Raw genomic sequence first — 115,343 nt, forward strand, 5'->3', positions numbered from 1 at the left:
CTGCAACGCCTGGATGAAGGCGTTGCCGAGGTGGCCCTGACCCTGGAGCCGCACCTGCGCAACCGTGCAGGCAAGCTCCATGGCGGGGCGATTTTCAGCCTGGTGGACATCACGATGGGCCTGGCCTGTTCCAGCGCCCATGGTTTCGACCAGCAGAGCGCCACCATCGAATGCAAGATCAATTATATTCGCGCCGTCGAAGACGGTGACGTGCTGTGCACCAGCCGGGTAATTCACGCCGGCCGGCGCACGTTGGTGGTCGAAGCCGACGTGTACCAGGGCGAAAGACTTGTCGCAAAAGCGCAGGGCACGTTCGCTGTCCTATAGCTCCCTACCCTCGATTTGAGTTAATTTCGGCGCTGCGATAACAGCGTCGGAATTTTCTCGCTGCGCTGTAGCCCAATTCATGGAGTGAAGTCGGCATTTTCAGAGCGGGTCAAATCGACTCAGAACCAGGCGATCACGCCAGTTTCCACTTCACCCTTGTAGACCGTCCTGCCCACCCCCATATTGGGGCGACTGACGCGTGAAGGAATCCAACTTGAGCGAACTTCTCAACCGCCGCCTGGCCCTGCTCGGCAAGCGCGAACACCTCTCCCTGCTAGAGCAGTGCTTGCACGGCATCGAGCGCGAATGCCTGCGCGTCACCAGCGAGGGTCGCCTGGCGCAAACGCCGCACCCTGAAGCCCTGGGCGCTGCGTTGACCAACGAACAGATCACCACTGACTATTCGGAATCGCTGCTGGAGTTCATCACCCCAGCCCTGCCCAACCCGGCCGAGACCCTGGGCAGCCTGGACAAGATCCATCGCTTTGCCTACTCCAAGCTGGGCAGCGAATACCTGTGGAGCCCCTCGATGCCGTGCCCGTTACCGGCCGAGGAAGATATTCCGATCGCCTACTACGGCACCTCCAATATCGGCCAGCTCAAGTACGTGTACCGCAAGGGCCTGGCCCTGCGCTACGGCAAGACCATGCAGTGCATTGCCGGCATCCATTACAACTTCTCGCTGCCGGAAGAGCTGTGGCCGTTGCTCAAGGAAGCCGAAGGCTTTGTCGGTACGGACCGTGACTATCAGTCCACGGCCTATATCGCGCTGATCCGTAATTTCCGTCGCTACAGCTGGCTGTTGATGTACCTCTTTGGTGCCTCGCCAGCCCTGGACGCCGGTTTCCTGCGCGGCCGCTCGCACCAGCTTGAAGTCCTGGATGCCGACACCCTGTACCTGCCCTACGCCACGAGCCTGCGCATGAGCGACCTGGGTTACCAGAGCAACGCCCAGGCTGGCCTGACGCCTTGCTACAACGACCTGGCCAGCTACACCGACAGCCTGCGCGAAGCAGTGGCAACGCCCTACGCGCCGTATGTTGAAGTCGGCACACACAAGGATGGTGAGTGGGTGCAGCTCAACACCAACATCCTGCAGATCGAAAACGAGTACTACTCCAATATCCGCCCCAAGCGTGTGACCTACACCGGCGAGCGGCCGATCCAGGCGCTGATGGCCCGCGGTATCCAGTACATCGAAGTACGCTGCCTGGATATCAACCCGTTCCTGCCGATGGGGATCGACTTGCCGGAGTCGCGATTCCTCGACGCATTCCTGCTGTATTGCGCGCTGAACGACAGCCCGCTGTTCGCCAACAACGAGTGCGGCAACGCCACCTCCAACTTCCTCAGCGTGGTCAAGGAAGGTCGGCGTCCGGGCCTGCAATTGCAACGTGACGGCCAGCCGGTGGACATGAAGGAATGGGCTGCGCAGTTGCTGGAGAAGATTGCACCGTTGGCCGCCTTGCTCGACGAGAGCCAGGGCATGACCGAACACAGTGAAGCGCTGGATGCCCAACTGGCCAAGGTCAAGGACCCGTCCCTGACGCCGTCGGCCCAGGTGTTGGCGGCCATGGCTGAACGCAAGGAAAGCTTTGCGCAGTTCTCTCTGCATCAAAGCGAAGTACATGCCGAATACTTCCGCAAGGAGCCTTTGGCGCCTGAGGAACAAGCGCACTTTGAAGAATTGGCCCGTGCGTCGCTGGCGCAACAGGCGGAGCTTGAGCAGAACGAGGTGGGCGATTTCGATGTGTTTGTCGGATCGTACCAGGCAAGCATCCTGGCCATCAGCAACTAGCTGGAGCTGTACTCAGTTCAAATGTGGGAGAGGGCTTGCTCCCTCCCACATTTGGTCATCACCGGTACAAACATTTGCTTCAACCTTTCTACTCATAAGCTAATTCGAAAAGGTTATTTATTTTCGAGTTCTTAGATCATTTAGTCTCCTCACACGCCGACTCTCGGCCGCCTGATTGAGGAGCTTCCCCTTGAAACTGCTGACCCCTCTGCGCTTGCTGGCCGCGTTGTCCCTGGCCGGTGCCAGTCTGTTTGCCCAGGCGGCGGACGTGACTATCGCTTACCAGACCACCGTCGACCCGGCCAAAGTCGCCCAGGCTGACGGGGCCTATGAAAAAGCTACCAACGCCAAAATCGACTGGCGCAAATTCGACAATGGCGCCGACATCATCGCCGCCATTGCCTCCGGCGACGTGCAGATCGGCTACCTCGGTTCCAGCCCGCTGACCGCCGCGGTAACCCGCAAAGTCCCAGTAGAAACCTTCCTCGTCGCCACCCAGATCGGCGGGGCCGAAGCCCTGGTGGCGCGCAACGGATCGGGGATCAACAGCCCGCAGGACCTGATCGGCAAAAAGATCGCCGTGCCCTTCGTCTCCACTGGCCACTACAGCCTGCTTGCCGCGCTGAAACACTGGAACATCGACCCGGCCAAAGTCACCATTCTCAACCTGGCGCCTCCGGCCATCATCGCCGCGTGGAAGCGCGGTGATATCGATGCCACCTACGTGTGGGACCCGGCTCTGGGCGTAGCCAAGGAAAACGGCAAGGTGTTGATCACCTCCGGCGAGCTGGCCAAGTTCGGCGCGCCAACATTCGATGCCTGGATCGTGCGCAAGGATTTTGCCGAGAAGCACCCGGACATCGTCACCGCCTTCGCCAAGGTCACCCTGGATGCCTACGCCGCCTACCGCAAAGACCCACAAGCCTGGCTCGCCGACACCGGCAACGTCGACAAGCTGGTGAAACTCTCCGGCGCCAAGGCCAGCGACATTCCCTTGCTGCTGCAAGGCAACGTCTACCCGCTGGCCGCTGACCAGGTGACCCTGCTGGGCGCGCCGACCACCAAGGCAGTCACCGACACTGCTGTGTTCCTCAAGGAACAAGGCAAGGTCGATGCCGTACTGCCCGACTACGCCCCTTACGTCAGCGCCAAGTTCATTTCTAACTGATCCAAGGAGTTCATCGCGATGGCCTTGCTACAGCTGGAGCGCATCAGCGCACAGTACCCAGGCGCCCCGGAACCGGTACTGTCCGATATTTCACTGGAGCTTGGGCCCCAGCAGCTGCTGGTTGCCCTGGGCCCGTCCGGCAGTGGCAAGACATCGCTGTTGAACCTGATTGCCGGTTTCGTCGAGCCTTCTGCCGGGCGTATCACCCTCGACGGTGTGCCGGTCAAAGGGCCCAGCGCCGAACGCGGTGTGGTGTTCCAGGACGACGCCCTGTTGCCCTGGCAGGACGTGCTGACCAACGTCGCCTTCGGCCTGGAACTGGCCGGCGTGCCCAAGGCGCAGCGCGACGTACGCGCCCGCGAAATGCTCGCGCTGGTGGACCTGGCCGGTTTCGACAGCCGGCGCATCTGGCAACTCTCCGGCGGCCAGAAGCAACGCGTCGGCCTCGCCCGCGCCCTGGCGGCCGACCCTCGCGTATTACTGATGGACGAACCCTTCGGTGCGCTGGATGCCTTCACCCGCGAACAAATGCAGGAGTTGCTGCTGCAAGTGTGGCGGCGCACGGCCAAGCCGGTGTTCCTGATTACCCATGACATTGAAGAAGCGGTGTTCCTGGCCACGGACCTGATCCTGCTGGCGCCCAACCCCGGCCAGATCGTCGAACGCCTGCAGCTGGATTTCGGCCAACGTTACGCTGCCGGTGAATCAGCCCGCGCAATCAAGTCCGACCCGCGCTTTATCGAAACCCGCGAACACGTGCTGGGCAAAGTGTTCTCCCAACGGCAGGTGTACGCATGAGCAGCTACGAACTTCCCGCCACGACCACCGAGCCTGCGACACATGCCGTGATCCCGCTGCGCCGTCGCCTGAGCACGCGCTGGATCAGCCTGTTCACCCTGGTGGCCTTGCTCGCTCTCTGGTGGGCAGTCACCGCCACCGGGTTGATCGAGCCCCTCTTCCTGCCACCACCGTCGGCCGTGCTGCAAAAAGGCTGGCTGCTGGCGACTACCGGTTATATGGACTCCACCTTGTGGCAGCACCTGGGCGCGAGCCTCAGCCGCATCGGCCTGGGCCTGGGCTTTGCGGTGTTGACCGCTGTGCCGGTGGGGATCGCTATCGGTGCCAACCGTATCGCCCGTGGCATTCTCGATCCGCTGATCGAGTTCTACCGGCCGATCCCACCCCTGGCCTACCTGCCGTTGATCGTGATCTGGTGCGGCATTGGCGAGCTGTCCAAGGTGCTGTTGATCTACCTGGCGATCTTCGCCCCGATTGCCATCGCCACCGCCACGGGCGTGCGCACCGTCGACCCGGCCAAATTGCGCGCTGCGCAGTCGCTGGGCGCCACCCGTGCGCAACTGATTCGCCATGTGATCCTGCCCAGCGCCCTGCCCGATATCCTCACCGGTGTGCGTATCGGCCTGGGTGTGGGCTGGTCGACCCTGGTCGCCGCCGAGTTGATTGCCGCCACCAGCGGCCTGGGTTTCATGGTGCAGTCGGCGGCGCAGTTTCTGGTCACCGATGTGGTGCTGCTGGGGATCCTGGTGATCGCCCTGATCGCCTTCGCCATGGAAATGGGCCTGCGCGCCCTGCAGCGTAAATTAGTGCCCTGGCATGGCCAGGCACACTGAGTGAAGAATCTACAATGAGCAGCCTGACCGTTACCCCATTAAGTACCGCCCTGGGCGCCCAGATCAGTGGCGTCGACATCACTCTGCCGCTGGCCCCTGAACAGCGCGACGCCATTGAACAGGCGTTGCTCGACTATTCGGTGCTGTTCTTCCGTGATCAGCCAATCACCCCGCAACAACAGGCACGGTTCGCGGCCAATTTTGGCGACCTGCACATCCACCCGATCTACCCCAACGTGCCGGAACAGCCCGAAGTGCTGATCCTCGACACCGCGGTCACCGACGTGCGTGACAACGCCGTTTGGCACACCGACGTGACCTTTCTGCCCACGCCTGCTCTGGGCGCTGTGCTCAGCGCCAAGCTGTTGCCGGCGTTTGGCGGCGATACCTTGTGGGCCAGTGGGATTGCGGCTTATGAAGCACTGTCTGAACCGCTAAAGCGCTTGCTCGATGGCCTCAGCGCCACACACGACTTCACCAAGTCGTTCCCGCTGGAGCGCTTTGGCAACACCGCCGAGGACCTGGTGCGCTGGGAGGCAACTCGCAAGAAAAACCCGCCGCTATCGCACCCAGTCGTGCGCACGCATCCGGTAAGTGGGCGTAAATCGCTGTTCGTCAGCGACGGTTTCACCACCCGAATCAATGAACTGGAAGCGGCCGAAAGCGAGGCCATTCTCAAGCTGCTGTTCGCCCACGCCACCCGCCCGGAATTCACCATCCGCTGGCGCTGGCAAGAGAATGACGTGGCGTTCTGGGATAACCGCGTGACCCAGCATTACGCCGTGGATGACTACCGGCCACAGCGGCGGGTGATGCACCGGGCTACGATTCTTGGGGATGTGCCATTTTAATGTCTCAACACCATAGAAACGATCAGTGGCTGGATAAAAAAACAGTAAGCCCCTTCCATAACGAATAAAAATGGCGTAAAAATCCGCTTACCGAATAGTGAGTGGTGATTACGTGGTCACAAAACAAGAAATCCAAGAATTCATACGCGCTCAGGTAGATAAAGATTTTTTTGAGGAGCTAGGAGTTTTACTTCCTCAAACCTTCCAAAAAGCCTTGAGAGAAACCCAAGATCTGCTGATTCATACTCCTCACGAAGATTTGCGAGGGCATTTGCGGCATTCGCTAGTCCAAGAGTCCTTGGCCGGGATGAAGCGATGGAATCCGATCATCAAGTCAACTGATCCGAAGGGGCACAATTATGTGCTGCTTGAGCTGGGCTCCCTAAGACTCACGGCAGTAGTGCTACCGTGGCAGAAAGAAATCCGCGGTGCGAAACACCGAAGCGAGCTCAAAACGCTAAATGCATCCCTTGGGGATACTCAATTGGACTGGATCGATGGGCTCACACATACCGTCGCCGAACAATTGATTCATGCGCTTGTCGTAGTTCATGCGCCCCCTCCACGCTCAGGGGATCAGTCCGAGCCACGAGCAATCATGATGGCTGTACCGTATTTCAACGGTAAGGGCTACCACATGAACTGCACTTTTGAGGATTTGCTTCAAAGCTACTCCGATAATGAGGCGGTTCAGCGGAAACCAGTTGAATTGGTGAAATTGCGAGATAAGATGCGCCGCGCTGAAGAAACCGAAGATCAAGCTGATGACGAGCAAAACGCCAAGAGGTAGACCATGAGAACGGGAGTCGCGGGCTTTCAGTCAGAGCGCCTCAAGCAGTTGCGCCTTGCGTTTGGGATGACGCAAACCACTCTCGCTGAGATGGTGGGGCGCGCCTCTGGCAACGTTTCAAAATGGGAAAATGGGCTTCAGGTCCCAGAGGTCGACGCCTTCCAGCGCTTATGCGAAGTTTTTGGGGTCAGCGAAAACTGGTTACTTGAGGAACAGGTCACAACTGGCGAGAACACTCCATTTTTCTTTCGATCACAGGTCAGTACTACGACCAGCGCACGGGAAATAGCTGAAGTACGAGTAGAGTGGCTTCAAGAGATTTCTTACAAACTGCAAGAAAGCCTTGAGTTCATTGAGGTCAATGTACCGCATTTAGAAGAGCGTAATTGCGAGCTGATTTCTGACGAAGAAATCGAACAGATGGCCAGTAAATGTCGTCAAACCTGGGGGTTAGGAATATCTCCGATCTCCAATGTTGTTCAGGTATTGGAGAGTGCGGGTATAGTCTGTGCTCGCACCACACTCGGCCACCTGAAAATGGATGGCGTTTCTAACTGGTGCGAGTTGGACCAACGCCCATATGTTTTGCTTGTCGCCGATAAGGCGAACGGGATCAGAAATCGCTTTGATGCGGCCCATGAGCTCGGGCATATCGTTCTGCATAGGTACATATCCAAAGAGCAGTACGACGCGAATTACGCACTTCTTGAAAATCAAGCTCATCGATTTGCAAGCGCCTTTTTACTGCCCCCAGAAAGTTTTCTGCGAGAAGTTCGTTGGCCGACACTGGATACGTTGTTAGCTCTGAAACCACGCTGGAAAGTCTCAGTAGCCGCAATGGTGAGGCGTTGTTTAGATCTGGAAATCATCAACGACACCACGACCACCAGACTATGGAAGGCCAGATCTGCCAGAGGATGGGTGAAGGGAGAGCCAATGGACAGCAATTTTGACTTCGAAAAGCCCCAGTTGATCGCCCGAGGAGTCAAAATGCTTGTTGAAAACAACGTGCTTTCGCGATCTCAGCTAAGGCAGGTGCTCGGGTTGCCGCTACACACACTAGAAAACCTTTGTAGCTTGGACGAAGGTTATTTCAACCTCCCGGACAAGTCGCAGGTAGTAGATATGCAGTTGAGAAAGCGATCTCCACGCGAAACTTCTTTCAACGAAACCGCAGAAATACTCGGTTTCCCGAACAAAAAGTAAAAAATCAGCAGCCATTTGCTACTTGCAAGCCCCCCCTCTACAGGAAGGGCTTGCTTTCAATGTTATTCAGCAGTGGATGGCTTTTCCCACAGATTGATCCCGCCCTCCTGCGCAAACCGATCAATCTCCGCCAGTTCTTCAGCGCTGAAGCTCAAGTTCTTCAACGCCCCGACGTTCTCGATGATCTGCTCCGGCCGGCTCGCGCCGATCAGCGCGCTGGTCACCCGTGGATCACGCAGGGTCCAGGCCAGCGCCAATTGCGCGAGGCTCTGGCCGCGACGCTGGGCGATTTCATTCAGGCCGCGTACATGGGCAATGTTGGCCTCGGACAGGTGCTGGGCCTGCAACGAACCACCACCCGGACGATTGACCCGTGCATCGGCCGGTATGCCATTGAGGTACTTGTCGGTGAGCAAACCCTGGGCCAGCGGCGTGAAGGCGATCACCCCAGCGCCAAGTTCTTCGGTGGTGTCGAGCAGGTCCTTTTCCACCCAGCGGTTGAGCAGGTTGTAAGCCGGCTGGTGAATCAACAGCGGCACTTTCCACTCTTTGAGCAAGGCTGCGATTTCGCGGGTTTTCACCCCGGAATAGGACGAGATACCGATGTACAACGCCTTGCCTTGTTGCACAGCGGTGGCGAGGGCGCTGGCGGTTTCTTCCAGGGGCGTGTCGGGGTCAAAACGGTGGGAGTAGAAAATATCCACGTAGTCGACGCCCAGGCGTTGCAGGCTTTGATCCAGGCTCGCCAGGATGTATTTGCGCGAGCCACCGCCCTGGCCGTAGGGGCCGGGCCACATGTCCCAACCGGCTTTGCTGGAGATGATCAATTCGTCGCGGTAGTGCTTGAAGTCTTCACGCAGCAACCGACCGAAGTTGATCTCGGCGCTGCCATAGGGCGGGCCGTAGTTGTTGGCCAGGTCGAAGTGGTTGATACCCAGGTCAAACGCCGTGCGCAGCAAAGCGCGCTGGGTGTCGATCGGGGTGCTGTCGCCAAAGTTGTGCCACAGCCCCAGGGACAGTGCCGGCAGCACCAATCCACTGCGGCCTACGCGGCGATAGGGAATAGATTCATAGCGGTTTTCGGCAGCAATGTACGTCATCGAACCCTCTCTGGACTGAGGGTTAAAAGGCCCGGGAATAAGGTTATTCCCAAGCCTTTTAACCCGCTGAATCGCTTAAGTCTGCCTCTTCCTTTTACAGCAAAGACCTACTTGAGAGGAACGGTATCAGCGCACCAAATGCAGGAACTGCAGATGGCGCTCGTACTGGTCGAGGATGTCGTTGATGATCTGCTCCTTGGTATAGCCCACCAGGTCATAGTCCTGGCTACCCTCACTCAAGTGCACCTCCGCACGATAGTAACGGCGGTTGTTGATCTCTTTGGAACCCATGCCACCGCGGGCAAACGACGGCGTGAAATAGCCGCGCATCTGCACCTGGTAGATGAACGGATGCTCCTCGCCATGGCCGATTTCCAGGCTGACGCTGTCGTTGGACGGGTCCGGCTGAGTGACTACATTCAGGCCCTTCTCGACAAACACCGCCGTCACTTCTTCGATCGCCGGGCGCACCGTCGATTCAAGGAAGCGATACACCTCATCACGTGACGGGAAATGCACGGCCTGGCTCAAGCGCTGGCGCCAGCCGCCACGGCCTTTGCGTGAAGCCGATATTGGCGCCAGGGAATGCAACTGCGCGATCTGCTTTTGCGACTCCAGGTAAAACGCCTTGTGCAGCCCCCACATCATCAGCAGCAGAATCAGCGAGAACGGCAGCGAGGTCAGGACCACCGCAGATTTCAACGAATCGATACTGCCGGCGAACAGCAGGGCACTGGTCACCAGTGCTGTCATCGCACCCCAGAACACCCGCAGCCACTTCGGCCCGTCTTCATCAGCGTTGCCGCCTTTGGACGACAGGGTGGACAGCACCACCGTGCCTGAGTCCGCCGAGGTCACAAAGAACACAAAGCTGATAAACACCGTGACCGCAATCACCGTCTTGCTCCACGGGTAGGTTTCCAGCAGCAGGTAGAGGCTCATCGACGGGTCATCGATGGCCGACTGGCCCAGCGCGGCCATGCCATGGTTGAGCACTTGGTCGATGGCGCTGTTACCGAAGATCGACATCCACGCCAGGGTAAAGCCCAGCGGAATCAGCAGCACGCCAAACACGAATTCGCGGATGGTGCGGCCACGGGAGATACGCGCAATAAACAGACCTACGAACGGCGACCATGCGATCCACCAGGCCCAGTAGAACACTGTCCAGCCGCCCAGCCAGTCGCTTGGCTTGTCGTAGGCGTACACATCGAAACTCTTGGTCGGCAGCGCGCCCAGGTAGTCCCCGATGTTCTGGATCAAGGTGTTGAGCAGGTGCTGGGTAGGCCCGGCGAATAACACAAACAGCAACAGCGCACAGGCCAGCAGCATGTTGATGTCGGACATCACCCGTACGCCCTTGTCGACGCCGGCTACCGCAACAATGATCGCCGCGCCCATCATCAACGTGATCAGGCCCACCTGGATCCACTGGGTGTGAGCAATGCCAAACAGGTAGTCCAGGCCGGAATTGAGGTGCAACACGCCAAAACCCATGTCAGCGCCCAGGCCGAACACCGTCGCGATGATACCGAAGCCATCCACCGCATAACCGATAGGGCCATTGATGCGCTTGCCGATCAGCGGGTACAGCGCCGAACGCAATGCCAGCGGCAGGTTATGCCGGTAGGCGAAATACGCCAGGGCCATGCCCACGAACGCGAACACACCCCAGCCATGCAGGCCCCAGTGCAGGAACAGCACCTGCATGGCCTGGCGCGCTGCATCGGCGTTCATCGCTTCGCCCTGGGGCGGCTGCACCAGGTGCGTCAACGGCTCCGAGACGCAGAAGAAAAACAGCGTGATGCTGATTCCGGCGGCGAACAACATGCCGGCCCAGGACAGGTAACTGAATTCGGGCTCGTCGTGGTCGGCACCGAGTTTTATCTTGCCGTAGCCCGATAGCGCGGTGACCACCACGAAGACCAGATACAGGGTCATCGCCAGCATGTAGTACCAGCCGACCGTATTGGCCGCCCAGTTTTGCGCCGCCAGCAGCCAGGCTCCGGCCTGTTGCGGGATAGCGATGACTGTGATGCCAAACAGCAGGATGAAGGTGGCGGCAAAGTAGAAAACGGGCGCATTCATGCGCACCATGCCGCTGGAAGGGGTGGACGATGCACTCATGAACGATGCACCTCAAGGTTGCGGGATATGGCTGTAAATAACGGACTCAGCAAAGGTAAGCCTCCTGTTGTGAGCGGGCAGCGAACCACCGGGTTTAACTTGAACGAACATTCAAGTTAAACATGAATAGGCGGTCTGGGACTAATCGCAGGGCTGAGTGGTAGATGATTCCTACACTAGCTCAAGGATTGGTATGACGGATGAAGAAGGCAAATCGTTCAGCGACCCCACGTTGAAATACATACGAAATGTGGGAGCTGGCTTGCCTGCTCCCACACGGGTCGGCGGTTGGCTCAGGTATTACTTCTGCGCCCCATCGTCATGCTGCAAGTTCGCCTGGGTGATATTCGCCCCCGCCGGCACGCTGCGGGTCAGCCACACATTGCCGCCAATGGTCGAGCCCTGGCCGATGGTGATCCGCCCCAAAATCGTCGCCCCGGCGTAGATCACCACATCATTCTCGACAATGGGGTGCCGCGGATGGCCTTTTTGCAGCTGCCCATCCTCATCGGCTGGGAAGCGCTTGGCGCCCAGTGTCACCGCTTGGTAGATACGCACGCGCTCGCCGATGATCGCCGTTTCGCCAATCACTACGCCAGTCCCGTGATCGATGAAGAAACTCGGGCCAATCTGCGCGCCGGGGTGGATATCAATGCCAGTGGCCGAGTGGGCGATTTCTGCACTGATGCGCGCCAGCAGCGGCAAACCTGCGCGGTACAGGTGGTGGGCCAGGCGATGGTGAATCACCGCCAGGATGCCCGGGTAGCACAGCAGCACTTCATCCACACTGCGTGCAGCCGGGTCGCCGTGGTAGGCGGCCAGTACGTCGGTATCCAACAGGCTGCGCAGAGCCGGCAATGCCAGGGCAAAATCCTGGATCAGCCGAATGGCATGGGCATCCACATCGCTGTCGTCGCCGCCGCCCTGGCGTGCGGCGTAGCGCAACTCCAGGCGCGCCTGGGCGAGCAAGGCGTTGAGCGCCACGTCGAGGGTATGCCCCACGTAGAAGTCTTCGCTTTCTTCACGCAGGTCCACCGGGCCCAGGCGCATGGGAAATAGTGCGCCGCACAAGGCTTCGAGGATTTGCGCCACCGCCTCGCGGGACGGCAATTCACGGCCACCGTGCTCGCCGCTCAAGCGACCGTTGCGCGTTCGCCACTGGTCCCGCGCGCCGCGCAGCTGGCTGACGATGGTCTGCAATTGCCAATGACTGGAACGCTCACTCACGGTATTCACTCCTGACGAAATGGCCATCACTTTACGGTATGCACCCTGGCAGCTCTTAAGAACCAATGGTGTGGTCGTAAGAACTATTGTTCATAAGCGATTGACGGTTGCCCGATGAAAAGTGCCTGCCTATAGTCCTCCCCATCATTCAGTCACCGTGCGTAGCCATGATCAAACAACAGCTCAAGCGCTTTAACCGTCTGGAACTACTGGGCGGTGCCACCGCTCTGGAAAAACTTGAACGGCTGTCGGCCTGGCTGGGCAGGGACATTTACGTCAAGCGCGATGACACCACGCCCCTGGCCATGGGTGGCAACAAGCTGCGCAAACTCGAATACCTGGCGGCCGACGCCATTGCCCAGGGCGCCGACACCTTGGTCACCGCCGGCGCGATCCAGTCCAACCACGTCCGCCAGACCGCCGCACTGGCCGCCAAACTCGGCCTGGGCTGCGTTGCTCTGCTGGAAAACCCTACTGGCACCGAAGACGCCAACTACCTGGCCAATGGCAACCGCCTGCTGCTGGAGCTGTTTGACGCCAAAGTGGAACTGGTGGAAAACCTCGACAACGCCGACGCCCAACTCGCCGCCCTCGCCGACCGCCTGCGCAGCAATGGCAAGAAGCCCTACCTGGTGCCTATCGGTGGCTCCAATGCACTTGGCGCTTTGGGTTACGTGCGCGCAGGGCTGGAACTGGCCGCGCAGATTGAAGACAGCGGGATTGAGTTCGCCGCCGTGGTGCTCGCCTCAGGCAGTGCCGGCACGCACAGCGGCCTGGCCCTGGCCTTGAGCGAAGCACTACCGCAGTTGCCGGTGATCGGCATCACCGTGTCGCGCACCGAGCAAGCGCAGTTGCCCAAAGTGCAAAGCCTGGCAGAACGCACTGCCGAGTTGCTCGGAGTGGCTATTCCCGACGCCTTCAAAGTGATCCTGTGGGACGAGTATTTCGGCCCCCGTTATGGCGAACCGAATGCCGGCACACTTTCCGCGATCAAACTTTTGGCCAGCCAGGAAGGTCTGCTGCTGGACCCGGTCTATACCGGCAAGGCCATGGCCGGTTTGCTGGACGGCATCGGGCGCCAGCGGTTTGAAGAGGGGCCGATCATTTTCCTGCATACCGGTGGGGCGCCGGCATTGTTTGCCTATGACTCAGTATTCAATTGATTGAATACGCACATATTCTCAAAAGAAATATGAAATTGTTTTTTTATTATTTTCAAGTCTTAAAAACCCGCTTTATCATCGCGCCGAAGGCGAAGACGCGCTTCGCGCTTTAAGGCAGGATACGACTACTGCGTCACCTGCTTCGCTCACCATAAAAACACAGGGGCTCTTCATGACTATTTCTGTATTGCGTCGCACGCTGCTGGTCAGCACTTTGGGCCTGGCGCTTGGCGCCGGTTGGTTGGGCCAGGCGGTTGCCGGCGAGCAGTTGAACACCATCAAGAAGGCCGGCGAGATCAAGATCGGTCTGGAAGGCACCTACCCACCGTTCAGCTTCGTCGATGAAAGCGGCAAGCTCAGCGGTTTCGAAGTGGAACTGTCCGAAGCACTGGCCAAGGAGCTGGGCGTCAAGGTCAAGCTGCAAGCTACACCGTGGGACGGCATTCTCGCCGCGCTGGAATCCAAGCGCCTGGACGCCGTGGTCAACCAGGTGACCATCTCTGAAGAGCGTAAGAAAAAGTACGATTTCTCCAAGCCATACACCGTGTCCGGCATCCAGGCACTGGTGCTGAAAAAGAACGTCGACTCGATCAAGAAAGCCGACGACCTGGCCGGTAAAAAGGTCGGCGTGGGCCTGGGCACCAACTACGAACAATGGCTCAAGGACAATCAACCCAAAGCCATTATCAAGACCTACAACGACGACCCAACCAAGTTCCAGGACCTGCGCATCGGCCGTATCGACGCGATCCTGATCGACCGCCTGGCCGCCCTCGAATACGCCAAGAAAGCCCCCGACACTGCCGCTGCCGGCGACGCCTTCTCCCGTCAGGAATCCGGTATCGCCCTGCGCAAAGGCGAGCCTGAATTGCTCGATGCGGTTAACACGGCCCTCGACAAACTGCGCGCCGACGGCACCTTGAAGAAGCTGTCCGAGAAGTACTTCAACGCTGACGTCACTCAATAATGGAAGCAGGTCTTCAACTCGCGCTGGACTCCGCGCCCTTTCTGCTCAAGGGCGCGTACTACACGGTAATCCTCAGCCTGGGCGGGATGTTTTTCGGCTTGCTGCTGGGCTTCGGCCTGGCCTTGATGCGCCTGTCGCGCTTCAAGTTGCTGAGCTGGACGGCCCGAGTCTACGTGTCGTTCTTTCGCGGTACGCCGTTGCTGGTGCAGCTGTTCCTGATCTACTACGGCTTGCCGCAAGTGGGCATCGAGCTGGATCCGATCCCGGCGGCCATGATCGGCTTTTCGCTGAACATGGCCGCTTATGCGTGTGAAATCCTGCGGGCCGCCATCGCCTCCATCGAGCGTGGCCAGTGGGAAGCCGCCGCCAGTATTGGCATGACCCGTGCGCAAACCCTGCGCCGGGCCATTCTGCCGCAAGCGATGCGCACGGCATTGCCGCCCCTGGGCAACAGCTTCATTTCGCTGGTCAAGGACACTGCGCTGGCCGCCACCATCCAGGTACCCGAGCTGTTCCGTCAGGCCCAACTGGTATCGGCGCGGACCTTCGAAATTTTCACCATGTATCTGTCCGCAGCCCTGATCTACTGGATCCTGGCGAGCATCCTGGCGCATCTGCAAAATCGTCTGGAAGACCGGGTCAACCGGCATGACCTGGAGTCCTGAAGCATGATCGTGGTTGAAAAACTGACCAAACAATTCAACGGTCAAGTGGTGCTTGACGGCATCGACCTTGAGGTCAAGGAAGGCGAAGTGGTCGCCATCATCGGCCCCAGCGGTTCCGGCAAGACCACCTTCCTGCGCTGCCTGAATTTCCTCGAAGAACCCACCAGCGGCCGCATCAAGGTGGGGGATATCCAGATCGACGGCAGCAAGCCGCTCAACCAGCAACAGGGGCTGGTGCGTCGTCTGCGCCAGCACGTGGGCTTTGTGTTCCAGAACTTCAACCTGTTCCCCCACCGCACTGCGCTGGAAAACGTCATCGAAGGCCCGATTGTGGTCAAGAAGATGCCACGGGAAGCGGCCACCGAACTGGGGCGCAAGCTGTTGGCCAGGGTCGGCCTGGCGGGCAAGGAGGCGTCCTACCCAAGGCGGCTGTCCGGCGGCCAGCAACAGCGTGTGGCGATTGCCCGTGCGTTGGCCATGGAGCCGGAGGTGATTCTGTTCGACGAACCCACCTCGGCTCTCGACCCGGAACTGGTGGGCGAAGTGCTGGCAACCATTCGCAGCCTGGCCGAAGAAAACCGCACCATGGTCATCGTGACCCACGAAATGAGCTTTGCGCGGGACGTGGCCAACCGGGTGATCTTTTTCGACAAGGGCGTGATCGTTGAACAGGGTGAAGCCAAAGCGTTGTTCGCCAACCCCAGGGAGGAACGCACCCGGCAGTTTCTGAGCAAATTCCTCGCCCACTGACCCACCCTCTGTAGGAGCGAGCTTGCTCGCGAAAAACGCCCAGGCAACTCGGTCGATCTGAATCACCGCGTTACCGTTTACGTTCTTCGCGAGCAAGCTCACTCCTACAACGGGTTACCATTTCAGCGCATAAAATACCCCCGCCGTCCCCCCCTTAAAATCCCCCTCCCCGTCAGACCCTTCTGAATATCCTCAAACCCGCCGTTTAGCCTTTTGCCTCCATTGACGCTCCCCGGCCAACCCTCTTATCTAGCGCCTTGAGGATTGGATCCCATCCCGGCTACTGACTGAATCGTTCCTTTCGAATCGCCCTGTGCCTATGCGCCCAAGGTTCGGAACGATGACTGCTGGCTGCAACAAGGAGATTACTTATGACACACACCCAAACCCTGGCCATGCTGCCTGCCCCGAAGCTGCCCCAGGCGGTAGGAAACGGCATCAGCGCCCTGGCTTCCACCCATCTGCAGGTCGACATATCCCCCTACTCGGGCATGGAGGAAGGCGACCTGATCGAACTGTTCTGGAACAACTGCTTTGCCGCCTCGCGCAAGGTGACGGCGTGCAAGATCGGCACGTTCACTCATCTGTGGGTACCGGAAAGCTTCGTGCAGGACGGGCCGGCACGCGTCCACTACCAGGTCCTGCAAATCGGCCATGGCCCGATGCGCTCGGCCGTCGCCCTGGTGCGGGTCAAGACCAACTACCCCGGAGGCCAGCCTGCGCCATGCCTCAACCACGAAAGTGATGAAAACCAGAATCTCGCCCCCGTGGGTTTGCCCGAGACGATCCGCCGCCATGGCGTCAATCGCAACCAGGTTCGGCGCGGCATTCCGCTGACCATCGAACCTTACTTGAACATGAGTGCCGGCGATGCCATCACACTGCGCTGGGGTGATGTGCGCCTGGACCTGCCGAAAATCCAAGCCAAAAACGTCGGCCTGGCAGTGCAGGTGTGGGTACCGTCCCAGATCATTGTCGAAGCGGGCGACGACTGCCGATTGGAAGTCACGTACTGCATTCTCGATCGCGTGGGCAATAATTCACGCTGGGCACCGGCCCGCACGCTACGTATCGCCGCTTGCACGCCAGTCGTGCCAACCCCACCTGCCTCGCCCGCGCCGGGCTATCAACCGCGTCGCTTCGGCTCACCCTGTGAACCGGGGTGACAGCCCTTCTATGCATATTCCTAAAAGTTAGTTTATTTAAAGAATTAACACGCTTAGGGTATATGCACCGGACCACCGGACATTCCTGATTTTTCTGTTTTTATTTCATTGAATGCGAGGTCGGTATGGTCAGAATTACCCCGGTGCATAACGCCAGGGCATTGCGTGCAGCCAAGGAGCGGCGCTGATGTCTAACTTGGCTCTAACACCCCCCCAGAGTGATCTGGACGTAGCCCCCCTGTTGTTGCCCGCCACGGTGCTGCGCAACGACGCCCAGGCACTGAGCGCGGCTCATGAGCTGGCCCAGGCTGCGCGCCTGCAGGCCGCTACGCGCGACCAGCAGCGCAAACTGCCGTGGGCGCAACTCGAACAATTCACCCGCAGCGGCCTGGGCAGTATTTCCATTCCCCGCGAATACGGCGGCCCACAGGTGTCGTTTGTGACCCTGGCCGAAGTCTTCGCGATCATCAGCGCAGCCGACCCGGCCCTCGGGCAGATCCCGCAGAACCATTTCGGCATCCTGCACGTATTGCAGGGCACCGCGACCGAGCGCCAGAAAAAGCAGCTGTTCCAGAGCGTGCTCGACGGTTGGCGCATCGGCAACGGCGGCCCGGAACGCGGTACCAAAAACACGCTGGAGCTCAAGGCACGCCTTACGGCCGAAGGCGATGGGTTCGTGGTCAGCGGCCAGAAGTTCTACTCCACCGGCGCACTATTTGCCCACTGGGTCGCGATAAAGGCATTGAACGATGACGGCAAGCAAGTCATGGCCTTCGTGCGGCGCGGCAGCGAGGGGCTGCGCATCGTCGATGACTGGTCGGGCTTTGGCCAACGCACCACCGCCAGCGGCACCGTGCTGCTCGACCGGGTGGCGGTAGACCCGGAATTGGTCATCGACAACTGGCGCCTGGGCGAAAGCCCGAATATCCAGGGTGCCGTGTCGCAACTGATCCAGGCAGCCATTGACGCCGGCATCGCCCGTGGTGCCCTCGACGACACTATCGCCTTTGTACACGAGCGTTCACGCCCCTGGATCGACGCCAAGGTCGAGCGGGCCAGCGATGACCTGTATGTGATCGCCGATATCGGCAAGATGAAGATCGAACTGCACGCTGCCGAGGCACTGTTGCGCAAGGCCGGTCAGGTGCTGGACCAGGTCAGCGCGGCGCCGATCACCGCGCAGTCCGCCGCGCGCGCCTCGATTGCCGTGGCCGAGGCCAAGGTGCTCACCACCGAAGTGGCATTGCAGGTTACCGAAAAGCTCTTCGAACTGGCCGGCAGCCGCGCCACCCTCGCCGAATTCAACCTTGACCGTCACTGGCGCAACGCGCGGGTGCATACCCTGCACGATCCGGTGCGCTGGAAGTATCACGCCATCGGCGCCTATCGACTGAACGGCACCTTACCTGCTCGTCATTCCTGGATTTAACCGACCAGAACACTTTTTCCACGAGCTTCTGGAGAAACTCATGACCCTTTCTCACCACGTCGCGGTTATCACCAGCGATGAGCAAGCCCTTATCGTCGCCAGCGACCTCGCTGAAGATTTGCGCCGCGACAGCGCCCAGCGCGACCGCGAACGCCGCCTGCCGTGGCCCGAGCTGGACGTGTTTTCGCGCTCCGGCCTGTGGGGTATCACGGTGCCCAAGGCATTCGGCGGCGCGGGCGTATCCAATGTCACCCTGGCCAAGGTGATTGCACTGATTTCCCAGGCCGATGGTTCCTTGGGCCAGATCCCGCAAAATCATTTTTATGCCCTTGAAGTGCTGCGCGTAAACGGCAACCCCGAGCAGCAAAAGCGCCTGTACGCCGAGGTGCTGGCCGGTCAGCGCTTTGGTAACGCCTTGGCGGAACTGGGCACCAAGACCGCCCATGACCGCGTGACCAGCCTCACCCGCGACGGCGACGGTTTTCGCATCAACGGGCGCAAGTTCTACGCCACCGGCGCGATCTATGCCCAACGCATTCCCACCTCGGTGGTGGATGAAAACGGCATCCAGCAACTGGCGTTCGTACCCCGTGACAGCGAGGGCCTGACGGTCATCGACGACTGGAGCGGCTTCGGCCAGCGCACCACTGGCAGCGGCTCAGTGGTATTCGATAACGTGTGGGTCGCAGCGCAGGACGTGATCCCATTCCAGAGCGCCTTCGAACGCCCGACCACCGTGGGCCCCTTGGCGCAGATCCTTCACGCCGCCATCGACACCGGCATCGCCCGCGCAGCGTTTGAAGATGCGTTGCATTTTGTGCGCACCAAGACCCGCCCGTGGATCGATTCCGGCAACGACAAGGCCACCGAAGACCCGCTGACTCTAAAGAGCTTCGGCCACCTGAGCATTCGCTTGCACGCCGCCGAGGCGTTGCTGGAGCGCTCCGGCGAATTCCTCGACCGCGCCCAGGCCGACAGCAATGCCCAGACCGTCGCCGCCGCGTCCATCGCCGTGGCCGAAGTGCGCGCCCTGAGCACCGAGATTTCCCTCGCAGCGGGCAGCACCTTGTTCGAACTGGCCGGCAGCCAGGCGACTTTGGCCGAGCATGGCCTGGACCGCCATTGGCGCAACGCCCGGGTGCACACCCTGCATGATCCGGTGCGCTGGAAATATCATGCGGTAGGCAACTATTACCTCAACGATGAAAACCCGCCGCTGCGGGGGACCATCTGATGAGCAAGAAAAAGATCCTGCTCAATGCCTTCAACATGAACTGCATCGGGCATATCAACCACGGTTTGTGGACTCACCCACGGGACAACTCGACCGAGTACAAGAGCCTCGAATACTGGACCGAATTGGCGCAGATTCTTGAGCGCGGGTTGTTCGATGGTTTGTTTATCGCCGATATCGTCGGCGTCTATGACGTGTACCAGAACTCGATTGACGTGCCGCTCAAGGAGTCCATCCAACTACCGGTCAACGACCCGTTGCTGCTGGTCTCGGCCATGGCCGCCGTCACCCGGCACCTTGGCTTCGGCCTTACCGCCAACCTGACCTACGAGCCGCCCTATCTGTTCGCCCGGCGCATGTCCACGCTCGATCACCTGAGCCGTGGCCGCGTCGGCTGGAACATCGTCACCGGCTATCTCGATAGCGCGGCCAAAGCCATGGGCCTCACCGAACAGGTCGAACATGACCGGCGCTACGACCAGGCCGATGAATACCTGGAGGTGTTGTACAAACTCTGGGAAGGCAGCTGGGAAGACGACGCGGTGCTCAACGACCCGCAAACGCGGGTGTATGCGCAACCGGGCAAGGTGCACAAGGTGGAGCACCACGGTGAGTTTTATCAGGTAGAGGGTTATCACCTGTGCGAGCCATCGCCGCAGCGTACGCCGGTGCTGTTCCAGGCCGGCAGTTCCGAGCGAGGGCTGCTGTTCGCCGGGCGCCACGCCGAGTGCGTGTTCATCAGCGGGCAGAACAAGGCCGCGACCAGGCTACAGGTGGACAAGGTGCGCGCCAGCGCAGTGGAGGCTGGGCGCAACCCGGATGACATCAAGGTGTTCATGGGCCTCAACGTGATCGTGGGCGCCACCGAAGAACTTGCATGGGCCAAGCACGCCGAGTACCTGAGCTATGCCAGTGCGGAAGCCGGCGTGGCGCACTTTTCGGCGTCCACGGCGATTGATTTTTCTGCCTACGAACTGGACGAACCGATCCAGTACGTGAAGAGCAACGCGATCCAGTCGGCCACCAAGAACCTGCAAAACAACGACTGGACCCGGCGCAAATTGCTCGAACAGCACGCCCTGGGTGGGCGCTATATCACCTTGGTGGGCTCGCCTGAGCAGGTTGCCGATGAGTTGGAATCCTGGATCAGCGAAACCGGGCTGGATGGTTTCAACCTGACGCGCATTGTGACGCCGGAGAGCTATGTGGATTTCATCGACTGGGTGATACCGGAGCTGCAGCGGCGTGGGTCGTACAAGACCGAGTATGCGCAGGGCACGTTGCGGGAAAAAGTCTTCCACGGCACCGCTCGCTTACCCGAACAACACACCGGCTCCAGCTACCGACACTGATCAAAAATGTGGGAGGGGGCTTGCTCCCTCCCACATTGGATCTCCATTGTTTGTGCCTATACCTTATGACTGGAAATTGATTATGAAAAAGACCCTGCTCACCCACCCAGTCAAAGCACTGGCCCTGGCCTTCGGGTTATTCAGCACAACGGTCTTCGCCGCCGACCCACCACTGAAAATCGGTACCACCGCCGCCTTCGCCATTCCGCTGGAAGCGGCCGTTGAAGAGGCCGGCAAACAGGGCCTGAAAGTCGAACTGGTCGAGTTCAGCGACTGGATCGCCCCCAACGTCAGCCTCGCCGCCGGCGATATCGACGTGAACTACTTCCAGCACATTCCCTTCCTGGAAAACGCCAAGGCCGCCGCCGGGTTTGACCTGGTGTCTTACGCACCGGGCATCATCAACAACGTCGGCCTGTATTCGAAGCAATACAAAAGCTTCAACGACCTGCCCGAAGGCGCCAGCGTGGCCATTGCCAACGACCCGATCAACAGCGGGCGCGGCCTGCAACTGCTGGCCAAGGCCGGGTTGATTACCCTCAAGCCGGGCGTGGGCTACAAGGCCACCGAAGAAGACATCGTCAGCAACCCCAAAAAGCTCAAGATCCTGCAGGTGGAAGCCGTGCAACTGGTACGCGCCTACGACGACGCCGACCTGGTGCAGGGCTACCCGGCGTATATCCGCCTGTCCAAGACCTTCGATGCGCAATCGGCGCTGCTGTTCGATGGCCTCGACCACCCGGAGTACGTGATTCAGTTCGTGATTCAGCCCAAGAGCAAGACCGACCCACGAGTGATCAAGTTCGTCGACATCTACCAGCACTCGCCGGTGGTACGTGCCGCATTGAATAAATCCCTGGGCAAGCTCTACCAAGTCGGCTGGGAAGATAAAAAATGACCGCCGCCAACGCCCAACTGCGCGACCTGGGCCATGCGCCCAGGGACGCCGAGCAAACTGAACTGCACCCGGACCTCAATCGCGCCCACGTGCGTTTTATCAACCTGGGCAAAACCTATGGCGGCACCGTGCACGCCCTGCAAGGCATCGACCTGGCGATCCAGCGTGGCGAAGTGTTCGGCATCATCGGCCGCAGCGGCGCCGGCAAGTCATCGCTGATCCGCACCATCAACCGCCTGGAACAACCCAGCAGCGGGCGCGTACTGATCGATCAGGTGGACATCGGCGGCTTCGATGAAGACCACCTGGTAGCGCTGCGCCGGCGCATCGGCATGATCTTCCAGCACTTCAACCTGATGTCGGCCAAGACCGTGTGGCAAAACGTCGAACTGCCTCTCAAGGTCGCCGGCGTGACCCAGGCACAACGCGTGCGTAAGGTGCATGAACTGCTGGAGCTGGTAGGTCTGCAAGACAAGCACAAGGCGTATCCGGCGCAGCTTTCCGGAGGGCAGAAACAGCGCGTCGGCATCGCCCGCGCGCTGGTGCACGACCCCGAGATTCTGCTGTGCGACGAGGCCACCTCGGCCCTCGATCCGGAGACCACCCAGTCGATCCTCGGCCTGCTGCGTGAGATCAACCAACGCCTGGGCCTGACCATCGTATTGATCACCCATGAGATGGCGGTGATCCGCGAAATCTGCGACCGCGTGGTGGTGCTGGAACACGGGCGCATCGTCGAGCAAGGCCCGGTGTGGCAAGTGTTCGGCAACCCGCAGCATGAGGTCAGCAAGACCCTGCTCGCACCGCTGCAACACGGCCTGCCGCCCGAATTGCAAAACCGCCTGCAACCGACACAAACCTCGGCTGATGCGGCGCTGGTGCTGCGCTTGCAGTTCACCGGCAGCGATACCGATGAGCCGGACCTGGCCGCACTGTTCAGCGCCCTCGGCGGCCGCGTGCGTTTGCTGCAAGGCGGTGTGGAGCGGATCCAGGGGCACGCTCTGGGGCAATTACTGCTGGCGGTGAATGGGTCGCCGCACAATGCCGAAGAGCTGCGTAACCGCGCCGGCAATTGGGCACAACGGGTGGAGGTGCTGGGCTATGTGGTTTGATCGTTTAGTACAGGGCGCTATCGACACCTTGTTGATGGTCGGTGTGTCGTCGCTGATCGCCTTGCTGGTCGGTATCCCGCTGGCGGTATTGCTGGTTACCAGCGACAAGGGCGGCATCTACCAGGCGCCGACGCTTAACCGCGTGCTGGGGGCGTTCGTCAATCTGTTCCGCTCCATTCCGTTCCTGATCCTGATGGTGGCGTTGATCCCGTTCACTCGGCTGATCGTCGGCACCACCTACGGTGTATGGGCGGCCGTGGTGCCGCTGACCATCGCCGCCACACCGTTCTTTGCGCGCATTGCCGAAGTCAGCCTGCGCGAGGTCGACCACGGCCTGATCGAAGCGGCTCAGGCCATGGGTTGCCGGCGCTGGCACATCATCTGGCATGTGCTGCTGCCGGAAGCCCTGCCGGGGATCGTCGGCGGGTTCACCATCACCCTGGTCACCATGATCAACTCATCGGCCATGGCCGGTGCGATCGGTGCCGGTGGCCTGGGCGACATTGCCTACCGCTATGGCTATCAGCGGTTTGATTCGCAGATCATGCTCACGGTGATTGTGTTGTTGGTGGTGCTGGTGGCGGTAATTCAACTGAGTGGGGATCGCTTGGCGCGGGTATTGAACAAGCGCTGAACTCACGGGCATTCGTCCAACTGCGCGACGCTGGCATGGGGTACGAAGCTGACGGTTTTTTCCTTGGCCTGCCAGGGGCGCACGATGTAGCTGCCGTCCGAGTCTGCCATTACCCGCAGTTTTACACTGCGCTGCGGGTTGTCGGCGTCTACCAGCACGCGAAGAACCTTGGCGTCGTCCGACCAGGTCATCAGCGTACACACGCGCCCTCCGGAGGCGGAGCCTTGCAATGGCAACCCACCCAGCTTCGACCCGCTTGCCGGGATCAGCCCGAGGAAGACGATGAGTGCAAAGGCCGCCATTGAGGCGAATGCCACCGGGTTTTTATGATCCCTCATGCACACCACAAGGCAAGCGGCACATCCCTGGACCAGGAACAGCACCACCAGTTCGGCAAACATGAATGGCGCAAAAAGCACCGCACTGTCGGAATACTCGCGAAAGGCCCGGGAGACCGGCACCGTCACCATGAGGATTACCAGCATTTGAACGGCACCTGCACCGACACTGGCCAGCCAGAATTCTCCGGACAGGTCACGCAGTGCAATATGGGTGGGACGGGCGCGAAGGATGATGCCAACGTAGACCACAACCGCCAGCACGACCGCCACTATCCAGCTGATGGTCAGTAGAGGCCCGCTCTGGGCATTCACGGACAGGTAAACAGCGGACATCCAAAAGATACCCATGACGACCAGACTGGCGGCCCAGTGCAGCAACAAACGGCGATGTTGCGCCGTCACCTGCGGCGATGCCGGGCTGAGATTGAGCTGATCACTCAGGCGCACACCCGTGCCGTTCAGCCGCGTGAACAAGATGAACGTGGGCACCAGGATCGACGCGCCCATCATACCGATCACAAACACCAGCATGGCGAACATCGCTGGCAGCGCAGTGAATGCGGCGGCCGACAGAATGCTCAGGGGTACCTTTTCCACCTGGATGTACTGGTACAAATACAAGCCTGCCACCGACAGGATCCCCACCGTCAGCGGCCAGGCGCGTTCATTGAGCCAGAACAGGCCGCTGCTGAGTTTCGTGGCGTATTGGTCCACCTTGTTTGCAGTGAATTTCTGACCCTCACGTGAACGTTTTTCTTCTTCCATGAATGTACAACCCTCTTTGAATGAGGGCCGAATCTTACCCAGAATCCTGCGGGGCGGTCTGTCGGATTCTCCCAACACGCACACAATGAACCGCCCTACACCAGATACACGTCTTTCAACTCAAGGGTGAGCCTGAGGTATAGTCCGACCACCTCAACCGCAGCGGTGCGCCACACCATGAAACTCGCCCCCGACGACCTCAACCAGATCACCTCCACCACCCTCGGCCATTACAACAAAGTCGCCGAAGACTTCCGTGAAGGCACCCGTGATCACGATGTGAGCCAGAACATCGACGCGCTGTTGCGACATATCCAGGGCTCGGCGCCGTTTACCGTGCTGGATTTCGGCTGCGGGCCGGGGCGGGATTTGCAGACTTTTACGCGCATGGGGCATATCGCCGTGGGGCTGGATGGCTCCGAGCGGTTTGCGCAGATGGCGCGGGACGACAGCGGCTGTGAGGTATTGCAACAGGATTTTCTCAAGCTGGACCTGCCACCCGAGCGCTTCGATGGCGTGTTTGCCAATGCGGTGCTGTTTCATATTCCCAAGCAGGAATTGCCGCGGGTTCTCAAGCAGCTGCATGGCACGTTGAAGCCTGGAGGCGTGCTGTTCAGCTCCAACCCTCGAGGTGAAAACCAGGAGGGTTGGAATGGGCCGCGGTATGGCTCTTATCACGACCTGGAGGCGTGGCGGGGCTTGCTGACCGAGGCCGGATTTGAAGAGCTGGAGCACTACTACCGGCCGGCCGGGTTGCCGCGGGAACAGCAGCCTTGGTTGGCGAGTGTGTGGCGTAAAATTTAGTGCCGCATCGCCTGTACCGACCTCATCGCAGGCAAGCCAGCTCCCACATTCGGAATGCATTTCACTGTGGGAGCCGGGCTTGCCCGCGATGGCGCCGTAACAGGCAGCGTTATTTCACCTGATACACCACCGGCTTCTCCCCCTCCACCAGCGCCGTCACACTGCGCCCGGCATACCCATCTTTCTGCGCGTCCGAAAAATTCGCCACCAACCGCGTCCCATCGGCGAAGGTGGTTTGCTGCAACAGTTTGTCCGCTGTCAGCCAGCGAAACTCAGTCATTGCCTGAGTCCCCAACCGTTGATGCAGCGGCCGAAAGAACCGGTCCTGGCGCTGAATCACCGGCAGCCTGTCCTTGAGTGTCGTCGCGCTCAGGTGATACAGCGGCGGTACGTTGTAGAGCAGTTGGGCCAGTTCATTTTCAGCCCGTACATTGCTCAGCTTGAGGTTGTCGAACAGCCAGTGATGAGTGGTGATCACCGAGCCATGGAACACCGCCTGATACAACGGCAGCCGCATCGTCGGGTCGAAATACACCGTGCGCAGCGACGCTTTCAACGGCACAGGCTTGAAGAACACCGCCGGCTGTTCCGCCGGGTACCAGTTGCCGACGTAATAGGGCGACTGCCGGTCGCGGGTCATGTCCCGGTCACCCCAGCCGATCACCGGAGTTTGCATACCATGGGCAAACATAATGCCCTGAGCGGTGACGGCGTTGCCGTCTTCGGAACCTGCGGGCAGTTTTAGCGAAGTGTTGATCCAGCGCGAGGCGTCGATATTGCCCTGGGCATTCTGCACCTGACTCATGGAGGCGCCGTCGCGGTAGCTGTCAAAGATCATGCTGGTGGCGTACGCATCGAGGAACCAGGCATTGAATCCGGCTGCGGCCTGCACCGCCTTTACCCGTGCTTCCAGCAACGGTCGCACACAGCGCGGGTCCGTGTAGTGGCCGGATTGTTGGAAACCGGCTTTCGGCTGGCCGTTCTTCAATATGATTGCGCAGTCACGGTACGCCTTGCCGCCCAGGTGGGCAGTGGCCCAATCCGGATTTTCGCTGGCCGACAGCGCCGTTTCATACGAATCGTAAGGCGCCATCAGATACCCGGCATCCACGCCTGCGCGAATCGCTTCGGGATGCCAGAGCCCGCCTTCCCAGCCATCACCCAGGGTCAACAGCAGACGCGAGAGCCCCGCGTCACGCAAGGCTTGGATAGTCGAATGCCCCCAGGTTTCGGGGCGATCACTCAAGGCTGAGGCGAAATCCACGGCCAGCTCGCTACGCAACTCGCCGTAGCGAGTGGCAAGGCGACTCATGTCGGGCTCTTCCACTTGCCAGGCTTGCCGGGCCTTCTGGTTGATGGCCGCATTGAGGCCGCGCAGCAACACGGTTTGCTCATAACGATTCAATGCGGTTGTCTGTGCGAGCACCTTCGCAGACTCTTTGTCCAGCAGCCTGCCAAGCTCATGGGTGCGCAGCCGTTTGATCAACGTTGGCCAATCACGGACATCATCCAGCGTCAGCAAGCCGTTGCCCCAGAGGTAAACGTGACTGGCGCCGAGCAATTTCACCGCCTCGGGGGTTTGCCGCAGCTTGTCCGCCAGCGGCTCGTAACGGCCCTGCTCCACCAACCATTGGCGATAATGCTTGGCCCCGGCCAATGGGTCTGCATCGCCCAGGTACAGGCGCAGCGTCATCGGTACGTCGGGGGCAAGGGTGGTGAATTCATGGGCCGCTGACAGCGCCAGACCCTGGCCGTCCGCTTGCCATTCAAGGCGATTGTTGTAAGGGTTGGTCAGCAGCCAGTTAAGCGTGAAGCGCCCGTGATCCAGGCCCCACAAGGGCAAGCTCAGGTCCTGGGTGGTATTGACTTCGCCGTGCTCAAGCAGGAACGCCTTCCACACGGGGTTATCAAAGGGCACATAATGCCCTTCAGCCAACGGCCAGATCAGCGCCTGGCCCATGGCCGTGGCCGGCTGGCGCAGCAGGGCCAATTCACCCGGCTCGCGGGCGCTGATAGACAGGGACAGTTCGCGCTGTTCAAGCCGGGCCGTCAGGCGATAGGCGCCGCTGTCCCATTGCCAGGAGACCTGTGCGGCATCAGCTTGCAACGCACTGACAGCGTGCACGGCGACACCGCTGGAGGCTTGTACCGGGGCCTCCCCCGCTGGCGTGACACGCAGCGCCAGGGTTGCAGGGTCGAGGTCAACGCGCCACAGGGCGTTTTCCAGCATGGTGGAGGCAAAGACTGAGGGCGCAAGAACAAGCGCACAGAGCACAAAGATGAGGCGCAGGCACTGCATGGGAATCGACCTGGACGGAGAAGTTAGGTCGAGAGGGTAAAACATGCAGACAGTGGCCGGGGCAACAAGTGGATCTTTCGGAAGCTTCCCACAGCCTCAAGCGAGATGAAGATCCAAATGTGGGAGGGGGCTTGCTCCCGATGGCGATGGGCCAGATACAGATGCACTGACTGAACCATCGCCATCGGGAGCAAGCCCCCTCCCACATTTTTAACCGCGCTGTTCCTGATGCTCTTGTTTGGGTTCGCGGATTTTGTACCAGGCCACATACAGCGCCGGCAAAAACAGCAGCGTCAGCAACGTGGCGATGATAATCCCGCCAATCATCGCGTAGGCCATCGGCCCCCAGAACACTTCTCGGGCAATCGGGATCATGCCCAGGCTCGCCGCTGCCGCCGTAAGCAGAATCGGCCGACGCCGGTGTTCGGTCGCTTCCACCACCGCATCCCACGGCGTATAGCCCGCCACTTCATACTCATGAATCTGCGTCACCAGAATCACCGAGTTACGGATGATGATGCCGATCAGCGCCAGGATCCCCAGGATCGCCACAAACCCCATCGGCGTACCGGTGGGGATCAACGCCAGCACCACGCCGATCAGCCCCAGCGGTGCAACGCTGGCCACCAGGAACATTTTCTGCACGCTGTGCAACTGGATCATCAGGAACGTGGCCATCAGGAACAGCATCAACGGCACCACACTGGCAATCGGGCCCTGGGCCTTGCCGCTTTCTTCCACGGTGCCGCCGGTGGCGACTTTGTAGCCCACCGGCAGGCCGTCACTGAATTTCTGGATGGTCGGCGCCAGTTGCTTGACCAGGTCGGTCGGCTGCATCTCATCGCGCACCGCGGCCTTGATGGTAATCGTCGGCTTGCGGTCACGACGCCACACCAGCGGCTGCTCCAACTCGTAACGCACCGTGGCAAACGCGAGCAACGGGATCGAGGTGCCGTTGGGCGTAACGATCTGCAGGTTCTGCAAGGTTTCCGGCGTACCGCGCTCGGCATCTTCGGCGCGACCGACCACATTGATCAGGTAGATATCGTCGTGCACCTGGGTCACCGCCGCGCCGCTGACCACGCTGTTCATCAACTGCGCCACGTCTTCCGACGACAGCCCCAGTTGCCGCGCCTTGTCCTGGGCGATGTCGACGCGTAGCACTTTGCCCGGCTCGTTCCAGTCGTAGATGATCTCGCCCAAGTGGGTGTTCTGGTCCAGCAAGGTCGCCAGTTCGATGGCGTGCTTGCGCACCTGGTCGGTGTCTTTACCGGAGACGCGGTACTGAATCGGCCGCCCGACCGGCGGGCCCATTTCCAGCGGCTGCACATAGCTGCCGATACCGACAAAATCATCGCGCAGGCGTTTCTGCAATCGCGCAATCAAGGCGCTGCGCTCCTCCAGGCCCTTGCTGACGATCACCAACTGCGCGTAGTACGGGTTCTCCAGTTGTTGGTCCAGCGGCAGGTAAAAACGGATCGCGCCCTGGCCGATGTAGGTGCTCCAGCGAGAAATGTCCGGGTCGTCCTTGATGATCGCTTCGAGGCGGTCAACCGCCTTGCGCGTCTCGTTGATCGAGGCGTTTTGCGGCAGGTTCAGATCAACCAGGATTTCCGGGCGATCCGATGACGGGAAAAACTGGTTCTGCACAAACTGCATGGAAAACACCGAGGCCGCAAACAGCGCCACGGTGATACCGATGGCCCACCAGCGGTTGCGCATGGCCCAGAGCATACCGCCATTGAACGCGCGACCAATACGCCCAGGCTCGGCGTTATGCGGCTTCACATTGGCGCTGAGAATATGCACGCCGATCACCGGCGCAAACAGTACCGCCACCACCCACGACACCAACATCGCCACGGCAATCACCGCGAACAGAGTAAAGGTGTACTCGCCCGCCGAACTGGCATTGAGGCCAATCGGCACGAAACCGGCCACGGTCACCAGCGTACCGGTGAGCATCGGGAACGCTGTTGAGGTGTAGGCGTAGGTGGCGGCCTGCTCCTTGGTTTCGCCTTTTTCCAGGCGCGTGATCATCATCTCCACGGTGATCATCGCATCATCCACCAACAGGCCGAGAGCAATGATCAAGGCGCCCAACGATACCCGCTGCATGGTGATGCCGCTGTATTCCATAAACACGAACACCAGCGCCAGCACCAACGGAATCGAGCACGCCACCACCAGCCCGGCGCGCATACCGAGGCTGATAAAGCTCACCACCAGCACGATAATCACGGCTTCGAACAACGCGCTGGTAAAGCCGCCGACAGCCTCTTCCACCACTTCGGCCTGGTCAGACACCTTGTGCACACCGACGCCCACCGGCAGGTCGGCAGTCAGCTCATCCATGCGCCCGTGCAGCGCCTTGCCGAACGACTGGATATTGCCGCCCTTTTGCATGGCGATCGCCAAGCCAATCGCCGGCTTGCCATTGAAACGGAACATCGGCCTTGCCGGGTCCACGTAACCGCGACTGATGTCAGCGATATCCGCCAGCCGATAGAAGCGGTCATTGAGGCGCAGGTTGACGTTGGCCAGGTCTTTCTCCGAAGCGAACTGCCCGGAGGTGCGCACCGAAATCCGCTCCGGCCCGGCCTCGATCACCCCGGCGGGCGTTACCGCATTCTGCGATTGCAGGCTTTGCACGACCTGGCGCTGGTCAATGCCCAATGCCGCCAGTTTGCGCGTGGAGAAGTTCAGGTAGATCACTTCGTCCTGCTGGCCGATCATCTCGACCTTGCCCAGCCCCGGCACCGAGCGGATTTCGGCGCGCACCTGCTCCACGTAGTCGCGCAACTGGCGCATCGACAAGCCGTCGCCAGTAAAGGCGTACACCGAGCCGAACACATCACCGAATTCATCGTTGAACGACGGCCCCTGCAAGCCCTGGGGGAAGGTGCCGCGAATATCATCGATCTTCTTGCGAACCTGGTACCAGATCTCCGGAATGGCCTTGGCGCTGGTGGTGTCCTTGAGGAACACGAACACCGTGGACTCACCCGGTCGCGTATAACTTTTCACGTAGTCGAGGGAGTCGAGCTCTTCGAGTTTTTTCTCGATGCGATCGGTGACCTGCTTGAGGGTTTCCTCCTGGGTAGCGCCCGGCCAGCGGGTCTGGATCACCATGGTCTTGATGGTGAACGAGGGGTCTTCTTCGCGGCCCAGGTTCATATACGAGAACACGCCCATCAGTAGCGCGACGAACATCAGGTACCAGACGAAGGACTGATGCTTGAGTGCCCAGTCGGATAAGTTGAAGCTCCCTTTCATCGCGGGCTGTCCTCGTCGATTTTGACTTTTTGCCCGGGTTTCAGGCTGTTCACGCCGGCGGTGACGATGCGTTCACCGGCTTTGATGCCGCCATTGACCAAGGCGCTGTCAGCATCCCGGCTGACCACACTGACGTCGCGTGGCTGCACGGTCTGGCTCTGGGTATCAAGCAGCCAGATGCGCGTCTTGCCGTCGACGTCCTGCAAGGCGCTCAAGGGCAATTCGATACGCGGCGTAATGGCGCTGCTCAAGGTCACGCTGATGGCCGTGCCCAGGCGGAACGCGGCGGGAGTGTCGGTCAGGCTCAGACGTGCGCGGCGGGTGCGCGTGGCGCTTTGGGCCTGGGGTTCGATCTCGCGCACGATGGCGGTGGTATGCACGCTGGGGTCCAGTTGCCCGGCGACCAGAAACACCACATCCGTCGGCAGGCGCTCGGCCAGGCCGGCAGGCAGGTCGATCACCGCCTCCTTGATGTCCGGGCGAGCCAGGGTCACCACCTGCTGCCCCGCGCTGACTACCTGGCCAGCCTCGGCATTCCAGGCGGTGACGATACCGGCGTGGTCAGTGTGCAGTTCGGCGTAATTGAGCTGGTCCTTGGCTTGATTGACCGAGGCGCGGGCCTGATCAAGGGTGGCCTGGGTGGTTTTCAGGTCAGTCTGCGCCACATCCAACTGAGCCTGGGCGCCGACGCCCCGGTTGAACAGCTCCTGCTGGCGACGGGCATTGGCCTGGGCATTGATGAACTGTGCCTGCACGCGGGCGAGGTCGCCCTGGGCGGCACGCAGTTGGTTCTGCTGGTCGGTGGGGTCGAGCACGGCAAGCAAGGCCCCCTTCTCCACCTCGGCGCCCACGTCGACGGCGCGACGGGCGATGCGGCCCGACACCCGGAAACCCAGGTTGCTTTCGTAGCGGGCCTGGATAGTGCCGGCGAAGCGGCCGAGGTTTTCCTGATCTTCAGCCTTCACTTGCATGGACAACACCGGGCGCACAGGTTCAGGCGGCGCCTCTTCCTTGGAGCAAGCCATCAGCAACAGGCTGGCGGCGACGATAACCGTCAGTTGCTTCATGGCTGGGCTCCTTGCTGGGCGATCTCGACTACCATGCCGGGGTGCAGCAATTGCCCACCGGCCACTACGACTTTTTCGCCGCCTTCAAGGCCCTCGCCAATAATCACCTTGCCGGTGAGGTAACGCGCCACCTTGACCTTGTGCAGCTGCGCCTTGCCGTCGGCATCCACCAGCCATACGGCAGGCTCGCTGAGGTCTTTGGTCAAGGCCGCCCAGGGTAATTCGATGCTGGCCTTGGCCGGGCCGTTGGCGGTGGCGCTCACCACCGAACCCAGCTCCATGCCTTTAGGCAGGTTTTGCAGGGCGATCTTCACTTGTATGGTGCCGGTATTGGCCGCTACTGCCGGGGTCACTTCCCGCACCTTGCCCACGGCTTTGATGCTCGGGTTGTCCAGCAGGCTGACGGTAATCGGCGCATCCGGCGGCGGCTCCACCAGCAGGGATTCATACACGTTGAACACCGCGTCACGTTCGCCATCACGGGCCAGGCTGAAGATCGGTACGGTGGCTTGTACCACTTGGCCGACTTCGGCCTGGCGCGCCGTGATGATCCCCGGTGCATCGGCGACCAGCGCCGTGTAGCCAAGTTGCTCACGGGCGTTGGCCAATTGCGCCTGCGCGGCGGCCAGGGCACTTTGGCTGCTGCGCAACGCGGCCTGGGCGGCGTCGTATTCGCTGCGACTGGTGTAGCCCTTGGGTAAGAGTTTTTCCTGGCGCACGAAGGCGGCGGCGGTCTGCTTGACCCGCGCCTGTTCGGCCACAACCTGGGCCTGGGCGGAATCGACGTTGGTTTGCAGGTCCTTGGGGTCAAGCTTGGCCAGTACTTGCTTGGCCGTTACTCGGTCGCCCACGTCCACCATGCGCTGAATGATCTTGCCACCCACGCGAAAGGACAAATCGGTCTGCACCCGCGCCTGAATATCGCCCGTCAGCGTGACCGCCGCGGCAAAATCCGCCGGCTGCACGGTTTGCACAAATACCCGTGAATGCTGCTTGGGCTCGGCTTTGTCTTGGCCACAGCCGCTCAGCAGCGCCAAGAGGCCAAGGCTGAAAATTAATGTCGAAGCGCGACCGCCCATGCAGGCTCCTTTTGCGTGATGCTCACGTACAAGTGTGTATGCGACTGTGAGCTTAGAACAGGGTTCCTTATCTGCATGGAGGATCCCATACTCCAATGGTTCCCCAGCCGATTAAATGCATATGCTGAAAACCCTCGCGGTGGCCAATTACCGCTCGATCAACAAATTGGTAGTGCCGCTGGACCGCTTGAACCTGATCACCGGGCCCAATGGCAGCGGCAAGTCCAACCTGTACCGGGCCCTGCGCCTGCTGGCAGAAACCGCCCAGGGCGGAGTGATCAATGCCCTGGCCCGTGAAGGCGGGCTGGATTCGACCTTCTGGGCCGGGCCGGAAACCATCAGCCGGCGTATGCGCACTGGTGAAGTACCGATCGAATCCAATGTGCGCCAAGGCGTCAAACGCCTGCGCCTGGGGTTTGCCGCCGAAGATTTCAGCTACGCCATTTCCCTGGGATTGCCGGAGCCCTGCGAGTCGTTTTTCAGCCTCGACCCGCAGGTAAAGAAGGAATGCATCTGGGCCGGCCACGTCTACCGCCCGGCCAGCCTGTTGGTGCAGCGCTCAGGTGCCATGGTGCGTGCCCGCGAAGGCCGTGCCTGGGATGTACTGGCGCAGCACACACCCAACTACCACAGCCTGTTCGATCAGGTCGGCAGCCTGCGCGGCTCGCCGGAAGTGCTGCTGTTGCGTGAAAGCATTCGTGGCTGGCGCTTTTATGATCACTTTCGCAGCGACGTGGACGCGCCAGTGCGCCAGCCCCAGTTGGGTACGCGTACGCCGGTGTTGCACCACGATGGCCGCGATTTGGCGGCCGCGTTGCAGACTATCCGCGAGATCGGCGACCCCGAGGCGCTGCAACGTGCCGTAAGCGATGCATTCCCGGGGGCGCGCCTGAACATTGAACCGTTGCAGGGCGGACGCTTTGCCATTGAGTTCTATCAGGAAGGCTTGCTGCGGCCGTTGTCGGCGGCGGAACTGTCAGACGGCACCCTGCGCTACTTGTTGCTGATCGCCGCACTGCTGACGCCACGGCCACCAACCATGATGGTGCTGAACGAGCCGGAGACCAGCCTGCACCCGGACCTGTTGCCGGCATTGGCGCGCTTGATTATCCAGGCGTCGAAGCAGTGCCAGGTGTGGGTGGTGTCCCATGCCAGCCGCTTGATTGCGGCGTTGCAGCAGGATGAGGGGTGCAATTCGATTGTGCTGGAGAAGGTATTGGGGGAAACGCGGATCGTGGGGCAAGGGATTCTGGATGGGCCGGCCTGGCATTGGCCGGAGTAGGTGGTGACTGTACCGGCCTCATCGGGAGCAAGCCCCCTCCCACATTTTGACCTGTATTCACACATCGGAATGTGTGAACCCGATCCAGTGTGGGAGGGGGCTTGCTCCCGATGAGGCCGGTGCAGCCAACACAAAAAGTCAGGTTTCAGCCCTGCCACTTCCCGCCTTCAACAATCACACTTTCAGGCTTGGTGTCATCGCTCAGTTCTTTGCGCACATATTGGTCATAGAGCTTGAGCAGAAACTTCTCCTCGCCCAGCTTCGCCAGCTCGGCATTCACCCAGTCGCGCAGTTCGGTATTGCCCTTCTTCACCGCCGGAGCAATCGGTGCTTCATCACCCAGCTTTTCTTCCAGCACACGGTAGCCCGGGTTCTGCTTGGCCCAGCTGAACAGCACCAGGTTGTCCTGGGCATAGGCATCGCCACGCCCGGCCGACAGCGCTTGCAGCGACTCGGAGTTTTTCTCGAACTTGAGCAGCTTCCAGTCCGGGTGGTTTTTGGTCAGCCAGATGTCGGCGGTGGTGCCGGTGGTGACAATGGTGGTGCGAGTGGCCAGGTCATCCAGGCTTTTTACCGTGCTGTCATTCGGTACAAGGGCCTGCACCGCGACTTTCAGGTTGGGGTTGGTAAAGTCCACCGCTTCCTTGCGCTCGGGCGTCACCGTCATGTTGGCGAGAATCAGGTCGACCTTGTCGCTTTGCAGGAACGGAATGCGGCTGGCGGGCTCAACGGCGACAAACTCCACCTTGTTTTCGTCGCCCAACAGGTCCTTGGCGAATTGACGGCCAATGTCAGTATCGAAGCCGACGTAGCGGCCAGCCTCGTCGACAAAGCCAAACGGTGGCTTGTCCGTGAAGACGCCAACGATCAGCTTGTCCCGCGCTTTTATTTTGTCGATGTAGCTGACAGCCGCGGGTTTTACCGGCTCTTCGGCCTTTTTATCGCAGCCGGCCAGCAAGGCGACGGCAAACAGTGGCAGCAGTAACTTTTTCATATCAGCTCCAGTTCCTTGATCTTTTTGGGCAGTGTTGAAACGAAGGAGAACTTCTCCAGGAACTGCTGCGCGCGTGCGGTCTGCGGGTTCGTAAAGAATGCCTCGGGGGTGTTGTGTTCGAGGATGCGACCGGCCTCCATGAACACCACGCGGTCAGCGACGGCGCGGGCGAAGGCCATTTCGTGGGTGACGATCAGCAGGGTCATGCCATCGCGGGCCAGGCCCTGGATCACTTCCAGCACTTCCTTGACCATCTCCGGGTCAAGGGCCGCCGTGACCTCATCAAAGAGCATGACCTGGGGGTTCATGCACAACGAACGCACGATGGCGATGCGTTGCTGCTGGCCGCCGGAGAGCTGGCGCGGGAACGCGTCGCGCTTGTCGGCCAGGCCCACGCGCTCCAGCAGTTTTTGCGCCTGCTCACGAGCCTCGCGGGGGTCACGCTTTTGCACTTTCAGCGGGCCGAGCAGGATGTTGTCGAGCACGCTCATGTGCGGGAACAGGTGGTAGCTCTGGAACACCATGCCGATGTCCTGGCGCACCTGGCGCCAGTCGGTGTTTTTATCCAGCAGCTCAACGCCTGCAAACCGCAGGCTGCCGCTGTGCGCGACTTCCAGCCCATTGAGGCAGCGCAGCAAGGTGCTTTTGCCACAGCCGCTGGGGCCGAGGATCACCACCACCTCGCCGCTTTGCACGCTCAAGTCGATGCCCTTGAGCACCTGTGCCTGGCCAAAGAATTTGTTGAAACCCTGGAACTCGATCAATGCGCTCATGCGTGGGCCCAGCGCCGTTCCAGCACCTTGGAGGCGGCCGACAACGGGTAGCAGATAAAGAAGAAAAACAGGAACAGCGCGCCGTAGATCAATACCGACTCGTAGGTACGCTCGATGATTTGCTGGCCGACCTTGATCACATCCACCACGCCAATCAGCACCGCAAGGGAACTGGTCTTGATGATGCGCGTGTAGACGTTGATGGTCGGCGGCGTCATGCGTTTAAGGGCCTGGGGCAGCAGCACGTAGCCGTACAACTGCGGGTCGGACAGGCCAATCGACAAGCCCGCTTCACGCTGGCCACGCGGCAGCGAATGCAATGCACCGCGCACCACCTCGCCGACTTCGCTGGCGCCCCATAGCGACAACACCAGCACCGCGCACCAGAAGCTCGGCAGGCTCACACCAAAGAAAATCGGCAGGCCGAAAAACAGCAGGTACAACCACACCAGCACCGGAATCGCCCGGAACAGCTCCAGGTAGATGCGCAGCACACCGTTGATCACCTTGTTATTCAAGGTGCGCAGCACGCCATACAGCACGCCGCCGACCGTACTGAAAGCGATGCTCAAAAACGAAATCGACAGGGTTTGCGCAGCGCCTTTGCCCAGTTGTGGCAACGACACCCACAGCAACTCAAGACCCGAACTGGCCATGCTGGAGCCTCCTTTCCAAACGGCTGAGCAGCAACGACAACGGCAAAAACAGCAGCACGCAAATCAGCGTCAGCACGGCGAGCATCTCGTAGGTCTTGTAGTAGAGGGCGATGTAGCTCTTGGTGGTGTAGAGAATCTCCGGCACCGCCACCGCGGAAACCACCGTGGTTTCCTTGAGCAGAAAGATGAAATTGGCGAACAACGCCGGCAGGCTGAGGATGCCGGCCTGGGGCAGAATCACATGGCGCAACAGCTGCCAGTCGGACAGGCCAATGGACTTGCCCGACTCGATCTGCGCCAGCGGCACCGCTTCCACACCGGCGCGCAACACTTCAGTGAGGTAGGCGCCGCCGAGAAAGGTCATGGTGATGATTGCCGCCCAGAACCCGGAGATATTCAAACCCAGGGCCGGCAGTGCGAAGTAGACGAAAAACAGTTGGATCAACAGCGGCGTGTTCCGCGCCAGCTCCACATACAGCGCCACCAGGCGCGACAGGTACGGCGTGCGAAACACCAACAAGGCTGCATTGATCAGCGCCACCATCAAGGAGGTGCCGATGGCGATCAGGCCCACTTGCAGGGTTACGCCCACCGCTTGCAGGAACGCCGGCAAGGTGCTGAGGATAAAAGCGAAATCGAAGGTCATGTGCAGTCCATATCGCCGCATGGGTAATGCTGCGAGCGCAATCCGTTCCGGCGTGGATAACGTCGGGTAGCGCGAACTTTAAAGGTATAAAAAGCAAAATTTAAATACCGAAAGAGCATATTGATATCACCCAAAAAACTAACCTTCGCCAGGGCGATCAATGTGGGAGGGGCAAGCCCCCTCCCACAAAAAAAACGCCGACGCTGTAGTAGCCGTCGGCGTTGAAACCTTGAAGGGGGTTTTGAGTTACATCAGAACGCCGGCACGACTGCGCCGTTGTACTTCTTCTCGATGAAAGCTTTGACTTCCGGGCTGGTCAGGGCCTTGGACAGTTTCTGGATAGCGTCGCTGTCCTTGTTGTCCGGGCGCGCTACCAGGAAGTTCACGTAAGGGGATTTGGCATCTTCGATGATCAACGCGTCCTTGGCCGGGTTCAGGCCGGCTTCCAGGGCGTAGTTGGTGTTGATCACATCCAGATCAACCTGATCCAGCACGCGTGGCAGCAGGGCCGATTCCAGCTCTTTGAATTTGAGGTTTTTCGGGTTGTCCTTGATGTCTTTTGGCGTGGACAACGCGTTGGTCGGGTCTTTCAGGGTGATCAGCCCGTTCTTCTGCAGTAGCAACAGGGCGCGTCCACTGTTGGAGCCTTCGTTCGGGATGGCCACGGTCGCGCCGTCTTTCAGATCTTCAATTTTCTTGATCTTTTTCGAGTAGCCGCCGATGGGTTCAACATGCACACCGACTACAGTGACCAGGTTAGTGCCCTTGCCCTTGTTGAAGTTTTCCAGGTACGGCAGGGTCTGGAAGTAGTTGGCGTCCAGGCGCTTCTCAGCGACTTGCACGTTTGGCTGCACGTAATCGGTGAAGACTTTGATCTGCAGGTCCACGCCTTCCTTGGCCAGGGTCGGCTTGATCAACTCCAGGATCTCAGCGTGCGGAATCGGCGTGGCCGCAACCACCAGCTTTTCGTTGGCCTGAGCGAAGCCGGCAGTCAGGGCAGCCGCCAGGGCGGTAAACAACAGAACCTTTTTCATGCAGTGTCCTTTTCTAACGACCATTTTTTATGTGAGGTGCCAGCGAAATGCTATCGCGGCGTAGGAAGGACAATACCTAGATTTTTTATTCCCGAACAATATCTTTTATTCACGTTGATATTCCATTTTGTTCATACAGGAAGGTACGCAGCGATTCGCGCTCGGTCGCACTGGCGCTGGCAAAAATTCGTCGCACTTGCTCCAGCGGCGAGCCGGCCACCGGCAGGTTCAAATGCTCGGGCAAGATTTCATCGCCACTGCTCACCAGCAAGGCAAAGTGAATGACGTTTTCCAGTTCGCGGGTATTGCCCGGCCAGGTGTGACGCTCCAGTACCTGTTGAGCGGCGTCGCTGATAAGCGGCACCGGCAGGTCCAGGCGCTGGCTGTAGATGCCGAGGAAATACTCGGCCAGAGACAAAATATCCCCCACCCGCTCGCGCAACGCCGGCAGGTCCAGCCGGCCTTCGCTCAAGTAATGAAACAGGCGCTCGTGAAACTTGCCAACGGCCACAGCCTGGGCCAGGTCGATGCTGGTAGCGGCCACCAGACGTACGTCTACCGGGCTGGGCTGATGGGCACCGACGCGGGTGACCTCATGATTTTCCAGGGCCGCGAGCAATTTCACCTGGATCGGCAGTGGCAAGTCACCAATCTCATCCAGGTACAAGGTGCCGCCGTTGGCAGAGCCAAACCAGCCAGCTCGACTGCTCGCTGCGCCGCTGTGGCTGCCGGCGGCATAGCCAAACAACTCCGCATCCGCATAGGTAGGACTGATGGCGCCACAGTTGACCGAGACAAACAGGCCAGTACGGTCACTGCCACGGTGGATGTGTCGCGCCAGCAGTTCTTTACCACTGCCGGTTTCACCGCGGATCAATACGGGTAAGGCGCGCGGCGCAAGGCTTTCCAATTCTTCACGCAGTTGGCGTGAGCGTGGGTCGACGAACACCAACGCCTTGGCGCGGATGCTCAGTGGGCTCTTTTCGGCATCGGGAAAGGTCAGCAAAGGCTGGCCGTAGGTTTCATGCAAACTCATGGCAGGCTCCCGCCCCAATCCACTCAGGGACGGGGCGTTGAAAAAATATCAGGCACTACGCCGAGCATGGTGCTCGAGGCGGCTCTGCAGGCGATAGAGATAGGCGAAACCCTGCTCCCAGCGGCGGTGGCCGGACTTCACATTGATATGCCCGGCGCCGGACAAAATGCCGGCTTCGGCCCCCCATTGACGCGCCAACTCCAGAGCCCGGGGCGCGCTGACGGCGCTATCGTTGTCGGAGCTGACCACCTGGCTGGGAAACGGCAGCAGGTCGGTGGGAATTGGTGCGAAGTTACGCAGGGCGGGGGCACAGGCTGCGCGCTCGACATCGGCTGGGGCTACCAGCAAGGCGCCGCGAACCTGACGCAAGAAATGCACGGGGGCAGTGGCCGCCCAATGAGCCACGGTGATGCATCCCAGGCTATGGGCAATCAGGATTACCGGTGTGCTGTCGGCGGCAATCGCCTCGGCCAGTGCAGCTACCCAATCCTCTCGACGCGGCGTCAGCCAATCGGCCTGCTCCACGCGAGCGCTGTTGGGCAGGCTGTGCTGCCAATGGGTTTGCCAATGATCTTCTGGCGATCCTTGCCAGCCCGGCACGATCAGATAACGAATCGACTCGCTGTGCATGGGTGTGCCCTCCTGCAGCTTTTAACGTTGCTGACCAGTATAGGGGCGCCCCAACAATCAAATAAGGAATAAAAAGGAATTTATTAATAACCAAAAACTCATCACATCATTTATTCGAATCCGACTCCCTTCCACATTCCAGAAAACCCAACCATTGTGCCCCCCGACACCATGGCATCGGGGGGCCGGTAATGTTGAGTTGGATAACCCAATGCTCAACGACCGCTACCGCTATACCGACTCAACGAGAATGATGCATAGAGTGCTCCGAGCCGATATCGACCCCAAATTTACGATTCATGGGCATATAGAAATCGCGTACTTCCGTGTACTTTTTTCCGAAATCTTCGGGCAAAAGAAGACGCGCATTCAAAAGTTCAGTCATGTCATCAACAAACGGGAAGAAACCATATTCCTCTTGTGCCACTACATCACCAAACATTCTCGGCCCGGTAACCTCGAAGATTTTCGTTTCGTACTCTTTATAGGCTTGCCGTTCTATGTCTGTCGAACCTTCTCTTAAAAACGGACGATTATTGTTAAACCACGACTCGTTGGCTTTGAACCGCTGATATGACTCCTCCAGAATCTTGTCAAATAATGGATTGTCTGCATGGCTTGCGAAATTACTTGTATTGAACCCATTGAAATCCGCTCCCTCATAAGTAATGGGCGAGTTCATCAATAGATCACTTGGTGTGGCTTTCAGCGTGACATCCCCCACGTTGAAGGTCAGCGTGTCATCCGTATCCAGGTATATTCCACCGTGCTTCTTTATCAGTGCAACGCGCATCACATCCGATGAAGCCGCTAAATTTTGCCCTTGACCTGATCTAAAATACTGATACATCTCTCCATATTTACTTGCCGTTAGCTCTCGAAAAGCTTCATCCTCTTTCAGATCATGCACCTCCAGCCCACCCACTTTGTGATCCAGAGCAGATTTTATTTTCTGAAACGCACTCCCGCTGTTTGCATCCACGTGAACGACAGACTTGTAACCCGGGCTTTTCCTGGCGTTCTCAATAATGTTCTGGATTAAATGCTCCGGCATTTCATTGCCAGCCCAAAAATAATGAATGACTTTGGGCACTTCTGTCGTGCCGGATGGCAGCGACGGCAACCGCGGCAACTTAAGCGTCTTACTTATCATCGAAGGAGGTGCGTTTTTATTCCCTTCGATCGCTTCGGCTTTAGTACCACCCAACCATCTTCCTCGGCCTTTACGCCAATAATATACGTCATTCACTTGACCATTTTCGTTGAGCCCACGCCAGAGGCGTGCCTCAACGTCATAAGTGACTTTAGTACCGTACTGCCCGACAAAAACCATGTAGTCCTGAGAAAACATTCGCTGCACGTCATCCATGGGGACCGTGAACTCATCGAGGATAACGGGAGGCGTAGTAGGCCCCATTGGGTAGCCGATATGCCCATTGACTCGTCGTGGGGGATTGAAGAATGGACGCTCCTGTTCAGCCACTTGAGTGGGCGCCTGGGCTGCGGCGTCAACCCCTGCTGTAACGCCCCCGTTGGCCATTCTCTCTGTCATCGCTTTCGCCAGCGGCGCCCCCGCATGGGTGACCAAGGGCGGTATCGCGTTCAGTACTCCAAATACAATCCGGTCAGAACCCGTGGCCTTTCCTTTGACGGCATCATCAATACCGATACCTGTTTGAGTGGCTCCGGCTGCCATGAAAAAAACATCCAAGCCTATCGCTACTTCCGGCATGACCAATGCCAGAGGCGTCATGAACATGGCAACCTTCGTGGCCTCTTCCACACCTTGCAAGACTTTGTTCTTGGTGTAGTCACCATCGCTGACGATCGCGTTTTCTGCATCCGAATAAGACCGCGCCTTTTGCCGGACCTTGACCGCTTCAAAAGGGTCGCTGCGCAAAGGCTCAACCGAGATAAAGCGATCGGGCACCCAGCCGTTGATCCTTGCAAGGAAGCCGTTGCCAGATACTTGCGCATTGGACCAATGTGCCATCCCGTCCAAGGATTGACGCACACCGTCTGCCAACAGCTTTTGGGCCTGGTCCTTGAGGGAAAAATGCGTCAGCAGTGATTCAAGTTTCACAGGATCAGTGGCTTGCTTGGCCAGCCAGATATTCATTTGCTGTGGGTTATCGAAACGATGTATCGGCGAGGAGTTACCAGGGATGTAAAGCAAGGTCAGCTGGGTTTTGCGATCGGTCACACACATCAAGTCGGTTGACTGCAGGCCATTGATGCTCAGCAACCCGATATCCAGGTTCGGATCCTTGACGGCAGGTGCTGAAAAGTCCTGAACCGTCAGCTCGGACCATTCCTTTTGCGCAACAGGCCCCAACGCCCTCTGGGCGAGTGCCGCCTCGGCTGGGCCAAGCGTGCCTTCCAAGCGCTGTAGGTTGATCGCTTTAACAAAGGATATTTTACTCAATGAAGCATAGGAACTACTGTGCTTGTCCCAAAACCCGTCAAGGGTGTTCTTGTAAAGTTTGGTTCGGTCTGTATCCCAGACCAAGGCTTTGAAGTCTTCAACAGGAATGGACACTTGAGTGTCTGCACTATACAGCGCAGAACCTGGGGAACTCGGCTCTCGGTAAATAGCTTGTCGACTGTGTGCTTCCTGCACCCAACCGTCAACTTTATTGTAAATATAAACTGCCGGCGAAAAATACTTGGCAATCTTTACAAACCAGCCCTCATTATCCTCAATCGTTACATCTTGTCTGTTTTTCAACGCCGCTTGTGTCAGCGTTATTTTTTCCACAACATCTTTATCATCTTTACCATTATCTTTAAACGTAACCAGATACGTTTTATCAGGATCAACGTCGACGCCCCAATGTTGTTTTATTTTCGCCGAGAGTATCGTCGAAATTTCTTTCTCGGGAGAAATGTAGTCAAAAGTGTGTGTGCTGATATAAGCATCTATTTCAGGGTTTGGTTTCAACACCGGCGCCCCGGCCTTTGGCGCTTTACTCTCTCGATAATCAGCGCGACTTAATGATTTTTTGGGAAGCGGATGCTGCACACCCGGCCTATCAGGCCGCGAATAAATCCTTGCAGGGGGGGTTTCTTCGAGCTGAGGGGGAGTTAATTGTGGGTTAACAAATGCACTTACCGAATGAATAGGAAAGCGTACGTTCATGCAACTTCTCCATTAGTTAAATTTCTCCATGCGCCGACTAGAGTAATCATACTGTTGTGAATTGCACGCCCAGAAATATTCAAATACGTGAAAATTCTTTTCCCCTATAAACACTGTAACCACAAAATAAAAAAAGGCCGCACCCTGCCAAGGAAACGGCCCAAAAAAAACGTGTCGCGGCGGATGAAACTAACGTGCGGTAATCACCGACAATTTGGTAATCCCCGCACGTTCAATCGACGCCATGGCGCGTGCCACTTCGCCGTAGTTCACTCCATTGTCAGCCTGCAATTGCACCCGCACATCGGGGTCCTTGGCCTTGGCCGCCTGCAGGTTGAATTCCAGCAGGTCCGGCTGGATTTCGTCCTTGTTGATAAACAGTTTGCCGGCGCCGTCGATGCTCACCACCAGCGGGTCTTTCTGCTCGACAGGCGCCACGGCCTGGGTCTTGGGCAGGTTGATCGGGATCGAGTTGGTCAACAGCGGAGCGGTGACGATAAACACCACCAGCAGCACCAGCATCACATCCACCAGGGGCGTGACGTTGATCTCGCTCAGGACCTCATCACTGTCTTGCGTGGAGAAGGCCATGTCAGGACGCCTCCTTCACTTTTTGCGGGCTGGCGGCGCTGGCTTTGGTCAGTGTCGGGTGCAACAGCACGCGGAATGAGTTCTTCTGCGCCAGGCTGTAGAAGTCGTGGGCAAAGTCATCCAGGTCTGCCGCTGTCAGCTTCAGGCGGCGCAGGAAATAGTTGTAGACCAGCACCGCAGGCACGGCCACGGCGATCCCCACGCCGGTCGCCACCAGCGCCGCACCAATCGGCCCCGCCACGGTTTCCAGGCTGGCGGACCCGGCGGCGCTGATCCCCTTCAGGGCTTCCATGATGCCCCACACGGTGCCAAACAGGCCGATGAACGGCGAGGTGCTGCCGATACTGGCGACCACAGCCAGGCCGGTCTCCAGGGAGCGGCGCTCGCGCACGATTTGCTGGCGCAGGGCGCGTTCGAGGCGGTCCTGATGATTGATCGCCTGGCTTAGATCCGCAGCGTGAGGGGTATCGCCCACCTGGATTGCGGCATAGCCGGCCTGGGCCACACGCGCGGCGGCGCCGGGCTGGGTTTCGGCGAGTTCGGCGGCTGAATCGAGGCTCGATGCCGCCCAGAACTGTTTGTGAAACTTGCGATCCTGGGCCTTGAGGCGACCGAACTGCACGCCCTTGAGCAAGGCCAGGCCCCAGGTGGCGACCGAAAAGATCACCAGCAGCCAGATCACCGCGCTTTCGATGGATTCAAGTGGAGACGCTAATGCCATGATGTTTTCCCTCTTGTGCAGGTCGCGGCGTGTGCACACCGCGGCCGAATAATTAATGAATCTTGAAGTCGATCGGTACGCTGACCCAGCCGTCCTGGGCCACATCCCCCTGCTTGGCCGGTACGAAGCTCCAGCGCTTTACGGCGGCCAGTGCGGCGTCATCGAGCTGCTGGCGCCCGCTGCTTTTCTGCACCTGAATCTCACCCGGTTTACCGCTGGCCAGCACATGCACCCTTAACAACACCGTGCCTTCCCAACCGCGTCGCTGAGCCAGTGACGGGTACTCCGGTGCCGGGTTTTTCAGGTACGCGGCGTTGGCCGAAGCCGGCGTCACCGGCGCTGGCGCTGGCGCTCGCGCCGCAGGTGCGGGCGGAGCAGGTGGGGCTGGCGTCGGTGGCGCAGGCGGCTGCTCGACGGCTTTGGGGGCCGGCTTGGGCTCAGGTTTCGGCGCGGGCTTGGGCTTGGGTTTCACAATAGGTTTGGGCGGCGCCGGCTTGGCCGCCAACTCATCCACCACCGGCGGTGGCTCGACCACAGGCGACGGCGGTGGTGGCGGTACAGGCGGTGGCGGTTCAACCACCGGCGGCGCCGGCTGGGAAAATTCGATGGTCATCGGCGGAATTTCCGGCGGCACAATCGGCAGCACCGGCGTGGGTTTCTGGCTCACCCAATAGATCACAGCGCCGTGCAGCGCCAACACCAGCAACCCGAGCAAAATCCCTTCGCGGCGGCTGGAAAAACGCTTCGGGGTCTTCTGCAGGCGCAATTGCCCCAACGGCGCGCGATGCGGCCGGCCAAGGTCGACCAACTCACCACTCGGTGCCTGGCGCCATTGCGCCTCGGGTGCACTGGCGGCGGTCTGGACATTGCCCATTGATTCACTCCCTACGGTTTTGAAAAACCGACGGGCCAGCGTGCAGCCCCGTCGAGGGCTGAATCATCGGGGCCAGACACTTATCTCTTAAAGTAATCTTTAAAGTTATATATAGAACAAAAACGCATAAATGAAACAACCGCTGACGTCAAAGCCACGTGACTCGGGGCCTGGCGCCAGACCCTTGTTTTTCAATTCTTTAAAGGCATACAAAATATTCAGCAAAGGTATGGCTCAGTGCGGATTTCCACTGCACAACGCCAGCAATTCTCCCAACAAACTCTGGCCCGCTGCGCCCAAACCACTGCAGCCATACAGGGCCAATCGCACACCATGAACAGGCGGCAGGCCACTCTCTGGGCCGAGTATGCAATGGCCCGGTTGCAACACCCGCTCCGGCAACAGGCTGATGCCCAAGCCTGCCGCCACCGCTGAACACACGCTGGCCAGGCTGGCGCTGGAGTAGCCGATGCGCCAACGCCAGCCGGCCCGCTCAAGATGGTGAAGCATGTCGTTGCGGTACAAGCCGCCCACCGGGAAAGCCACCAGCGGCAGCGGGTCGCGACCCAGCGCCGGGGTGCTCAGGCTGTCGACCCAATACAAGGGCTCCGGCCACGACGCCACACAGTCGTCGCTGTCGCCCATCTGCTTGACCAGCAACACATCGAACTCACCGCTCCGGTACTGGCGCTGCAATTCAGGGCCCAGACCGCTGGTGACTTCCAGCCGCACCCGTGGATAGGCCACGACAAACGCTGAAAGCAGCGGCATCAGGCGCTCGGCGGCAAAGTCCTCCGGCACGCCGAGGCGCAACACACCGTCGCTCTGCTGGTTGATCAGCACGTCGGCGGCTTCTTCGTGCAGCGCGAGAATACGGCGCGCATACGCGAGCAGACGCTCACCCTCGGCGGTAGCCACCACGCGGCGCTGGTCGCGGTCCAGTAACTGACAAGCCACTGCGTCTTCCAGCCGGCGGATCTGCTGGCTGACAGTGGACTGGGTCAAATGCAGGCGCTCGGCGGCGCGGGTGAAATTGCCGCAGTCCACCACGGCGACAAAACTGCGCAACAACACGGGATCGAACAACGTCATCACCATTGCGTTTGCCACTGATTGGCATGTTTATATTTAATTTCAGCATACCCCGGTGGCTGACCATACTTCACCTTTCATCGCGCCCGGGGGGCTTGTATGACCAACGATCAACCACACCTGCAACGCGCTATCGCCTTGGCCCGCACCAACGTCGCCCAAGGTGGCCGCCCCTTCGGCGCGGTGCTGACGCGCAACGGTGAAGTGCTGGTGGAAGCCGTGAATGAGATCCACCTGACCCAGGACCCCACCGCCCACGCCGAGCTGCTGGCGATCCGTGCAGCGAGCCGGCTGCTGGGTGCACGCCTGGACGGCTGCGTGATCTACGCCAGCGGCCAGCCTTGCCCGATGTGCCTGAGCGCCATGTACCTATGCGGTTTAGAACGGGTGGTGTTTGCCGCCAGCAACGAAATGGCCGAGCCGTTCGGCCTGTCGACCGCAGCCATTAGCCAACAGGTCGGCTTGCCCATCGGTGCGCAACGCCTGCCCATCCAGCACCTGCCCGACCCAGCAATGACTGCGCTGTATCACCAGTGGAAAACCCTGCATGACCCTGAATAAATCCCTTGCCGGCTGGGGCCTGCTGCTGGTGCTCGGCCTGAACCTGCGCCCCATCCTCAGCTCCATCAGCCCGTTGCTCGGCGAGATTCGCCAGGCCACCGGGCTGAGCTTCCAGAGCAGCGCCTTGCTCACCAGCCTGCCGGTGATCTGCATGGGGTTGGTGGCATTGGTGGGCGTACGGGTGGAAGCCCGCTTGGGCGAACGTCGCGGCATCGCCTTGGGCTTGTTGATGATTTTGCTGGCGTGCCTGGCGCGCTGGTTGATGGGCCAGGCTTCGGCGCTGTTGGTTACCGCACTGCTCGGTGGCGCGGGCGTGGCGCTGATCCAGGCGCTGGTGCCGGCGATGATCAAGCGCGAATTTAATTACCGCGTGCCGGTGGCGATGGGCGTGTATTCGGCCTCGCTGATGGCCGGTGGTGGGCTGGCGGCGCTGCTTAGCCCTGTGGTGGCCATGCATTTCCAGCAATGGCAGGCGGGCCTGGGGGTGTGGTTGTTGCCGGCGCTGGGGGCATTGCTGCTATGGGCCTGGCTGCCGCTGGGTGCCGCGCGAAACCCACAACAGGCACCTGCGTTCAAAGGGTTGCGCAACCGGCGCGCCTGGCTGCTGGCGCTGTATTTCGGCCTGGTCAATTGTGGCTACATGAGCATGGTCGCGTGGCTGCCCGCCTACTATCAGCAACTGGGCTGGGGCGTGTTGCCCAGCGGTTCGTTGCTGGCGTTCATGACCATCTTCCAGGTGATCGCCGCACTGTTGATGCCGGTGCTGGCGCAACGTGGGATTGATCGGCGCCCGTTGCTGAGCATCAGCCTGCTGGCGCAAACGGTCGGCTACCTCGGCCTGCTGATGGCGCCACAGCAATTCCCACACCTGTGGGTAGCGCTGATCGGCTTCGGCCTGGGCGCATGTTTCGCCCTGAGCCTGCTGCTGACCCTCGACCACCACCGCGACCCACGCCAAGCCGGGCAGCTGGCGGCATTCGTGCAAGGCGTAGGCTTTCTGATCAATGCACTTTCGCCGTGGCTGACCGGCGCGCTGCGCGAACTCACCGGCAACTTCGTCAGCGCCTGGATGGTGCTGACGGTGACCGTGGTGGCGATGCTGCTGGTGACGCGGGTGTTCAACCCGGCCACCTATCGCACTGACCTAGAAGTCGTAGCGCCCAGTCACGCCTAGGGTGCGCGGCGTGCCCAACAGGCCCTCGTAACCGCCGTTACCGCCGGTCCACAGGGTGGTGTAGTAGGTTTTGTCGAAGGCATTTTTCAGCCACAGCGACACGTCCCACTGCCCCTGCTCATAGTCACCGCGCAGGCCGGTGGACAGGTTGACCACCGCATACGCCGGGATCTGCCCGTAGTCGGAATCTTCCACCGTGCCCACCGCCTTGGAACGGAACGCGTAGCTGGCGGTGACGTAGGGTTCCAAACCGTTAGCCAGGTTCCATTTGTATTCGCCGTTGGCATTGGCGATCCACTTGGACGCGCCCACCACTTGATGGCCCGTGAGGTCGCAGGACGCCGGAGCACCAGGGCGCAAGCTGGTTTCGGGTGGGCACGGTGCATCCTTGTACGACAGGTAGCTCACGTCGTTGAACGAGCCGTTGATATTCAGGGTCAGGCCCTTGATCGGCACCAGAGTGCTTTCCACTTCCACGCCCCGCGAACGCACGGAACCGGCGTTGGTCAGGTATTGCACACGGTTGTCCTGGTCGTAGGCGTTGGTCTGGTAGCCGTTGACCTGGGTCCAGAACAGGTTGGCGTTGAGTTGCAGGCGGCGGTCCCACAACGTGCTCTTGAAACCCAACTCGGCGTTGTTGGCGCGCTCGGTGCCGATCAGTAACGAGTCGGCCCCGGCCGTGGGTGCAGACCCTACCGCCAGGTTGACCCCACCAGACTTCTCGCCATGGGACAGCGTCGCGTAGCCCAGCAGGTTGTCATTGAAGTGATAACTGAGGTTGAGCAGCCCCGAAGGGGTGGCGCTGTACTGCGTCAGGTCGCCCGAGTCATACGCCCCGGTGCGCCCCCGCCGTGCAGTGGCCCCCGCACCGCTCACCGCAGCACCGCCCAGCGGCGCATTGCGCGTGACCCAGGCGCTTTTTTCTTCGTAGGTGCCGCGCAGGCCGGCGGTAAAATCCAGGCGCTCGGTGAGGTGCCAGGTGCCTTGGGCGAACAGGGCAAAACTGTCGGTGCGGATATGCCCGTTGCCGACGCTGCTCACATTGCTCAAAGCGCCGTTCGGCGTGCCGTTCCAGATATCGGCCTTGGGGCCGTAATAAGCGAAGGATTTGTTGTCCAGGTCGGAGCCGAAGTAATAGGCGCCGAGCACGTAATCGAAGAAGCCGCCGGTAGGCGATGCCAGGCGAAACTCCTGGGACCACTGCTTATCTTCCACTGAGACCCCGGCGTTATACGACGCCGGTACGTTGAGGCCGTCATCATTGCGTGGGGTGAAATTCCACCAGCGATAGGAGCTCACCGACGTCAGGGTGAAGTCACTAGGCAGCGTCCAGTTGGCCTCCAGCGAGGTACCACCCTGGAACACGGTGACATGCTGGTCGTTGTCCAGGTTGACCTTGCGATGGGTGCCATCCACCAGGGTCGCCCCCGCTGCGTTGGCCCGGGATTGATACAGGTTGGTGCCATTGATGGTCGGCCCGGTGCTGTACAGCACGCGGGTGCCGGCGCTGGAATCCTCTTCGTTGTAATCACCGATCCAGCGCAGGTTGAACGCCTCGTTGGGCTTGTACAACAGTTGCCCGCGAAAGCCCTGGCGCGAACCGCCGTTAAGCTCATGGCCGTCGTGCTCGTTCTTGATGTCGCCGTCGCTGCGGGTGCGATAGGCCGAGAAACGCCCCGCCAGGTCCTCGGTGAGTGGGCCGGAGATCGTGCCCTTGGTCTGGAAATAACCGTCCTCGCCCAGAGAGGTTTCGATGCTGCGCTCCGGGGTAAAGCTCGGTGCGCGGGTGCTGATGTTGATGACCCCGGCGGTGGTGTTCTTGCCGAACAACGTCCCTTGCGGGCCACGCAGTACTTCAAGCTGCTCGATGTCCATCAGGTCGAACACCGCCATGCCCGGGCGCCCGAGATAGACGTTGTCGATATACAACCCCACGCTGCCTTCCAGGCCATCGCTGGCCGGGTTGTTGCCCAGGCCGCGAATCGACACGCTGGACTGGCGCGCGTGCATGTAGGCGACGTTGACGCTGGGCACCAGTTGCTGCAAATCCTGGATGCGGTACACCCGCTGGGTTTCCAGCGCCTGGCCGCCGACCACGCTCATGGGCGTTGGCACGGCCTGGGCACTTTCGGTACGCCGCCGGGCCGTCACGGTGACGGTTTCCAGTTGGCCACTGGCGCTTTCGCCCTTGCCGGCAGGCGCGGGTGTTTCAGCGGCCTGGGAAGGCGACCAACTGCTGCTACCGGCCACCAGCATCGCCAGCGGCAAGGACTTGAACAGACTCATAAGCGGCTCCAGAACCCGGAGATATCCGTCGCCAGATATTCCTAAAGGTTATTTATTTATGTTTTTACGAACATTTACTGCATAAGAGATAGCCTTTATAAGGAGTCGACCTAATGCATAGCCAATGCATTTCCCGGATATTTTTGATGTGAAAAATGCATATCGATTTGCGCCAGCTTCGCCACTTCATCGCCCTCGCCGAGCAACGCAGTTTTGTCGCGGCAGCCTTGGCCGTGAACCTGTCGCAGTCGGCGTTCAGTCGCAGCATCCAGGCCCTTGAACACAGCGCCGGCTGCCAGCTGGTAGACCGTGGCCGCAAGGACCTGGCGCCCACCAAGCAAGGTCAGGTACTGCTCGAACATGCCCGGCGCCTGGTCAGCGGCGCCCAGCAATTGGCCAACGAGATCAGCCAGTTCAACGGCCTGGAAGCCGGCGAGCTGCGCTTCGGCTGCGGCCCGGCCCCGGCAGGTGGGTTGATCCCGCGCGCCATCGGCAGTTTTATCGGGCGCTACCCCAAGGCCCGCGTGCAGTTCCAGGTGGATGACTGGCAAAGCCTGGGCAAACGCCTGCTCAGCGAAGAGTTCGAATTCTTCGTCGCCGACACTCGCCACTTCGAAGCCAACCCCGACTACCACACCCACCGCCTGCGCGCCCGTCGCTGGTATTTCTGCTGCCGCGCCGGCCACCCCCTGGCCGGCCGCGAAAGCATCCGCGCCGATGAACTGATGAGTTATCCGCTGGCGGTCACCATTCGCCCGCCGAACCTGCGCAAGGTCATCGCCGACCTCAGCGGCCGGCCCGATTACCAACCCAATGTGGAGTGCGAAAACGGCTATAGCCTGATGGGCGTGGTGCTGCGCTCGGATGCCATCGGCATCGTCAGCGCCAACAGCGATGTGCTGCACATGGCGCGGGGCGAACTGGTGTGTTTGAAGATCGATGGCCTGGATGAAAACCTGGAGGAGCGCTACACCCGCTACGGGATTGTCAGCCGTGCGGGGTATCGATTGTCGCCGTTGGCGGAGGCGATGATTGAGCAGATCAAGGAGATTGATACCTTGGATGAAGAGGTGTGTGCACTGGAGAATGTCGCCGTCTGAACTGGCCTTTCGCGAGCAAGCTCGCTCCCACACTTCAAATGCGTTCCAAATGTGGGAGCGAGCTTGCTCGCGAAAGCGCCGGTGGCAACACCCATGCATTCATTGCATGGAACCCAGTCCCCAAATGCACTTGCCAGAGCACCCCTCGAACGGCGAAAAAAACCACCTGTCCTCCGTTCGGTAAATTCCCATGTCTGATCCCAAACCCGTGCGCAATGTGCTCTACATCATGTGCGACCAACTGCGTCGCGATTACCTGTCGTGCTACGGCCATGCCCATCTGCACACGCCGAATATCGACCGCCTGGCCGCTGCCGGTGTGCGTTTCAGCCGTGCCTACACCCAGGGCACGATCTGCGGCCCGTCGCGCATGTCGGCCTATACCGGGCGTTACGTCAGCAGCCATCAGGTGGCATGGAACGCCGTACCGCTGCCGCTGGAAGAGCTGACGATTGGCGACTACCTGCGCCCCCACGGCATCCGCACCGCACTGGTGGGCAAGACCCACGCCACGCCGAACCTGGAGGCGTTGCACCGCCTGCATATCGACCCCGACAGCGCCCAGGCCGAACAGCTCAATGAGGTGGGCTTTGATGCGTACCTGCGCCACGACGGCATCTATCCTGACAGCCCGCTGTTCGACGACAAACGCGAGTCGGCGCCCTACACCCAGTACCTGCGCGAGCAGGGCTACGGTGGTCGCAACCCCTGGCATGACTGGGCCAATGCGGCCCAAGGTGAAGACGGTGAAGTGCTCAGCGGCTGGCACATGCGCAATGCCGGCAAACCTGCGCGGGTGGCCGAGGAACATTCGGAAACCGTCTACACCACCGACCGCGCCATCGACTTCATTAGCGAACAAGCAGAACAGCCATGGTGCCTGCACCTGTCGTATATCAAGCCGCACTGGCCCTACATCGCGCCGGCGCCGTATCACGCGCTGTACGGTGCCGAGCATATCCAGGCGCCCATTCAACCTGGGCAAACCAGCGATCACCCGGTGTACCAGGCATTCCGTCAACACCAGGAGAGCGTGAATTTCTCCCGCGACGCAGTGCGCCTCACAGTGATTCCCACCTACATGGGCCTGATCAAACAGATCGACGATCAACTCGGGCGGCTGTTTGATTTCATGCAAAGCACTGGCCGCTGGGACGACACGCTGATCGTGTTCACCAGCGATCATGGCGACTTCCTCGGCGATCATTACCTCGGTGAAAAAGAGTTTTTGCTGGAGCCTGCGGTGGGTGTTCCCTTGATCGTGCGCGACCCACGGGCCAGTGCCGATGTCAGCCGTGGCAGCGTGGACGCACGCCTGGTGGAAACCATCGACGCCCTGCCCACTTTCCTCGACGCTCTGGGCCTGCCCGCAGCCGACCATCGCCTCGAAGGCCGCTCGCTGATCCCGCTGTTGCACGGCGAGCAACCCACCTGGCGCCACTACGCCATTGCCGAATACGACTACGCCTTCCAGGCCCCGGCCCGGGAACGCCTGGCGCAGCCCGTCGACCGTTGCCGCATGACCATGGTGCGCAGCGAACGCTGGAAGTACCTGGCCTATGACGGCTTTCGCCCGCAGCTGTTCGACCTGGAAAACGACCCGCAGGAAATCCACGACCTGGGCAGCGATCCCGCCTATGCCCAGGTGCGCGAGACTCACTTGGGTTATCTGTTCGAATGGCTGCGTGGGTTGAAGCGGCGTACCACCATCAGCCACACCGAGATCGAAGTGCGCGGGCAATGGTTTCGCTATGGTGAGCCGGAGGCGGAAAAAGTGGTGCAAATTGGGGTCTGGTAAACGCCACAAATCCAATGTGGGAGGGGGCTTGCTCCCGATAGCGGAGTATCAGTCACAGCATTTTTGACTGGCCCACTGCTATCGGGAGCAAGTCGAATCGTCGCACCGCCCCTCCCACATTTTGATCTCCAACTGGTTTAGAGACCTTTGGTGGTCTGGCTGCGCTGCCCCTGCACACCCACCGGCACATCACCCTTGAGCGTGACCCGGCGCACGATGCGCTCTTGGGTGCCATAGTCGTCCACCGCGTAATGCTGGGTGGCACGGTTATCCCAGATCGCCACGTCACCGGTATTCCAGCGCCAGCGTACGGTGTTTTCCAGACGCGTGACGTGGCCTTGCAGCAGGTTGAACAGCTGGGTCGACTCCGCCTGGGAATAGCCTTTCAGGCGCTTGACGAAGTGCCCCAGCAGCAGGGTTTTCTCACCGCTGACCGGGTGCACACGCACCACCGGGTGTTCGGTTTCGTACACTGTCGAAGTGAAGACCTTGCGGTATTCCTCCAGCTTCTCCACCGCCACATCCGGCTTGCGTGCGGCGTAGTCGTATTCGTTGCTGTGCACCGCCCATAGGTGGTCAGCCAACGCACGCAGCTCGACGCTGAGGTCGTTGTAAGCGGCGGCGGTATTGGCCCAGACGGTGTCGCCGCCGGACGCTGGCGCCAGCACCGAACGCAGGATCGAAGCTTTCGGGTAGGCATCGACGAAAGTCACGTCGGTGTGCCAGGAGTTGGCGCGCTGACCACGGGTGCCATCCAATTCCATCAGAAAGCGCGTGCCGTCGCGCACCGGCACCGTAGGGTGTGCAATCGGCTCACCAAGCAGGTGGGCGAAGGCTTCCTGGCTCTGGTCATCGAGATGGGTTTGCTCGCGGAAGAAGATCACTTTGTACTGCACCAGTGCCTGCTGGATGGCCTCGACGGTGGCGGTATCCAGGTCACCGGATAGTTTGATGCCACGGATCTCGGCGCCGATACGACCGGCCACCGGGTGGATGTCGAGCGCGTGGGCGATGGGTTGAACAGCTAATGCGGCGTTGCTCATTGTGATGACCCTCATGTGCTTGCTGATGGTGGAGATGCTTTCCAGCAACGCTCTATCCATATGCATTTTAGATCTAGCAAATGAATCAATGCTTCGTTGACGGAATAAGAGCTTGCATTTAAAACCTCAGCTTGCTCGGTCGCAAATGCCTTCGACCTATTTTTAAAATGCCGGGAAAGCATATGGATCTTCGCCAACTGCGCTACTTCATCGCCCTTAACGAACACCGCAGTTTCGTGCGTGCGGCGGACGCCATGGGCATCACCCAACCGGCGTTCAGCCGCAGCATCCAGGGGCTGGAACAGGAGTTTGGTTGCCTGCTGGTAGACCGCGGCCACAAGGACCTGCGCCCCACACCGGAAGGTCAGGTGGTGCTGCAACATGCCCTGAGCCTGGTGCATGGCGCAGCGCTGCTGAGCAGTGAAGTGACGCGCATGACCAAGCTCGACGCCGGCGACCTGCGCTTCGGCTGCGGCCCCGCGCCCGCCGTGAAACTGGTGCCGGATGCGGTGGCGCGGTTTATCAACGCCCACCCGAAAATCCGCACCAGCTTCCAGGTGGACAACTGGGAAACCCTCAGCCGCAGCCTGAGCCGTGAAGAGATCGAATTCTTTATCGCCGACATCCGTCAGTTCGAGGCCGACCCGAATTTCCAGACCCGTGCACTGACACCCAAGCGCGGCGTCTTTTTCTGCCGCCCTGGGCACCCGTTGCTGGCCAAGGACAGCCTGTCGACCAACGACATGTTCGACTATCCGCTGGCCGCGCCGCTGATCTCCCAGGGTATTCGCAAACTGCTGGCGAACCTGAGTGGGCGCATGGATTTTTCCCCGAGCATCCAGACCGAGCACTTCCCGGCGCTGGTGAAGATTGTGCTGCAATCCAACGCCATCGGCGTCGGCACCGAGGAAGCGTTCGCCGAGGATGTGGCCAGCGGTTCGCTGGTGCTGCTGCATTGGCGCAACCTGCCGCAGCACATGGATACCCTGAGCGCACGCTGCGGGATTGTCAGCCGCACGGGGTCGCGGTTGTCGCCAGCGGCGAAGGCGATGATCGAGACGTTGGTGGAGGTGGATAGTCAGCAGATAAGTGTGGCGGTTTGAAGGGCCTCATCGCAGGCAAGCCAGCTCCCACATTGAGCGGTGAACACATTCAAGTGTGGGAGCTGGCTTGCCTGCGATAGCGATAGCCCAGGCACCGACAAGCTCAGAGCCCCGCCGCCACCAAACCCGGCGCCACCCAATCGCTCACCTGAAACGACTTGCGAATCAGCTTCTCCTTCGAGGCCAAATCCACCGCGTCCTGCAATTTGCCCAGGAACACCGGGTCCAGGGTCGAGGGGAAAATCTCGCTGAGTTTCTGGTCTTTCAAATCATTGGTCAGGATCACCGGCGGGTAACTGGCCAGCCCCGACACCAGCGCGATATAGGCCTGTTTGTTGTTGTCATCGGTCAGCCACTGCACCGCCTGCTGCTGGGCCTTGAGCAACTTGGCCACCGCGTCGGGGTGTTGGTCGACAAACTTGGCGCTGCCCACCAGCACGGCCTGGATACTGCCGGCATCGCCCAGGTCTTTGGTGGTCAGCGGTATTTCCGCCAGGCCTTTGGCTTGCAGCGCCGTCAGGGTGGAGCCTCCCCAGGTGGCGTCAATCTGCTTGGCAGCCAGGGCAGCGCTGGCGGCATTGAAGTCCAGGTTAATGACCTTCAAGTCCTTTTCACTCAAGCCCTGGCTGGCCAATGCGCTGTCGAACGACAACTGGCTGGCCGTGCCGCGGAACACCGCCACACGTTTGCCCTTGAGGTCTTGCAGCGTCTTGATGCCAGAGCCCGGCACCACGCCGAGGTAGTGCTTCACACCACGCGCGGTGGCGCTGAGCAGGCGAGTATCCAGGCCATTGGAGCGGCCGATGATCGCCGCCAGGTCACCCAGATAGGCAAGGTCCACCTGGCCATTGGCGAAGGCTTCATTGATCACAGGGCCTGCGCCCTTGAAGTAATTCCACTGGATCTTGATGCCTTGGTCGGCAAAGGCTTTTTCATAGATTTGCTGTTCACGCAAAACGTCGGTGATGCCGCCGCCACTGTGCTGGCTGCCGGCACTGAGGTCGGGCACGGCGATGCGAATTTCCTTGAGGTCCGCGGCATGTACCAGCCCGGCCAGGGCGGTACCGGCGAACAGACTGATCAGACGTTTGAAGGGCAGTTTCATAAGCGCAGCTCCTGGTGGGCGACGGTCGCCTGGGGAGCAAAAAATAGGCACAGCACGAACAAAACTTTAAATACTATAAATGCACAATTTAATAGCTTTTTGGACTATGCGAGCGAATACACAGGCTCCAGAGCGGTATGCATGAACAGCATCGAAAATATTCTTCGAATGCATTGGATGCGTGGGGAGCTGAGGCTTTAAATGATTTCTCTTATCTCGCAATCATCTTGATTACGTTTTTATAAGATCGAAATCACATAATGCATTTGGCGACACGGAGGTCTTCCATGGCCCGGATTTCACTTTTGAGCCTACCTCTGCCGGCCCCGTCCAACGGCAGAGTGCCGCGTTGGCCGCAGCTGAGTCAGCGCCTGTTGCCGTGGCTGCTGCCGTTCACGTTGTTTGCCCTATGGTGGTTGGCCAGTCGCAATCACTGGATGAGCGAACAGATTCTGCCCGCCCCCACCCTGGTGTGGAGCAGCGCAGTGGAGTTGGCCGGTGGCGAGTTATGGAGCCATCTTGCGATCAGCTTGCAGCGCCTGTTCTGGGGCCTGCTGGCCGGTATCGGCGTGGGCGCGATACTCGGCGCAGTCCTGGGTTTCAGCGCCCGCGCCGAGCGTTTGGTGTTCCCCACGTTCAGCGCGCTGTCGCAGGTCCCGACCCTGGCGTGGATTCCGCTGTTCATGGTGTTTTTCGGCATTGGCGAAACCTTGAAACTGGTGGTGCTGGTCAAGGCCATTGTGGTGCCCGTAACCCTGCACACCTTGGTGGGCGTGCGCGACGCCCAACCCAACCTGCGCGAAGCCGCCCGCGTGTTGCGCCTGCCCACCCACTTGCTGATCCGCCGCCTGATCCTGCCCGCTGCGCTACCAGCGTTCATGGCCGGGGTACGCCTGGCCCTGGCGGCGGGCTGGACATCGTTGCTGGCCGTGGAGTTGCTGGCCTCCAGCGAAGGCATCGGCTACCTGATGGTGTGGGCGCGCCAGTTGTTCATGCTCGATATTGTCTTTGTGTGCATCGTGGTCATCGGTGTGCTGGGCGTAGTGATGGACCGCGGCATCGGTTGGCTGGATCGCAAGTGGGTGTACTGGCCCCATCCGGCTACAGCGCAGATCCGCCGCGGGCCACGCTATGAAGGCTGGCAACGCTTGCAACCGTGGCTGCTGCCGCTGCTGTTGCTGGCGCTGTGGCAGCTGGCGACGCAACAGGGCTGGGTCGACCCGAATATTCTGGTCAGCCCCTGGGCGGTGCTGCAAACCACCATGGCCGGTGTGCTGGATGGCAGCCTGAGCGCGGCTTTAGGCAAAAGCCTCGGCCGGGCCGTGGGTGGCTTGCTGCTCGGCGGCAGCCTGGGCTTTGCCGTGGGCTTGTGGCTGGGGCTGTCGCGGCGCAGTGAGCGGGTACTCGGCCCGACCCTGGCCGCGCTGCGCCAGATCGCGATTTTCGCCTGGGTGCCGCTGCTCACCGCCTGGTTCGGCCTGGGTGAACTGGCCAAGTGGGTGTTTATTGCCCTCGCCGCGTTCTTCCCGTTATTCATCGCCACTCAGCGCAGCGTGCTCAACCTGTCGCCGCAACTGCGCGAAGCCGCCCAAGTGCTGCGCCTGAGCCTGTGGCAACGTCTGCGTCGCCTGGTACTGCCGGGCGCAGCGGCGGGTATTTTCGCCGGCCTGCGCCTGAGCCTGATCTACGCCTGGATGGGCACCATCGGCGCGGAATATTTCATGCCTTCGGACGGCGGCATCGGCAGCCTGATGATCGGCGCCCAACAGCTGCTGCGCATGGACCTGATCATGAGCGGCATGCTCCTGGTCGGCCTCACCGGCGCCGCCCTCAACCTGATCGGCCAACGCATCGAAACCCGTGCCACCCGCTGGAGACACGCATGAACGCACCGATTGTCAGCTTCAACCATGTGGGCAAAAGCTTCGATGTCGACGGCTTCGAACTGGAAGCCATCCGCGAATTCAACCTGCAGATTGCCGAAGGGGAATTTGTCGCGATTGTCGGCGCCAGCGGTTGCGGCAAGTCCACCCTGCTGCGTCTGCTGGTGGGGCTCGACACGCAATATCGCGGCGAGATCCAGGTTGATGGCAAGGCCGTCAGCGGTATCGGTGGCGAGCGCGGTATCGTGTTCCAGGAGCACCGCCTGTTTCCCTGGCTGACCGTGGCGCAGAACATCGGCCTGGGCCTGGTCAACGAGCCGCTGAACGAGGCCGAGCGCAACCGGCGCATCCGTGACTTTATCGAGCTGGTGGGCCTCACCGATTTCACGCGTGCCTACCCGCATCAACTCTCCGGCGGCATGGCGCAACGGGTGGCGATCGCTCGTGGCCTGGTAGCCAGCCCACGCATCCTGTTGCTGGACGAACCCTTCGGCGCCCTCGACGCACTGACCCGCCAGCAGATGCAGGACGAACTCCTGGCAATTCGCGCCCGCGCCAGGATCACCACGGTACTGGTCACCCATGATGTGGAAGAGGCGATTTTCCTCGCCGACCGCGTGGTGGTGATGGAGCCCCGGCCGGGGCGCATCAAGCAGGTGGTGGACATCACCCTGCCCCACCCGCGCCAGCGCAGCAGCTTTGAATTCCACCAACTGCGCGAACAGTTGCTGCATGAACTGATCAGCGACGACCACTACCAGCCGCCGGTGCGCGAACAGATCCGCGATTTGCCCCTGGCGTTCATTGCTTGCTGAAAGCGAGTTTGACGCCCGGCTGCTCCTGGCGCTCAAACCGATTGGCCCGGGCGAAGGTGCCGAAATCATTGAAGCGCACACCCATCTCGGCCATGACCTTATGCGCCACCTTGACGGTCATCTGGCGAATGTAGAACGGCTCCTTCACCACAAAGTGATGGATGCCATGGGTGCTGCCGAAGTTGAAGCAGAACGCCTGCAACGGCCACAGCCACCAGGGGTTCAATACCTGGGTCTGCTGGATCACGTTGCCCAGTTCCACATCGCCGTAGTAGTGCATGTTGGAGCTGACAAAGTGCAGGCAGAACGTACGCAATACGTTGGGGCCGATGATCACCACTGCAGCGATGTCGATCACCTGCATCATCTGCAAGGTGCCGGCCGACCACATGATCGGCGCGCCCAACAGGCTGGCGATGCCGTTGGCGGCATGAAAGCCGAGGAAGACGTACCAGGCGCCCCAATGCAGCAGTGCCAGCGGGGCATACACCAGCACCACGCGCTTGAGGATGCTGAGCTTGTGTGCCCAGGTCTTGGCCCGCAGCATTCGGATCAAGGCCGACATCATGTTGTCGCCCACCATCAGCAAGCGCGCAACCCCCCAGGGCTCGCCGTTGGTAATGGCGCGCTCTTCCATATCGGTCTCCGTGCCGGAGACCTTGTGATGGTTGAGGTGCAAATGCCGGCGTATCCACGGGTTGATCGTGCTTGGCCGTGCCAGCCATACCAGGCCCATCATCAGGTTGTGGGGCAGGCGCTGCTTGCGAAAGTACATGCTGTGGATCAGGTCGTGCTCTAACTCGTGGGTCAGTGAAGCAAAGAACGCATTGAGCAGCAGGCACGCCCACCAGGCCAGGTGACCGCTGATATAGAGCGCCGCCGAGCCGAGCATGCCCAACAAGGCAAACGCCAGGATGCCCGCGCCCAGGGCGTCCTGATGCAGCAGCCAGGGATGGCGCTGGCGCAATCGGGCGCCCTCGGCCAGCACCACCTCACGGATATGCGCTGAACGTTGTTGTGCGTTCATCTGTTGGGGACTTGCAGAAGTACCGTCCATGCTTCCATCCTCTTGTACATTGATGTGTCCATCCTGCCCTAAGCGATCGGGCAGGACGCTAGCCCCGGACGCCAACCTGTTGACCGCAAGCGCCAATCGCCATGACCGAACCCACTTCCCTCGCCAGTTGGACCCGCGCCCTGCGCAAGCAGCTCGACGCCCTGGGCCTGAACAGCGCCACGCTGTGCGCCGAGGCCGGGCTCGACCCGCAGCAGATGGACGACCCCAACGCACGCTATCCGTTGTCGGCCACCACGCGCCTCTGGCAACTGGCGGTGCAGGCCAGCGGTGATCCGGCGATTGGCTTGCGGGTGTCGCGGTTCGTCAGCCCCACCACCTTTCACGCCCTCGGTTATGCCTTGGTGGCCAGCGGCAGCTTGCGCGAGGTGTTCGAGCGCATCGTGCGCTATCACCAAGTGGTCAGTGACGCCCTGAGCCTGGAGCTGACCCGCCATGGCGACGCGTATCACTTTCGCCTGCTCCAACCCCAAGGCAGCCCCGCGCCAGCGCCGGAGGCCATCGACGCCTTCGTGGCGATCTATGTGCGCACTTGCCGCAACCGCCTGGGGCGTGACTACGCGCCGTTGGCCGTTTATCTAATGCGCCCGGAACCCGCCGACCCCACGCCGTGGCATACCGTATTGCGCTCGCCGGTGTTTTTTGCCGCCAGCGAAGACCGCCTGGAGTTCGCTGCCCACGACTTCGACAGCCATCTTGACGACGCCAACCCGGAATTGGCCGAACACAATGAAACCGTGCTCAAGCGCACCCTCGCCCACCTGCAACCGCTGACCTGGGAGCGCAAGGTGCGCGCCGTGATCGAGGCGCAATTGCCCGATGGCGAGCCGAGTGCCGAACGCGTTGCCCAGGCCTTGCACCTGAGCTTGCGCAGCTTGCAGCGCCACTTGGCGGATGAAGGCTGTCGGTTTGATGCGCTACTCAATGAGTGCAGGCAGAACCTGGCGTTGCTGCACCTGAGGGATCCGCAGTGTTCGTTGGCCGAGATCAGCCATTTGCTGGGGTTTGCCGATACCAGCAGTTTCAACCGGGCGTTCAAGCGCTGGACGGGGATGACGCCCGGGCAATTTCGGGAGGGGTTGCGGTAGGAGGATTTTCAGTGGCTGTGATGGCCTCATCGGGGGCAAGCCCCCTCCCACACTGAACTGTGAACGCGGTCAAATGTGGGAGGGGGCTTGCTCCCGATAGCGGTCGCCAGGCAATCAGCGCCCACGATCCCGGCGCAATACTTTCCTCACCCGCGCCACTAACACCTTGGCGTCAAACGGCTTGAGCAAGTAATCATCCTCATGCAGCTCCAACCCCCGCAACCGGTCTTCAATCCCGCCAGGCGTGGTCAAAAACAAAATCGGCGTTTTGCCGCGTTGGCGAATCGCCTGCTGCAATTTCCAGGCGTTCAAGCCCGGCAGCATCACATCCAGAATCACCAGCTCGTACACAGTGCTTTCCACAAACCGCTGCGCCGCCATGCCGTTGGCCGCAACTTCCACAGAGAAGCCGGCCTCGCTCAGGCCCTGGGCCATAAGCTGCGCCAGTTGCGGCTGGTCTTCCACTAACAACACCTGCATGTCTTACCTCTGGGTTTGATTACAAACCTGTCATCCAATTGTGCGGCTTTTGTCCGCGTCCACTGGCTACCGTGAGCACCTGCCTCCTGGAGCCACAAACATGTATCGCACCGCTTTGTTCTTGAGCCTCGCTGTGACCACCGCTGCACAGGCAACGCCACCACTGCCACGCCATGCCGAGCTGGATTTGCACACTGCGCGCCAACTGGCCGACGCCAGCCTGGCCCACTGCACGGCCGCGCTGACGGTATTGGACCGCGGTGGCAATTTGCTGGTGGCCCTGCGGGCGGACGGTGTCGGCCCGCACAACAGCTTCGCCAGCCAACGCAAGGCATACACGGCGCTGTCGACCAAAACCCCAACCCGGCTGTTTGCCGAGCGTGCGCGTAACAACCCCGAAGCCGCCAACCTTAACAGCTTGCCCGAGTTGCTGTTGCTCGGCGGCGGCGTGCCGCTGTTCGCTGATGCTGAACTGGTCGGCGCGCTGGGCATCGCCGGTGCCGGCGGCGCTGCGCAGGACGAAGCCTGCGCCGTACAGGCTGCCGAGCAACTGGGCTTGAAAACCACCCCTTGATTCCACCCACTGTCACAAGGATTTCTCGATGAAAAACCTTAGCATGACCCTTGCCGCCCTCAGCCTGAGCGGCCTGTGCAACCTGGCCCTGGCCGCCGGCAACCCGCTGAGCGTACACGTGCTCAACCTGGAAAACGGCCTGCCATCGGCCGGTGTCAGCGTCACCCTGGAACAGCATGTGGGCGATCAGTGGCAATCACTGTCCCAGGGCGTGACCAATCAACAGGGACGCATCGCCGAACTGTTCCCCGCCGACCAGAGCATGAAGCCGGGCGAGTACCGTGTGGTGTTCAAGACCGGCGATTACTACAAGAAGGCCAACCGCGAGACGTTCTTCCCCGAGGTGCCGGTGATTTTCCAGGTCAAGCAGGTCGACCAGCACTACCACATCCCGCTGTTGCTCAGCCCTTACGGCTTCTCCACCTATCGTGGTTCATAGGCCCGCGGCAAGGCGCAGCCCGGCGAGGTCCAGTATCTCGATGGCGCCGTAGCTCAAACCAATGATGCCCTGTTGCTCCAGCGCCTTGAGCAGACTGTTGATGGTCTGGCGCGACAGGCCCAGCATCGCCGCCAGATCCTCCTGAGGCAGTTGCAACATGCGGCGCGCCTGCTCTATTTCGCCGTAACCCTGGGCGATCATCAGCAACCGATGGGCCAGACGTGCCGACGCGGGCATCAGGCTTATCTGCTCAATGTTGATCAAAGACAGGCGCAGTTTATGGCTCATCAACAGCGCCATATCGCGCCAGAACACCGGATGCTGTTCGAGAATGGCGAGGATGGCCGCCTGCGGTACCTGCAACAGCGTGCAGGCTCCCGTGGCGAGGGCATCGTGGGTGCGTGGCAGGTTGTCGAACAGGCAGATCTCGCCGAACCAGTGAGGGGTTTCCACCAGGCTCAATACCGCTTCCTTGCCTTGGGCGCTGACGGCACTGATGCGCACCGCCCCTTCCAGCACCGCATACAGGCCACACGGCGGGTCGCCGCGTTTGAACAGGAACTGCCCCGTTGCAAGTACGCGCAACCGCGCCGCCCCCAGCAGGCTACGCTGAAAGTCTGGCGGCAAGTGGCTGAACCACTGACCGCGAACCAATTGCGCGTGCCATTTGCCTGTGTCCATGGGAACTCCGAAGATTGTCGCCCAATTGACAGTTAGGCACCGACTGACAGGGCATGATCAAACATCCTACAGGAGGAACAACAATGAAAAGCCTCGTCGACCACCTCAGTCAATACGCCGCCTACCACCGCGACCCGCGCAATATTGTCAGTCACTTTATCGGTATCCCATTGATCGTGGTTGCCGTGGCCGTGCTGCTGTCACGCCCCGAGTGGACGGTGGGTGGCCTTTGGGTCTCGCCAGCGGTGCTCCTGGCGTTGTTCTCGGCGTGGTTCTACCTGCGCCTGGAACTGGCCCTGGGCGCGCTGATGACGGTGTTGATGGGTCTGTCGGTATGGGCTGGGCATGTATTGGCGGCACAGAGCACGATGGTATGGCTGAGCAGTGGCGTGGGTATGTTTGTGGTGGGCTGGGTGATTCAGTTTGTCGGGCACTACTACGAAGGCAAGAAACCCGCGTTTGTGGACGATGTGTCGGGGCTGATCGTGGGGCCGTTGTTTGTGGTGGCGGAGTTGGCGTTTTTGCTGGGGTTGCGGCAGGACCTGCAAAAGCAGATTGAACAACGTTCAGGCCCGGTGGGACGCCGCGATCTCAAGCCAAGTGAAGTCTAAATGTGGGAGGGGCGGTGCGACGATTCGACTTGCCCCCTCCCACATTGGGTTCTGTATTGAGCTTAAGCTTTTTGCCAGACCTTGGGTTTGAAGAACAGGGTCTCGCCACGGGCCAGCCCGGTGAGGCTGTCGTGGTCTTTCACCACCTCGGCCTCGATCAGCTCGCTTTGCCCTTCCACCTTCAAGGTCACGCGAGTCGTTGCGCCCAGCGGACGAATATCGCGCACCTCGGCCGCATGGTGATCTTCCAGTTCATGCCGCGACAACGACACTTCGTGGGGGCGGAACAGCAGGTGCTTGTCTTCGCCCAAATGCAGGCGGTTCGAATCACCCAGGAAGTGATAAACAAAATCGCTTGCCGGGTTTTCGTAGACATCCCCCGGTGAGCCGATCTGCTCGATCACGCCCTTGTTCATCACCACGATGCGGTCGGCGACTTCCATGGCCTCTTCCTGGTCGTGGGTCACAAACACCGAGGTCAGGTTGATGTCTTCGTGCAGGCGCGCCAGCCAGCGGCGCAGCTCTTTACGCACCTTGGCATCAAGGGCGCCGAAGGGCTCGTCCAGCAGCAGCACTTTAGGCTCCACCGCCAGCGCGCGGGCCAGGGCGATACGTTGACGCTGGCCACCGGAGAGTTGTTCCGGGTAGCGGTCGGACAACCAATCGAGTTGCACCATGTTCAGCAGTTCGTGAACCTTGGCCGCGATCTGGCTTTCATTCGGGCGCTGGTTTTTCGGCTTCATGCGCAGGCCGAAGGCGACGTTGTCGAACACGGTCATGTGGCGGAACAAGGCGTAGTGCTGGAACACAAAGCCAACATTGCGATCCCGCACATCGTGGCCGGACACGTCTTCGCCGTGGAACACGATGCTGCCGGCATCCGGGGTTTCCAGGCCGGCGATGATGCGCAGCAAGGTGGTCTTGCCGCAGCCGGACGGGCCCAGCAACGCCACCAGCTCGCCACTCTGGATATCCAGGTTGATGCTGTCCAGGGCCTTGAAGGCGTTGAAGTTCTTGCTGACATTACGGACTTCGATCGACATGACTTATTCCTCACCGGCGCTGTTGCGCAGGCGGTTGATTCGGTTCTCGCTCCACTGCTTGAGCAGCAGGATGAAGAGCGCCAGGATCAGCAACAGGCTGGCCACCGCAAACGCGGCAACATGGTTGTATTCGTTGTAGAGGATCTCGACGTGCAGCGGCAGGGTGTTGGTGACGCCGCGAATGTGCCCGGACACCACCGACACCGCGCCGAACTCGCCCATGGCCCGCGCCGTGCACAGCACCACGCCGTAGATCAGGCCCCATTTGATGTTCGGCACGGTGACATGCCAGAACATCTGCCAGCCATTGGCGCCCAGCAGGCGCGCGGCCTCTTCTTCCTGAGTGCCTTGCTCCTGCATCAGCGGGATCAGCTCACGGGCCACGAACGGCACAGTAACGAAGATGGTCGCCAGCACGATGCCGGGCAAGGCGAACACGATCTGGATGTCATGCTCCTGCAACCACGGCCCGAAGAAGCCCTGGGCGCCGAACATCAGCACGTAGACCAGGCCCGCAATCACCGGTGAAACCGAGAACGGCAGGTCGATCAACGTGACCAGGATGCTTTTGCCACGGAACGAATACTTGCTTACGCACCAGGCCGCGCTGACCCCGAACACCAGGTTGAGCGGCACCGAAATCAACACGGCGATCACCGTGAGTTTCAGCGCCGACAGCGCATCCGGTTCAAGGATCGCGGTGAAGAACGAACCCAGGCCATTCTTCAGGCCCTGGGACACCACGATCACCAGCGGCAACAGCAGGAACAGGGCGAACACCAGCCAGCCAAGGCCGATCAGGATACGTCGCGACGTCGCGCTGCCACGGCGGGCAGCGTTGGCCGAGGACGCGGCGGAAATAGACGATTGGGACATGTTCCGCGCCTCCTTATGGACGTTCGATGCGCCGCTGCAACAAGTTGATCAGCAGCAGCAAGACAAAGGAAACCACCAGCATCAGCACACCAATGGAGGTGGCGCCGCGGTAGTCGTATTGGTCCAGCTTGACCATGATCAGCAACGGCAGGATTTCGGTTTTCATCGGCATGTTGCCGGCGATGAAGATCACCGAACCGTACTCACCCACGCCACGGGCGAAGGCCAACGCGAACCCGGTCAGCCAGGCAGGCAACAATGCCGGCACGAGGATATGGCGGAACACCTGCAGTGGCTTGGCACCCAGGCAAGCGGCCGCCTCTTCGACTTCCCGGGGGATATCGGCCAGTACCGGCTGCACCGTGCGCACCACGAAGGGCAAGGTCACGAAGGTCAGCGCCAGGGTGATGCCCAAGGGGGTATAGGCGATCTTGAAGCCCAGGTCGGTTGCAAACTGGCCGACCAGGCCGTTAGGCGCATACAGCGCGGTCAAGGCAATACCGGCGACGGCAGTGGGCAAGGCGAACGGCAGGTCGATCATCGCATCGATGATCTTGCGGCCGGGGAAGGTGTAACGCACCAACACCCAGGCCAGCAGCGTGCCGATCACGCCGTTGATCAGCGCGGCGTACAGCGCGGTGCTGAAGCTCAGCTTTAACGCCGCCAGCACGCGAGGTGCGGAGATGATGTTCCAGAACTGATCCCAGGTGAGTTGGGCGGCGTGTACAAACATCGCCGCCAGCGGGATGAGCACGATCAGGCTGAGGTACACGACGGTGTAGCCCAGCGTCAGCCCGAAGCCGGGTATGACGGGGGAAATACGACGCGACATAAGAGTCCTTGGTTAAAGGGTAGACACCACTGTAGGAGCGCGCTTTTTGTGGCAGCTGGCTTTTCTGTGGGAGCCGGGCTTGCCCGCGATGCAGGCACCTCGGTGTATCAGCCACACCACGGTGATGCTATCGCAGGCAAGCCAGCTCCCACACAAGCCCAGTTCCTACAGAAAGTCAGGCCCCTACAGTTACTTTGGCTTACTGCGCCGTGTAGATCTGGTCGAACACGCCACCGTCGTTAAAGAATTTCGGTTGGGCAGTTTTCCAGCCGCCGAAATCTTTGTCGATAGTCACCAGGTCCAGTTTCGGGAACTGCTGGGCGTATTTGGCGGCTACTTTTGCATCGCGTGGGCGGTAGAAGTTTTTCGCCGCAATCTCCTGGCCGGCCGGGCTGTACAGGTGTTTGAGGTATTCGGTGGCGATCTCGGTATTGCCTTTTTTCTCGGCGTTCTTGTCGACCACAGCCACCGGCGGCTCCGCCAGGATCGACAGGGACGGCACGACAATGTCGAACTTGTCGGCGCCGCCGTCTTCTTTCAAGGCCAGGAACGCCTCGTTTTCCCAGGCCAGCAATACGTCACCCTGACCGTTGTTGACGAAGGTAATGGTAGAACCCCGGGCGCCGGTGTCCAGTACCGGGACGTGCTTGAACAGCTCTTTCACGTACTCCTGAGCCTTGGCTTCGCTGCCTCCGGCCTTGAGGCCATAGGCCCAGGCAGCAAGGAAGTTCCAGCGCGCCCCGCCGGAGGTTTTCGGGTTGGGCGTGATCACCGACACGTCTTTCTTGATCAGGTCGCCCCAATCCTTGATGCCTTTAGGGTTGCCCTTGCGCACCAGGAACACGATGGTCGAGGTGTACGGGGTGCTGGCGTCCGGCAGACGCGTCTGCCAGTTTTCCGGCAGGGTCTTGCCCAGCTTGGCGACTTCATCGATGTCACCGGCCAGGGCCAGGGTCACCACGTCGGCGCGCAGGCCGTCGATCACTGCTCGTGCCTGCTTGCCCGAGCCGCCGTGGGACTGCTGGATCTTGACGTTGTCGCCGGGGTGAGACTGCTTCCAGAAGTTGGTGAACTCTGCGTTGTAGTCCTGGTACAGCTCACGGGTCGGATCGTACGAGACATTGAGCAACTCGTAGTCCTTGGCAACAGCGGAACCGGCAAACACGGCACTGGCCAGCGCGGCCAAGGCATAACGGCGAATCGACGACATAGAAGCTCCTGAAATTCTTGAGTGTTGGCTTTTCTTATAGTTGCGGGTCTATCGCCGTTCTTGCTCAGCTCGGTTTGTTACCCGGGTTCTGCAGACGGAATTTTTCCTTGCGCTCGATCTGTACCACTTGGGCGTTGTGCACAGTGATTTCCACCGCGCCAAAGCGCAGATCGCGCAAGGCGCTCTGGATCTCACGCAAAATGGAAGCTTCGTCCTGGCCGTCGACGCTACGTAGAGATGCGCTCATGGTCTCGCTCCTGAAATGAATAGTGCCTGGCAGTGACGACACTGCTCGCGGCGTGAGGGCGATAGTAGATAAGCGTGGATATTCTTAAAAATACTATTTAAGAATGTTTATATAACCAGAAAGAATTTTCTGATAGGGCGCGGGGTTGCGGGTGGATTTTCTGCTCAGATGCTGAAGTTAAGGCCTGATGTGATCCAAATGTGGGAGCAAGCCCCCTCCCACATTTTGAGCGCATTTCAAGTCTGGATTTGGGGTGCTCGGGTCCAGTCGATAGCGTCGGCCGGCATCGGTCGTCCAAACCAATACCCCTGGCCCATATCGCACTCCTGATCCAACAGGAACCGCGCCTGTTCCACCTGCTCGATTCCTTCGGCATGTACCTGCATCCCCATGCTTTTGGCCAGGGCGATGACCACGCGCACGATCGCAGCGTCGTCTTCGTCCCACGGCAGACCGGCGACGAAGCCTTGGTCGATTTTCAGCTTCTGCACCGGCAGGCGCTTGAGGCGCAACAGCGAAGAGTAGCCAGTGCCGAAATCGTCGATGGCCAGGCGCAAGCCCAGTTCGCGCAGACGGTGCAGTTGCTCAAGGGCCACCTCCGGGTCGTCCATCACAGCGCTTTCGGTGACTTCCAGCTCAAGAAACGCCGGGTCCAGGCCCGTGTCGTGCAGCACCTGAGCCACTTGTTCATAGAGTTCACGCCGGGCAAACAGGCGGCTGGAGACGTTGACGGCGATAAAGCCCAACGGCGCGCCGTCCGCCAGCCATTGGCACATCTGCCGGCACGCCTGGTCCATCACCCACGCGTCGATATCGGCAATCAACCCGGTGCGTTCGGCGATGGGGATGAATTCGCCAGGGGGCACCAGGCCGCGCTCCGGATGCTGCCAGCGCACCAGCGCTTCAACGCCCACCAAACGGCTGTCGGGCAGGTTATGCACCGGCTGGTAGTAGACGCGCAGTTCCTGCTGGTCGAGGGCACGGCGCAGTTCGCTGGCGATCTCCACGCGATTTTGCGCGTGAGCGGTCAGCTCTTCGGTGTACAGGGCATAGCCCTCGCGGCCGGCGCTCTTGGCCTTGAACAACGCGGAGTCGGCGTTGCGCAGCAATTGCTCGGCGCTCAAGGCATCGCTGGGGAACAGGCTGATGCCGATACTGGCGCTGATAAACAATTGATTACCGTCAAAAACAAACGGGTCTTTCATGGCATTGAGCATGCGCTGCGCCAAGGCAGCGGCCTGGATCACCTGTGGACAACTTTCCGCCAGCACAGCGAACTCGTCGCCGCCCAGCCGCGCGAGTGTGACCCCAGGCCCGAACAGGCCCTTGAGACGGTCAGCCACCAGCTTGAGCAACTGGTCTCCAACATTGTGGCCCAGGCTGTCATTGATGATCTTGAAGTGGTCCAGGTCCATCAACAGCAGGGCACAGCCACGCTTGTGCACTTGCGCCGAGGCCAGGGCCTGCTCGGTACGATCGGTGAATAAAAGGCGGTTGGGCAGGTCGGTGAGCGGGTCGTGATGGGCCAGGTGCGCCAGTTCGTGTTCGGAGTCCTTGATGGCGCTGATGTCCGAGAACACCGCGACGTAATGGCTGATATGGCCCCGCTCATCGCGAATCACACGGATGGTTTGCCACTGTGGATACACCTCGCCGCTTTTGCGGCGGTTCCAGATTTCGCCGCTCCATTCGCCTTCGCGTTCCAGGGTCTGAAACATCTGTTGATAGAAAGCCGACGAATGGCGCCCGGACTTGAACAGGCTGGGCGGCTGGCCCATGACGTCGTCCCGGCGGTAGCCGGTAATCTCCATGAATGCCCGGTTGACGTGCACGATCAGGCCCTGGGCATCGGTGACCAATACACCTTCGCGGGTGCAATCGAACACGGCTGCCGCCTGTTGCAGGCGTACGCGGTTTTCTTGCAGGGGCAGCTGCAGTTGGTGGGCGCGGGCGAAACGTACGCCCATCAGGTATATAGCCAGCGCACTCAGGGCTACCCAGACGTAGCCGCGAAGTTGCAGCCAATGCGCCAGCGCCCCCGGTTCATCGATAAAGTTGATCAATAATTGGTGGCTGAGTCTGAGCCATACAACGGAAATCAGCAGGTATACCAGCCCCGCACGTAGGGCTCCTCGGTATGAAAACAGCATATGGTCAGTAATCCTTACCAAAAAAACAGAATCGCCCTACGAAGGCTGGGGATTATAGAATAAGAAACATCCAGTCACTCCTATCTGAAAGAGCGGCTGGTTTTCTCTGTAGGCTTAGTGATAATGCGTGAGCTGTTCTTTTCTTTATCTGAGGGCCATACAGCCTATGTGGTACAACGGTTTTCTTGACCTGTCAGCCTGGCAACTGGTGGCAGTCACGCTGTTGATGACCCACGTGACCATTATTGGGGTCACTGTCTATCTGCACCGTTATTCGGCCCATCGCTCCCTTGAGCTCAATGCCGGCCTGAAACACTTCTTCCGCTTCTGGCTGTGGCTGACCACGGCGCAGAACACCCGCGAGTGGACCGCCATCCACCGCAAGCACCACGCCAAATGCGAAACCGTCGATGACCCGCACAGCCCGGTGATCAAGGGCCTGTCCACCGTGCTGCGCAAAGGTGCCGAGCTGTACCGTGCCGAGGCGGAAAACCCCGAGACCCTGCGCATCTACGGCAAGAACTGCCCGGACGACTGGATCGAACGCAAGCTCTACACGCGCTACCCGCTGTTGGGCGTGGCGCTCATGGGCGTGATCGACCTGCTGCTGTTCGGCACCATCGGTATCACCATCTGGGCGATCCAGATGATGTGGATTCCGTTCTGGGCCGCCGGCGTGATCAATGGCCTGGGCCATGCCGTGGGCTATCGCAACTTCGAATGCCGTGACGCCGCCACCAACCTGGTGCCGTGGGGCATCATCGTCGGCGGCGAAGAGCTGCATAACAACCACCACACCTACCCCAACTCGGCCAAGCTGTCGGTGAAGAAGTGGGAGTTCGACCTGGGCTGGGCCTGGATCAAAGTGTTCAGCTTCCTGCGCCTGGCCAAGGTGCAGCGTGTTGCCCCCATCGCCCACCGTGTCGAAGGCAAGGGCAGCCTGGATATGGACACCGCCATGGCGATCCTCAACAACCGTTTCCAGATCATGGCCCAATACCGCAAGTTGGTGATCGGCCCGCTGGTCAAGCAGGAGCTGGAGAAGGTCGATCATTCGGTACGTCACCAGTTCCACCGTGCCAAGCGCCTGTTGTCACGGGAAACCAGCTTGCTGGATGACCGTCACCACTTGCGCATCCAAAGCATGTTGGAGCACAGCCATGCGCTGACCGTGATCTATGAAAAGCGTCTGGCGCTCCAGCAGATCTGGCTCAAGACCAGCACCAATGGCCACGATATGCTGGCCGCGATCAAGGAATGGGTGCACGAAGCCGAGGCCAGTGGCATTCAATCCCTGCGCGACTTTGCCCACCAGTTGAAGACCTACTCGCTGCGCCCTGCGGCGGTCTGACGGTACTGTGGGAGGGCTTGCCCTCCCACACACTGGCTTTTTGGCGCCATTTTCCGGGCACCGTCAATCCACGCCGATCACGGAACTTCACTGCAAATCCCCTCTCTCAAAGAACACTTCGCCATCATGGTGACCCCTTGTAGTGACCGCTGCTCCATCCTGCGGCGCGCCCAGAGAGAGTTGTACCGATGGTTCACGAAAAGCCCTGCCTGCCCGATGTGCCCACTGCCGAGCCGCCGCGTCCAGCTGCGGCGGCGACCCTGTTGGCGCTGATGCATGCCCAGGGCGAAGTGGAGCGGCTGAGTGAGCGCGAGCAATTGCTCAGTTCGCTGTTGGTCAGCGTGAACGCCGTGCTCTGGGCCATCGATTGGGCAACCCGTCGCGTGCTGTATGTGAGCCCAGCCTACGAGCGCATATTCGGTCGTTCGGCCGGTTTGCTGTTGGCCGACCACCGCGAATGGCGCAACAGCGTTCACCCCGAAGACCTCGATTACGCCGAACACAGCCTGGCCCGCGTGCTGGAACAAGGCGCCGTGGAAGACCGCGAGTACCGCATCATCACCGCCGACGGGCAAATCCGCTGGCTGAGTGACAAGTGCTACATCAACCAGCAGGTGGTGCCCGGTGAACCGCTGATTGTGGTTGGCATGGCCGAAGACATCACCGAAAAGAAACTGCTGGAGCTGGAACTGCAACGTCTGGCCACCACCGACGTGCTGACCCAAAGCAGCAACCGCCGGTATTTTTTCGAATGCGCCAACCAGGCGTTCGACAACGCCTGCGTTCAGGGCACGCCGCTGGCGTTCCTGTTGCTGGACATCGATGACTTCAAGGACGTCAACGACACCTACGGCCACCTGGAGGGCGATCAGGTGCTGCGGCGCATCGCTGAGAGTGGTCGGGGGGTATTGCGCCGTGGCGACCTGTTCGGGCGCATTGGCGGCGAAGAATTCGCCGCTGTGCTGCCCGGTTGCGCGCCAGAAATGGCCCTGCAAGTAGCCGAACGGCTGGGCAAGGAGATCCAGGCCTTGTTGTTCAGTTATGAAGGGCGCGAGTTCAGCGTGACCGTCAGCCAGGGCCTGGCCGGCCTGCGTGAAGATGACTCCACCCTCGACAGCCTGTTCGCCCGGGCGGATGCAGCGATGTATGAGGCAAAACGCCAAGGCAAGAACCGCGTTATAGCCGGTTGATACCGATCAACTGTGGGAGCTGGCTTGCCTGCGATGGCGTCTTGGCTGACCCACCGCTATCGCAGGCAAGCCAGCTCCCACAATTGATCGGTGTGTGTTTCAGGTTTTGCGTACTCGCGTCAGTTCGGACAAGCCCACCTTTAGCAGCCGTGCGGTCTTGCTGCCGGCCAGCTCTTGCAGCCCCTCGTGCTCGGTCAACCGCGCCATCTGCGTCGCCAGGTTCACCACCAAGGCTTCGCGTGAATACACACCGCCTTCCAGTGAATAGGTGGCCGCGATCAATTGGCGCAACTCCAACGGCAAGCGCCAGCGAGTGCGCAACGCCGAACCGTAGGCGGCGCCGAAGTTGTCGAGGGATTCGCCTATGGCTTCGTCATCCAGTGCGCCGCCGCCCTGGCGCCAGTCCTCCAGGCAGCGCAACAAGGCCAGGTCGCCCAACCGATGCAGGATGCAGGCGCTGTAGCAGCGCTGGTGATCCAGTTCCAACATGCGTGCCAGGCGCCGGGCGTACTCGGCGCTGTCCTCGGACAACTGCCAGTGCCGCTCGGCGTAGGCCACCAGCCCAGGGTCACCCAGCACCACGTTGTGCTTGAGCGCAAGGCCCAGGATGAGGTTCATGCTTTGCCCGGGGACCAGCTTGTTCAGGGCCGCGTGCAGAGTCTGCACCGGCGTGCCGTGATACCCGGCACTGTTGGCGGCAGCGATCAGCACAGCGGTGATTTGCGGGTCCATGCGCACCTGATCTTCAAGCTGCTGCAGGTCCACGCCCTCGGGGCCCAGGCTGCGATGCACCGCCGCTTTCACGTCCACGCGCAACGGTGCGCCATCGCAGACCTCTCGGCGCTGCTCCAGGAATGCTGGCAAGGTCATTCCCGGTGCCAGCGCCGGGATCTCGCAATACACGCTTTCGCCCTCGTTAAGCAGCAGGTCTTGCAGGCGCTGGGTCAGGCTCTCCATGTTCAGCGGGCGGGTCAGGTAGGCCGTGGGCGCCAGGGGCAAGGCTTCGCGTACGCTGGCGCTGTCGTTGCGACTGCTCAGCAGAATAAATGGCAATGCGGGGGAGCGGCGCTGCTGGCGCACACTGCGCAGCAGGCTCAGACCATCGACGCCTGCAAGCTCCCAATCCGCCAGGATCAGGTCATAGCTTTTCTCACGTAACAGCGCAGCAGCGTGGTCACCATCTGCGCACACATCCAGCCGCGCGTCACAACGCACATTCAACAACACTTGCTTGAGCAGGTCCCGCGACCAGGGGTCCGCCTCGGCAATCAACACTCGGGGTACAGCAGGTAAATCAACAGCAGTCATCCAGCACGCTCCATCGGCAATGCTTGCACCTTAGACAATGCCGCCGCGTGCGTAAAATGAAGCAGGCACAAAAAAACCGCCGAAGCGGTTTTTTTGCTTTTCGTAGAAGCGGGGCGTGTCAGAGTTCGGAGAAACACTCTTCGATAATCGCCAGACCCTTGTCCAACTGCTCGTCCGGCGAGGTCAGCGGCACCAGTACGCGCAACACGTTGCCGTAAGTACCACAGGACAGCAGGATCAAGCCCTTGTCACGCGCCTTGGCCACCACGGAGGCAACGGCGGCAGCGTTTGGCTTGTGGGTGTCGCCGTCTTCGAACAGCTCGACCGCGATCATCGCGCCCAGGGCACGCACTTCGCCGATCACCGGGTACTTGGCCTGGATGGCCTTGAGGCCGGTCACCAGGCGCTCGCCGACAGCCTTGCAGCGGTCCAGCAGGTGCTCTTCTTCGAACACTTCCATCACCGCAAGGGCTGCCGCACAGGCAATCGGGCTACCGGCATAGGTACCGCCCAGGCCGCCTGGGGCAATGGCGTCCATGTATTCGGCCTTGCCGCACACACCGGCCAGTGGGAAGCCGCCAGCGATGGATTTGGCGAAGGTGGTCAGGTCGGCGGCAACGCCCATCTGTTCCATGGCGAAGAAGGTACCGGTACGGCCGGCACCAGTTTGCACTTCGTCGGCGATCAGCAGGATGCCGTGCTTGTCGCACAGTTCGCGCAGGCGCTGCATGAAGGCTTTCGGCGCGACGTAGAAACCGCCTTCGCCCTGTACCGGTTCGATGATGATTGCAGCGATATCACGTGGCTCGGCATCGTTCTTGAAGATGCGTTCGATGCTGGCGATCGAGTCATCGACGCTCACACCGTGCAGTTCGTTCGGGTACAGCGCACGGAACACGCCACCTGGCATCAGGCCCATGCCGGCCGAGTAAGGCACGACCTTACCGGTCAGGCCCAGGGTCATCATGGTGCGGCCGTGGTAAGCGCCCGTGAAAGCGATCACACCAGCGCGGCCCGTGGCGGCGCGGGCGATCTTCACCGCGTTTTCGACCGCTTCGGAACCGGTGGTGACCAGCAGGGTTTTCTTGGCGAAATCACCCGGCACCTTGGCGGCGACTTTTTCGCACACTTCGACGTAGGGCTCGTAGGCCAATACCTGGAAGCAGGTGTGGGTCAGCTTGTTCAACTGCTCGGTCACGGCCGCGATGATTTTGGGGTGCACGTGGCCGGTGTTCAGCACGGCGATACCGCCGGCGAAGTCGATGAACTCGCGACCTTCAACGTCGGTCACGGTGGCGTTCTTCGCCGAGTCGGCGAAGATCGGGTGAATCTGGCCAACACCGCGCGGTACAGCGGCTTCGCGGCGTTTCATCAGGGAAGCGTTGGTCTTGCTCATAAAGTCCTCATTCGCCACTCATCGGGTGGCGTGGTCCAAGGCATACGTGGCGGGGAGGCAACTACGGCAGCATTCGATGATCGACTGCCCCAGCTTTCCCGGCCACTACGAATTACGATGTGAAACACGCAAAGGGACAGCGCTCTCGTGCCCTCTGCGTTTACTGCAATCCCGCGCCTTAGATACCCAGGCAGAGGTATTTGATTTCCAGGTAATCCTCGATCCCGTACTTGGAGCCTTCACGGCCCAGGCCCGACGCCTTGATGCCGCCGAACGGCGCCACTTCGTTGGAGATCAACCCGGTGTTGACGCCGACCATACCGTACTCCAGGGCCTCGGCCACACGGAACACACGGCCCAGGTCACGGGCGTAGAAGTAAGAGGCCAGGCCGAACTCGGTGTCGTTGGCCATCGCGATAACGTCGGCTTCATCTTTGAAGCGGAACAGCGGCGCCAGCGGGCCGAAGGTTTCTTCCTTGGCCACGGCGGCGTCTTTGGAGACGTTGGTGAGGATGGTCGGCTCAAAGAAGTTGCCTTCCATCGCCTTGCCACCGGCCAGCAGCGTGGCGCCTTTGCTCAGGGCATCAGCGATATGTTCCTGAACCTTGGCCACGGCTTTTTCGTCGATCAGCGGGCCCGTGGTGGTGCCTTCTTCCAGACCGTTACCGATCTTCAATTTGGTCACCGCCACCTTGAGCTTTTCAGCGAAGGCGTCGTACACCGAATCCTGAATGTACAGACGGTTGGCGCACACGCAGGTCTGGCCGTTGTTGCGGTACTTGGAGATGATCGCGCCTTCGACGGCCTTATCCAGGTCGGCGTCGTCGAACACGATGAACGGCGCGTTACCGCCCAGCTCCAGGGAGACTTTCTTGATGTCCTTGGCGCATTCGGCCATCAACTGGCGACCAATTTCGGTCGAGCCGGTGAAGGACAATTTACGCACGATCGGGTTGCTGGTCAGCTCGCCGCCGATATCGCCGGCGCTGCCGGTGACTACGCTGAGCACGCCTTTGGGGATACCGGCGCGGTGCGCCAGCTCAACCAGGGCCAGGGCCGAGAAGGGGGTTTGCGAGGCCGGCTTGATCACCATGGTGCAGCCGGCGGCCAGGGCCGGGCCGGCTTTGCGGGTGATCATCGCTGCAGGGAAGTTCCACGGGGTGATGGCTGCGGTCACGCCGATAGGCTGCTTGATCACGATCAGGCGCTTATCGGGCTGGTGGCCGGGGATCACGTCACCGTAGATGCGCTTGGCTTCTTCGGCGAACCACTCGATAAAGGAGGCGGCGTAGACGATTTCGCCCTTGGCTTCGGCCAGTGGCTTGCCTTGTTCGAGGGTCATCAGGCGGCCGAGGTCGTCCTGGTTTTCGATCAACAGTTCAAACCAGCGGCGCAGCTTGTTGGCGCGCTCCTTGGCGGTGAGTGCACGCCAGGCCGGCAGGGCCTTGTCGGCGGCTTCGATGGCGCGGCGGGTTTCCGCGGCGCCCATCTTCGGCACGGTGCCGAGAATCTCGCCCGTGGCGGGGTTGTTGACCTTGATGGTCTGACCGTTGTCCGCATCGACCCAAGCGCCATCGATAAAGGCTTGCTGGCGGAACAATTGGGTATCTTTGAGCTGCATGTCGGCTTTCCTTAACAGCACCGCGCGCACGCGGAGCGAATTAGAGTTGTTGAAAGGCGCCTTGTGGGCTGCCGTCAGGGAAATCAGCCCCAGCGCGCAGAAGAAATGAAAGTGCGCACGGGAGACAGAGCGTTTGAAATCTCAAACGAATCCTAGGATCAATGGGGGTACAGGGCAATAGGATGTTCGAAAAAAAGAACGAATATGGCGCATCCGGCTCATCTTTCAGATCAAGCGCACACACGACAACAGCCCCGGAGCCTTGTGGGCGCCGGGGCCGTTGGGGACCTCGCAGCTTAAGGTTGGAACGACTTGAGCACGGCCAGCAGGCTGGTCAAGTTGTCGGCCACGCCGCCCTGGGCGACTTTTTCGGTGGCCGCGGCGCCAGCGGTGGTGTCGACACTGTAGATCTGCATCACGCCCTGGTTGGTGGCCGCCTGGGCCAGGGTGTTTTGTTGCTGTTGGGCCGAGACCGAGTTCTGGAACAGGATCGCCGTGGCCTGGCCCATGGATTGGTAGATGGTGCTCATGGCCATCGCGGGTGATTCGGCAACCACCTTGACGTTGGTCTGGGTGACGGCATCGGTGATTTGCGGGCTGACTGTACTCATGGTTGAAACTCCTGGGTTGAGAAAGAACAACATCCGTTATCGCTCAGTGCTTAAGGCTGGAAAGACTTGAGCACGGTCAACAGGCTGGTGAGGTTATCCGACACGCCGCCCTGGGCGACTTTCTCGGTGGCCGCCGCACCTGCGGTGGTATCGACGCTGTAGATCTGCATCACGCCCTGGTTGGTGGCCGCCTGGGCCAGGGTGTTTTGCTGCTGTTGGGCCGACACGGCGTTCTGGAACAGAATCGCCGTGGCCTGCGCCATGGATTGATAGATGGTGCTCATCGCCATCGCTGGCGATTCGGCCACCACTTTGACGTTGGTCTGGGTGACCGCGTCGGTAATTTGCTCGTTAACAAATGCCATGATCAATTTCCTTATTTAGTACACGGTGCATTCCGTGTTCATCAATGAACGTTGCCAAACAAGGGCTGTGAAACCTGTGGCTTCAGGATTTCGCAGGTCCGGCCCGGGCGGCCTCGATCCGTGCGATCAACTGCTGGATCTCCTTGTTCACTTCACGCTTGAGATCCAACTGCTCGACGCTTTGATCGGGCGCGCCATTCAGCGCTTGGCGTACCGCCGCCTCGCTCTGCTGGGCGGCCTGGCGAATGGCCTGCTCGTTGGTCTTCGATTGTTCAAGCACCTGCACCGCGCGCTTGAGGCTTTCGTCAACGATGGCTCGCGGCGCACCCTCGAGCATCTGCGGGCTGCGCAGCATCGCCTCAAGCCGCTGGCGATCAGCGCTGGATAGAACCGGTGGCTGCATGTGAACCTCCTGCGGCACTGGCTGGGCGGCAACAGCGCCGCTAAAGCCGCACCTCAACGTTGTCCTGCCAGAACCCTGCAAAGTAAAAGTGCGGCGAGGAATCACAGAAGGTCGCCAACTCCGCAGGCGTTATGGCGCTAGGCTGGTTGGGGAAAATGGCAGGCGGAGGCGGCAGCAGATTGGCCTCGTTGTAGAGGTTGCCGACTTCATAGCAGTTGGCCGCGAACTGCGAACAAAAGGACCCGCTGCCGATGTCGATGGACTCGTTGATCCGCGTCACCAGGCTGGTATCGGAAGTCCAGCGCCGAAAGGCTGAGATCATCGCGTTCCACACGCTATAGCGGCCCCGGATATCACCGCCGATCTTGTCGAAGTAGAACTGCTTGGCAGCTACCGTCGCCGCCTCGCCCAGTTCGGTATCCACGCAGGAAAACACCATCGCCGAGCGCGGCGGTTTTTCCAGGCTCAGGTCGGTCAGGGCCAGGCCACTGCCGACACTTTCGATCACCATCGTGTCGCTTACCGCAATCGCCGGGTGAACCACATTCAGGTAGGTCGTGTCCTGCGAGAACACCTTGGCCTTGACCAGTTGACCGGCTTTGATAAACGCCCGCGTAGCGCTGTCGTCATCTTGTTTGACAGAAAAAATAATATCTCCAGGCTGCATGATGTCGCTCCTCACTCAAGAAAAGTTGCTTTCAAGTTGCTGTTGCACCGCCCCAGCCGAACGCTGGAGCGCTGTGCTGGGTTCAGGCCGCTGGCGCGGCCCGGTTGGCCAGGGTGCTCGCGTACTTGGCGATGCTCTGGTCGATCTTGTCGATGGCCACGCTGGCGGCTTCGGCTTCCATGGCTCCGGCGGCGGCGGCCACGGCGGCAGCGGCGCCCACCAGCAGGTCGGTGGCCAAGGCGCCCAAGGCGTCTTCGGCAGCGCCTGGCAGGTTGTCGTTGACGATGTTCTCGGTCATTTGCTGGAGCAGCACGGCCTGGGCCGCCAGGGCGATCTTGCTGACCCCGTCGAAGTACCCCGCCGCCGCCTGCGCCACCAGCCCGGCCGCCTGGCTGATCATCATGTCGGCCGGCACCGCGATCTGCGCCGGCGCATAGGCAAAGTTCTGCGCGTTGGTGAACTGCACCGCCTGCACGATCTGGCTATTGAGCGCCGCCGTGCTATCGGGCGACGGCGTGCTTACCTGGTTGAGCAGGTGCTCGTTCATGCGCGCCATGATCGAGCGCGAGGCCGGTGCAGCGGGCGCTGGCGGCGGCGGGTCGGCGGCGGGCGTTGCTTGGGAGGCGGCGGGTTTCTTTCTGCTGAACCACGACATAATCAATCTCCCGAGGCCTCAGCCCTTCTCGCCAATCTGCATGATCAGCGCCACGGCCTTGGAGATCACCGCGTTGGAAATCTGATTCATCGCCTGCTGGCTATTGACCGCGTTCTGCAACGACAGGCCCGCCGCGCTGCTGGCCACCTGGTACAGCGACGCGATGGCCTGGGCCGGCGCCTCGGCCACCACCTTGACGTTGGTTTGAGTGACCGCGTCGGTGATCTGGCTGTTGACCTCTGTCATACATCTCTCCTTGATGGCATTCACCCAGGTTTGGGTGTGGATAGCGGCGGCGTGCTGCGCTCATATCACTAGAACGCCCCACGCCAACGTCTGTGAATCACCTTCAGCGCAAAGCACTGCGCAGCAGTTGCACACGCTTGCGCACCAGCGGTAGCTTCACGTGTAACTCGGCGGCGATTTGCGGGTAAGGCAGGTCGTCGACAAAACGCATCTCGAACAAACGCTGCTGCAACAGCGGTAACCGTGCGACGTGCGCCTCGATCTGCTCCAGGCGCTCATAACATTCCACCCGCTCCAGCACCGAAGCGCAGGGCGCGGCGAGCGCGGCCAAGTGATCGTGTTCAAGATCCACCGAATCATCGAACAGCCGCCCCTCGCGCTTGCTGCGCCGCAAGCTGTCGAGAAACACATGATCGAGTACCAGAAACAGAAACCCCTCAGGGTCACGAATGCGCTCCGGCGAACGCCGAAAAAACAACAGGGCCTTGATCGCTGTGGCCGACAACCACTCCTGGCCCTGATCCAGATTGCCCTTGGCCCGTCGCAGCGCACGGCGCTTCAGCTCGCCCTGCACGGCGCGCCAACTCGCTTCGAACAAACGGTCATCGGCAGCCCATTGATCCTTGAACTCAACAGTCATCCCCATCGCCAGCACTCCTGTGCATCCTTGATGAAGGGCCAGTCTGCGAGGGCTCGACGGGGGTACGCTGTTACCTGGGGAACACTGCGGCAACTAATTCAAGGCAAACGCCTTGCGCCGCAAATGCTCAAGATCGTTGATCACCATGCGCTCCAGATTGCCGCTGATCACGCCACTGCGGCGCCACAACTGCAGCTGCACATTAAGCTTGGGGCGGCTGGTATTCAGCATCGACGCCAACACCCCCTGGCTGGCGGGCAGCGACACACTGGGCAAGGCCAGCGCCAGGTCGATCTCGCCCAGGTTGGCCAACAGAAACCGCGCCAACCGCGACTCCAGCCGATGCAGGCACACCAACTCCAGCAACTCGATGGCGTGCAGCAAACGCAGCATCATCAACATCAACAAACGCCGCAGAAACGCCGGTTCCTCAAACAGCACAGCAAAATGCCGGCTACCCAACTGCAACAAGCGCGTAGGGCCACTGGCAAAGGTGGAAGACTCGCGCCCATGATCCTTGATCAACGCCGTCTCCCCCACCACCTGCCCGGCCCCAGTGCTGCCGATAATCTGCTCGCGCCCATCCGGCCCATGCACCACCGAATAAATCCGACCCTCCACCACCAACGCAATAAATTCGAGTGTGTCGTCCTTGAAATACAACAGCTCACGATCATCCAGCGTGCGCTCCACCATATGGGTGGCAACGTAGCGCAAGAGGTGCTCCGGCATACCTCGAAACAAATCGGAGCGAGCCAGCAGGGTTTGTCTGAGCGGGAGATCGAGCATCACGGTTCCTTTGGAATGCATGCGTTCACCTGAGGAATTGCGGCGTGGAAGCGGGTTAAAGCCACAAGAGCAAAGCAAACAAAGGGACGTGCGGCGCGGGGAGTTGTGAATGAGGGTGGCGATTAGCCATTTTTTGTCGGAAATGGACGACAGGGGGCGGGGGAAATGCCGGAATGGACGCATCAGGTCGACATGGGTATGATGTCGCCCGCACAAGCATCCGTAGCTCAGCTGGATAGAGTACTGCCCTCCGAAGGCAGGGGTCGTGGGTTCGAATCCCGCCGGGTGCACCAGATTTGGAATGGAAGAGCCTCAGGTTGAGAAATCTGGGGCTTTTTTGTGGGTGGTGATTCAGCGTTTCTGCAGCACCTCAAGCCGCGCCGGCAAATCGTAATTCGGAAAGCGCCCACGCAGCACCAGCAGCTTCTCATCGGATGCCGTGTTTTATGCAGCTTCATGATGGCCCGCGAGTATTGAACGTGCAATGTAAGCTGCCGGACCTGCTAGGTTTCGCCGCTGGTATACCCACCAGTAGCTCTGCGGTTTCAGCTTGGGTGAAAATAAATCTGTCCCCTTTTGACCGGTACGGTAAATTTCTGGGACGAATGGCAACAACCGGTTAAAGACAAGCGTCTTTCGATTGCGGTCGATAACTGGCGCAAGCAAAACATTGCGGATTCCACGGGCATCCGGCCACCCATTCCATGAACATCCGGCCACTGATTCCACGATGATCCGGCCACCCGTTCCACGGCCATCCGGCCACCCACAAGGCAGGCAGCAACGCAGGATTAATTCACTACCATCGACCTCTTTTATCGAAGCAGAGAGGTCGTCGTGGAGCGGTTATCCATGCGTAAAATTAAGGAAGTGCTACGTCTCAAGTTTGAGGTCGGCCTATCTGCTCGCCAGATCGCTGTCAGCTTGCAGGTGGGTCGCGCAATTATCGGTGAGTACCTCAATCGCTTTGCTGCCAGCGGGCTGACTTGGCCGTGTGCGGCGAGCGAGGCGCAGTTGCAGCAGCGTCTTTTTCCGCCACCACCCGACGTCCCCAGCGATCAACGTCCGATGCCGGACTGGACTCATGTCCACGCAGAGTTGCGCCGCCCCGGCGTAACCCTGGCCCTGCTTTGGCAAGAATATCGACTCGCCCATCCGCAAGGCTTCCAATACAGCTGGTTCTGCGAGCACTACCGGCTCTGGGCCGCCAAGGTCGACGTGGTCATGCGCCAGGAACATCGCGCAGGTGAAAAGCTGTTCGTCGACTATGCCGGCCAAACGGTGCCAGTCATCGACCGGCAGACCGGCGAAATTCGCCAAACACAGATCTTCGTCGCCGTGCTGGGCGCCTCCAGCTACACCTTCGCCGAAGCCACCTGGTCGCAGAAACTGCCCGACTGGCTGGGCTCGCACGCCCGCTGTTTTGCTTTTTTCGGCGGCACCGCACAGATCCTGGTGCCCGACAATCTGCGCAGTGGCGTGACCAAGGCGCATCGCTACGAGCCGGATATCAACCCCAGTTACCGCGATCTCGCCGAGCATTACGGCGTAGCCGTGCTGCCCGCGCGCTCGCGTAAACCCAAGGACAAAGCCAAGGTTGAAGTCGGCGTACAGGTCGTCGAGCGGTGGATACTGGCGGTGCTGCGCAACCGCCAGTTCTTCTCCTTGGGCGAACTCAACACAGCCATCGCGTTGCTGCTGGATCGCCTCAATCAGAAGCCCTTCAAGAAACTGCCCGGCTCACGCCGCTCGGCCTTCGAGACCATCGACCAACCCGCGCTGCAACCGCTACCAGAACATCCGTATGTCTACGCCGAATGGAAAAAGGTGCGAGTCCACATCGACTACCACGTCGAAGTCGACGGCCATTTTTACTCCGTGCCGTACCAACTGGTGAAACACCAACTCGAAGTACGCCTGACCGCGCAGACCGTCGAGTGCTTCCACGCCAACCAGCGCGTGGCCAGCCATCTGCGCTCGCCGCACAAAGGCCGCCACACTACCCACACCGAGCACATGCCCAAAAGTCACCGCGAACACGCCGAGTGGACGCCCCAGCGGCTGATCCGCTGGGCTGAGCAGACGGGCCCGAATACGGCCGGTGTCATCGCCTACATCCTCGAACGCCGAATCCATCCGCAGCATGGCTTCCGCGCCTGCCTGGGCATCCTGCGCTTGAGCAAACAGCACGGCGAAGAGCGGCTGGAAGCCGCTTGCCAACGTGCGCTGGCCCTAGGCGCATGCAGTTACAAGAGCCTCGAATCGATCCTGCGCCAAGGCCTGGAACGGCTACCTCTTGCCCAGCAAAACCTGCCGTTACTGCCCGATGAACATATCAATCTGCGCGGCCCTGGCTACTACCACTGACTGAAAAAGGAGCACGAACATGCTGCCTAACCCGACCCTCGACAAGCTGCAAATCCTACGCCTGCACGGCATGATCAAGGCGCTTGGCGAACAACACGCAACGCCCGACATCAACGATCTCAGCTTCGACGAACGCCTCGGCCTGATGGTCGACCGCGAGCTGACCGAGCGCGAAGACGCCCGCCTGACGACTCGCCTCAAAGCCGCACGACTGCGCCATAACGCCTGCCTGGAAGACATCGATTACCGCAGCCCTCGTGGCCTGGACAAGGCGCTGATCCTGCAACTGGGTAGCGGCCAGTGGCTGCGCGATGGCCTGAACCTGATCATCGGCGGGCCGACGGGCGTAGGCAAAACCTGGCTCGCCTGCGCGCTGGCTCATAAAGCTTGCCGCGACGGTTACAGCGTGCGCTATCTGCGCCTGCCGCGCTTGATGGAAGAACTGGGCCTGGCACACGGCGACGGCCGCTTCGCCAAGCTAATGGCCGGCTACGCCAAGACCGACCTGCTGATCCTGGATGACTGGGGCTTGGCGCCGTTTACCGCTGCTCAGCGGCGCGACATGCTTGAACTGCTGGACGACCGCTACGGCAACCGCTCGACGCTGGTGACTAGCCAGATGCCGGTGGACAAATGGCACGCACTGATCGGCGATCCGACCTTGGGCGATGCGATCCTCGACCGGCTGGTGCACAACGCTTATCGGATCGAACTGAAGGGCGAATCGATGCGCAGACGCGCAACGAAATTGACGGCGACAGAGACTTCAGACTAACAATGCAAACCTGCGTCGCTGCGCTCCGACTGCCCGGCCGGATGAGCGTGGAATAGGTGGCCGGATGTTGGTGGGCTGGGTGGCCGGATGGCGTGGAATGCGCACAAAACATCCAGTAAATTCTGGAAGCGTCAAAAAATTGAGCCTTCAAATGGAGTAGCCGCATATTAAATCCATTTGAAAGCTCAAGGAGGTAATCATTCCCGCCCACCATCCGTTGAATGTTTTCCAACAGTACGAGTATTTGAGCTAACCATGCGAGGTATTGATGCCTTCCAAGAGAAATAAATCCAACAAATTAATGCAGTCGCCCTGCTAAAACGGGTGGCTGATTTCCGACGTTATGGGAGCCCAGCTAGTGTTTATAGATGCCGATCGTGACTTCATGTCGAAAAACATGAAAATAGTTGTTGAATCAATTGAGTCGAAGCTGAACGAACCTTTCTTTTTCGAATTCAAAAATATTGCGACTGCCGCAGTATCAAAATACATCGAAGCAATTAAGGAGCTCGAGGTATCAGGGACGCGCCAAGACCTTACATACTTCAAGGACAATCAGGCCGAAGAGTCTATAAATGCGCACTTTTTCGAGATTACTGACAAGATAGTGAACAGTGAGGTACTTCAGGTACTCGACGCCTTGCGGTATTCATTTATGTGTTATGCATACAATGGCCTGCATCAACTTTATACGCGCCAAGAAAATGAATGTTGGCACCCCAAAATAATACTCACAGAAGTATTGGAGCCAAATGACATTGATTCATTACCTCAGGTTTTTACTCTATATCGAGGGTGCGACATTAGCGAGCTTGAAAAACTTTCCTTCGGGCAAGCGTGGACTACGTCGTTAAATATCGCAAAAAAATTTGCGTACACAAACTATTTAGGACAGGACTGGCTTGATGAAAGTAGCAGGATTGTATTGGAAACGAGATACCCTAGAGAGCATGTTTTATTTTCGAATCAATCAATAGAGTATGAGGTAGTGGTTGATGTCGACAAGTTGGACGTAGTGCGCAGACATACATAAAAACTCGCTCAAGACACGACGACCTGAGCTCAAACGTTATTTCCGCCCGCTGCAATGGGCAGAACACCTACGCGTCTACTTCTCTGAGATAGTCCTTTCGGTGCTGTACGCCAGGTGGTTTTTCATGCAATAAGAGATAGCGTCTACTACTGAGCAAGCAGTAACTCGATGACAAAGGGGAGATTCCAAGTAATAAACGCCAGTATGACGTAAATCACTCCAACAATTCCTATAGCGAAGAAAAGGGTTACTCGGCGTCTGTCTATGGGCGTGAGAAATCTGTCCTGCTTATCAGATCGAGAAGAGTAATGCTGCAGTACATCGAGCCAGGTTCTGCTCTCTTGATATGCAAGAGATGCATCTCGTAGATGCGAGCTGAATTGAAGAACACAGGACAGCACGAGATAACCCGCTAGAAATTTAACCAGCAGAGACAGCTCGGTGCTTTCCAGCAGCGCGTGAATATTTTTCTGATCAAACTTACCTATGAATGAAAACCCAATGAAAACCAAGACACTGAGAATGTCTCGGGTAAGCGAGCTCACCAAGTCCCTGACCTTGGTCGCATACAGGTCAGCTTGCGACTTCATATCCTTCATGAGTTCGCGAACCTCTTTGTGATAGGCATCCTTTCGGTCGAGAATCACAAAGGTGTAGCTATCGCGGGCTTGCTGCAGTGCTACTGCAAGATACTTCTCGGCTCCTGCTAATAGCGTCTGGTCTTCCTCAATGTCGATGGACAACCGATCCATGACAAGTCTAAGGCGGGTCTCAGGACGCTCCTCATAGACCCAGCAGACGGCCTCTGTCAGCAAAGAAAGGGCATCGGCACTTGCCTCTTGACTGCGGTCGCAGAGCGGCAATAAAAGTCGCTTGGTGCCTCGAAGTATGGCGTCATAACCATCGTCAGTGTGTTTCAGCTCTTGAACTAAACATGCAGCGAGGACGCATGCGCTCAAGCGAACCAGAGGCTTCGCCGCTACGCTGCCGATATTTCCCCATGTTAGCGCATAGGCGCTTGGGCAAACCCGAAGTGGCTTCACTGCATTGGTGTGGATCAACCCATGGACATCGGACTGATCAGGCAGTTTGTTGGCTGGGACGCCCGACGCCTGTTCTGTCGGCGGTAATACCCAAAGCAATGGCCCACCAAATGCGGCGGCCAATCCGTTAACTCGAATCGTCGTCGGGCGAGCCAGGTCGGGCTCATTTCTACCGGGAAATTGGAATGGGTCAATTCGCCCCGCCCAATCCATGAAGCCTTCAGGCGTGAAGAACAACAGCGTATTTTCATCGTCCCTGGCGCACATTTTCTGAGCGAGTGGAGACTTGCCAAAGATCAGCCTCCACGGCTCGTCATCGAAGGTATCTGATGCCAGTTCGGCGGTATCCACTGCCGCCCCAGAAATCATGACGATAGGTGCGTCAATACCGAGTTGTCTGGCTAGCGCGTCGATCTGTTGGAGAATTGCTTTCACAGCTCCGCTCAGCGAGTCGCCCTCCACCGTGAGGCGAAAGCTCTCATCAAAGAATTGCGTGGCGTGACCATGCAGTTCAAGGGTCGCTTTAAGTAGATCCGCTATAGCGGGCATGATTTCTCAACCTTTGGCATCCAACCGATTCGTTTCAATGGTAACTCGGGCGCGGCCATTACCTAACTGCTCGATGGCCATACCAACCGCTTCAGCGCTGCCTTCAAAAGAGATGGTGACACCCTCAAGCGTTTGATAGACCTGCTTTCGTTCGCTAGTACGCAAAGATCCAGGCTGGGGGCGGAATTGTTGTCCTGCAACGCCTGCTTCGGCAAGAGCCTCCCGCAAAGACCCCATGAGCAATGCCTTACGATCAGCATCTTCGTCACGTACCACAGCGTTAAGGTAATCGTCTGTTTCAAAGACATCATGATCATTGAGGTAGTTGAGCGACCTGCCCGCAAAGGTATTCAGATCCTCCCCTGGCGGTAACTGTTCAGCTGTCAGCTTTTTCGCCCATTTCCGTACCTGACCATGCGCCGTCCTCGTTAACACAGCGTCCTGCTGACGCTCTGTTACGCCGAGAAAAGCTCTAAAGTAGTCGCCCAGTCCCGGTTTCTTCACCCGGTCAAAAGCTAATACATCCCACGCGAACCGGTCAGAGACATCAATCAAGGCGCTTTTCTGAATGGCGTTCTTGTTCTCATTGAGAGAGTTCTGAACCTCATGAATAACAGCTACTCTTCGTCCATCTTTTTCCTCGTAGCTGTAAGTAAACGAGGGTTGTTTGTCCATTTTCACTAAGAAAACAAGCTGCCTCCAATCATGTGGAGACACTAGGTACTTCACAGTGGACACAATGAATACGCCAGCCGACATTTGCCCTTGGTGGCGACCAGAAAAATCCGTGGTAATTTGGCGTGAAAGCTCGATGAATCTATCCGGCGTTTCGATCAGTTGTTGGCACTTCTCTTTTAGGTTTACAGCGTCCTGCTTGAACACATATTGCGTGCCTTCCGCGATATCACGCAGCCGATCCAAAAAGAACTTCTTTTGGGTAGCCTGTAGTTGCACTTCATCGAGGAAAATAACGTCTTCATCCTCCCCTGCATCTGCATCGATAATATGGAAGATAAAGCTGACAATTTCCAAGCTCTCTCGCTGGGCCTGACTCAGGACGCCATCCAGTGGTACCACCATGTTTCTACTCCTTTCGAGGTTTCCTTTTTTACTTCCAAAAATCACCTGACTTCATAACGATGAAGGCAATGAGATTGCCGTAGGGCAGGGGAACACGTGGTCTATCTGCACGATGCCGTTTAGCGTGTTCAGGGTGACGTTGCGCAGGCCGCGGCAGGTTTGCTTGTCCAGTTGCCAATGAGCGAACAGCGGCACTAGGAGCTCGCCAATGTGTCCCCTGGCCCAAGGAGACTTGAGCAGGCCAATAAGCAGGGCAGCCAAGATGAACCAAGCCAATGTGCCGCAGGCCTGCGCAATGATGAAGGTGAAGTCCATTTCATGTCCCCAGATGCTACCTAACTGAATAGTACCTAAATCCGATCTAATGGCGCGATAATATTACGGTGTTTCTGAGTCGCCTCGAGATTTCTATACACCTTTAGGTAGGAGCCCGATTCTGGCCGGTAGCGGTCCTTCTAAGCGAAAGACTCTGGTCCGTTAACAGTCGCCTTAATCATCATAAACCGGTCCTCGCAGAGCAGTTCTTGATGTAACACCTATTTGCCATGTAACACGTCTATCGGCAAACGAAACACATCTGTGTAACGCAAAATAAATCATTTAAAATCATATACTTACAGACGCTCGTAACACGCGCAACACCCGTAACACGGTTTTATTAGGGTATCCCCCGAGCCCCATTAGTATTGCTCCTTCAGCGAGGGAGATCGATCATGCTCTAGGGTTTGGTTAGACAGCGGGGGGCCCTGCGCACTTTCGTTTGTCACGGGGTAGGAAACCCGCGTGATCGTGTTAGCGGAAAGGCGCCCAGCTTAGTGAACAGGTGAACCGGGTGAACTGCTGTTCACCAGTGCATTTGCCCTATGAATCGGAAAGCCGCTGGGGACCCTGGGCATTTCGGATAGACACGGGGCATAGAACCCGCCAGATCTCGTTAGTGGCTGGGCTCCAAAGTTAGTTGACTGGTTGACCGAGTTGACCAGGACAATCGTTCACTATCCTGAACGAAACCCATGACCGTTACAGATCCGGTAAGGATGCCCTTTTCTCTTCAAGATCCTTTCAATTTCAACGTTGAAATTTCAGTAAGCTGGTGCGGCTGCCGCTACCTCGATCCCGCGGGTTTCATGCCCCGTACCTTAGCTAAAACCTCAGGGTCCCCGGCGACTTCTAGCATCCCATCGCCGCTTTAGTTATCGTCTCTGCCTCCATAGTTTCAAGGATGAGGGATATGTTCTGGAAACGCGATAGAACGGTTCGGGTAGAACTCACCACCCCGATCAACATAGTGCAGCCGCTAGCGGGACCACCTCCCCTCGACAAGGTCAGCACCATAGCTAATCAGGCGAAAAGGATCGACGCCGATCTCGTGTTTAAATTCGGGACGTTCCTAATCGTGGTGTCGCAGGCAATTCTAATCGTCTGCGGTTATCTAGATCTTGCGGCGTACTACGAGCAATTTGGTATAGGAACGAGTGAGCTTGAGCTTGGCACTCCTACGCTGCTGGTGTACGGATACAGCTACACGCTCTCCGGGCTAATGGGCACTGTAGATAAGGTTCCCGTGCTCGGCGCGTACATCCCAGGGGCCGTATTTATTTGCATAGGTGCGGCTGTCACATTTCTCTTTTTTGCGATGCACGACGCCAGATCGTTTGGGAGCATGGTCCAAAGAAGCATTCTGGTAGGCGTCGTGCTTATGTTGATATTTCTCGCCCCAACGCTAGCCGTTCGGAACGGCATCGAACGGGCAGAAGAACGCTACCAAGCGGAAACTGGGGTGAAAGCAAGCTACGGACTATCAAGAGAGCACACTATTGTCACAGATCAGAAAGAGACACTTACCGGTCGGCTGATCGTGGCCGATACAAAATCGACCTACCTCCAAATCAAAGATACTGTCTACAAAATCGACAATGCCTCAAACCGCGTGATGAGAAAAACGTTGCTCAAGCCCGAACTTAAAACACCTTCTAAAAAGTCTAATGGGGACGCTGGTCCAAGCGCCCCTAAACCCGCCTAGGAAACGGCCTCATGTATGCCTACGTGTATGCCTAACCGAAACACACCCAACAATACCCAGTAGATACGGGACTTTACCTGCTCAGTTCAAACGACGCCGGGGCACCAGATATGAAATGAAAAAGCCCCAGATCGTGAGATCTGGGGCTTTTTTGTGCGTTTCGACTCAGCGCTTGCGCAACACCTCCAACCGCGCCGGCAAGTCTTCGTTTGGAAAGCGCTTATGCAGCGCCAACAGCTTTTCATCAGCCGCCTTGCTCTCCCCTGCCTCACGCAGCCTCACGATGGCCTGCAACTCCTGCTCCAACGATGGCAACGCACTCGGCGCCGCCTTGCTGAGTCTTTCCGCTGGCGGGGCCGCCACTACGTCAGCGATTTCAGCCTGGGCTGGAGCACTTTCAACCCGGGGCGCCATCGCCATGCGGGCCATTGGCGCGGGGGCGGAAAGCGCTTGCGGCGCTGGGTGGGCGCCTTCTTCGTGGTGCAGCGCAGAGAATGTCGCAGTTGAGATTTCGGGTTGCGGCACAGGGGAGCGCATGACCACGCCGATCATCAGCGCCAACCCGGCGACGGTGGCGAATGCCATTTGCCAGCGCGGGCGTTGGCAGGCTTGCAGCCAGCGTTGCCACAAGCTGGGTTGCGGCTGCGGGGCTTCGCGGCGGGCGGCGTTGAGGATGAAGGCGTCGAGGGACGCGGGCGGTTCGCCGGTGCTGTGTTGACGGTAGTGCTGGAGCAGCGCGTCGTCCGGGGTGTGTCGGGGGTCAGTCATACAGGTACCTCCTCGGCCAGCAGGCGCCGCAATTTTTGCAGGGCGTAGCGCAAGCGGCTTTTTACGGTTTCCAGCGGGGCGCCGGTGAGGGTGGCGATTTGCGGCACTTCGAGGTCGCCATGCAGGCGTAACAAAAACACCTCGCGCTGGTCTTCGGGCAGTTCTTGCAGGGCGGCGTCGAGGCGCGCCTGGTCGCGGCTCAGGCTCAGTTGTTGCTCGGGGCCGGCGCTGTCGTCGGGTTGGGCGTGCAGCTGTTCATCGTAGCTGTCGTGCAAGGGGTTGTGGATGCCGTGCTTGCGCCAGTGGTCGATCAGGCGGTTGCGGGCGATCTGGAACAGCCAGGTACGAAAACTCGCCCGGCCTTGTGGCTGGGTGGTGCTGCGGATCAGGCTGAGCCAGGTGTCCTGGTAGATTTCTTCAGCCAGTTCGGCTTTGTTGCACAGGGACACGAGGAAGCGGTACAGGCCCTGGCGGTGGCGCGTGTAGAGGGCTTCAAATGCGCCAGCGTCGCCGGTTCGGTAGCGGGCCAACAGCGATTCGTCGCTGGGTGGATCGTCTGGGACGGCCATGTAATGGGCGAACTCCTTTTTGTCAGCCGAAGCAGGATTACTGTGGGAGGGGGCTTGCTCCCGATAGCAGTGGGTCATACAGCACATCGGATACTGACACACCGCCATCGGGAGTAAGCCCCCTCCCACATTTGATCTCGGTTGTGAGCGAGATCAGGGTTTGAGGCTTTGGGCCAATTCGACCAGTTGCACGAATTCGTTGCGCAGCCCGAACGGGTCATCGCCGCGGGCCGAGCGCGCCAGTGTGGCAGTGTCTTGCAAACTCATGTTGCCAGTGTAGCGGCCATCACCCTTGAGCTGTTGGGCGAACGCGGCAACAGCTGAGGAGAAGCGCAGGTCGTCGCTGGCCGGGGTGGCCTGATTGGCGATAGGGCGCTCGATCAATTGGCTGTTGCCGCCCGCAGCGGGCTTGTAGCGCACCCGTAGCATCGCCAGCTCGGCGGATTTACCTTCGGCCGTTGGTGCATTGGCATATCGTAACGGCTCCAGCCAACCCTTCTCGCCCTTGGGCACGATTTCGTACAGCGCGGTCACTGTATGGCCTGCGCCGATTTCGCCGGCATCGACTTTGTCGTTATTGAAATCCTCACGCTTCAAGGCGCGGTTTTCATAGCCCAGCAGTCGGTATTCGCTGACCTGGGCGGGGTTGAATTCCACCTGCAATTTCACATCCCGTGCGACCACGGCCAGGGTCGAGCTGAGTTGCTCCACCAGCACCTTGCGCGCTTCACGCAGGTTGTCGATGTAGGCGTAGTTGCCATCGCCCGCGTCGGCCAGTTGTTCCATCAGGTGTTCGTTGTAGTTATCCACACCGAAGCCGAGGGTGGTCAGGGACACGCCACTTTTGCGCTGGGTCACCGCCATTTGCTTGAGGCTGTCAAAGTCGCTGATGCCCACGTTGAAGTCGCCATCGGTGGCCAGCAGGATGCGGTTGATACCCTTATCGATAAAGCCTTCGCGGGCCATTTGGTAGGCCAGTTCGATGCCGGACGCGCCTGCGGTGGAGCCACCGGCGGTGAGTTGGTCGATGGCGTTGCGGATCTTGGCTTTTTCAACGCCCGAGGTGGGCTTGAGCACCACGCGGGATTCACCGGCGTACACCACCAGTGACACGCGGTCCTGATCGCGCAGTTGGTCCACCAGTAATTTCAGCGTGCTTTTGACCAACGGTAAGCCTTCGCGGCGGTCCATGGAGCCGGACACGTCCACCAGGAAGACCAGGTTGGCGGGCGCCAATTCTGCCACGGCTTTATCGGAGGCCTTGATACCGATGCGCAGCAGTTTTGTACGCGGGTTCCAGGGCGTGGCGGCGAGCTCGGTGGTGACGCCAAATGGGGAGCCATCGGTGGGCAGTGCGTAGTTGTACGGGAAGTAGTTGACCATTTCCTCCAATCGCACGGCGTCTTCGGGCGGCAGGCGACCTTGATTGAGGAAGCGCCTGACGTTGGCATAGCTGCCAGTGTCGACGTCGATGCTGAAGGTGGAGACCGGGGTCTCGGCGACGCGATGCACCGGGTTATCCGGCAGGTTGGCGTATTGCTCGCGGGGTTCGCTGCGGTAGTCCATCGTCGCCATTTCTCGCACCGCCATCGGTGCCGGCATCGCCATTTGCTTGACCACTGCATTCTGGATCGGCGCGCTGTGAAGTTCGGCGAGAGGCGCCGGTTCAATCGGTTTGGCGACTTCGGGGGACGATGACAGCCCACACCCAGCCAGCGCCACCAGCAGGGTGACGGCAAAACCTTGGGCAGCAGGACGCAGCAGGAGCACAGAGCGGGACATGGGCTGAACCTCGTGAATGAATGATCCGTTCAACAGCTCAGACGTAACGCAGCACCGGTACGGGTTAACCACGGTTATTTCTTCGCCCAATTGCTGCGTCACACTTCGAGACACAACCGGGTGAACCTGCCATTACCACCAGCCACATATCGAGAGTTCGCCTCCCTGTCAGAACAGCCTGTTTCTTGACGTCTTTGGAGCCTTTTTACATCAGAGAAATCGCGATGAACTCCGTAAAAAATAACCTAACACACCGCTATGAGCCGCCCTCATTCGCCGAACGCCCGAGCTATGTCGGGGCCGCTTCAGACAAGCCGTCCTACACCACCGAGCAAGCGGCAGAGCAAATCACTCGAACGGGCTATCGTTGGAAAGTGCAGAACCCAGACGGCACCACACCTATCGGCTATCGTTTTTTCACACCTTCACAAGCCACCTACAGCACACCCACCGGCGCTAACGAGTTCTCACCGTCGCAAAAAGAGCAGGCCAGGCGCGCCATGCAGTCTTGGGCGGATGTCGCCAATATCTCCTTCACTGAGAATGCACCCGAGGCCAATGGGCAGCTGTTACTGGGTAATGACCCGAACCAGACCGGCCTGTCGGGCCATGCGTCTTATCCGGGCATCTACAGCGATGGCACCCAAGCCTGGTTCGCGTCAGACGGCATAAATCGACCCTTCACTCACGGTAGTTTCAGCCGGTACCTGCTGGCCCATGAGATCGGCCACACCTTGGGCCTCATGCATCCCGGCAAATACAACAATGGCGGCAGCTACGCTGAAAACGCCCGCTACGCCGAGGACAACCGCGCCTACAGCCTGATGAGTTACTGGTGGGCAGGTCATCTGGGCCATGATCACAACAAAAACCGCCAAACTCACTATGCCAGCGCGCCGCTGATGGACGACATCACCGCCATCCAAAAGCTCTACGGTGCCAATTACAAAACCCGCGACACCGACACGGTCTACGGCTTCAACTCCAATACCGGGCGCGACTTTCTCAGCCTCAACTCAGCGGACGACGCACCCGTGTTCAGCGTGTGGGATGGGGGCGGCAACGACACCCTGGATTTCTCGCGGTTTCATCAGGACCAGACCATCAACCTGAAGGCTGAACACTTCTCCGATGTGGGCGGCATGAAAGGCAACGTCTCCATTGCCAAAGGCGTGACGCTGGAAAATGCCATCGGCGGCACGGGTGCTGATCGACTCATCGGCAACCACGCCGATAACCGCCTGACCGGTGGCCTGGGCCAGGACACCCTTACCGGTGGACAGGGCAGCGATACCTTTGTGTATAACAACGCCAGCGAGTCGACCGCGCAACGCCCCGACCTGATCACCGATTTCACCAGCGGGCAGGACAAGATCGATGTGGCTGCCGCGCTGCAGGCCGCGGGTATCAAGGACCTGCAGTTTGTGCGCCGCTTCAGCGGCCGGCCGGGCGAGGCGTTGCTTGGTTATGAGCCGAACACGCGCCAGCACAGCCTGGCGATTGACCTGGATGGCTCGGGCCAAGCCGACCTGTATATCAAGAGCCAAGGGCCAATCAAGCCAAACGACGTGATCAGCCGAGCTTCCCAGCCGAACCGTGTGCCAACCCCACCCGCCCGGGTTACGCCGCAACCGCCAACAACTCCGCAACCGCCGACGCCAGCGCAGACAGCACCGTACAAGCCCCGCCCCGAGCCAATGCTCGCCCCACAACAAGCGCCGTTCTCCTTGCAGAACTACGCCAACGCATCCCTTAAGGGCACGCCGATGCATACCGCGGCCAGGGCCGTGGGCAGTATCCGCGAAGTGACGGTCACACGGGACTCATGGGGCTATGAACGGGTGCATACCCGTTCGTTGGGTACCGGCTCGCTGATCAACGATGGCAACAGCGTACTGACCAACCAACATGTGCGCGACGCGCTGGCCAAAGGCAGCAAGCTCGAACTGTGGCTGGGGTATGAACAAGACAGCACCGGCCGAATGAAGGTAGAGCGCAAAGTGCCGCTGGACCCCAACCCGCTCAGTGGCGATGCACGGTTGGACTACGCCGAGCTGCGTGTCGACTTGCCCGTCGGCGAGAAAAAAGCCTTGGCCGAGCAGTTCCCGCCCCTGAAGCTGGCCTCCGGCCCCCAAGCATCGCCTGGGCAGAAAGTCTTTATGCCCAACCATGGGCAAGAGGCCCTCGGCATTTCATTTCTAAATACCAAGGGCCAACCCACCACACTCAAGGGATACGACCAGGACAGCCGTAATCAGGGCACGGTCTACCATGATGCCTTCAAGAAGCCCGGCACCTCAGGCTCACCGCTGATCAGCGTTGATACGGGCGAGATCGTTGCCTTGCACAATGGCTCCATCGGCACCAGTGTGAACGGGCAGCGCGACTCCATGGGCACGGCCACCCGCATCGACTTGATCCAACAGCACCGTCGTCAGAGGTGACGCGGTTCAGTCCGTGCCGTACTTGGGATTACGCGGCCCGTACAGAAGCCCGGTGCGTTGCCCTGCCGACAGCAGGCGCGCACTGGTGATACCGGCAATCGGATGCGCCGCATCGGTAGAGCTGTTGATCACCTGCTTGACCGCCGCCGTGATCAGCATGCCCACCAGGCCGCCACCGTTGTTGTTGCCCTCCTCGCTCGACGCCCGCGCCGAACCGGTCCACAACGTGGTGCCGGTGCGCAGGTCCACCAGTTTGGCCGAGGCCGTCACCGAGGTGTCGCTGGAGATCAGCATGTACTGGGTGCCGTACTCGCTGATGGTGATGTACAGCGCCGCGTCCGCACCAAAGATGTCATGCAGCTTGGCCGGTTGTACGGCCTGGATATCGTTGGCGGTGGTCAGGCCGTTCTGGCGGAAGGTTTCGTCCACCAGGGCAATCGGCAACACGTAGTAGCCGGCTTCGGCCAGTGGGTAGGTGACTTGCGACACCAGGCTGTAGGACGCCTGCACTTCCGGCGATTCATTGATCGGCGGCAGTACCAGGATCGACTTGGGCCGCGCCTGTTTGTACGCCGAATAATCAACTGTCTTGGGCGCGGCGCAACCGCCGAGCAACGCCAGGGCCAGCAAGGCGCCGGTGAGTTTTAACAGGCTCATTTGGTGGCGACTCCGGCTTTGGCGTTTTTCAGCAGAAAGTCCATGTACGCAGCAGACTCAGGGAACAGGGCCTTTTCGGTGCGAAACTCCTGCACCATCTGGTCATCCTTGCCCATGTTCATGTACAGCATGCCCAGGTGCGCGTGGTAACCCGGCGGCGCTTTGCGGCCACTGGCGTTGATCTTCTGCAGATCGCGCTCCAGTGCTTCCACCTGCGCTTCCTTGGGTTCGCCCTTGAAGTACTCGTAAACCTGAGGCTGGTAGCTTTCCCATTGATACAGGGGCTGGGGCGCCGTCTGGCACCCGGTTACCGTTGCGATTGCTGTCAGCGTCAGCGCCAACTTCACTGCCTTGCTCATCCGTGTACTGCTCCTTGTGGTGTGGCTGATCAGTTACGCGGGTTCCAGGCGCCGGCGTTGATGCCGTCGACCAGGCGGTTGATCGCTTCGCGCATGGCCAGGTCCAGCACCTTGCCATTGAGGGTGGAGTCATAGCTGGCGGTGCCGCCGAAGCCGATCACTTCACGGTTGGACAGCGCGTACTCACCGGCGCCCTGGGTGGAATACACCACTTCGGAGGTGTTGATGTTGACGATATTCAACGCGACTTTGGCGTAGGCCACTTGGGTCTTGCCACGGCCGAGGATGCCGAACAGCTGGCGGTCGCCGGTTTCCTTGCGGCCGAATTCGGTCACATCGCCAGTCACCACATAGTCAGCGCCCTTGAGCTTCTGCACGGTGCCTTTGATTTTGGCTTCCTGGGAGATTTCGCCCATGTTGTCGCGGTCCAGCACGCTGAAGCGGTTGGTCTGCTGCAAGTGGGTGATAAGGATGGTCTTGGCCTGGCCGCCGAGACGGTCGACGCCATCGGAGAAGATGCCGCGCATGTAGCTGGAGCGGTTATCGAACTTACCCACGGCAATCGGCACACGCACGCCGGAATAGGCCACGTGGGCGCTGGCGACTTGCTCCACCGGCATCGCGCGGTTGCTCTCGGTGGCACAACCGGCCACGGTCAACAGCGCCGCGGCGGTGAGGCCCGACAGCAGGATTTTGGACAGTGTCTTCACAGGGTGCTCCTTGGGTGAGGAAAACAGCGTTGCCGGGTTTTCCAAGGAGTCAGGCAGCCTGAAAACGCGCTGGCCTGGATTCTTCCCTGAAAGACGGTGATGCAACGGCTGCGGCATTTTACGGGGTTGAGAGCGGTTCTCAAGTTGTTTCGGCCATAGGTGGGGGGCTTACCCTACTGCCGACCGCAATACTCAAAGCAACGAAGATTAAATGTGGGAGCTGGCTTGCCTGCGAAAGCGGTAGTGCAGCAACAGATGCAGCGACTGACACACCGCCTTCGCGGGCAAGCCCGCTCCCACAGGGGAACTGCGCTTAACCCTGACTGGCATTAGGCCAAGCCCGCCCACCAACAGCCGCCAGCCTTCGCACAGACCTACTTGAGCTCCTTCACCAGATACTGCGCAGAAATCTGCGTAATCCCGGTCAACGCCCGGCGCAAGGCTTCTGGGTCGGTGCGATAAGTGAGCGGCGTGTATCCATAAACGTTCTGGCCATTGAACGGCGTGACCGCTTCAAAGGTGCGCCAAATCATCTCATCGCCGCGATCCATCTGCGCTAACACGTTAAGGGTCGGATAAATCACACTGCTGAAACCCTGGGTCAGGCGAAAGCCCCACTCGGACACGGTCAGCTGAATCTGCGCATCGGCGGGCTCATCGTCGCCGACCACCTTGAGCGTCGAAGTCTTACCCAACTCATCGACAAAGCCCTGCTTGAGCAACACACCTACATCGAGTTTTTCCGCCTCCATCACCGTCAGAATAGCCACCGGCGTCGGCATCTCGGCCAACTGCCCAAGCTTCATGCCGCCAGCAAACCCGGCGCCACTCAACGCCGCAGTACCCAGCTTGGACGCCCCGCTGGCCATGCCAACACCCGCGCCAACCCCGGCACCCAGGGCCGCGCCCCAGGCCTGTTCGCGGCCGAAGTACACCATGTTCTTTTCCCACTTCACGGGCAGGACTTTGACGGTCTTGATCTGAGCGCGGTTTTCGGGGGTGAGGGGGTGGCTGACGCAACCGCCGAGGATGAGGGTGGCGAAGAGAATGAGGAGGAGGTTTTTCACATCAGTCCTTTAATGTTTGCAGTGAATACGAGAAGTCGGCAGGGCCTGGACCCTGCCGACATACTGGCTCAACTCATTTGCTTTCTTTGGCAATGGTGCCCAAGGACGCATCCTTGACCAGATAACGGCCTTCGACTTCGCTCAGCGCTTTGAGGCTGTTACGCGCCACGGCGAAGCCCATTTCGACTTCCTGCTTGAGGTAAACCACCTCGCCCGCCTTTACATCAATCGGCATATCCGCCCAGTTTTCAGCCTTGGAGCTGATCACGTGTTTGCCCGGCGTCACGAAAAAATAGATGTACTGGTTACCACGGTTGTAACCCATCTCCGAGTCGGCTTCCTTGTCATCCAGGAACACGTTGAACCGCACCAACATCCCTACGTTGCTCGGGCGCACGACGTACACCAGGCCTTTATCAGCCACGGCAGCCTTGGGCAGCGAATAGTTCGCCACGTCAGCCTGCATCTTCTCCACCGACGGCGTCGAGGAACAGCCAAAGAGCGTGGCAAGGGACAGAACGACAGCGGCTTTGCAGAACAACTTGATCATGTATTTCTTCCTTGTGGGTAACGGTGGAGCGGTTTTGAGAGAGCCGATGATGGCGGGATCCCATTTTTATGGCATGGCCCGAAGCATTGTGCCATTGCTGTGATGCCTTGCGCGGTTTTGGGTGAGGGGCTTATAGTCCGGCCGTCGCCCATACGGCGATCAGGTTTGGCGACCTGACAACAGAGTGCAAAAGCAATCCGCTTCATGCAGGTGTTTTTGCACCCGCAAAGCTGTGCTCGTTATGGCGGCTGTGCGCGGGAGACCTTCGGGTCTGCCGGTTTACTCTGTTGCCGGTTCGCCAACCTGCGTACAGCTGCCACCCATTCGTTTGGCGACGATTGAGTGGTGGCTTCAACCACCAAAAACAGAGTGTTAAGTATGAATAGATACATGCCCCTAACCGGCCACGACTGCACCGTCCCAGCCCTGATCATCGACACCCAGGCACCTCTCGACGTCCTTCACGACGCCGCCGTGCACCGCATTCGGGCCGTCACCCAACTGCTGGAAAACCTGGCCTTTCGCGAACAACTCAGCAGCGATGCCGTAGTACTTTCAGACTTCGCCCATTTGCTGGCCATTCCGCTGCGCGATGGGTGTGACTTGCTGGATGTCATCAGTCGCAGGCTGAATGCCGATCCGTCCTGAGTGAAAATCGGGCGGCCTTTGTGTCGCCCGCTTTGTGCGTGAGCAATCCACCAAATAAACCGGTCCCCTTATCTGCTTCCTCCTAATTTAAATAAACCTGTCCCCTTTTCTGCTAAAAATCATTCACGGCCTTCTGACAAGAACGGTCGGCATTCATGGCCTGGGCCAGAAACATCGACAGCGTTTCAGTCGGCGGGAACAAGCGTTGACGATGCTTGGGAATCACTGACTCGACACGCTGTAGCAGCGCCGGATCGGCTAGCAGCTTAAAGAATGCATGGGCGTTGCTGTTTTTGGCGTGCTGCTGAATGCGCTGCTGTTGATACCTGACGATTTGACGTCTACGATTCACGCGGGCTGTCCTTGTTCGAGTGGTGTGTGTTCGCAACTATCACCGTAGACCAAGGACGGCCTTTTTTCATTTTTCTTTATTCATATCAGCTGGTTAGCTGTTAAGGAAGTGCCATTCAGGGCGAACTTATTAAATTTGCTTTTTTCTACTATCTTTACAAATTCAAATAAACCCACCCCTTTTATATAACCCTCCTTGACACAAATCAAATGGACAATCAATCACACTCAAAAATTAATTTCACACTTTTACTCACGGATAAACGAAATTCGTCTTTACTTGCCCACCAACATCGTAACTCATCACAAAAGAACTCCAGTTCTCACCCCGCGATGCTGCGCTAGCCTTCAACTCCTTAATTAATCGATACAAAACAGCACCATTGAAATCAGTTTGCGGCTGCTCATTTACCACGCCATTTTTCTCAATGGAGATTTCTTCAACCATGTATCCATCGCACACCTCAGTCTCATACCTGAAGGCATCATAATCTTCAACAATTCCTGACTGAAGCAATTCAAATATACTTTTAACAATTTCTATATCTTTGGTAATCATTCTTTATGCTCCGGTATTCTGCGAGCTTCATTTTCAAATCGAACAGTTTGACGCTTTCCATCGATTATATAAGTAACATCCAACGTATCTGGGCGCAACGATCGAGGATCTTCGCGATTAAATTTTATAGTTGTCGGTCCTACTACTTTATTTGGATCGTTCAAAGCGCTCTTGATTTTGTGTTCGTAAAATACCTTATACGCTGAGCTATTGAAATTCTGATCTTGGGCGAACAAGTTGTAACCATCGCATGTCCCACCCTGACTACACGCTTGTGCGTGTCCGCCTACATCAGTTTCTCTACCGGTCTTCCCAGCAGCAGTTTGCCTCGCGTCCCGTGGAACCTTGATATCAACCGGGGTGAACGTGAGCTCTTCGACTAGACCTCTACTGTCGGTTACAAAAGTAGTGCCGTTGTCCAGCTCATAACGCTGGTTGGGCATACGTGCTTCTGGATTGTTGAGCATTTCGTACTCAGGCGATCCTTTGACTGGCTTACTGCTGTCGACTTTGATTGTTTCAGCCGTTGGTGTGTCTTGACGATTCTAACAAAAGGGGACAGATTTATTTAATAGCTCCCAGCGCAAATTTAAATAAATCAGCACCCCCTTTTCTCGCGTCATTTAACACAGCACACCTGATCATCAGAAAGATAATAAAGTCCCTCCAGCTTTCCGCAAATGGAAGGAAGACCGAAAACCGGTTCTGAGGCATAAGAAATAGGCAACTCGGATCTAATCAAACCGGCGAACTCCGAACTTTCCCACGCGGGAGTTACTATACCGCTCCAAAAATTTACTGTGCCCCCCTTATCAGACAATATAAAAGGCTTTACGTATTCAATTACGGCATTGGAGTCCCAATATAAATAACCGCGATACACAGCGCCACTTTCACCAAGAAAATCAGTTCGAACGATAATCTGAAAATCTGAGCACGTTTCCTGTTCGGCGAGGGGGCGTACAGTTGATTCATCCTCCACGGTGTCGTCCATCGGAAAAAACCAAACGCTATAGCTATCAAGATCATCAATCGTTAGCTCATATACTTGTTTGCCCGACACAAATCGCCCCTATGTAATTAAATACAACAAAAGGGGGGCAGATTTAATCAATGGTCTTTGCACTACCACCACGAATTAAACAAATTCGCCGCCTTCCCCAAACTACCTGAACAACTAGGTAACGAATAAAGGGGACAGATTTATTTAATAGGCTTTATTACCGCTATCTCGAATTAAAATAAATCCGCCCCCATTTCTCCGAAATTTTATCCCGCAGGAACCGCATCGATATCAAACTCACCTTGCTCGTCAATTTCGACGTCCGCTCTCAACACCTCAAAATCGCAGCCCCCTAAATTCAAATGGACATTTATTTCATACACTGCACTTGAGGAGGGCCTTATAAATTCGACCTGAAGAGAATAATCTCCTTCAGGCAGTTCTAGAGGAACCGTACTCGAAATACTACCAACCTCAATATTTCTATCTATTACCGAGAAGGGAACTTTAAAGGCCCGAACCACGTCTGCGCTTATAGCGGGCACTTGTTCGTTAATGAAAAAGCTAATTATATGATCCCCTTCGTCAATCAAAGCTCTAAAAGAGACACTCCCTAACCTCCACGCAAATCCTTGCGCATAACTACGATCACTCCAATCATTATACGGCTGATCAAGCGAACTCAAAAACACGCAAAATTGCGAATAAGACAAATATATACTTTCTCTAAACCTAGCCATTAGTCCACCACCTTAATTCTGACTTTCTCGCCATCGGGCAGTCCGCGACATGCATTACCTATACATGCGCCAGCCCCCATATTATCTTTCGGGCTTATGGGTCTAACACTCGCTCCAGTCCCACCCTCTTTAAACATTGCCGGTGGATACTCATCTAACTGTTTCCCAGGGACCTTAGGAAGACCACCAATAGAGTCCTTTCTGTTTCCGGGAGCACCAGGCCTATCAATTGTTAATACATCAGGATGACCGGCATTTTGCGCATCTGAAATATGCTCTGCCGCTTCCCCATATTTCCCACGGGATATTAATATTTCCTTTGACACTAACGGTACGTCAGGAGACGCAGTTTCACCCTGAGTAGCTTTCCCTTTCCCAGAGCGAGACGGCAATGCTACTCCGACTCCAGCCTTTATAGCCTCTGCACCCAGTTTAACCAATGCTCCGCCACCTGCAGAGCTGATATCTGCTGCAATTTTGCTAGAAGCGTCGAGGTTGTTCCCTATCACAAAACCTACAGCGGAGGCAGCGCCACCCTGCTTTTCGGATCGAAGCCTACCTACCAGATCGACAAGTTTCTGGTCATCGTTCGCCAAGGAAGTAGCAATACCTCGGCAGCGTTGCGGATCGCGTGCGCAAAGCGCATCCAACTCGTCATTTCTCCGCTGATCAAGTTCCGCATAACGCTGCCTGACCTCACGCTTCTCTTGCTCGGTAGTCTTGCTATCTACCTCCCGAAGCATTTCCTCGACTTCTTCGTGGTAAAGATAGTTAAACGTCGTTGCCTTCTGAGCAATCTGAGAGCCCTTGTCCAAATCTCCGTCGACAGCCGCTGCCGCTAGCAAGCCTGTTAGTTGTGAAAGCATCAGCGTGATGTCGTCATTGCCTTGAGCAGCCCACACCAACTGATTGATGAGTGCCTCATTCAGCCCGGCAGCGGCAGCACCGGTTTTGAAATCGCTACCTGTGGCTTCAGCCAGCAATCCCCCCATCAAAGCGTGCGCAATAATCTTTTGAGGGCTGCCATTGGGGAACGTGACGTAATCACCCACCCAATTAAAACCGGTAGCCATTGCAACGTTGCCAGCCTCTCCCAACAAGGCCGCATTGAAGTTGTCGCCAAAGCTTCCCCCTTGAATGGCCGTCGATATTCCGCTAGAGATCACCGCCCGGCCACCGGTACGCAGCGCGATATCGCCCGCTGACGTCCAGGTGAAAATATCTTTGGAGGAGTTCGTAACCGCCAAGGTTGAACCCGTACTCGGGGTAACACCTTGGACTGTGCTTGTACTTGTGCCTGCACCTGCGCCGTCAGCACCAGCGAACCAATTGGTGTCGGCATACTCAAGAGCCCCCGCCGTGAACCCGGCGACTGCTGCGCTTTTCAGGCTATTGGCGCTGACCGTTTCCTTAAGCGCTGCACCCAAATTGCCTTTGTTGTTGATGGTGCTGGTGACTGCCGTCGTACTCAGGCTGGTGCTCACCGCAAGGGTGGCTCCCTGCAACCCGAATCCTACCGGCCCCATAATCGCCGCCATCATGATCGCAATCGCAATCTTGGCACCGGCACCCAGCCCCGAGTTGTCGTACTTGAAGCTCTCGTGAATCTCTTTCACCTGGCGCCAATCAATGTCGCCACGTGCCTCAGCTTGCTTGAGCCAGGCCAAATTAGGATCAGCCTTGACCATCGCATCAACGGTCTGGCTTACAGTCTGCTGATCGACCTGTTTGACGTCGATACGAATGCCTTCGGCGGCCTTGATGACAAGCTGTCCTTGGGCAACCAACTCGCTCTGACGCAAGGTTTCGTCTGTATTACCTTTGCCCTTAGCGCTGAACCACGAGAGGTCGCTTTTGCTCTTAGTGTGGCTCTCATCGTGCAGGTCCTTGACGCCTTCAAAGACAATTGCACCACCGCTATCAAGGATGATGTCCTTGCCGCTATTAAGCTTCGCAACTTGATACAGCTGGTCGCCGTCGCTTTTAAGGACTAGGTTGCCACCTGTCTTGATCTCGGTCCCTACCTGGGTGGTGCGGGTCACTTCATCCATCTGCGCCTTTTTAGCGCCCCAGCTTCCCTTCTCCTTCATGTCATACAACGTATGCGTACTGTTCTCAGCCGCCAACAAACTCAACTTATCCCCGCTATACAGATAAGCCTCATTCCCCGCACTGATCCTGCTCGCCACAATCGTGGTGTCACGCCCAGCCTGGCTGACAAAATCCCCACCCGCCGTCAGCACGCTCGCCACTTGAGTGGTCTGGTCGTCCGAGGTCTTGATGCGTTTTTTGCCGTCCTTTTCCTTGCCCTCGACGTTGTGCATGTCGCTGACCGAGGCGACGTTGAGGTCGCGGCCGGCAGCGATGGTGAGGTCTTTGCCGGCGGTGGCATTGCTGCCAATGATGTTGACGTCTTGCCCGGCCTGCATGTTGAGGTTGCCGCCCGCCGTGACGCTGGCGGCGAGGTTTTTGACGTCGGTGGTGATGCTGGATTTCTCGCCGCCGTCGCGGGTCTCGTGTTTGACGCTGGTGTCGCTGGCGGCGATGAGGTTGAGGTCGCGGCCGGCGGTTAAATTAGCGTCGTTGCCAGCGGTGAGTGCGCCGCGGTTGGTGAGGTCGCGGCCGGCGTCGATGGCGAGGTTTTCGCGGGCGACGATGGTGCCGGCGCTGGTGTCGGTGAGGGTGCGCATACCGGCGCCGTCACGCACCTGGATGGCGGTGGTTTCGTTGGTGATATCACCTTTGAGCGCCGTGAGGCTGACTTGCTTGCCGCGGATTTCGCCGGCCATGGCGTTGCGAATGCTGTCCTGGGCCAGCAGGTTGAGGTTGTTGCCGGCTTCGACCAGGCCGCCGGTGTAGATACTGCCGCTGCTGATGGCAGAGAGGTTGTTGCTGGCGCGCAGGGTACCGACGTTGATCAGGTCGCCGCCGGTGACCAGGTTGAGGTCGCGGCCCTGGATCAGGCTGTTGCCGCGCACGTTGCGCGAGTCGGCCTGGGCCAGGTACAGCACCGGTACGAGCACGGTCTGGCCGTCGACGACGCGGTTTTCCATCCACACGATGTCGTGGGTCAGGGCGCCGACTTGCTGGTCGGTGAGCGCCACGCCCAGGCTCAGGCGCAGGGCGTCTTTGCTGGCAAGGCCGTTGTCCATCAGGTAGCGGAACTGGTCGGCGTCGCTGTACAGGCCACCGGCGAGGAAGCGTTGGCCGGTTTGCGCGAGGACGGCGTCGCGGATCAGGCGGGTTTCGTACTGGCCGTCACCGAGGCGGCGCCAGGCATTGTCGGAATTGAAACCGAGTTTGCCGAGCATGTAGTCGGAGCTGAAGAAGCCCGACGTCGAGGTGAATTCGGGGTTGGTCTCGATCAGGTAGTGGCTGGTGGGGTCGGCGTTTTTGACGAACAGGCCGTACTCGCCCTTGGGCAGTTGGAAGGTCGGCGAGCTGGTGGGGTCGACCGGCGCGAAGGCGGTGCCGGTGTAGTCCACGGGCACGAAGCCGCCACCGGGGGCCACACCTACTACGGGCAATACGCTGCCGGGCGCCTGGGCGCTCGGGTCGTTGGCGTGTTTGCTCAGGTTGATGTTGATGCCACCGACGGGGATGCCGGTCTGGTCGTCGCCGAGGGTGCCGGTCAACTGGGCCAGGGTGTTGTTGTGCAGCGTGCCGTTTTGCAGGGTGCGGGCGACGTTGAGGTTGACCGTGCCGCCGGCTTGCAGGGTGGCGTCGTAGCCGGGGCCGCTGTTGTTGGTCCAGGTGGTGACGTCACTTGCGTAGGCGAACGGCAGGCTATTGGGCGAGCGGCTTTTGAGTTCTTCGAAGCGCGCCTTGTCGAAATTCCCGGCCGCCGTGGCCGCATTGAACGCGGGCACGTCGACATATTGCATGCGTTCAAACAAATCGTCGGAGACGTGACCTGGGGTGCCGATGACAAGCTTGCGCTGGCCCGTGCGCGTGGCGGCGCCCTGATTGAGCAGGTCACCGGCAGTGATGCTCAGGTCGCCATTGGCGGCCATCAGGCTGTAGCGGTTCTGCACATTGTCGCCTTGCAGCAGCATGTTTTTGCCCGCCACCAGGCGCGCCGCTACCGAGTCCTTGGTCGCCGCCTCAAGGTACGTCTCGTAGATGGTGATCTCGCCACGTTCCCAGTTGTCGCTCTCGCCGCAGTGCTGGCCACAGATCCAACTCAAGCTGCCGGTGGTCAGTGTCTGCCCGAGTTCGAATTCGTCTTTGGCGTTTTCGATAAAGCCCGCATTGATGCCGATCGAACCTTCGCTTTCCACGGTGCCGGAGCGGTTGCTGAACAGCACGGCACGCCCGCCATCGCGGGCGGCGAAACTCAGGTTGCCTTTGCTGTAGACATCGCCATAGCTGTTGCTGAAGCCATTGCTGCGCAGGGTCATGTCACCGCCGCTGAACAGCAGCGTGTCGGCGGCATTGGTAATGCCGTTGACCGCAGTGAGGTTCACTGCGCCCTGGGCACCGAGGGTGCCACGGTTGTTGATTTGCGCGGCGGCGATGTCCAGTTGCTGGCGGGCGGTGAGGAAGCCGAGGTTGTCCAGGGTGCCGCCCAGGGTCAGGCGGGCATTGGTTGCGGCCAGGCGGCCGCCGTTCTGGCTGAGGTTGTTGGCGGCGACGGTGAGTGTTTGCAGGGCCGAGACGCGGCCGCTGTTGGTGATATCGCCGGTGGTGATGCTGATGTCACCGTCGCTGAGCAGTTCGCCGCCGTTGTCCAGGCTGGCCACGTTGAGGATCAAGCCCTTGGCGCTGGCCATGCGGTCGCCGGCCTTGAGGGCCAGCCCCTGGTCGCTCTTGTAGGTGAGCACGTCGTTGAGTTGCACACGGCCCAGGCCATCGACGTTGCCGAATGCCCAGTCGGCGCTGCCCATGCCCTGAATATTGCCCTGGCTGCCTTCGATGCTGGCGGTGTTGAGGTGGAACAGGCCGGTGCCGGCGTGTTGCAGCATCCCGTTCTGGTTGTTGAAGCTGGCGGCGTCAAGGCTGAAGGCCTGGCTGCCGAATTCGAGGGTGCCGTTCTGGTTGTTCAACGCACCGCTGAGGTTGACGCGGCTGCTGGCGCCGCCCAGGGCACGCAGTTGCCCGTTGGCGCTGTTATCGAGGTTGCCGCCAGTGAGGGCCAGGCCCTGGTTGGCTTCGACCAAACCGCCCTGGTTGGTGAGGGTGTCGCGTGAGGTCAGGTTGATCTGATTGCCGCTGACCTGGCCGCCCGCGCTGTTGTCGAGGGTGGCGCCGCTGACGGTCACTTGTTCTTTGCCGAACAGTTTGCCGCCACGGTTGGCCAGGGCTTCGACGGTGAGTTGCAGGTTGCCGACCAGGCTTGCCATCAGGCCGCCGCTGGCGTTGTCGACGCTGTTCGCGGTGACGGTCAGGCTGTCGCCCTGCACGGTGCCGCCCTGGTTATCCAGGCGGGTGGTGTTCAGTTCGGTGAGGGCGCCGCCGCTGAGGATCAGGCCCTTGCGGTTGCTCACATCCTGGCCGCTGTAGCTCAGGCCTTCGGCGCCGGCCAGCAGTTGGCCGTTGTCGTTGTTCAGGTGCTGGGCGGCGATGTCCAGGCGCTTGCCGCGCAGGGTGCCACCGTCGTTGTTGAGGGTGGTGAGCTGCTTGACCAGCACGCTGCGTTCGCCCGCGTCGATCTGGCCACCGACGTTGGTGAGCAGGTCGCTGACCTGGAGCACCACATCACCGCCATCGCTGACCAGCGCGCCTTTGTTGCTGTTGTTGAAGGTCTGTGCGGTGACGTCGACGGTCTGGCCCAGCAGGATGCCGGCGCTGTTGTCGAAGCGCTCGCCTTGCAGCTGCAGCAGGCCCTCGCTCTGAATGCGGCCCTGGGCGTTGAGCAACTGACCCGGGCCCTTGAGCAGCAGGCTTACGCCCTGGGCGCCACCGGCCAGCAGGCCGGCGTTGCGGTTGTCGAGGCCGGAAGCGCGTACGTCGAGTTGGTCGCCCAACACGCGCCCGGCGCGGTTGTCGATATCGCCGCCAGCCACGTCGAGCAGCAGTTGTTTGCCGACAATCGTACCGCTCTGGTTATCCAGGTGGGCGGCGTGCAGTTCGATATCGCCCTGCCCGGCCTGCAAGCGGCCCTGGGCGTTGTTGAGCTGTTGCGCGGCGGTGAGGGTGAGCTTGCCGGTGTCGGCGCTCAGTACGCCGCCTGCGTTGCTGCTGAGGGTACCGGCAGTAACGTTCAGATCGGTGCTGGCCTGGGCGAAACCCTGGTTGTTGTTGAAGGTGTTGGAAATGGCGAGGTTGAGTGCACCACCGTCGGCCTGGATCAAGCCCTTGAGGCTGTTGTCGAGATTGCTTGCATTGACGGTCGCGGTTTTGCCCACCAGTACGCCGTTCTGGTTGTTCAGGGTGCCGGCGTTGACGGTCAGGTCGTTGGCGATAACTTGCCCGCCGCTGTTGTTCAGTTCGGCACTGGTGAGCACCAGGCTACCACCGGCCATTTCTATACGGCCCTGGCGGTTGTCCAGCGATGCGCTGTTGAGCGTGGCGGCCTGGCCTTCGCCGAAGCGGATCAAGCCGCCGAGGTTGACGATGGCCGGCGAGTTGATCGCCAGGCTCTGCTCGCCGAACAGGCGGGCGCTGGCGCCCTGGTTGGTGAGTTTGGCGCTGCTGACCTCGACGGTCTTGGCCTGGATGATCGCGCCCTGGTTGGTCAGCGCTTGCGCGGCGGTGATCGCCAGTGCACGGCTGGCCAGCAGGTTGCCGCTGGCGGTGACGGTTTGCGCGTTCACCACCAGATCGCCCGTGGTGTTACGGCTGTTATCGGCGGCGACGCCGGCTTCGATGATGCCGGGGTTGTTTACGCTGGCCGCGTTGATCTCGATGCGCTGGCCGGCGGCGATGCTCTTGCGGTTGACCAAAGCCTGGGCGCTGGTGACCTGCACGTTGCCGTTGGCGTAGATCTTATCGGTGAGGTCGACGTTTTGCGCGGTGACTTTGACGTTACCGGTGGCCGCCGCCTGCGCCATGCTCAGGCGCCCGTTGGCGTCGAGCTGAATATCGCCACCACTGGCGGCCAGGGTGCCGTCGAGCTTCACGCCCACACCGGCCTCGGTACCTACCAGTTTGATCGCGCCGGCATACATGCCGCCCAGGGCCGAGGAGTCGATCGCCAGCTCGGGCTTGGCGCTGCCGTCGTCGGCACGGGCGGTGGTTTTCAGGCTTTGCGCGTCGACGTCGTTGCGCCCGGCGATCACGTTGAGTTCGCGGGCGTTGATTTGTGCGTTGATCTTGGCCGAGCGGGTGATGATGTCGAAGCGTTCGACGTTGCTGGCGTTCAAGCCCTGGCCGTCGATGGTCACGGCGCCGCCGTCCACTTCATAGCGCTGCAACTGGCCGCTTGCGTCGAGCACCGGTTTGCCGGTGGTGAGGGTGACGTTGGGGGTGTTGATAAAGCCGCAACCGCTGCACGTCACGCCGTACGGGTTGGCCACGATGACCTTGGCCGACTGCCCCGCCACTTCGGTGTAGCCGCGCAACTGGCTGGGGCTGCCGCCGTTGACTTCGTTGAGGATGACGTTCGCCGCGCCGCCCTTGAGGTTGGGGTTGCCGACAATGATCCCGCCCAGTTGGGTGTTGACCATGGCGCCGTTGCCATTGTTGAGGATCACGCCGTTGGGGCCGACGTTGTAGTCCTTGAACTGGTTATGGGACAAGCCCGCGCCGTTGGGGGTGGCGATGTTCACCACCGGCACGCCATTGCCCGCCGCACCCACGGTGGTGCCCGGCGCACTGACCACAATGCCCTCGGCCTGGGCCAGCAGCGGCTGCCAGAACAATGCGTTGGCAAGGATCAACGCCAGCCCGCGCTTGGGCAGGCCGAAGAACGCGTCCCGGCGCTTCAGGGCGGCAGAAGGTTGGCGGGCCAGGAAGGCGAATTGGCGAACATCCATTGTCAGGCTCTCATGCAGCGGGGCGTTGAATTACAGGAAAAAATCCATGCGGAAGTAGATCGGCGCTTCGCGCTCGGTGACTACACCGGGTCTTTCTAACGAATGAGCAAAGGTCACGCTGGTGCTCACGTGTTTGCCACGGGCGAACAGCTCCAGGGAGTTGCTGGACACCCGGCCATGAACGTTGTCGTTATAGCGGTCGTTGCGGATCACGCCCTGGTCGTAACCGACGCTGGCGCCGTATTCGAAGAAGGCCGGGCGCATCCAGTCGAGGGTCACCGGGCGTGCCCAGCGCACTTCGTTGCGCCAGTAGCCGCCGCTGTCGCCGGTCAGCAATTGGTCCTTGAAACCGCGCACCGAGGCCGAGCCGCCGAGGCTCATACGCTGCGGCGAAAACAGCGGGTCTTCACTGCGCTGCCCGGTGGCCAGGCTGCTGAAGCTGAACGACTCGCCCCACAGGCTGAACGGTTGCAGGTAGCTGACCGTGGCGGTGTATTTGCGGTAGCGCGAGTTCGGTTGGCGACGGCCTGCTGGGTCACGCTCGTCTTGGGCCTGGGCGTCGAGCAGGCCGATGCCGCTTTGCATGCCCAGGTCCAGGTTGACGAAGGCACTGCCGATGCGCCGCCCGTGGTTGACGCCCAGTTGCAGTTCGCTGAGGCGGTTGCTGCTGGGTGCGGTGCGCACGTCGAGGATGTAGTTGTTGGTGCGCAGGTGCGCCAGGCCGACGTTGACCGAGGTCTTGCTGACGTCGTCGCGATGGATCACCCGCTCGGCGCGCAGTTGGTGGTTCTGGTTGTCGCCGTCCTGCTTGTATTTGAAGCCGTCGGCGATGCCGTAGGTGCGGTAGTCGCTCTCGCTGTAGGTGTAGCTGAAGTTCCACCAGCCCCAGGGCACGTTGTAGTAGAGCATGGTGTTTTTCGAGGTTTTCTGGTGGTCACTGATGGCGTCGTGGCCGCCGCGCAGCATCAGTTGGTCGCCGAGGCCGAGTGGGCTGTCCCACTCCAGGCCGGCGCCCCATTGCTGCTCACCGGTGCTTTTCTGCCCGTCGTTGTTGCGCGACAGGCTGGCGCGCCAGGGCTTTTGCGCGGTGTTCTTGACCACCACGTCGCTACCGCCGATCTGCTTGCCGGGGGTGAGCTCCATCTGTGCTTGTTTGGACGGCAGGCGGTTGAGCTGGTCCACCAGTTGCTCGATCTCGCGCAGGTTCAGCGCTTCACCGACCTTGCCGGGAAAGGCCATGGCCAGTTCGCGGTCGGTCACTGTGCTGCCTTCGGCGCTGCGCAAGGCTTCGAGTTTGCCTTCCACCACCAGCACTTGCAGGTGGCCGGTGGAAAGATCCTGTTGCGGCAGGTAGGCACGGCTGGTAACGCGGCCTTTGCCGAGGTAGTAGTCGGTGATGGTTTTGAGCAAATCGTTAAGCTGCGACACGCCCAGGCATTGGCCGATGTAGGGCTTGAGCAGGCGCTCGCGCTCGGGCGCCGGCAGGCTGTCGGCACCTTTGAGTTCGATGGTTTTGATCGGGAAGCACCGAGTGTCGGCAGGGCTTGCCGGGGCTTGGGGCTTTTCCGCTTTGCCGGGCAGGTCCTGGAGTTCCTGGAGGCGCCGCTGCTGCTCTTCGAGCAGGCGATTCTGCCGGTCGCGGATCAAGTCCTGATCGCCAGGCGTGGGGGCGGCGGATGCACTGTTCAGGCTCAGGCAGGTGAGCAGGAACGTGCAGAGAAGAAACCGAGTCCGTGGCAATAACGAAGACATGTTCGATCCATCGAAAATCAAGGGCCGCGAAACTAACATCGAACTTCCAGCTAGCCTAGAAACGGGCGAAGTTGGGTCGCTCGCTGAAATAGTCTTCAAGCTATTGATTAATAAAGATAAATTTTCATCAAAAGGGCCAAGCCTTTTCACCGGAAGTGATTATTCCGACAAGTGGCAGCGATTTTGATGGCAATTCGACGAAGGGTTTTTTGATTGCCATTATTTAGCCATCAAGTTTCGTCGAGTTAGGTTAGTACCGAGGAAAGGAGAAAAGTTCGCGGGGGTTTTGTGAATTGGATCCCATTTATCGGAATTCCAAGGAGAGGGTTGGATCACTGCAATCTAAGGGGTGGGAAATAACCAATGTGGGAGGGGCTTGCTCCCGATAGCGGTGTGTCAGTCATATATCTGGTGACTGACACTCTGCTATCGGGAGCAAGCCCCCTCCCACATTGTGTACTCGCAGCATTGAGGATGTCAGCCAATGCCCTTGTCTTTGTCGGCCCCGGGCACCAGGGTCAGACCGGGGCGCTCGACGTCGCGGGAGACATGGGACTTCACGTCTTCCACTCCGCCCTCCTCGTCGTTGTGGATCACCAGCACGCCGGGTTTGCGAAACTGCTCCAGGTGGCCATCGCCCAGGTTGAAGCTTTCACTCAGGTGCTTGTCGCTCAGGGCATTGGCCTCTGCGCGGCGCTGGGCAAACTGGCGGCCGCGGCGCTGTTGATAGCGCGCCCAGCCGATCAGGATCAACGCGTTGAACAAGGCGATCCACAGGTAGATCTGCAAGGTGTTGAGCGCGGCAAAGATCGGCGCCTCGATGCGTGGGCCGCCATGGGTCTCGAGCATGGCACCGATGCCACGTGCCAGCAGCCAGACCAGCCCGCCCCAGGCCAGCAGGGTCAGCAACACATCGATGATCCACATCACAGGGCTTTGGCGAGTTCTGACCAGTTTCATGCTCACGCCTCCTCTCCGGCAGGTTTAATTCCGCGATCCGGGCTGACCCAGCGTGCGCGCTTCTGATGCTGGTTGAACAACACCTTGGGAAAGCTCACCAGCGTGGTGAACAGGCTCACCAGCCAGAACACCATCGGGTACCACACGGTCCAGAACAGGGTTTTCCACAGGTCTTTTTCGTAGCGCCGGTCGATCAGGATGCTGACCGCAAACTGCAGCAGGCACACCATCGCCAGCACCAGGCCGGTAAACGCGGGTGGCACCAACGAGTCCACGGTAATCGCCGCCGGCAGCGTGACGAATTTACCCACGGCCCAGAAGATCACCGACAGCAGGAAGGTGAAAGCCCAACCGGTGGACAGGCAGTATTCGAACAGCAGCGGCCACAGGTAGCGATGGCGCCATTGCCAGATGCCGCGAATATTCTTGAACAGCACTTCGGCGCCACCCTGGGCCCAGCGCAGGCGCTGTTTCCACAGGCCGCCGACGGTCTCGGGCATGAGGATCCAGCACAGCGCACGCGGCTCGTAGAAGATCGACCAATGATCCAGTTGCAGCTTCCAACTGACATCGATGTCTTCGGTGATCATGTCGGTGCTCCAGTAGTCGATGCGGTCCAGCGCCTTCTTGCGAAACGCCACCACCACACCCGAGACCGTGAAGATCCGTCCGAACACCCGCTGGGTGCGCTTGATCAAGCCGATGATCGAGGAGAACTCGCCGACCTGAACCCGCCCGATCAGGGTGGAGCGGGTACGGATGCGCGGGTTGCCGGTGACGGCGCCCAGGCGCGGGTTGTCGAGCATCGGCGCGACCATGTAGGCCGCCGCGTTCTTGTCGAGCAACGCATCGCCGTCGATGCACACCAGGTATTCGCTGCGGGCGGCCACCGCCCCCATGCGCAGGGCCACGGCCTTGCCCTGGTTCTGCGCCAGGTGCAGCACGCGCAGACGTGGGTGTTGCAGTGCCAGGGCATCGAGTGCCGCTGCGGTGTTGTCGCTGGAGCCGTCGTTGACCGCGATCACTTCGATGTTTGTGTACACCTGGGCCAACGCGGCCGCCATGGTGTCAGCGACGTTATCGCCTTCGTTGTAGCAAGGGATGATGATCGAAATCAGCGGGTTACCGGCCAGGGTCGGCGCCGGGGTGTCTTCCTCCCACGGCCAATGGCGCTCCCAGTGCAGCCAGAAGTACAGGCCGCCGGCGATCCACAGCGCCGACATGAACAGCGGGTAGAAGAACACGAAGTCCATCAGGAACTGCCCGGTGATCAGGAAGATCAGGCCCAGAGGCAGGCCCAATACCAGCGCCAACACGAATAGAGCCAGGATTCTGTCGAACATGATCAAGGATTCCATTGGTTGGAGAGGGCCGGACGTATCGTCTTCAAGTCCGGGGAGTTTTCCAGGAAGTTGTCCGGGTAGTAGCCGAAACTGGTGACGCCCTGGCGTTTGAGTACACCCATCCACTCTGCCAATTGCTCAGCGCTGATATCCGGCGCGGCTTGGGTGCGCCAGTCTTTGGCTTG

At 59.6% G+C, this 115,343-nt stretch carries 102 protein-coding genes, 1 tRNA gene and 2 pseudogenes (2 of these 105 cut by a window edge); 41 read left to right on the plus strand and 64 right to left on the minus strand.

Going from position 1 to position 115,343, the window contains the following annotated elements:
- The 8 genes from E4P00_RS25335 to E4P00_RS25370 form a co-directional block, all read left to right on the plus strand.
- Positions 1 to 327 carry the 3' portion of a PaaI family thioesterase gene (locus E4P00_RS25335; RefSeq protein ID WP_050549370.1) on the plus strand. Its footprint begins 57 nt before the window's first position, so 327 of the gene's 384 nt are visible here — the last part of the coding sequence; its start codon lies beyond the left edge, outside the window; it ends in the stop codon at positions 325 to 327.
- 214 nt (positions 328 to 541) lie between these two features.
- Positions 542 to 2,125, plus strand: a complete 1,584-nt coding sequence (gshA, locus tag E4P00_RS25340; RefSeq protein WP_078820033.1) for a glutamate--cysteine ligase — start codon at positions 542 to 544, stop codon at positions 2,123 to 2,125.
- Positions 2,126 to 2,315: 190 nt separating this feature from the next.
- Entirely contained in the window at positions 2,316 to 3,293 is a 978-nt protein-coding gene (tauA, locus tag E4P00_RS25345) for a taurine ABC transporter substrate-binding protein (RefSeq protein ID WP_032878411.1), read from the plus strand.
- An 18-nt stretch (positions 3,294 to 3,311) separates the two neighbouring features.
- On the plus strand, positions 3,312 to 4,091 hold the full coding sequence (gene tauB / locus E4P00_RS25350; RefSeq protein WP_248133281.1) for a taurine ABC transporter ATP-binding subunit: 780 nt from the start codon (positions 3,312 to 3,314) through the stop codon (positions 4,089 to 4,091).
- Complete coding sequence (tauC, locus tag E4P00_RS25355) at positions 4,088 to 4,924, plus strand: taurine ABC transporter permease TauC (protein WP_248133282.1); 837 nt, start codon at positions 4,088 to 4,090, stop codon at positions 4,922 to 4,924. The genes tauB and tauC overlap by 4 nt, the downstream gene beginning before the upstream one ends.
- A gap of 14 nt (positions 4,925 to 4,938) precedes the next feature.
- Entirely contained in the window at positions 4,939 to 5,775 is an 837-nt protein-coding gene (gene tauD / locus E4P00_RS25360) for a taurine dioxygenase (protein ID WP_248133283.1), read from the plus strand.
- Positions 5,776 to 5,887: 112 nt separating this feature from the next.
- Entirely contained in the window at positions 5,888 to 6,565 is a 678-nt protein-coding gene (locus E4P00_RS25365) for a hypothetical protein (protein ID WP_248133284.1), read from the plus strand.
- A gap of 3 nt (positions 6,566 to 6,568) precedes the next feature.
- On the plus strand, positions 6,569 to 7,771 hold the full coding sequence (locus tag E4P00_RS25370) for an ImmA/IrrE family metallo-endopeptidase (protein WP_248133285.1): 1,203 nt from the start codon (positions 6,569 to 6,571) through the stop codon (positions 7,769 to 7,771).
- 62 nt (positions 7,772 to 7,833) lie between these two features.
- Here E4P00_RS25370 and mgrA read toward each other — a convergent pair whose 3' ends face one another.
- The 3 genes from mgrA to epsC all read right to left on the minus strand — a co-directional run bounded on the left by mgrA (position 7,834) and on the right by epsC (position 12,225).
- Complete coding sequence (gene mgrA, locus E4P00_RS25375; RefSeq protein ID WP_005783797.1) at positions 7,834 to 8,871, minus strand: L-glyceraldehyde 3-phosphate reductase; 1,038 nt, start codon at positions 8,869 to 8,871, stop codon at positions 7,834 to 7,836.
- Between the two features lie 126 nt (positions 8,872 to 8,997).
- A complete protein-coding gene (gene betT / locus E4P00_RS25380; RefSeq protein ID WP_164366000.1) occupies positions 8,998 to 10,959 on the minus strand; it encodes a choline transporter BetT in 1,962 nt (653 codons plus the stop codon).
- 339 nt (positions 10,960 to 11,298) lie between these two features.
- Positions 11,299 to 12,225, minus strand: a complete 927-nt coding sequence (epsC, locus tag E4P00_RS25385) for a serine O-acetyltransferase EpsC (RefSeq protein ID WP_103733991.1) — start codon at positions 12,223 to 12,225, stop codon at positions 11,299 to 11,301.
- A gap of 167 nt (positions 12,226 to 12,392) precedes the next feature.
- Here epsC and E4P00_RS25390 point away from each other — a divergent pair, with 167 nt between their 5' ends.
- From E4P00_RS25390 to E4P00_RS25440, 11 genes are all read left to right on the plus strand, one after another.
- Positions 12,393 to 13,388, plus strand: a complete 996-nt coding sequence (locus E4P00_RS25390; protein ID WP_148853157.1) for a D-cysteine desulfhydrase — start codon at positions 12,393 to 12,395, stop codon at positions 13,386 to 13,388.
- Between the two features lie 172 nt (positions 13,389 to 13,560).
- Positions 13,561 to 14,355 carry a cystine ABC transporter substrate-binding protein gene (tcyJ, locus tag E4P00_RS25395; RefSeq protein ID WP_032878419.1) on the plus strand — a complete coding sequence of 265 codons (795 nt, stop codon included), beginning with the start codon at positions 13,561 to 13,563 and terminating at the stop codon, positions 14,353 to 14,355.
- Positions 14,355 to 15,020 (plus strand): cystine ABC transporter permease, encoded by a 666-nt coding sequence (gene tcyL / locus E4P00_RS25400; RefSeq protein WP_032878420.1) that lies wholly within the window; start codon positions 14,355 to 14,357, stop codon positions 15,018 to 15,020. Before tcyJ ends, tcyL begins: the two co-directional genes overlap by 1 nt.
- A 3-nt stretch (positions 15,021 to 15,023) precedes the next feature.
- Complete coding sequence (gene tcyN, locus E4P00_RS25405; RefSeq protein WP_005783788.1) at positions 15,024 to 15,770, plus strand: L-cystine ABC transporter ATP-binding protein TcyN; 747 nt, start codon at positions 15,024 to 15,026, stop codon at positions 15,768 to 15,770.
- A gap of 371 nt (positions 15,771 to 16,141) precedes the next feature.
- The gene (locus tag E4P00_RS25410; RefSeq protein WP_032878421.1) at positions 16,142 to 16,936 is read left to right on the plus strand and encodes a hypothetical protein; all 795 of its coding nucleotides are present in this window, start codon (positions 16,142 to 16,144) and stop codon (positions 16,934 to 16,936) included.
- Between the two features lie 187 nt (positions 16,937 to 17,123).
- On the plus strand, positions 17,124 to 18,365 hold the full coding sequence (locus tag E4P00_RS25415; protein ID WP_248133286.1) for an SfnB family sulfur acquisition oxidoreductase: 1,242 nt from the start codon (positions 17,124 to 17,126) through the stop codon (positions 18,363 to 18,365).
- Positions 18,366 to 18,405: 40 nt separating this feature from the next.
- Positions 18,406 to 19,599, plus strand: a complete 1,194-nt coding sequence (locus E4P00_RS25420) for an SfnB family sulfur acquisition oxidoreductase (RefSeq protein ID WP_005783783.1) — start codon at positions 18,406 to 18,408, stop codon at positions 19,597 to 19,599.
- Positions 19,599 to 20,951 (plus strand): LLM class flavin-dependent oxidoreductase, encoded by a 1,353-nt coding sequence (locus E4P00_RS25425; RefSeq protein WP_248133287.1) that lies wholly within the window; start codon positions 19,599 to 19,601, stop codon positions 20,949 to 20,951. The genes E4P00_RS25420 and E4P00_RS25425 overlap by 1 nt, the downstream gene beginning before the upstream one ends.
- 82 nt (positions 20,952 to 21,033) lie before the next feature.
- Complete coding sequence (locus E4P00_RS25430; RefSeq protein WP_248133288.1) at positions 21,034 to 21,849, plus strand: MetQ/NlpA family ABC transporter substrate-binding protein; 816 nt, start codon at positions 21,034 to 21,036, stop codon at positions 21,847 to 21,849.
- Positions 21,846 to 22,961 (plus strand): ATP-binding cassette domain-containing protein, encoded by a 1,116-nt coding sequence (locus E4P00_RS25435; protein ID WP_078820023.1) that lies wholly within the window; start codon positions 21,846 to 21,848, stop codon positions 22,959 to 22,961. Before E4P00_RS25430 ends, E4P00_RS25435 begins: the two co-directional genes overlap by 4 nt.
- A complete protein-coding gene (locus tag E4P00_RS25440) occupies positions 22,951 to 23,595 on the plus strand; it encodes a methionine ABC transporter permease (protein WP_032878426.1) in 645 nt (214 codons plus the stop codon). The genes E4P00_RS25435 and E4P00_RS25440 overlap by 11 nt, the downstream gene beginning before the upstream one ends.
- A 2-nt stretch (positions 23,596 to 23,597) precedes the next feature.
- Here the strand turns inward: E4P00_RS25440 and E4P00_RS25445 are convergent, their stop codons facing one another.
- A complete protein-coding gene (locus E4P00_RS25445) occupies positions 23,598 to 24,701 on the minus strand; it encodes a hypothetical protein (protein WP_248090632.1) in 1,104 nt (367 codons plus the stop codon).
- 177 nt (positions 24,702 to 24,878) lie between these two features.
- Between E4P00_RS25445 and E4P00_RS25450 the strand changes: the two genes are divergently transcribed.
- Positions 24,879 to 25,505: a class I SAM-dependent methyltransferase gene (locus tag E4P00_RS25450; protein ID WP_032878428.1), complete on the plus strand. Its 627-nt coding sequence runs from the start codon at positions 24,879 to 24,881 to the stop codon at positions 25,503 to 25,505.
- 109 nt (positions 25,506 to 25,614) lie between these two features.
- Here E4P00_RS25450 and E4P00_RS25455 read toward each other — a convergent pair whose 3' ends face one another.
- The 4 genes from E4P00_RS25455 to E4P00_RS25470 form a co-directional block, all read right to left on the minus strand.
- Positions 25,615 to 27,804, minus strand: coding sequence for a glycoside hydrolase (locus E4P00_RS25455; RefSeq protein ID WP_216090588.1), 2,190 nt, complete (start codon positions 27,802 to 27,804; stop codon positions 25,615 to 25,617).
- A 210-nt stretch (positions 27,805 to 28,014) separates the two neighbouring features.
- A complete protein-coding gene (locus E4P00_RS25460; protein ID WP_032878431.1) occupies positions 28,015 to 31,080 on the minus strand; it encodes an efflux RND transporter permease subunit in 3,066 nt (1,021 codons plus the stop codon).
- Positions 31,077 to 32,147 (minus strand): efflux RND transporter periplasmic adaptor subunit, encoded by a 1,071-nt coding sequence (locus E4P00_RS25465; RefSeq protein ID WP_032878432.1) that lies wholly within the window; start codon positions 32,145 to 32,147, stop codon positions 31,077 to 31,079. The genes E4P00_RS25460 and E4P00_RS25465 overlap by 4 nt, the downstream gene beginning before the upstream one ends.
- On the minus strand, positions 32,144 to 33,226 hold the full coding sequence (locus E4P00_RS25470; protein WP_216090587.1) for an efflux RND transporter periplasmic adaptor subunit: 1,083 nt from the start codon (positions 33,224 to 33,226) through the stop codon (positions 32,144 to 32,146). The genes E4P00_RS25465 and E4P00_RS25470 overlap by 4 nt, the downstream gene beginning before the upstream one ends.
- A 121-nt stretch (positions 33,227 to 33,347) precedes the next feature.
- Here E4P00_RS25470 and E4P00_RS25475 point away from each other — a divergent pair, with 121 nt between their 5' ends.
- Positions 33,348 to 34,508: an AAA family ATPase gene (locus E4P00_RS25475; protein ID WP_248133323.1), complete on the plus strand. Its 1,161-nt coding sequence runs from the start codon at positions 33,348 to 33,350 to the stop codon at positions 34,506 to 34,508.
- Positions 34,509 to 34,653: 145 nt separating this feature from the next.
- Here E4P00_RS25475 and E4P00_RS25480 read toward each other — a convergent pair whose 3' ends face one another.
- The 12 genes from E4P00_RS25480 to E4P00_RS25535 form a co-directional block, all read right to left on the minus strand.
- Positions 34,654 to 35,502: a transporter substrate-binding domain-containing protein gene (locus E4P00_RS25480; protein WP_122734780.1), complete on the minus strand. Its 849-nt coding sequence runs from the start codon at positions 35,500 to 35,502 to the stop codon at positions 34,654 to 34,656.
- Positions 35,499 to 36,275: an amino acid ABC transporter ATP-binding protein gene (locus E4P00_RS25485; RefSeq protein WP_005783763.1), complete on the minus strand. Its 777-nt coding sequence runs from the start codon at positions 36,273 to 36,275 to the stop codon at positions 35,499 to 35,501. Before E4P00_RS25485 ends, E4P00_RS25480 begins: the two co-directional genes overlap by 4 nt.
- Positions 36,272 to 36,931, minus strand: coding sequence for an amino acid ABC transporter permease (locus E4P00_RS25490; protein ID WP_078820016.1), 660 nt, complete (start codon positions 36,929 to 36,931; stop codon positions 36,272 to 36,274). Before E4P00_RS25490 ends, E4P00_RS25485 begins: the two co-directional genes overlap by 4 nt.
- Positions 36,912 to 37,577 (minus strand): amino acid ABC transporter permease, encoded by a 666-nt coding sequence (locus E4P00_RS25495; RefSeq protein WP_248133289.1) that lies wholly within the window; start codon positions 37,575 to 37,577, stop codon positions 36,912 to 36,914. Before E4P00_RS25495 ends, E4P00_RS25490 begins: the two co-directional genes overlap by 20 nt.
- 251 nt (positions 37,578 to 37,828) lie before the next feature.
- Positions 37,829 to 38,611: a MetQ/NlpA family ABC transporter substrate-binding protein gene (locus E4P00_RS25500; protein WP_032878438.1), complete on the minus strand. Its 783-nt coding sequence runs from the start codon at positions 38,609 to 38,611 to the stop codon at positions 37,829 to 37,831.
- A gap of 109 nt (positions 38,612 to 38,720) precedes the next feature.
- Positions 38,721 to 39,647 carry a sigma 54-interacting transcriptional regulator gene (locus E4P00_RS25505; RefSeq protein WP_032878439.1) on the minus strand — a complete coding sequence of 309 codons (927 nt, stop codon included), beginning with the start codon at positions 39,645 to 39,647 and terminating at the stop codon, positions 38,721 to 38,723.
- A 48-nt stretch (positions 39,648 to 39,695) separates the two neighbouring features.
- A complete protein-coding gene (locus tag E4P00_RS25510; protein ID WP_032878440.1) occupies positions 39,696 to 40,277 on the minus strand; it encodes an alpha/beta hydrolase in 582 nt (193 codons plus the stop codon).
- A 241-nt stretch (positions 40,278 to 40,518) separates the two neighbouring features.
- A complete protein-coding gene (locus tag E4P00_RS25515; RefSeq protein WP_248133290.1) occupies positions 40,519 to 43,416 on the minus strand; it encodes a DUF6543 domain-containing protein in 2,898 nt (965 codons plus the stop codon).
- A gap of 189 nt (positions 43,417 to 43,605) precedes the next feature.
- Entirely contained in the window at positions 43,606 to 44,007 is a 402-nt protein-coding gene (locus E4P00_RS25520) for a biopolymer transporter ExbD (RefSeq protein WP_078820015.1), read from the minus strand.
- Between the two features lies 1 nt (position 44,008).
- Positions 44,009 to 44,731 carry a MotA/TolQ/ExbB proton channel family protein gene (locus tag E4P00_RS25525; protein ID WP_103734064.1) on the minus strand — a complete coding sequence of 241 codons (723 nt, stop codon included), beginning with the start codon at positions 44,729 to 44,731 and terminating at the stop codon, positions 44,009 to 44,011.
- 49 nt (positions 44,732 to 44,780) lie between these two features.
- Entirely contained in the window at positions 44,781 to 45,602 is an 822-nt protein-coding gene (locus E4P00_RS25530) for an energy transducer TonB (protein WP_248133291.1), read from the minus strand.
- Positions 45,603 to 45,836: 234 nt separating this feature from the next.
- Complete coding sequence (locus E4P00_RS25535) at positions 45,837 to 46,700, minus strand: LysR substrate-binding domain-containing protein (RefSeq protein WP_248133292.1); 864 nt, start codon at positions 46,698 to 46,700, stop codon at positions 45,837 to 45,839.
- Positions 46,701 to 46,793: 93 nt separating this feature from the next.
- On the opposite strand from E4P00_RS25535, the gene E4P00_RS25540 reads away from it, so the two are divergent.
- Complete coding sequence (locus E4P00_RS25540; protein WP_248133293.1) at positions 46,794 to 47,255, plus strand: nucleoside deaminase; 462 nt, start codon at positions 46,794 to 46,796, stop codon at positions 47,253 to 47,255.
- Complete coding sequence (locus E4P00_RS25545) at positions 47,242 to 48,429, plus strand: CynX/NimT family MFS transporter (protein ID WP_248133294.1); 1,188 nt, start codon at positions 47,242 to 47,244, stop codon at positions 48,427 to 48,429. The genes E4P00_RS25540 and E4P00_RS25545 overlap by 14 nt, the downstream gene beginning before the upstream one ends.
- On the opposite strand, the gene E4P00_RS25550 is transcribed toward E4P00_RS25545, so the two are convergent.
- Positions 48,400 to 50,715: a TonB-dependent receptor gene (locus tag E4P00_RS25550; RefSeq protein ID WP_078820010.1), complete on the minus strand. Its 2,316-nt coding sequence runs from the start codon at positions 50,713 to 50,715 to the stop codon at positions 48,400 to 48,402. The genes E4P00_RS25545 and E4P00_RS25550 overlap by 30 nt on opposite strands.
- Positions 50,716 to 50,870: 155 nt before the next feature.
- On the opposite strand from E4P00_RS25550, the gene E4P00_RS25555 reads away from it, so the two are divergent.
- Together E4P00_RS25555 and E4P00_RS25560 are read left to right on the plus strand one after the other, a co-directional pair.
- A complete protein-coding gene (locus E4P00_RS25555; RefSeq protein ID WP_078820009.1) occupies positions 50,871 to 51,815 on the plus strand; it encodes a LysR family transcriptional regulator in 945 nt (314 codons plus the stop codon).
- A 190-nt stretch (positions 51,816 to 52,005) separates the two neighbouring features.
- Positions 52,006 to 53,613, plus strand: a complete 1,608-nt coding sequence (locus tag E4P00_RS25560; protein WP_248133295.1) for an alkaline phosphatase family protein — start codon at positions 52,006 to 52,008, stop codon at positions 53,611 to 53,613.
- A 137-nt stretch (positions 53,614 to 53,750) separates the two neighbouring features.
- Here E4P00_RS25560 and E4P00_RS25565 read toward each other — a convergent pair whose 3' ends face one another.
- Entirely contained in the window at positions 53,751 to 54,656 is a 906-nt protein-coding gene (locus E4P00_RS25565) for a TauD/TfdA family dioxygenase (protein WP_248133324.1), read from the minus strand.
- 182 nt (positions 54,657 to 54,838) lie between these two features.
- On the opposite strand from E4P00_RS25565, the gene E4P00_RS25570 reads away from it, so the two are divergent.
- A complete protein-coding gene (locus E4P00_RS25570) occupies positions 54,839 to 55,759 on the plus strand; it encodes a LysR family transcriptional regulator (RefSeq protein ID WP_248133296.1) in 921 nt (306 codons plus the stop codon).
- A 103-nt stretch (positions 55,760 to 55,862) separates the two neighbouring features.
- On the opposite strand, the gene E4P00_RS25575 is transcribed toward E4P00_RS25570, so the two are convergent.
- Positions 55,863 to 56,864, minus strand: a complete 1,002-nt coding sequence (locus E4P00_RS25575; protein ID WP_248133297.1) for an ABC transporter substrate-binding protein — start codon at positions 56,862 to 56,864, stop codon at positions 55,863 to 55,865.
- 287 nt (positions 56,865 to 57,151) lie between these two features.
- Between E4P00_RS25575 and E4P00_RS25580 the strand changes: the two genes are divergently transcribed.
- Positions 57,152 to 58,750: an ABC transporter permease gene (locus E4P00_RS25580; RefSeq protein WP_248133298.1), complete on the plus strand. Its 1,599-nt coding sequence runs from the start codon at positions 57,152 to 57,154 to the stop codon at positions 58,748 to 58,750.
- Positions 58,747 to 59,562 carry an ABC transporter ATP-binding protein gene (locus E4P00_RS25585; protein WP_103734017.1) on the plus strand — a complete coding sequence of 272 codons (816 nt, stop codon included), beginning with the start codon at positions 58,747 to 58,749 and terminating at the stop codon, positions 59,560 to 59,562. The genes E4P00_RS25580 and E4P00_RS25585 overlap by 4 nt, the downstream gene beginning before the upstream one ends.
- On the opposite strand, the gene E4P00_RS25590 is transcribed toward E4P00_RS25585, so the two are convergent.
- Complete coding sequence (locus E4P00_RS25590) at positions 59,549 to 60,619, minus strand: fatty acid desaturase (protein ID WP_248133299.1); 1,071 nt, start codon at positions 60,617 to 60,619, stop codon at positions 59,549 to 59,551. The two genes, E4P00_RS25585 and E4P00_RS25590, sit on opposite strands and share 14 nt — an antisense overlap.
- 101 nt (positions 60,620 to 60,720) lie before the next feature.
- On the opposite strand from E4P00_RS25590, the gene E4P00_RS25595 reads away from it, so the two are divergent.
- Positions 60,721 to 61,725 (plus strand): AraC family transcriptional regulator, encoded by a 1,005-nt coding sequence (locus E4P00_RS25595; RefSeq protein ID WP_078820003.1) that lies wholly within the window; start codon positions 60,721 to 60,723, stop codon positions 61,723 to 61,725.
- A gap of 114 nt (positions 61,726 to 61,839) precedes the next feature.
- Here the strand turns inward: E4P00_RS25595 and E4P00_RS25600 are convergent, their stop codons facing one another.
- Complete coding sequence (locus E4P00_RS25600; protein ID WP_032878457.1) at positions 61,840 to 62,205, minus strand: response regulator; 366 nt, start codon at positions 62,203 to 62,205, stop codon at positions 61,840 to 61,842.
- A 100-nt stretch (positions 62,206 to 62,305) separates the two neighbouring features.
- On the opposite strand from E4P00_RS25600, the gene E4P00_RS25605 reads away from it, so the two are divergent.
- Entirely contained in the window at positions 62,306 to 62,779 is a 474-nt protein-coding gene (locus E4P00_RS25605) for a heme-binding protein (RefSeq protein WP_223018021.1), read from the plus strand.
- Positions 62,780 to 62,807: 28 nt separating this feature from the next.
- A complete protein-coding gene (uraH, locus tag E4P00_RS25610) occupies positions 62,808 to 63,218 on the plus strand; it encodes a hydroxyisourate hydrolase (RefSeq protein ID WP_078820001.1) in 411 nt (136 codons plus the stop codon).
- Here the strand turns inward: uraH and E4P00_RS25615 are convergent.
- Positions 63,213 to 63,899 (minus strand): Crp/Fnr family transcriptional regulator, encoded by a 687-nt coding sequence (locus E4P00_RS25615; RefSeq protein ID WP_228309209.1) that lies wholly within the window; start codon positions 63,897 to 63,899, stop codon positions 63,213 to 63,215. The genes uraH and E4P00_RS25615 overlap by 6 nt on opposite strands.
- A gap of 83 nt (positions 63,900 to 63,982) precedes the next feature.
- On the opposite strand from E4P00_RS25615, the gene E4P00_RS25620 reads away from it, so the two are divergent.
- A complete protein-coding gene (locus E4P00_RS25620) occupies positions 63,983 to 64,510 on the plus strand; it encodes an Mpo1-like protein (RefSeq protein ID WP_032878461.1) in 528 nt (175 codons plus the stop codon).
- Positions 64,511 to 64,572: 62 nt separating this feature from the next.
- On the opposite strand, the gene E4P00_RS25625 is transcribed toward E4P00_RS25620, so the two are convergent.
- The 6 genes from E4P00_RS25625 to dibA all read right to left on the minus strand — a co-directional run bounded on the left by E4P00_RS25625 (position 64,573) and on the right by dibA (position 70,868).
- On the minus strand, positions 64,573 to 65,553 hold the full coding sequence (locus E4P00_RS25625; RefSeq protein ID WP_005783710.1) for a sulfate ABC transporter ATP-binding protein: 981 nt from the start codon (positions 65,551 to 65,553) through the stop codon (positions 64,573 to 64,575).
- A 3-nt stretch (positions 65,554 to 65,556) separates the two neighbouring features.
- Positions 65,557 to 66,429 carry a sulfate ABC transporter permease subunit CysW gene (gene cysW, locus E4P00_RS25630; RefSeq protein ID WP_005783709.1) on the minus strand — a complete coding sequence of 291 codons (873 nt, stop codon included), beginning with the start codon at positions 66,427 to 66,429 and terminating at the stop codon, positions 65,557 to 65,559.
- A gap of 13 nt (positions 66,430 to 66,442) precedes the next feature.
- Entirely contained in the window at positions 66,443 to 67,261 is an 819-nt protein-coding gene (gene cysT, locus E4P00_RS25635; protein WP_005783708.1) for a sulfate ABC transporter permease subunit CysT, read from the minus strand.
- A gap of 199 nt (positions 67,262 to 67,460) precedes the next feature.
- A complete protein-coding gene (locus tag E4P00_RS25640; RefSeq protein ID WP_005783707.1) occupies positions 67,461 to 68,471 on the minus strand; it encodes a sulfate ABC transporter substrate-binding protein in 1,011 nt (336 codons plus the stop codon).
- A gap of 64 nt (positions 68,472 to 68,535) precedes the next feature.
- Positions 68,536 to 68,718, minus strand: coding sequence for a sulfur starvation response protein OscA (gene oscA, locus E4P00_RS25645; protein ID WP_074752461.1), 183 nt, complete (start codon positions 68,716 to 68,718; stop codon positions 68,536 to 68,538).
- A gap of 236 nt (positions 68,719 to 68,954) precedes the next feature.
- Complete coding sequence (gene dibA, locus E4P00_RS25650) at positions 68,955 to 70,868, minus strand: phosphodiesterase DibA (RefSeq protein ID WP_248133300.1); 1,914 nt, start codon at positions 70,866 to 70,868, stop codon at positions 68,955 to 68,957.
- A gap of 166 nt (positions 70,869 to 71,034) precedes the next feature.
- Between dibA and desA the strand changes: the two genes are divergently transcribed.
- Positions 71,035 to 72,219 (plus strand): delta-9 fatty acid desaturase DesA, encoded by a 1,185-nt coding sequence (desA, locus tag E4P00_RS25655; RefSeq protein WP_005783697.1) that lies wholly within the window; start codon positions 71,035 to 71,037, stop codon positions 72,217 to 72,219.
- Positions 72,220 to 72,407: 188 nt separating this feature from the next.
- Complete coding sequence (locus E4P00_RS25660; protein WP_248133301.1) at positions 72,408 to 73,409, plus strand: sensor domain-containing diguanylate cyclase; 1,002 nt, start codon at positions 72,408 to 72,410, stop codon at positions 73,407 to 73,409.
- 99 nt (positions 73,410 to 73,508) lie between these two features.
- Here the strand turns inward: E4P00_RS25660 and E4P00_RS25665 are convergent, their stop codons facing one another.
- From E4P00_RS25665 to E4P00_RS25715, 11 genes are all read right to left on the minus strand, one after another.
- Entirely contained in the window at positions 73,509 to 74,717 is a 1,209-nt protein-coding gene (locus tag E4P00_RS25665) for an HDOD domain-containing protein (protein ID WP_248133302.1), read from the minus strand.
- Between the two features lie 118 nt (positions 74,718 to 74,835).
- Positions 74,836 to 76,113, minus strand: coding sequence for a 4-aminobutyrate--2-oxoglutarate transaminase (gene gabT / locus E4P00_RS25670; protein WP_005783681.1), 1,278 nt, complete (start codon positions 76,111 to 76,113; stop codon positions 74,836 to 74,838).
- Between the two features lie 178 nt (positions 76,114 to 76,291).
- Positions 76,292 to 77,734, minus strand: coding sequence for an NADP-dependent succinate-semialdehyde dehydrogenase (gene gabD, locus E4P00_RS25675; RefSeq protein ID WP_032878469.1), 1,443 nt, complete (start codon positions 77,732 to 77,734; stop codon positions 76,292 to 76,294).
- Between the two features lie 296 nt (positions 77,735 to 78,030).
- Positions 78,031 to 78,345: a RebB family R body protein gene (locus E4P00_RS25680; RefSeq protein WP_003187551.1), complete on the minus strand. Its 315-nt coding sequence runs from the start codon at positions 78,343 to 78,345 to the stop codon at positions 78,031 to 78,033.
- Between the two features lie 50 nt (positions 78,346 to 78,395).
- The gene (locus E4P00_RS25685; protein WP_005783676.1) at positions 78,396 to 78,710 is read right to left on the minus strand and encodes a RebB family R body protein; all 315 of its coding nucleotides are present in this window, start codon (positions 78,708 to 78,710) and stop codon (positions 78,396 to 78,398) included.
- Between the two features lie 82 nt (positions 78,711 to 78,792).
- Positions 78,793 to 79,113 (minus strand): hypothetical protein, encoded by a 321-nt coding sequence (locus E4P00_RS25690; protein ID WP_248133303.1) that lies wholly within the window; start codon positions 79,111 to 79,113, stop codon positions 78,793 to 78,795.
- 40 nt (positions 79,114 to 79,153) lie between these two features.
- The gene (locus E4P00_RS25695; protein ID WP_003187547.1) at positions 79,154 to 79,780 is read right to left on the minus strand and encodes a hypothetical protein; all 627 of its coding nucleotides are present in this window, start codon (positions 79,778 to 79,780) and stop codon (positions 79,154 to 79,156) included.
- A gap of 82 nt (positions 79,781 to 79,862) precedes the next feature.
- Complete coding sequence (locus E4P00_RS25700; RefSeq protein ID WP_078819992.1) at positions 79,863 to 80,435, minus strand: hypothetical protein; 573 nt, start codon at positions 80,433 to 80,435, stop codon at positions 79,863 to 79,865.
- 18 nt (positions 80,436 to 80,453) lie between these two features.
- A complete protein-coding gene (locus tag E4P00_RS25705) occupies positions 80,454 to 80,681 on the minus strand; it encodes a RebB family R body protein (protein WP_003187543.1) in 228 nt (75 codons plus the stop codon).
- A gap of 103 nt (positions 80,682 to 80,784) precedes the next feature.
- On the minus strand, positions 80,785 to 81,327 hold the full coding sequence (locus E4P00_RS25710; protein WP_050989018.1) for a sigma factor-like helix-turn-helix DNA-binding protein: 543 nt from the start codon (positions 81,325 to 81,327) through the stop codon (positions 80,785 to 80,787).
- Between the two features lie 87 nt (positions 81,328 to 81,414).
- A complete protein-coding gene (locus tag E4P00_RS25715; RefSeq protein WP_248130072.1) occupies positions 81,415 to 82,110 on the minus strand; it encodes a Crp/Fnr family transcriptional regulator in 696 nt (231 codons plus the stop codon).
- A gap of 216 nt (positions 82,111 to 82,326) precedes the next feature.
- On the opposite strand from E4P00_RS25715, the gene E4P00_RS25720 reads away from it, so the two are divergent.
- From E4P00_RS25720 to E4P00_RS25735, 4 genes are all read left to right on the plus strand, one after another.
- Positions 82,327 to 82,403, plus strand: a tRNA-Arg gene (locus E4P00_RS25720).
- Between the two features lie 559 nt (positions 82,404 to 82,962).
- Complete coding sequence (gene istA / locus E4P00_RS25725) at positions 82,963 to 84,477, plus strand: IS21 family transposase (RefSeq protein ID WP_248133304.1); 1,515 nt, start codon at positions 82,963 to 82,965, stop codon at positions 84,475 to 84,477.
- Positions 84,478 to 84,496: 19 nt separating this feature from the next.
- Positions 84,497 to 85,252 (plus strand): IS21-like element ISPsy14 family helper ATPase IstB, encoded by a 756-nt coding sequence (gene istB, locus E4P00_RS25730; protein WP_057711072.1) that lies wholly within the window; start codon positions 84,497 to 84,499, stop codon positions 85,250 to 85,252.
- Between the two features lie 358 nt (positions 85,253 to 85,610).
- Positions 85,611 to 86,285, plus strand: coding sequence for a hypothetical protein (locus E4P00_RS25735; RefSeq protein ID WP_248133305.1), 675 nt, complete (start codon positions 85,611 to 85,613; stop codon positions 86,283 to 86,285).
- Positions 86,286 to 86,431: 146 nt separating this feature from the next.
- On the opposite strand, the gene E4P00_RS25740 is transcribed toward E4P00_RS25735, so the two are convergent.
- The 3 genes and pseudogenes from E4P00_RS25740 to E4P00_RS25750 form a co-directional block, all read right to left on the minus strand.
- Positions 86,432 to 87,877, minus strand: coding sequence for a hypothetical protein (locus E4P00_RS25740; RefSeq protein WP_248133306.1), 1,446 nt, complete (start codon positions 87,875 to 87,877; stop codon positions 86,432 to 86,434).
- Between the two features lie 6 nt (positions 87,878 to 87,883).
- On the minus strand, positions 87,884 to 88,957 hold the full coding sequence (locus E4P00_RS25745) for a nucleoid-associated protein (RefSeq protein WP_198707021.1): 1,074 nt from the start codon (positions 88,955 to 88,957) through the stop codon (positions 87,884 to 87,886).
- A 90-nt stretch (positions 88,958 to 89,047) separates the two neighbouring features.
- Positions 89,048 to 89,272: pseudogene (locus tag E4P00_RS25750) on the minus strand (nuclease); the annotation flags it as partial.
- 916 nt (positions 89,273 to 90,188) lie between these two features.
- Between E4P00_RS25750 and E4P00_RS25755 the strand changes: the two are divergent.
- Entirely contained in the window at positions 90,189 to 90,980 is a 792-nt protein-coding gene (locus tag E4P00_RS25755; RefSeq protein ID WP_248133307.1) for a hypothetical protein, read from the plus strand.
- 165 nt (positions 90,981 to 91,145) lie between these two features.
- Here E4P00_RS25755 and E4P00_RS25760 read toward each other — a convergent pair whose 3' ends face one another.
- The 3 genes from E4P00_RS25760 to E4P00_RS25770 form a co-directional block, all read right to left on the minus strand.
- The gene (locus E4P00_RS25760) at positions 91,146 to 91,748 is read right to left on the minus strand and encodes a hypothetical protein (RefSeq protein WP_248133308.1); all 603 of its coding nucleotides are present in this window, start codon (positions 91,746 to 91,748) and stop codon (positions 91,146 to 91,148) included.
- The gene (locus E4P00_RS25765; protein WP_032878478.1) at positions 91,745 to 92,317 is read right to left on the minus strand and encodes an RNA polymerase sigma factor; all 573 of its coding nucleotides are present in this window, start codon (positions 92,315 to 92,317) and stop codon (positions 91,745 to 91,747) included. The genes E4P00_RS25760 and E4P00_RS25765 overlap by 4 nt, the downstream gene beginning before the upstream one ends.
- A 153-nt stretch (positions 92,318 to 92,470) precedes the next feature.
- Positions 92,471 to 94,099 carry a VWA domain-containing protein gene (locus E4P00_RS25770; RefSeq protein WP_248133309.1) on the minus strand — a complete coding sequence of 543 codons (1,629 nt, stop codon included), beginning with the start codon at positions 94,097 to 94,099 and terminating at the stop codon, positions 92,471 to 92,473.
- Between the two features lie 224 nt (positions 94,100 to 94,323).
- On the opposite strand from E4P00_RS25770, the gene E4P00_RS25775 reads away from it, so the two are divergent.
- On the plus strand, positions 94,324 to 96,543 hold the full coding sequence (locus E4P00_RS25775) for a M10 family metallopeptidase C-terminal domain-containing protein (protein ID WP_248133310.1): 2,220 nt from the start codon (positions 94,324 to 94,326) through the stop codon (positions 96,541 to 96,543).
- Positions 96,544 to 96,549: 6 nt separating this feature from the next.
- On the opposite strand, the gene E4P00_RS25780 is transcribed toward E4P00_RS25775, so the two are convergent.
- From E4P00_RS25780 to E4P00_RS25800, 5 genes are all read right to left on the minus strand, one after another.
- Positions 96,550 to 97,200 carry a DUF799 domain-containing protein gene (locus E4P00_RS25780; protein WP_043049149.1) on the minus strand — a complete coding sequence of 217 codons (651 nt, stop codon included), beginning with the start codon at positions 97,198 to 97,200 and terminating at the stop codon, positions 96,550 to 96,552.
- Complete coding sequence (locus E4P00_RS25785; protein WP_248133311.1) at positions 97,197 to 97,559, minus strand: DUF4810 domain-containing protein; 363 nt, start codon at positions 97,557 to 97,559, stop codon at positions 97,197 to 97,199. Before E4P00_RS25785 ends, E4P00_RS25780 begins: the two co-directional genes overlap by 4 nt.
- Positions 97,560 to 97,588: 29 nt before the next feature.
- Positions 97,589 to 98,269, minus strand: coding sequence for a CsgG/HfaB family protein (locus tag E4P00_RS25790; protein WP_005783620.1), 681 nt, complete (start codon positions 98,267 to 98,269; stop codon positions 97,589 to 97,591).
- Positions 98,270 to 98,643: 374 nt separating this feature from the next.
- Complete coding sequence (locus E4P00_RS25795) at positions 98,644 to 99,336, minus strand: hypothetical protein (protein ID WP_078819981.1); 693 nt, start codon at positions 99,334 to 99,336, stop codon at positions 98,644 to 98,646.
- Positions 99,337 to 99,409: 73 nt separating this feature from the next.
- Positions 99,410 to 99,802: a DUF2846 domain-containing protein gene (locus tag E4P00_RS25800; protein WP_169913177.1), complete on the minus strand. Its 393-nt coding sequence runs from the start codon at positions 99,800 to 99,802 to the stop codon at positions 99,410 to 99,412.
- Between the two features lie 474 nt (positions 99,803 to 100,276).
- On the opposite strand from E4P00_RS25800, the gene E4P00_RS25805 reads away from it, so the two are divergent.
- A complete protein-coding gene (locus E4P00_RS25805; RefSeq protein ID WP_005783616.1) occupies positions 100,277 to 100,534 on the plus strand; it encodes a hypothetical protein in 258 nt (85 codons plus the stop codon).
- Between the two features lie 115 nt (positions 100,535 to 100,649).
- On the opposite strand, the pseudogene E4P00_RS25810 reads toward E4P00_RS25805, so the two are convergent.
- The 10 genes and pseudogenes from E4P00_RS25810 to pgaB form a co-directional block, all read right to left on the minus strand.
- Positions 100,650 to 100,886, minus strand: a pseudogene (locus E4P00_RS25810) (IS4 family transposase); the annotation flags it as partial.
- Between the two features lie 252 nt (positions 100,887 to 101,138).
- Entirely contained in the window at positions 101,139 to 101,444 is a 306-nt protein-coding gene (locus tag E4P00_RS25815; RefSeq protein WP_122482199.1) for a hypothetical protein, read from the minus strand.
- The gene (locus tag E4P00_RS25820; protein ID WP_128876260.1) at positions 101,441 to 101,911 is read right to left on the minus strand and encodes a DNA/RNA non-specific endonuclease; all 471 of its coding nucleotides are present in this window, start codon (positions 101,909 to 101,911) and stop codon (positions 101,441 to 101,443) included. The genes E4P00_RS25815 and E4P00_RS25820 overlap by 4 nt, the downstream gene beginning before the upstream one ends.
- Before the next feature lie 152 nt (positions 101,912 to 102,063).
- Positions 102,064 to 102,507: a hypothetical protein gene (locus tag E4P00_RS25825; RefSeq protein ID WP_248133312.1), complete on the minus strand. Its 444-nt coding sequence runs from the start codon at positions 102,505 to 102,507 to the stop codon at positions 102,064 to 102,066.
- Between the two features lie 206 nt (positions 102,508 to 102,713).
- Positions 102,714 to 103,187 (minus strand): competence protein ComJ, encoded by a 474-nt coding sequence (comJ, locus tag E4P00_RS25830; RefSeq protein WP_116666376.1) that lies wholly within the window; start codon positions 103,185 to 103,187, stop codon positions 102,714 to 102,716.
- Positions 103,187 to 111,103, minus strand: coding sequence for a DUF637 domain-containing protein (locus E4P00_RS25835; protein ID WP_248133313.1), 7,917 nt, complete (start codon positions 111,101 to 111,103; stop codon positions 103,187 to 103,189). The genes comJ and E4P00_RS25835 overlap by 1 nt, the downstream gene beginning before the upstream one ends.
- A 30-nt stretch (positions 111,104 to 111,133) precedes the next feature.
- The gene (locus tag E4P00_RS25840; RefSeq protein WP_005783598.1) at positions 111,134 to 112,855 is read right to left on the minus strand and encodes a ShlB/FhaC/HecB family hemolysin secretion/activation protein; all 1,722 of its coding nucleotides are present in this window, start codon (positions 112,853 to 112,855) and stop codon (positions 111,134 to 111,136) included.
- Between the two features lie 477 nt (positions 112,856 to 113,332).
- Complete coding sequence (gene pgaD, locus E4P00_RS25845) at positions 113,333 to 113,815, minus strand: poly-beta-1,6-N-acetyl-D-glucosamine biosynthesis protein PgaD (RefSeq protein WP_078819978.1); 483 nt, start codon at positions 113,813 to 113,815, stop codon at positions 113,333 to 113,335.
- A gap of 2 nt (positions 113,816 to 113,817) precedes the next feature.
- Positions 113,818 to 115,158, minus strand: coding sequence for a poly-beta-1,6-N-acetyl-D-glucosamine synthase (pgaC, locus tag E4P00_RS25850; RefSeq protein ID WP_248133314.1), 1,341 nt, complete (start codon positions 115,156 to 115,158; stop codon positions 113,818 to 113,820).
- 2 nt (positions 115,159 to 115,160) lie between these two features.
- A protein-coding gene (gene pgaB / locus E4P00_RS25855) for a poly-beta-1,6-N-acetyl-D-glucosamine N-deacetylase PgaB (RefSeq protein WP_248133315.1) crosses the window boundary here: on the minus strand, positions 115,161 to 115,343 show its 3' end. The gene runs 1,821 nt beyond the window's last position; the window shows 183 of its 2,004 coding nt (coding positions 1,822-2,004); its start codon lies beyond the right edge, outside the window; its stop codon occupies positions 115,161 to 115,163.

The organism is Pseudomonas sp. B329, from assembly GCF_023127835.1.
In the GTDB taxonomy this organism is placed as follows: domain Bacteria; phylum Pseudomonadota; class Gammaproteobacteria; order Pseudomonadales; family Pseudomonadaceae; genus Aquipseudomonas; species Aquipseudomonas synxantha_A.

Coding starts and splice junctions, on each gene's coding strand:
- istB (WP_057711072.1), top strand. CDS start 84,497: ATGCTGCCTAACCCGACCCTCGACAAGCTGCAAATCCTACGCCTGCAC.
- E4P00_RS25440 (WP_032878426.1), top strand. CDS start 22,951: ATGTGGTTTGATCGTTTAGTACAGGGCGCTATCGACACCTTGTTGATG.
- E4P00_RS25700 (WP_078819992.1), bottom strand. CDS start 80,435: ATGTCGTGGTTCAGCAGAAAGAAACCCGCCGCCTCCCAAGCAACGCCC.
- E4P00_RS25780 (WP_043049149.1), bottom strand. CDS start 97,200: ATGAGCCTGTTAAAACTCACCGGCGCCTTGCTGGCCCTGGCGTTGCTC.
- E4P00_RS25420 (WP_005783783.1), top strand. CDS start 18,406: ATGACCCTTTCTCACCACGTCGCGGTTATCACCAGCGATGAGCAAGCC.
- E4P00_RS25580 (WP_248133298.1), top strand. CDS start 57,152: ATGGCCCGGATTTCACTTTTGAGCCTACCTCTGCCGGCCCCGTCCAAC.
- E4P00_RS25560 (WP_248133295.1), top strand. CDS start 52,006: ATGTCTGATCCCAAACCCGTGCGCAATGTGCTCTACATCATGTGCGAC.
- E4P00_RS25755 (WP_248133307.1), top strand. CDS start 90,189: ATGTTCTGGAAACGCGATAGAACGGTTCGGGTAGAACTCACCACCCCG.
- E4P00_RS25475 (WP_248133323.1), top strand. CDS start 33,348: ATGCTGAAAACCCTCGCGGTGGCCAATTACCGCTCGATCAACAAATTG.
- E4P00_RS25470 (WP_216090587.1), bottom strand. CDS start 33,226: ATGGGCGGTCGCGCTTCGACATTAATTTTCAGCCTTGGCCTCTTGGCG.
- tauC (WP_248133282.1), top strand. CDS start 4,088: ATGAGCAGCTACGAACTTCCCGCCACGACCACCGAGCCTGCGACACAT.
- E4P00_RS25500 (WP_032878438.1), bottom strand. CDS start 38,611: ATGAAAAAGGTTCTGTTGTTTACCGCCCTGGCGGCTGCCCTGACTGCC.
- E4P00_RS25410 (WP_032878421.1), top strand. CDS start 16,142: ATGACACACACCCAAACCCTGGCCATGCTGCCTGCCCCGAAGCTGCCC.
- dibA (WP_248133300.1), bottom strand. CDS start 70,868: ATGCTGTTTTCATACCGAGGAGCCCTACGTGCGGGGCTGGTATACCTG.
- E4P00_RS25445 (WP_248090632.1), bottom strand. CDS start 24,701: ATGGAAGAAGAAAAACGTTCACGTGAGGGTCAGAAATTCACTGCAAAC.
- E4P00_RS25530 (WP_248133291.1), bottom strand. CDS start 45,602: ATGGGCAATGTCCAGACCGCCGCCAGTGCACCCGAGGCGCAATGGCGC.
- E4P00_RS25495 (WP_248133289.1), bottom strand. CDS start 37,577: ATGACCTTCGATTTCGCTTTTATCCTCAGCACCTTGCCGGCGTTCCTG.
- tcyJ (WP_032878419.1), top strand. CDS start 13,561: ATGACTATTTCTGTATTGCGTCGCACGCTGCTGGTCAGCACTTTGGGC.
- E4P00_RS25565 (WP_248133324.1), bottom strand. CDS start 54,656: ATGAGCAACGCCGCATTAGCTGTTCAACCCATCGCCCACGCGCTCGAC.
- E4P00_RS25505 (WP_032878439.1), bottom strand. CDS start 39,647: ATGAGTTTGCATGAAACCTACGGCCAGCCTTTGCTGACCTTTCCCGAT.
- E4P00_RS25740 (WP_248133306.1), bottom strand. CDS start 87,877: ATGCCCGCTATAGCGGATCTACTTAAAGCGACCCTTGAACTGCATGGT.
- E4P00_RS25770 (WP_248133309.1), bottom strand. CDS start 94,099: ATGTCCCGCTCTGTGCTCCTGCTGCGTCCTGCTGCCCAAGGTTTTGCC.
- comJ (WP_116666376.1), bottom strand. CDS start 103,187: ATGGCTAGGTTTAGAGAAAGTATATATTTGTCTTATTCGCAATTTTGC.
- E4P00_RS25775 (WP_248133310.1), top strand. CDS start 94,324: ATGAACTCCGTAAAAAATAACCTAACACACCGCTATGAGCCGCCCTCA.
- E4P00_RS25760 (WP_248133308.1), bottom strand. CDS start 91,748: ATGACTGACCCCCGACACACCCCGGACGACGCGCTGCTCCAGCACTAC.
- E4P00_RS25510 (WP_032878440.1), bottom strand. CDS start 40,277: ATGCACAGCGAGTCGATTCGTTATCTGATCGTGCCGGGCTGGCAAGGA.
- E4P00_RS25460 (WP_032878431.1), bottom strand. CDS start 31,080: ATGAAAGGGAGCTTCAACTTATCCGACTGGGCACTCAAGCATCAGTCC.
- pgaC (WP_248133314.1), bottom strand. CDS start 115,158: ATGTTCGACAGAATCCTGGCTCTATTCGTGTTGGCGCTGGTATTGGGC.
- E4P00_RS25585 (WP_103734017.1), top strand. CDS start 58,747: ATGAACGCACCGATTGTCAGCTTCAACCATGTGGGCAAAAGCTTCGAT.
- E4P00_RS25690 (WP_248133303.1), bottom strand. CDS start 79,113: ATGCAGCCACCGGTTCTATCCAGCGCTGATCGCCAGCGGCTTGAGGCG.
- E4P00_RS25455 (WP_216090588.1), bottom strand. CDS start 27,804: ATGCAGTGCCTGCGCCTCATCTTTGTGCTCTGTGCGCTTGTTCTTGCG.
- E4P00_RS25665 (WP_248133302.1), bottom strand. CDS start 74,717: ATGACTGCTGTTGATTTACCTGCTGTACCCCGAGTGTTGATTGCCGAG.
- E4P00_RS25490 (WP_078820016.1), bottom strand. CDS start 36,931: ATGGCCAGTTCGGGTCTTGAGTTGCTGTGGGTGTCGTTGCCACAACTG.
- E4P00_RS25710 (WP_050989018.1), bottom strand. CDS start 81,327: ATGGGGATGACTGTTGAGTTCAAGGATCAATGGGCTGCCGATGACCGT.
- E4P00_RS25370 (WP_248133285.1), top strand. CDS start 6,569: ATGAGAACGGGAGTCGCGGGCTTTCAGTCAGAGCGCCTCAAGCAGTTG.
- E4P00_RS25575 (WP_248133297.1), bottom strand. CDS start 56,864: ATGAAACTGCCCTTCAAACGTCTGATCAGTCTGTTCGCCGGTACCGCC.
- E4P00_RS25485 (WP_005783763.1), bottom strand. CDS start 36,275: ATGAGCGCATTGATCGAGTTCCAGGGTTTCAACAAATTCTTTGGCCAG.
- E4P00_RS25695 (WP_003187547.1), bottom strand. CDS start 79,780: ATGCAGCCTGGAGATATTATTTTTTCTGTCAAACAAGATGACGACAGC.
- E4P00_RS25820 (WP_128876260.1), bottom strand. CDS start 101,911: ATGCTCAACAATCCAGAAGCACGTATGCCCAACCAGCGTTATGAGCTG.
- uraH (WP_078820001.1), top strand. CDS start 62,808: ATGAAAAACCTTAGCATGACCCTTGCCGCCCTCAGCCTGAGCGGCCTG.
- E4P00_RS25680 (WP_003187551.1), bottom strand. CDS start 78,345: ATGAGTACAGTCAGCCCGCAAATCACCGATGCCGTCACCCAGACCAAC.
- E4P00_RS25570 (WP_248133296.1), top strand. CDS start 54,839: ATGGATCTTCGCCAACTGCGCTACTTCATCGCCCTTAACGAACACCGC.
- cysT (WP_005783708.1), bottom strand. CDS start 67,261: ATGTCGCGTCGTATTTCCCCCGTCATACCCGGCTTCGGGCTGACGCTG.
- tcyN (WP_005783788.1), top strand. CDS start 15,024: ATGATCGTGGTTGAAAAACTGACCAAACAATTCAACGGTCAAGTGGTG.
- E4P00_RS25615 (WP_228309209.1), bottom strand. CDS start 63,899: ATGGACACAGGCAAATGGCACGCGCAATTGGTTCGCGGTCAGTGGTTC.
- E4P00_RS25450 (WP_032878428.1), top strand. CDS start 24,879: ATGAAACTCGCCCCCGACGACCTCAACCAGATCACCTCCACCACCCTC.
- oscA (WP_074752461.1), bottom strand. CDS start 68,718: ATGAGCGCATCTCTACGTAGCGTCGACGGCCAGGACGAAGCTTCCATT.
- E4P00_RS25465 (WP_032878432.1), bottom strand. CDS start 32,147: ATGAAGCAACTGACGGTTATCGTCGCCGCCAGCCTGTTGCTGATGGCT.
- E4P00_RS25620 (WP_032878461.1), top strand. CDS start 63,983: ATGAAAAGCCTCGTCGACCACCTCAGTCAATACGCCGCCTACCACCGC.
- E4P00_RS25765 (WP_032878478.1), bottom strand. CDS start 92,317: ATGGCCGTCCCAGACGATCCACCCAGCGACGAATCGCTGTTGGCCCGC.
- E4P00_RS25685 (WP_005783676.1), bottom strand. CDS start 78,710: ATGGCATTTGTTAACGAGCAAATTACCGACGCGGTCACCCAGACCAAC.
- E4P00_RS25805 (WP_005783616.1), top strand. CDS start 100,277: ATGCCCCTAACCGGCCACGACTGCACCGTCCCAGCCCTGATCATCGAC.
- gabT (WP_005783681.1), bottom strand. CDS start 76,113: ATGAGCAAGACCAACGCTTCCCTGATGAAACGCCGCGAAGCCGCTGTA.
- gabD (WP_032878469.1), bottom strand. CDS start 77,734: ATGCAGCTCAAAGATACCCAATTGTTCCGCCAGCAAGCCTTTATCGAT.
- E4P00_RS25540 (WP_248133293.1), top strand. CDS start 46,794: ATGACCAACGATCAACCACACCTGCAACGCGCTATCGCCTTGGCCCGC.
- E4P00_RS25640 (WP_005783707.1), bottom strand. CDS start 68,471: ATGTCGTCGATTCGCCGTTATGCCTTGGCCGCGCTGGCCAGTGCCGTG.
- pgaD (WP_078819978.1), bottom strand. CDS start 113,815: ATGAAACTGGTCAGAACTCGCCAAAGCCCTGTGATGTGGATCATCGAT.
- E4P00_RS25425 (WP_248133287.1), top strand. CDS start 19,599: ATGAGCAAGAAAAAGATCCTGCTCAATGCCTTCAACATGAACTGCATC.
- desA (WP_005783697.1), top strand. CDS start 71,035: ATGTGGTACAACGGTTTTCTTGACCTGTCAGCCTGGCAACTGGTGGCA.
- tcyL (WP_032878420.1), top strand. CDS start 14,355: ATGGAAGCAGGTCTTCAACTCGCGCTGGACTCCGCGCCCTTTCTGCTC.
- E4P00_RS25840 (WP_005783598.1), bottom strand. CDS start 112,855: ATGTCTTCGTTATTGCCACGGACTCGGTTTCTTCTCTGCACGTTCCTG.
- E4P00_RS25705 (WP_003187543.1), bottom strand. CDS start 80,681: ATGACAGAGGTCAACAGCCAGATCACCGACGCGGTCACTCAAACCAAC.
- tauB (WP_248133281.1), top strand. CDS start 3,312: ATGGCCTTGCTACAGCTGGAGCGCATCAGCGCACAGTACCCAGGCGCC.
- betT (WP_164366000.1), bottom strand. CDS start 10,959: ATGAATGCGCCCGTTTTCTACTTTGCCGCCACCTTCATCCTGCTGTTT.
- E4P00_RS25435 (WP_078820023.1), top strand. CDS start 21,846: ATGACCGCCGCCAACGCCCAACTGCGCGACCTGGGCCATGCGCCCAGG.
- E4P00_RS25415 (WP_248133286.1), top strand. CDS start 17,124: ATGTCTAACTTGGCTCTAACACCCCCCCAGAGTGATCTGGACGTAGCC.
- E4P00_RS25625 (WP_005783710.1), bottom strand. CDS start 65,553: ATGTCGATCGAAGTCCGTAATGTCAGCAAGAACTTCAACGCCTTCAAG.
- E4P00_RS25555 (WP_078820009.1), top strand. CDS start 50,871: ATGCATATCGATTTGCGCCAGCTTCGCCACTTCATCGCCCTCGCCGAG.
- E4P00_RS25800 (WP_169913177.1), bottom strand. CDS start 99,802: ATGCAGGCTGACGTGGCGAACTATTCGCTGCCCAAGGCTGCCGTGGCT.
- E4P00_RS25835 (WP_248133313.1), bottom strand. CDS start 111,103: ATGGATGTTCGCCAATTCGCCTTCCTGGCCCGCCAACCTTCTGCCGCC.
- E4P00_RS25515 (WP_248133290.1), bottom strand. CDS start 43,416: ATGAACGTACGCTTTCCTATTCATTCGGTAAGTGCATTTGTTAACCCA.
- E4P00_RS25595 (WP_078820003.1), top strand. CDS start 60,721: ATGACCGAACCCACTTCCCTCGCCAGTTGGACCCGCGCCCTGCGCAAG.
- cysW (WP_005783709.1), bottom strand. CDS start 66,429: ATGTCCCAATCGTCTATTTCCGCCGCGTCCTCGGCCAACGCTGCCCGC.
- istA (WP_248133304.1), top strand. CDS start 82,963: ATGCGTAAAATTAAGGAAGTGCTACGTCTCAAGTTTGAGGTCGGCCTA.
- E4P00_RS25605 (WP_223018021.1), top strand. CDS start 62,306: ATGTATCGCACCGCTTTGTTCTTGAGCCTCGCTGTGACCACCGCTGCA.
- E4P00_RS25715 (WP_248130072.1), bottom strand. CDS start 82,110: ATGCTCGATCTCCCGCTCAGACAAACCCTGCTGGCTCGCTCCGATTTG.
- E4P00_RS25785 (WP_248133311.1), bottom strand. CDS start 97,559: ATGAGCAAGGCAGTGAAGTTGGCGCTGACGCTGACAGCAATCGCAACG.
- E4P00_RS25600 (WP_032878457.1), bottom strand. CDS start 62,205: ATGCAGGTGTTGTTAGTGGAAGACCAGCCGCAACTGGCGCAGCTTATG.
- E4P00_RS25390 (WP_148853157.1), top strand. CDS start 12,393: ATGATCAAACAACAGCTCAAGCGCTTTAACCGTCTGGAACTACTGGGC.
- E4P00_RS25480 (WP_122734780.1), bottom strand. CDS start 35,502: ATGAAAAAGTTACTGCTGCCACTGTTTGCCGTCGCCTTGCTGGCCGGC.
- E4P00_RS25520 (WP_078820015.1), bottom strand. CDS start 44,007: ATGGCCTTCTCCACGCAAGACAGTGATGAGGTCCTGAGCGAGATCAAC.
- E4P00_RS25660 (WP_248133301.1), top strand. CDS start 72,408: ATGGTTCACGAAAAGCCCTGCCTGCCCGATGTGCCCACTGCCGAGCCG.
- E4P00_RS25815 (WP_122482199.1), bottom strand. CDS start 101,444: ATGATTACCAAAGATATAGAAATTGTTAAAAGTATATTTGAATTGCTT.
- E4P00_RS25430 (WP_248133288.1), top strand. CDS start 21,034: ATGAAAAAGACCCTGCTCACCCACCCAGTCAAAGCACTGGCCCTGGCC.
- E4P00_RS25535 (WP_248133292.1), bottom strand. CDS start 46,700: ATGGTGATGACGTTGTTCGATCCCGTGTTGTTGCGCAGTTTTGTCGCC.
- tauD (WP_248133283.1), top strand. CDS start 4,939: ATGAGCAGCCTGACCGTTACCCCATTAAGTACCGCCCTGGGCGCCCAG.
- E4P00_RS25545 (WP_248133294.1), top strand. CDS start 47,242: ATGACCCTGAATAAATCCCTTGCCGGCTGGGGCCTGCTGCTGGTGCTC.
- E4P00_RS25745 (WP_198707021.1), bottom strand. CDS start 88,957: ATGGTGGTACCACTGGATGGCGTCCTGAGTCAGGCCCAGCGAGAGAGC.
- E4P00_RS25550 (WP_078820010.1), bottom strand. CDS start 50,715: ATGAGTCTGTTCAAGTCCTTGCCGCTGGCGATGCTGGTGGCCGGTAGC.
- mgrA (WP_005783797.1), bottom strand. CDS start 8,871: ATGACGTACATTGCTGCCGAAAACCGCTATGAATCTATTCCCTATCGC.
- E4P00_RS25590 (WP_248133299.1), bottom strand. CDS start 60,619: ATGGACGGTACTTCTGCAAGTCCCCAACAGATGAACGCACAACAACGT.